The sequence below is a fragment of the Marinobacter sp. F4218 genome, assembly GCF_019443085.1.
Classification (GTDB): domain Bacteria; phylum Pseudomonadota; class Gammaproteobacteria; order Pseudomonadales; family Oleiphilaceae; genus Marinobacter; species Marinobacter albus.
In genome coordinates this window covers 1,816,830-1,932,172 of the sequence record NZ_JAHZIL010000003.1, presented here as the reverse complement: position 1 = coordinate 1,932,172, position 115,343 = coordinate 1,816,830, and the positions used below count along the sequence as shown (strand labels likewise).

Sequence of the window (115,343 nt, the reverse complement as noted above, 5' to 3'; positions counted from 1 at the left end):
CCAATCCTCACTCGTTCGTCTGGCGCCGGAAAATCGATGATCTCCTCACAAAGTAGCAGAGAGCTGGCTCCGAGGTCGCATTGAGCCCTCGCCCAGAAGCTCTAGCATGAAGTGTCAAACAACAAGAAATCCCAGGAGTTTCCCATGGCAGGGCGCATCGTGCTCTTACTGGCGTGCCTGTTCTTGCTGTCCAGCGCCCGTGCGGAGCTGTCGGAAAGTAAGCGGGCGATGATCCAGGAGCTGTTCCCGAAAGCGACAGTGATCGACGACAAACTGTCGGATTTCCCCGTGTACCCGGTGTATCAGCTCCAGGAACTGCTGGGCTATGCCTACGAATCGGCGGATCTTAGCCGGCTACAGGGGTTTGCCGGCAAACCGATCCAGCTGCTGGTCGGGTTGGATGCCCGTGGCCGTTTTACCGGGGTCCGGGTGCTGGATCACCACGAACCGGTATTCCTGCATGGCCTCGGCGAGCAGCCTCTGTTCGACTTCGTCGACCAGTATACCGGCCGCTCGCTGCGCGAACAGATCCTCGTCGACACTTCAAACTCCAGCCGCAGCAGCAAGGACCCGGACGGTAATGTGGTCCATTTTGACGGAGTCAGCAGGGCCACGGTGTCGGTGTTGATCGTCAATGATACCGTGCTGTCGTCGGCCCTGAAGGTTGCCCGCGCTAAACTCGAGGGCTTCAGCCAGGCCACTCCCACCCGCGCCCGACCGGATTTCTTCGAGCCGTTGTCCTGGCAGGAGCTGATCGATCGCGGTTACCTCAGTCATTGGCAGGTGGCCAAGGATACGGTGGAACAGGCCCTGGGCCGGCCTCTGTCAGATTACCCGGGCACCCCGGAACCCCGGCCCGGCGAGCCGTTTACCGAGCTGTTCTACGGCTACGTGAATTCGCCCATGGTGGGGCGCAACCTGCTGGGACAGGAGGGCTATGCCCAACTGCGGGAGAAGGCCGGGGACGACGCCAAGATTCTGGTGGTGATGTCCCGCGGGCGGTTTACCCATCTGTCCGAGGACTTTGTCCCCGCCAGCGCCCCGGACCGGCTGGGCATGGTCCAGAACAACCTGTCACTGGAGCTTCGGGACCTGAACATGTTCGGTGGCAGTATCCAACTGCAGGCCGATTCGATGCCGGAATTTGCCCAACAGACCCTGTTCCGGGTCGGAGGCAACGCCGGCTTCAATCCCGGCGCCGCGGCGACGCTCCGCCTGAACGTGGAGCTTGCGCGCAATCACCTGATGGTCGACCGGACCACGCTGGACGTACCGGTCGCCTTCCCCGAAAAACTGTTCGAGACCGTCGAGGTGGCGCCGTTGCCGGAGCAGACGCGGGCGCCGGTCTGGGTGGGCCTGTGGAAGGAACGCTGGTGGCAAATCTCGTTGCTGGTTAGCGGGCTGGCCGTACTGACGGTGTTCTTCGCGAAACAGCGAACCCTGAGCCGGTATCCGGCCCTGGTGCACCGGTTCCGTTGGGGCTTCCTGTTCTTCACGCTGTTCTTTATCGGTTTCTATGCCCAGGGTCAGCTCTCGGTGGTCAACATCTACACTCTGTTCCTGGCGATCTGGGATGGCTTTTCGCTGGATGTGTTCCTGCTTGATCCCATTCTGTTCATTCTCTGGACCTACACCTTCATTACGCTGTTCATCTGGGGACGTGGGCTGTTTTGTGGCTGGCTGTGCCCGTTCGGGGCTCTGCAGGAGATGGCCGCCTGGCTCGGCGAGAAACTGCGGTTCCCCCAGGCCAAGGTGCCGGAACGGTGGCACCGCAGGTTGATCCTGCTCAAATACCCGATCCTGCTCGGGCTGGTTGGCACGGCCTTCTACTCGCTGACGCTGGCTGAACAGCTGGCCGAGGTGGAACCCTTCAAAACCGGTATTACCCTGTTTTTCGTCCGGTACTGGCCGTTTGTGGCCTATGCCGTAGGCCTCCTGCTGGTGGGCATGTTTATCCACAAGTTCTATTGTCGCTATCTGTGCCCACTGGGCGCCGGGCTCGCCGTTCTCGGCCGGCTGCGCCTGTTCAGCTGGCTGGATCGCGTGGAACTGTGCGGCAGCCCCTGTCAGCACTGCAAAAACGAGTGCGGTATCAATGCCATCCGCAAGGACGGGCGAATCGATTACGACGAATGCATCCAGTGCCTGGAGTGCGTGGTCATCCTGAACGCGGAGGACCAGTGTGTCGACAAACGCCTCCAGAACCGGAAGCGGGAAAGGCAGGCCAGCATTCTGGCGACGGACGCGGGCTGAGCTCGCGTCCGCAACGCGCGTTCGCCTTGCTTATTTGGCTTTTTGCCAGGCGAACTTCTGGAACGCCTCGTCGACCGGCGTCTCGGCAATGTGGTTTATGTAATTGCTCATCACCTTTTGCGAAAGCACCAGAATCACCTCAAGAACGTGGCGGTGCTCGTATCCGGCTTGATAGAAGGCATCGAGATCCTCCCGATTAACCTCGCCGCGCTTGCGCGTCACTGCCAGGGTGAAAGTCCTCAGTGCTTCCAGCTTCTCGCTGGGTAGCGGCGTCTCGTCGCGCAGCGCGTTAATAATGTCGTCGGATACTTTCATGCTCTTGGCAATACCAGTGTGCGCGGGCACACAGTAGTGACAAGCATGCTCGACGTTGATGGTTTGCCAGACCACCGTGGTTTCGTCGTTGTCGAAACTGCTGTCGAGGACCAGTTGATGCAGTTTCTGGTAGCCCTCCAGCACCGTGGGTGCCTCTGCCATTACCGCGTGCAATCCCGGTATCATGCCGAACCCCTTCAGCGAGTTTTCCAACAGAGGCTTGGCCCTTTCCGGGGCAGTAGTTTCATCGTGCAATGTGAAATCGGTCATAACAGACTCCTTTTTTGAGTGATCGTTCAATAATGACTTCAGGCTACCTGTTCTTGAGCAGTCATTCAAGTTATAATTGAGCGGTCACTCAAAATATCTTTTCACGACACACTGACACTATGGCCAGAAACGCCCGATACGACCGAACAACGGCTTTGCAGAAAGCGGTCACCCTGTTCTGGGAGCGGGGTTATCACGGCAGCTCCATGAAACAGATCGAACAAGCACTGGACATGCGACCGGGCAGCATCTATGCCTCGTTTGGCAACAAGGACAATCTGTTCTCCGAAGCACTGGCCATGTACGCCGACCAGGGTGCGCAGGAGCTGTCGGGCTACCTTCAAGAGGCCCCGTCCATCGTGGATGGTCTGCAGGCCTATCTGCGGGGGATTGCCAATGGCGGCAGGAAAGCCGTAGCCCAGCCCTCACGCGCGTGCATGATCGTCAAAACCCTGCTGGAATCCAGCAACACGCACCCTGCGCTGGCCCGGCAGGCCCAGCGCATCCTGGCGTCCATTCAGGATGTGATTCATGATGCGCTTGAACAGGCCAAGGCGCAGGGCGAGCTGATCGAAACCACCGATTGCCAGCGACTGGCGCGTCTGCTGCAGGCCCAGATCGTTGCCCTCCGCTCCATGGCCGAACGCAAGCTGGCGCCCGAGGAGCTCTCCGAACTCGGTGATGACGTCGCCTCGATACTCGACAGCTACCGCACCCAACACTGAGGTCCGGGGGTGCCCATTGCACTTCCGTAGAATTGTGCCTGCGCCATTGCTCGCGTTACTATTATTCGGGTCAGTGTTAGCACCCTACCTTTTCACCAGGCCCAGTGACGACAGCCAAGCGCTTTGCCCCGAAGAGTGCTTGGCTCTCTTCACTTAAAGGGCTGATTGTTATGGATAACCTTCATCATATAGTGGTGGTTGGCGGTGGTGCCGGCGGACTTGAGCTGGTGACCAGTCTGGGCGACAAGCTTGGCAGGAAGGGCAAGGCCCGGATCACGCTTCTGGATGCCGGCCTGACCCATGTCTGGAAACCGCTTCTGCACGAGGTCGCGTCCGGCTCGCTTGACGCCAATGCCAACGAAATCAACTATCGCGCCCACGCCCGCAAACACCATTATGAGTTCCAGCTGGGCCGGATGAGTGGCCTGGATCGCTCGTCAAAGCAGCTTGTGGTGGCGCCTTTCCACGATGAGGACGGCGAGGAAGTGGTGCCCGAGCGCCGAATCAGTTATGACACCCTGGTGATTGCCGTCGGCAGCACAGCAAACGACTTCGGTACGCCCGGCGCCCAGGAGCACTGCCTGTTCCTGGACAGCCTGAAACAGGCCCGCCGGTTCCATAACCTGATGCTCAATGCGTTTTTGCGGAAGAACCACGAGGCGCTTGAGGGTGAGGACCATACCCTGAACCTCACTATTATCGGGGCCGGCGCCACCGGCGTGGAACTGGCGGCGGAGTTGCGCCTGGCGTCAAGGGAACTGCCGGTTTACGGTATGAATCACCTGAAATCCTCGGATGTTTCAATCACGGTCATTGAAGCTGCCGACCGCATTCTGCCGGCATTGCCTGCGCGACTGTCAGCTGCCGCCAACCGGGAGCTGGAACGCCAGCACATTCAGGTACTCACCGGCCAACCGGTCAGTGAAGTCCGGGCAAGCAGCATTGTCATGAAAGACGGCAGCGAATTGCCCTCGGAAATGACCATCTGGGCCGCAGGCATCAAGGCACCGGCGTTCCTGGCCGAGCTCGGACTGGAAGCCAACAAGGGCAACCAGCTGGTCGTCAAGCAGACGCTTCAGACCACCAGGGACGAGGACATCTATGCCTTCGGTGACTGCGCCGCTTGCCCCCAGCCGGATTCAGACCGGTCGGTACCCCCTCGGGCCCAGGCCGCTCATCAACAGGCAGACGCTCTGTTCAAAACTCTGTGCAACCGCATCAAGGGTGGCGAGGCCGTCCCCTTCGTCTACAACGACCATGGCTCACTGATCAATTTCAGTCGCTACACCACCGTCGGCAACCTGATGGGCAACCTGTCCGGTCGGAGCATGTATATCGAAGGCAAGGTGGCGAGGTTGTTCTACGTGTCCCTGTACCGCATGCACCAGGTGGCGCTGCACGGATTTGTGCGAACCGGCATTATCTGGTTGATGGATAAAATCAGCCGTGCGATGCACCCACGTCTCAAACTACACTAGAAAGGAACCGGGCACTGTCCCCGGAAGCAATGGAGCGGGTGAAGGGAATCGAACCCTCGTATGCAGCTTGGGAAGCTGCCGTTCTACCATTGAACTACACCCGCATTAGTTGATGGCCGCGAGAGCAATATAAGCGGTCATGGCGCCTATGGGCAAGCCTTCTGTCTGGAGCAATAATGGATCCAACCCTCACCCTGCTTGGCGCTCTGATGCTGGTGATCAGTATCCTGCTCAGCCCGTTGTCCAGCCGGGTCGGCATGCCGGTGCTGCTGATTTTTCTGGTGGTTGGCATGATGATGGGGGAAGACGGCCCGGGCGGTATCCAGTTCGACAATTTCGAACTGGCGTTTCTGATCGCCAATCTGGCACTGGGCGTCATCCTGCTCGACGGCGGCATGCGCACCCGGGCCGAAACCTTCCGGGTCGGCCTGCGCCCGGCTCTGGTACTGGCCACCCTGGGGGTGTTCATGACCGCCGCAGGGGCCGCCGTGGTCGCCCGCTGGGTGTTCGATCTTGAGTGGCTCACCGCACTGCTGGTGGGGGCCATCATCTCCTCGACCGATGCCGCTGCCGTGTTTTCGCTGCTGCAGGGCCGGGGCCTGCACTTGAACGAGCGGGTCAGCGCCACGCTGGAGATCGAATCCGGCAGCAACGACCCCATGGCGATTTTCCTGACCCTGGTGCTGGTAACCCTGATCGGCAACACCGGCGAGGGCGCAACCTGGTCGGTCCTGATCATGTTGGTCAAGCAATTCGGGATTGGGGGTCTTGCCGGAGTCCTTGGCGGTTTTGCGGTGGTGGAGTTGGCCAATCGTGTCCGGCTGACACCGTCACTCTACCCCCTGCTGGTCGCTGCTGCCGGAATTTCCGTGTTTTCGGCCACCAACGCGCTCGGTGGCAGCGGGTTTCTTGCGATCTACCTGACCGGGGTGGTCATTGGTAACCGCCACGTCCGGATGATGCCAATGATCCTCCAGGTACACGACGGCCTGGCCTGGCTGGCGCAACTGTGCCTGTTCCTGATGCTGGGTCTTCTGGTGACCCCCACGGACCTCCTGCCCCTGCTGGGTAGCGGTCTGGTATTGGCACTGGCATTGATCTTCATTATCCGGCCGCTGACCGTGGTACTCACGCTCTGGCCTTTTGGCTTCAACCGACGGGAACTCGGATTCATCAGCTGGGTAGGCTTGCGCGGAGCCGTGCCAATCGTGCTTGCGCTGTTCCCGATCATGGCCAACCTGCCGCAAGCCCAACTGGTCTTTCACGCGGCTTTCTTTATTGTGCTCGTGTCGTTGCTGGTGCAGGGCACCACCATGGCGCCCCTGGCCCGAAAACTCCGGCTGGAAGTACCGGCCGGCGAGGATCCCTATCGTCGGCTGCCCCTGGACACTCCCGGCGCCGGTGACCATGAACTGATGCTGTTCCCATTGCGAGGAGAAATCTGGGAAACTCCGCGCCGGCTGAGCCAGCTGCGGTTTCCGGAAAACACTGCGGTCGCCGGCGTGTTTCGCAACCGGGTGTGCCTGCAACCGAAAGGTGATCTGGAAGTGGCCAGTGGCGATACGGTCGCCATGTTCGCAACGCCCAACGTACTGCCGGAGCTGGGCAAGGCACTGAGTGGTCGTCATGCGCCCAAGTACCTTGCAGAACGGGCCTTTTTCGGCGACTTTGTACTTAATGGCGATGCCCTGCTGGGCGACGTCGAACAGGTCTACGGGATCGAATTTGATGATCTGCCGCCGGAGCTGTCACTGGCCGAGTGCTTTGCCAGGCGCACCAAAGGCCATCCGGTCGTTGGCGACACGGTGACGCTCGGCCCGGTCACCCTGGTCGCCCGGGCGACCAACTCCGATCAGGTCACCAAGGTCGGTCTGAAGATGGATAGTTCACAAAATGTCTGATCCGGAAATGAGATAACCAAAAAAGTTAACAAAAGCTCTCAACAACATACTGATAGCCTGTGCTATAAACGTGCATGAAAGAAGATTAACCATTGGTAAGCTAAGATCATGTTCACGCGCTATTTCATTGCCATTTGCCTGCTGACAGGTTTTGCTCTGTCTCCGGTTTCCGGAGCCGCCAGTGAGATGCTGGCCAAAGCCGACACGCGCATGCCGGAGGCAGCTCCGTTCCAGACCAACGCCCTCAGTATTGATAAGGTTCTGGTGCGCAAGAGTGAACGCCGTCTCTACCTGATGGACGATGGCGAGGTGGTGAAAAGCTACCGGATTTCCCTTGGCGACAACCCCACAGGGCACAAGCTGTACGAAGGTGACGAACGCACGCCCGAAGGGGATTACACGCTGGACTGGCGCAACGCCGGCAGCGACTTCTACAAGTCCATTCACATATCCTACCCGAGCGAACGGGATCGTGAACTGGCCCATGCCTGGGGGCTCAACCCCGGCGGCAGTATCATGATCCACGGACTGCCCAACGAGGCCGCCGATATGGCCTTTGCCTACCGGGGGCTGGACTGGACCGACGGATGCATTGCCGTGACCAACGAGGAAATGGACGAGATCTGGCAACTGGTCGCCAACGGCACCCCGATTCGAATCGTTCCCTGAACATCTCCTGACAGCAGCATTAAGTTGTTGTCATAAGCCGATTAAATATACGTATCCGTAGTTAACATTTTGTCTCAGAGTGTTTTACACTGTTTGACGACTCCGGTAGTCAACGCCTATCCGGCCGGTTTGACAGGAAGTCGTCCATGTACTGAACTGACTTCCGGATCACAGGAAAAAACTCGACCAATAAGGGGATTTACAATGCGTAAACTGACGATCGCTGGGTTTGCACTTGCTACTGCTCTGACCGCAGGCTGTGCCTCTAACCAGGCTGCCGTAGACGAGGCGAATGCAACTGCCAACTCTGCAGAGCAGACTGCTGAAAATGCACTGAACACCGCTAACAGCGCTGCAAGCTCTGCCCGCACTGCCCAGCAGACCGCCGAGGAAGCTCTGGCCGCTGCCAAGGCTGCTCAGCAATCAGCTGACGAAGCCAACGAGCGTGCCAAGCGTATGCTTGAGCGTTCAAGCATGAAATAAGGCTCGGCTTACGCTGACGCTGAAAAGGCCGGGAATCCCGGCCTTTTTTGTGCCCGCCCCCTATTCGGGGGAATCGTTGGATCCGCCCTGCGTGTTGCGGAACGACTTTTCCATGAAAGGCCGCACCAGGTCCATGGGCATCGGGAACACGATAGTCGAAGAATTCGAGCCACTCATATCTGCCATCGTTTGCAGGTAACGCAACTGCATGGCCCCGGATTCGGCGGACATCACCCGGGCCGCTTCTACCAGTTTCTTCGACGCCTGCAATTCGCCCTCGGCGTGGATCACCTTGGCCCGCCGCTCGCGCTCTGCCTCCGCTTGACGGGCAATGGCCCGGATCATGGATTCGTTCAGATCCACGTGCTTGATCTCGACATTGGCCACCTTGATCCCCCACTCCTCGGTCTGGGCATCAATGATCTCCTGAATGTCCGAGTTCAGTTTGTCCCGCTCTGACAACATCTCGTCCAGATCGTGTTTGCCGAGCACGGACCGCAACGTGGTCTGTGCCAACTGACTGGTGGCCGAGTTGAAATCCTCGACCCGGATGATCGCCCGCTCTGGGTCCACCACCCGGAAATACAGCACCGCATTGACCCGCACGGTGACATTGTCCTTGGAAATCACGTCCTGGCTGGGGACGTCCAGAACAACGACCCGGAGGTCCACCCGGACGATCTGCTGGATACCGGGAATCACAATGATCAGGCCGGGGCCTTTCACACCCTGGAACCGGCCCAGGAAAAATACCACGCCGCGCTGGTACTCCGGCAGGATCTTGATCGCCGAGCCGAGAATCAGCAGCAACACCACCATTGGTGCTAGATAGGGAATCAGTTCGCCAATCATACGGCCTCCTTGGTTTGCCGTTGCCTTGTGTCTGCGCCGGGTCAACGGTTCTCGTCAATGACCTCAACGGTTACCGTTAACCCTTCCATCGCCTTGACCCGCACCCGATCGCCTTCACTGACGGGTTGCGGGCAGACGGCTTTCCAGCGTTCGCCATTGAGGCGCACGTGGCCCCGGTAATGGTCACGCTCCTCGATAAAATCATCCAGGGCAGGCCCTTCTTCGTGGGCCATCTGTTCGCTACCGCTAACCGGGCCCTTCCGGCGCAATCCGATGAACCGGGTGACGGTCCAGAGAATGAACCCTGCAGCAACCACGGCGGTTCCGCCGACGGTGGGTAGGGAGATATCGCGATGACTGCCGTCCATCAGAATCACCGAGCCGGTCACAAACGCCACAATCCCGCCCACACCGAGGATGCCGAAACTGGGCACGAACGCCTCCCCGACAATAAACGCCAGCCCGAGCAGGATGAGTGCCAAGCCCGCGTAATTAACGGACAGTACCTGGAAGGCGAAGAGGGCAAGGATCAGACTGATTGCGCCAATCACCCCGGGAACCACCGCACCGGGGTTGGCGAGCTCGAAGATGATGCCGTAGAACCCGATGATCATCAGGAAATAGGCCACGTTGGGGTCGGTAATTACGGAGAGCAGCCGCGTGCGCCAGTCTGGCCGGGAACGGACCAGCTCCAATGACGCCGTTTTCAGGGTTCGATCCGTTGACGCCATGCGCACGGTTCGACCGTCAATCTGACGGAGCAGGTCGCCAAGGCTGGACGCCACCACATCGATCACATTTTTCTCAAGGGCGTCATTGGCACCGAGGTTGACCGCTTCGCGCACCGCTTCTTCGGCCCAGTCGGCGTTGCGGCCGTGGCGTTCCGCCAGGCCCCGGATGTAGCTGACCGCGTCCTCGAGGACTTTCCGCTCCATGGCGGTATTGCCGCGACGCTTACCGTCGCCCTCCGGGTCTCCGATCCCGGGCGCATCGCTCGATCCGTCACCGTCCGGGGGTGCCTGTTCGGGTTCGGAGCCCGGCAGTCCCCCCATCTGGACCGGTGTTGCCGAACCGAGATTCGTGGCCGGCGCCATGGCGGCGATGTGGCTGGCGTAGAGGATGTAGGTGCCGGCACTTGCAGCCCGGGCGCCCTGGGGGGACACATAGGTGGCGACGGGAACATCGGAGGCGAGGATCACCTTGATGATGTCGCGCATGGAGTCCATCAGCCCCCCCGGCGTATCCATCTCCAGCACCACCAGGCCGGCGCCCTCCGACTCCGCCCGCCGGATCCCCCGGGTTACGTAATCCATGGTGGCGGGGCCTATAGCGCCCTCGATGGTCAGCACGAGCGCGGTATCCGCCGCTTCTTGCTGGGCAAATACTTTATGAGCCAGGGAGCCGAGGGCCAGCAGGCCCCCAACCAGAAACACCGTGCTCCAGACCCTGATGCGCGTTGCGCGGGCGGGGTTCGCGGGTTGGTCTGCCGGCATAATGCCTCCCCGGATTTAGTGAAGGATCAGAACATTTTGGCCAGTACCGGCACCGGTAGGCGCCTCAGCAGGAATCCTATCGGAGTCCACGGCCAGCGCGGCACAAAGCACTCGTTTTTTCCGGACTCAATGGCTTTTACCATCGCCTTGCAGCCGGTCTCTGCATCCACACGGAACGGTGCGTTTTTAACGCTCTCGTTGATGGCCGTTCGGATGTACCCTGGATACAGTGTAGTCACGCGAATCGGAGATTTCGCCTTTGCCAGTTCGACACGAAGGCCCTCCGAAAGTGCCGCGAGGCCGACTTTGGTCGCCGCGTAGGTGGTAATACTGGATGGCATGCCCCGTACCGCGGACACCGAGGATACGGTTACGAGGTGCCCGTGGTTCTGCTTTCGAAAGATTTCCATGGCCGCTTCCATCTGGGCCAGGGCGGAAACAAAGTTGGTTTCAGCGGTCTGACGGTTGGCATCGAAGTTGCCGGTACCCAGTGCCTGGCCCTTGCCGATTCCGGCGTTGACGATGATCCGTTCCAGTGTCCCGAATTCTTCCTGGAACGCCCGGAACACTTCGAAGACCTGGTCGTGGTTGTCGACATCGAGTGCCCGGATGCTGATTCGGGCGGCGGGGTATTTTTGCTGGAGCTCATCCCGCAGGGTTTCCAGACGATCGGTGCGGCGCGCGCACAGCGCGAGCTGGTCGCCCCGGGCGGCAAACTCACGGGCCATGCCTTCGCCCAGGCCGGAGCTGGCACCGGTAATCAGAATGGTGCGACTCATGGACTCTCCTTGGTTGTGGTTATTATCAGGTGAGCCGGGCGCTGAACGGATCAGAAGTAGAGTGTCTGCTCCGGTTCACCGGCCGATTCCGGTGTTTTATCTTCGACGGTCTCATCTGCCGCCATCCGGGCGACCCGTTCGCCGATCATGATCGGGATGCCATCGGCCTGGTCCACCGCGATTTCGATGGCCCGACGTTGCATTTCGACACCGGGATGCTGTTTCTCGAAGGCCTCGACTTCCGTGAACACCTGCCGCCAGAGCTTGTCCCGGTCTTCCTGAGGGTATTCCTCGTTCGGTCGGTGCACCTCGAGCCACACTTCTCCTCCCGACATGCCGATCTTCACCGGATCCCGGACTACCTGAACCGAAGTGCCTTTCTCGACCTGGTAGATAAAGCGGGAGATATCCTCGTTGTACATGCGGAAACAGCCGTGACTGACGGCCATGCCGACTCCGAATTTCTTGTTCGTGCCGTGGATCAGGTAACCCTTTTCACTCAACATCAGGGCGTGGCTACCCAAAGGATTGGAGGGGCCGGGCGGAATCATCCGTGGCAGGAACTCACCGCTTCGCTCGTACTCGGCGCGAATGCTCGCCGGCGGGTACCAGGCCGGTGACTCCAGCGGCATGGTGACCTTGGCATCGGTCAGGGGCGACGGATTTTCCTCCGACCCCACTCCAACGGGGTACACCTGCACGCCGTTGTCGGTGAAGTAGTAGAGACGGTACTCGGCCAGATTGATCACAATACCTTCGCGGCGGGCGTCCGGCATCACGTACTGGCGGGGCAGGGTAATTGTGGTGCCTTCACCGGGCAACCAGGGATCGACGCCGGGGTTGGCCTTGACCAGCTCCAGGTAGCCCATGGCAATGCGGTTGCCAATGGCGGCAAAGGTGTCCTCGTAGCGGGTGGTAAAGACGTCCAGCTCGCCGGCCAGGTCCCCTTTCAATGGGAACGTGGGCACCCGAGGCGTGCGGTCCGGAGTTCCCTCAACTTCCTCACCACCGGCCTGGACCTTGGCGTCCTGGTCGGGCTTGGCGTCCTCCGCAGCCTGCAGAGGTGCCGTGACCATCGCAGCGGCCAATAGAATAAAATATATAAGTCTCAATGACATAGAGATTCTTTCCAAAAAGTCTTTTCCATTCGCGTACAGTGACAGCCACCGGCGTCAGGAGTTCATAAAAGTGGCCGTCACAGTCACAATGGCCAGCACCAGAAACAGGATGCTCGCGCTGATTCTTGCCGTGGCAAGGGGCAGCCTCTCCATCAGCCAGCGCCCTGCCATGATAACCGGTATGTTGGCAATCAACATCCCCACCGTGGTACCCAGGATTACCCAGAGGGTTTCGGTAAAACGAGCCGCGAGCACCACGGTAGCAATCTGGGTCTTGTCCCCGATCTCCGCCAGGAAAAACATGATGGTGGTCGCCAGGAAAGCCCCCATGCCCAGATATCGCGAGTCCTCACTGTCGTCCTTGTCAGGTATCAGTAGCCAGGCGGCAATGGCGACAAAGCTTGCAGCCAGAATCCAGGGCAGCCAGGCCTCCGGAATGAACCTCGCGATCCAGGCACCAAGCCAGGCCGAGAGAGCATGATTGAGGACCGTCGCAACAAATATGCCCAGGATGATCGGCAGGCGCTTACTGTAGCGGACAACGAGGAACAGGGACAGTAACTGGGTTTTGTCACCGATTTCAGCGATGGCGACAGCCGCAGTCGAGGCGAGGAACGCTTCCATATAATACAACTCCAGGGCGGATTGTCAGACATGAGACAGGCCATCTTCCGCCCTACGGAGATGGTCTGCCTCAGGTCTTGCCAATTCCACCAATACTCTGGTGAAACACGGTAGCCATGGAGATTGAGCTCCAAGTATGTTGACTACCGTCCGAGCGGCATCGTGTGCCGGGCCCGGAGGCTACTCCCCTGAAGGGATCAGTATCTTAGTCAATCATCGCCGTGCTGGCAACTAGGCCCGCATCTTCCACACCGGAATGGCTGCGACCGCAACGAAAACGGCCACCAACCACCAGGCCGAGTGAAAGGCCGTAATGGTCGGCATACCACCACTGTGCTCACCGAATTCAATGGTCAGGGCGACCATGTTGACGCCAAAAGCACCACCAAGCTGGCGAGTAAAATTGATGGTGCTGGATCCCGCTCCGAGCTCTTCCGGCGCAAGAGGGTTCAGGGCTCCGGTCGACAGCGCCGGCAGCATGAACCCGATACCGATGCGACCGACTATCGTCCACAGCGCCAGCCAGCCAAACGCCAGCGACAGGTCCGAGAGGGCGAACAGCGCGGCGGAACAGGCAAACAGGGTGATACCAAAGATCACAAGCTTGCGGGCACTCTGTTTGTCCGCCAGCCGCCCGGCCAGTGGGAAAGTGAGTCCGAGGACAACGCCAGCCGGCAACATCAGCAGGCCCGCTTCGGTGGCGGTAAATCCAAGAGCGGTCTGGACGAACAGGGGGATCAGGTAGGTCGAACCGAACAACGCCAGACCAAGCGCCATGGCGCCGAGGTTGGCATACAGGAACACCGGCTTGCGCAGCAACGCGACGTTCACCAGCGGGTGCGGGGTGCGGCGCTCGCGCAGCACAAACAGACCCAAGGCCAGCAACGCCAACAGTCCACCGATGACCACCCGGGATTCCTGACCCGACAGCTCCTGCAGCCGGTTCAGCGTGTCCAGCGACAGCGCCAGGGTTGCACCCAGCAACACCAGGCCAGGCAGATCGAAACGGTAGGGTGCGGGCCGGGATGGCGGCAGGGGCAGAAAACGCCAGGCCATGAAGACGCCAATCAGGGTGACCGGTGCCGGCGCGAACATGACATAGCGCCAGCTCAGCTGATCGACGAGAAAACCGCCCAGCACCGGCCCCAAGGCCGGGGCGAGAATGACCCCCATGCCATAGATACCCATGGCCTGACCGCGTTTCTCACGGGGAAAGATCCGGAACACCAAATACATTCCCATCGGCTGCATCAGGCCCGCCATGGCACCCTGGGCGACCCGTGCGGCAATGAGCTGATCGGGGGAAACTGCGAAGCCACCGGCGACGGAAATCACGGTGAACATGAACATGGCACCGGCCAGGGTCTTGCGCACCCCGAAGTGATCCAGCAACCAGGACGACGCCAGCATGGTGGTGGTCATGGCGGCGATAAAACCCGTTGCCAGCCAGTGCACCTGACCCTGCCGGATACCGAATTCCAGCATGATGTCGTGCAGGGCGACGTTCACCACCGTGGCACTGAGCACCGTGGCCATGGTGCCCAGCATCACCGTTGCCACCGCCAGCCAGCGCCAGCGTTCCCCATAGCGGGCCCTCAGGCCCTCGACAGTATTGTCGCTCAAGGCTTACTTCTGCTTTTCGGCGTTTTCCAGGATCTTGTGGAATACCCGGACGGTGCATTCGATGTCCTCATCGCTGATTCCCTCCAGCATCTGTTCCCTCAGTTTCTCGGCCCGTTCCGACAAATCGTCCATAAACGCCCGGCCAGCACTGGTCAGATGCAGTCGGCGGGCACGGCGATCGTTGGGACAGGGCCGACGTTCAATCAGCCCCTGTTGCTCCAGACTGTCCAGAAGCCGCACCAGCGTCGGATTCTCAATCGCCATCAGGCTGGCCAGCTCCCGCTGGGTCAACCCTTCGCCTCCCTTGTCCAGATACACCATGGTGCTCCACCGGGCCTGGGTAACGCCCAGGTCCTTCAGACGCTCGTCGAGCATTTTTCTCCAGCGCCGGGTAACCCGGGCCACTGCAAAGGGGAACTGGTCTCTCATACCTCAAACTCCGTTCAAAAAGGCCGGTTGGCGCTGCACCCGATGCAGGAACTGGCCGGCCAACCTCATGCTTACATATCGAATAGGTACCAATAGTATGCTAACCATTACAATAAATACAGATATGAGAGTGAAAACACCCTTGGGGAAAACCGAGAGCAGCGTCAGCCAGCCTGACGCTGCTCCTCGAGAACCATCTCCTCGACCGCCGGGGACTCGTGGAACTCGACGTTGCGAGGATCCAGCTCAGCCATGACCGGCGAGGTTTCGGGCATGGCAGGGACATAGTGCTCCTGCTCCTGGACTGGAACATCGGCAGTATGACTGATGCGATAACTGGTGATTACGGCAAGGACCAGCAAGAAGCCGGCGTTGCCAAAAAACAGCCCGGACGGGCCCAGCAGATTGATCAGCTCGGCCATGGCAATCGGGCCGACCACGCTGCCAACCCCATAGCTGAGCAGAAGGGTGGCGCTGGCCGCAACAATCCGACTGCCTTCCATGCGGTCATTGGTGATTGCCACCGCCACCGGATACAGGGTCGCAGACAGACCCGTAAACAGCCCCACAAACAGGGTCAGCAGCCAGAGATTCTCGGCCCCGAGCACCGCCACCGCGCCGGCCGAGCTCGCGGCCATCACCGCAATCCAGAACATCACCCGGCGCCGGTCGAAGTGATCACACAGGCGACCAAGCGGCCACGCCATAATCATCGCGGCGACGATGGCACTGGCCATGAAGGTCGAGGTCCTGGCCACATCCAGCCCCACCAGAGTGGCGTAAACCGGCCCCAGGGCGTAGAAACCGCCAATCATCACGCCACAAATCAGGGCACCGGCGACGCCGGTGAAGGATTCCCGGCCCAGGGTGAAAATCGAGATTCGCTGTACCTGTTCTATGACCGGCGCTTCCATCCGGGTCAGCGCGAGGGGCACGAGCGCCAGGGTCAGCAGAATAGCGGCCAGAGAGAACGGCATGAAGTTGGCGGGGTCGCCGACATTGACGATCAGCTGGCCGCCCGCAGCGGACAGGTAAAACACTATCTGATAGACCGCAAACAGCGCGCCGCGATTGGCGTTGGTGGCCCGGCTGGAGAACCAGCTTTCGATCACGACCAGGACACCCGCGATGCTGAAACCCGACAGCACCCGGAGCACGGCCCAGAACAGTTCTGAAACGGCCATGGGGTACAGCAGCGCCGCCACGGCGGACACGGCGGCAAACACCGCAAAGGCACGAATGTGACCCACCCGGCCAATAACCTTATGGACGTACAGGGTGCCCAGGACAAAACCGATGGAATAGCACACCAGAATCCAGCCGATGATATCCGGTGATATCGCCTCGATACTCAGGCGAATGCCCAGCAACGTCATCAGGAAGGCGTTACCACTGACCAGCAGCACAATGCTCAGGATCAGGGCAGACAGGGAAGCAACCATGCGGGTCATTACAGCGGACTCCGGGGTAACGGGATACGTTCGTAACAGAGGGGAAGATAGCATCAAGGTCCGGAATTCGCCGGAGGCGTATTAAAACAGCAGGCAAACCTGGTAGCTACTAAGCACTTCCCGAAACCCGCGTGACCTCCCTGATGACCTCTGTAAGGCCGTCACCGCGCGGTTTGACAGGGTTTTACATTAATGGGTCGTAACAGACCGGGGTTGCCAGAGCAGGTAACATGAATCGCAGTTATTCATTGGACCCGTGAGCGACTGGTTATGAAAAAAACGGACTGGCCCATCCGCTGGGATCTGCTGCTTCGGTACCGACTGATCGAAACCATTGCGCTGTGGGAAGGTCGACTGACCACCAACCACATCTGTTACAGCTTCGGCATCGGCCGCCAGCAGGCATCCAAGGACATCAACACTTACTTGCGGGAACTGGCCCCGGGCAACCTGGTTTATGACCGGCACCTGAAGGGTTATGTTCCGGCAAAAAGCTTCCGTCCGGTAGTCACCCGTGGGCAGGTCAGCGAATACCTCGATCTGCTGGCGCGTCAGCAGAATCTGAGCAGCACCTTCGAATCGCTCAACATCAACCTGCCCGAGAGCACCGTGGTGCAGGGACCGAACCGGGTTATCTCCCCGGAAACCATGCGCGCAGTGGTTCTGGCCACCCGTCACGGACGTCAGCTTCGAGCCAGCTACGTCTCCCTGAGCCGACCGGAAGCGGTGGAAAGCATTCTCGAGCCCCATACCCTGGTCTGCACTGGCAACAGCTGGCACCTCAGGGCCTGGTGCGAGTCCAACCGGGAGTTCCGGGATTTCGCCCTGAGCCGGTTCCACCGACCACCCGAGGCACTGCGTCAGCGGGCCAAACACGCCCGTCAACAGGACAGCGACTGGAATCGGGAAGTAACCATGGTGTTGACCCCGGATCCGCGCCTCACCGAAGCACAGCAACGGATCATTGCCCAGGATTACGGCATGGAGCATGGCCGCCTCGAGATTGATACCCGGGCGGCACTGGCGCCATACATGCTGTCGCGGCTGGGAATCACCCTGGACAATCAGCACCCGGACCCGCTCGTGCAGCAGCTCGAGCTGGCCAATCCGGACCAACTCGGCTTTGGCAGCAAGCGGGAACGGGCACTGAAAGCTGTTGCCGGACTCTGCTAGACTGCCGGAGTGACAGTCCGCCCCCGACGCCTTTTTCGATATTTGATACTGACCCTGCTGCTCCTGCCGAAGGCCGGAGTGGCGGCCTCCTCCTGTGGCCAGCCCGCCAGCACCATCGCCAGAATACAGGGCACTGGCCCGCAGTCACCGGTGGTCGGAGAGACCGTAACCGTCGAGGGGATCATGACCCGGGACGCCCGCATACCGGGCGGGTTCAAGGGCTTCTACCTGCAGCAGGCAGACCACCAGACCGATAATGACCCGCGGACTTCCGAAGCGCTGTTCGTCTACACCCGTCGGTCCGAGGGCGAGCCTGGTGATCGCCTGCGAATCACCGGCCGGGTGAAGGAATACCACGGGCTGACCCAGCTTGTCGGCATCGGCGCAATGACCGTTTGCGGGCGGGAAGCTCTGCCAGGCCCCACGATCGTACGGCTGCCCTGGTCCGCACCAGCGGAAACCCTGGAAAACATGCGGGTACGCTTCGAGCAGCCCCTGACGGTGATCGACAGTTACAATCTCGGCCGTTATGGCGAATTAACCCTGGCTCCGACCGACCAGGTGGGGGCCACCGAATACTTGCCGCCCGGACCGTCTGCCGTGCGCACTGCGGAGCGAAACCGGGACCAGCGTGTGCTGCTGGACGACGGTCGCCTGCAGACGAATCCCCGCCCCGTTCCCTGGCCGCCCGGTGGCCTTTCGCCAGAACGGACGGTACGTGCCGGGGATCGGGTGACCGGACTCATTGGCATCCTGGATTTTCGCTTCGGCACGTGGCGGCTCCAACCCGAACCTCCCCCGGTGTTTGAGCAGGTCAACCCGAGACAGCCTCCGCCTTCCCGGCCGACCGAACCGCACATCCGCATCATGACCATGAACCTGGCCAATTACTTCAACGGTGATGGCCGGGGCCAGGGGTATCCAACGCCACGCGGGGCAAAAACCCGGACCAACTATCAGGACCAGCACCGGCGTCTGCTGGCTGCCCTGCAGGCTCCGAATCCGGATATCCTGGCCCTGACCGAAATTGAGAATGACGGCTACGGGCCGGACAGTGCCGTGGCCAACCTCGCCCGTGCCCTGGGACCGAACTGGCGCGTTGTCGAGACCCCGGGTGCCGACGGGTCGGATGAGATCCGGACGGTCCTGCTCTACCGCACAGACAGGGTGGACGTCACCGGCACCCCCGCTAGGCTGACAAGCGGCCCTTTCCAGCGTCGTGGCAGACCACCCCTGAGCCAGGCCTTTCAGGCCCGGGAAGGCGGGGACGCCGTGCGAGTTGTGGTCGTTCACCTGAAATCCAAGTCCTGCCGCAACGCCACCGGCGCCGACCGCGACCAGAACAATGGCGAAGGTTGCTACGCCAGCCGTCGGACCGGCTCGGCCAGGGCCATTCTTGACTGGCTGGCCTCGCTGCCCGCGCCGCCGGATCTGGCGGGCACCCTGATTACCGGCGACCTTAATGCCTATGCCCGGGAAACACCCCTGGACGCGTTCCGTGCGGGCGGATTCACAAGCATGGTGCATGACCACCACCCCTGCACGCCCGAGGCCTGCCCCCACTACACATACCGCTACAAGGGGGAGAAAGGCTCGCTCGACTATGCCCTGGCATCCAGCTCACTCCGACCCCACATCCTGACGGCTGCCACCTGGCTGCTCAATGCCGACGAGCCCCGGGCATTGGGATACCAGGGCCCCTTGGACATCGTGCAGCCTCTGCCCTGGCGCACTTCGGACCATAACCCGGTGGTTACCGACGTCCGCTACTGACCGGACACCCGGCGCCATGGGCCCGTCCTGTTTTTGCCTCGCCGCCGCCAACCTCCGGCTTACTGGCCAACGCGCTCCTGGCCACGGGCGGTAAACTGATCGGACATCTTGTCGCCAGAGTGACGCGTACGCACATGAGAATCCCTGCCCCCAACCTATGGCCCGTGGCCAGGACCGGACAGCGCCTGTTGCTGCAGGCCCGGCGCCGTGAAGCCCGGCTGGACAACCACCGGATGGTGTACCTGGAGCGAGGCAAGCCCGGTCCCGATCGGCCAACTGTGGTGCTGATCCACGGTTTCGCGGCCATGAAGGAGAACTGGGGCTTCTGGCTGCAGCGTCTGCCCCGTCACTGGCACTTGCTGGTTCCAGACCTGCCGGGCCTCGGCGAAAGTGAGTACAAGGCAGACGCCAGTTACAGCTACGAAGCCCAGGCACTTCGGCTGCGTGACTGGCTGGCCAGCTTCCCGACCCGCAACATTCACCTGGCCGGCAGCTCCATGGGGGGCGCCATTGCCGCTGTCCTCGCCCACAAACTGGATCCGGCACCCCGCTCTGTGACCCTGCTCAACAGCGCCGGGATCCCGGAGCACCCCGACGCAGATCCGGATGTGCCCTTCGAGTCAGACCGGGACAGCCTGCTGATCCCCCAGGACTGGAAAGGCGTTTATCGCATGTTCAACAGCGTTGGCAGTGGCCGGCCCACCGTATCGGGCATGGCCATGACAGGTCTGCTGGGACCCGACCTGCTGCAACGTACCGACGCCCTGCGGCATATATTCGGTGACATGCTGACCGACGCCCTGGCGCCAGCGCGCTATCTGGGCACCACGACTCCCCCCCTGCAGGTACAGTGGGGCGACCGGGACGTCATTACCCCCACCCGCTGCGTAAACTGGTTTGCAACCGCAACACCGCATGCCGAAGTTCACGTTTTTCGCGGCGTAGGGCATCTTCCCATGCTGGAAAATCCGGCACGCTCTGCGGCGGTTTTGCAGGACTTCGTCCAGCGTCACAGCCAGTAGTCCCGGGGCTCGCGCCCCCGGTAAGGCTGGTCATCGGATCCTGGCCGGATGGGCCAATTGGCCCATCCGGCCCACTCACCCGTCATTGGAGTCATGGGGGCAGACTCCCCAACAGGTCATAATCGATAGCACTAGAAAATCCCTTACATAACAAGAACAGAAACAAACGAGGAAACCCCATGCGCGCCTCAGCCTCAAATGCACAAGACCTGGGCATGCCGGCCATCTACCTGCACCTCCTGGCCGAACTGCTGCATACCATCGGTGTCGATGAACGGGACCTTCTGCTCCGGGTTGGCCTTGACCCGCTCCGGCTCAATTCCACCGATCTTCGTGTCAGCCAGTCCCAGGCGAGCGAGTTCGTTACCCGGGCCATCATCGAAAGCGGCGAACCGGGCCTCGGCATCATGCTGGCGCGGGAACTGAAAATGCCGCTGCATGGGGCGCTGGGCACCGCAGTCATGAGCAGCCGTACCCTGGAAGAAGCTCTGGAGCTGATGACCCGCTACCTGACCCTGCGGGCACCACACCTCCATGTCACCAAACGCCGGGGTGGCAGCAACGCCTGGTACACCGTCGCCTGCGACATGGACCTGGGTCCGCTTCAGGGCTTCATCATGGATGCCATGCTGTTTGGCTGTATTTTCATGGGGGCGCAACTGACGGGCGCCATTGTGGAGGGATCACGGGTTCTGCGACGGGGGCCCGAACCCGCCTACTTTCACCGGTTCCGACAACTAATGCCGGTACCGGTGGAATACGGCGCGACCGAGGATGCACTGGTGATCCCGGTGTCCCAGTTGGACCTGCCGATCCGCTTCAGCGACGAGCAGCTCGCCGCGACCTCGCGGAGCCAGTGCGAGGAAGCGCTGCGGCAATTAACCGAAGATGCGGGCTTTGCCTGTCGGGTCCGGCGGGTGATCGAAACCAGCCATCCCTTCCCGCCCAAACTGGCGCGCGTAGCAGCCACCCTGTTTGTCTCCGAACGCACACTGAAACGCCGGCTGCAGGAGGAGGAGGCCAGTTTCCAGGCCCTGGTGGACCGGGTTCGCCTGGAGCGGGCAGGCGAGTTGCTCACCAATACCGGCATGAACCTGAGCCAGATTGCCGACGCCCTTGGCTACGCCGATGCAGCGAATTTTACCCGCGCCTTCAAACGCTGGACCGGAACCAGCCCGAGCCAGTATCGAAACCACACGCGGCGGCCACAGGGAATAGCGGCCAAATCCATGCTCACTGCAACGGTCTGATCAGTCGATGCCGATGATCTTGTGCATCTGCAGGGTGAGACGCCACTCGGGGTGGGCCAGACAATAGTCCGTGGCCTTGCGGGTATTGCTCTGCTTGACAGGATCCGGGCCGTCCTCGGGGACCGCCGGTGACGCCATCGGCGAGAGAAAATAATGGCCGGCGCGAATGTGCCGGAAACGCTCCGGCATCGCCAGGGGCTGCGGGTACACCAGTTTGAGTTCGTCGCATGCGACCACCACAACGGTGGCATCGGCCTTGGGACTGACACACAACCAGTCAATGCCCTTGGGCACCGGCAGAGTGCCGTTGGTTTCCACCCCCACCTCGAAACCCGCCCGGTGCAGGGCATCAATCAGGGGTTCGTCCAGCTGCAGCAGCGGTTCACCGCCGGTGCAGACCACGTAGGGGTTCCCGGGTGCATCCGGCCAAAGACCGCGGAGGTGCGCGGCCAGCGCTTCAGGCGACTCGAACTGACCGCCATTCTGGCCATCGGTACCCACGAAATCGGTGTCACAGAAATTACAGACCGCCGCCGCCCGGTCCTTTTCCCGGCCGGTCCACAGATTGCATTTGCTGAACCGGCAGAACACCGCGGCGCGGCCGGCCTGGGCGCCTTCGCCCTGGAGCGTGTAAAAGGCTTCTTTTACCCGGTACATCAGGCACGCACCTCGTATTCAAGCGGATCCTGAACGCCATTGGCGGCAAAGGCTTCCAGACGCTCAACGCACGACCCGCAGCGACCGCAGGCCCGCTCCCGGCCGTTGTAGCAGGTCCAGGTCTGACCGTAATCCAGCCCCAGCCTGAGGCCCTCGGCCAGAATCCGGCCTTTGTCCATGTTCATGAACGGTGCCTCGATGCCCACCGGTTCGTAATTGGCAACCCGGCAGACCGCGTCCATCTTCTGCACGAATTCCGGTCGGCAATCCGGGTAGATGGCGTGGTCGCCTCCATGCGCGCCATACCAGACGGCCCCGGCGCCAACCGTTACGGCATAGCCGGTGGCCAGGGAGAGCAGGATCATGTTGCGGTTCGGCACCACCGTGGCCTTCATGCTGTCTTCTTCGTAGTGACCCTCGGGCACTTCAATTCCGGAGGTCAGTGCCGAGCCCGACATCACCTCACTCATGGCCCGGATATCAATGATCTTGTGGGGAATACCCAGAGACTGGCAAACGGAGGCGGCACACTCGAGCTCCCGGACGTGGCGCTGGCCATAATTGAAGGACAGCGCATGGACCCGATAGCCGCGGTCGCGTGCCAGGTGCAACAGGGTGTAGGAGTCCATGCCTCCGGAATAGATCACAACCACGGTTTCAGTCATTCGGAATCCCCATATGGTGTCGTGCGGGCCGGACTGGTTTACTTCCGCCCCCCGAGACAGACAGCTGTCATCGGGCTTTTACAATGAATGGACATATTGTAACAGTGCACGCACAGGTTGGGTTCGCGTCTCGGCATCGGGGCGAGTAAACTCAGCGAAAAACAACGTAACGACTACACTGAGCCAATGACCACTGACATCCGCCCGGCGTTCATTGATTTTGAGGCCTCAAGCCTCGACCTGATTGCGAGCTACCCGATCGAGGTGGGCATCTGCATGCCGGATGGTACGCTGCACAGCTGGCTCATTGCACCCCACGTCCTCTGGCAGGATTGGTCAGAGAGCGCCGAACGCATCCACGGGATTTCCCGGGCGACGCTGGAAGCGGAAGGCTCATCCGTGCGGGAAGTGGCGCTCCATCTGAACGAAATACTGCCGGGACAGGTCTTTTGCGACGCCTGGACCTTTGACAGTTTCTGGCTCCACCGCCTGTACCGGGCAGCCCGGGTTCGGCCAAATTTCCAGCTTGAGTCCATTTCCATGCTGCTGGACACACCGCAGGTCCGGGAATGGTCCGGCGTTCGCCAGCAGGTGATCTCGGAACTCGGATTACCGGTGCACCGGGCGGCCAATGACGCCCTGATTCTTCACAAGACCTGGGAAAAAATCAGGCCCTGGAACGGCGAGACCGCATAGCGATCACTTCCAGACCATCCCTCAGCGTGTTCAACGTCCAATAGGTGACCAGCGCCATCAGTCCTGCGCCGGCAACGGTGAAGACAAGATCCTCGCCCACAGCCTGGTGTCGTGCAATCAGCATGTAGAGCGCCAGGGCGACGACCAGAACGGTTTCAATTACGATGTGGGAATGGAATTTCTTGCGGACAGATCCGGCTTTATCGGCCATTTACTTAGGTTTCAACCTCTGTGTCTGGTGACTTCAACGATAAGTTAGTGTGCGAATTATCGCCAAAATGACGCAGAAGATCTGTACGAAGTAGTGGCTACGAGCTTTCCACTACCCAAAAAAAACGCAGCCCAGCGGGCTGCGTAGAAAGGAGAGATCCATTCGACTTCTGGCGCGGCAGAAGTCATGGATTGCACAACGTAAAAACACGTGACATGGCGAAGTATGCGTGCTCCGGGCAAGGCCGTCTGTACGGGTTTGCCGAAGCCTTCGGACGCTTGCAAACCGCCAGACAACCGATACACTGATCCTGAACCGAACCCTGAAAGAGCCGTTATGACCGGAATAATCTCACAGTCCCGATTCAACACCGTCCCGGATTGCCGTTCCGCGCAATCTGCGCGCGCCATGGTGAAAGATATCTAACGGCTTTCGGTCAGTCCCGGGAGCCATAGCAGCGACCGGGTCAGCTTCTCCGCCAAACCCCGGTTGCCCAGGCTCCGGGGTTTTTGTTTTTGCAGCCGCAAAACGATAAGGAGAACATCATGAAGAGACATCCGACAACACGAGCAGCAAACCAGCCCATCCCCGGTCGCCAGGGCCCGCTCAAGCGTCCCGAAAAGCTGCCGCTGCTGGATGCGATTTGCAGGAAACTGAACCAGCGCGTCAACCTGGATGACGAGCAGCGGGTGCTCGGGCTCTATGAACGGGGCTGGATCTTCAAAGGTGTGCTGGGCAACCTGGATGGCGCGGAGGCCCGATATGTCCGGGCCCTCGCGAACCGTTACAACTCCTGGATCGCGCGTCAGGTTGCCTGACGCCCGTCCATGTTTCCGGCCATGCCGGACAGGCCCGAACCGGTCAGTGGCGCCGGTTCAGGCCCTGCATCATGGCCATATCACCGCCATGGACCATGGCGTAGTTGTTGACCACGTCGTGGATCTTTTCCTGGGAATAGGGTTTGACAACATAGCCGTTGGCGCCGGCACTGATCGCGCGCTGAATGCTGTCGATGGAGTCGTCCGCCGTGACCAGAACAATGTGCTGTTCTGCCCGGATCTTTTTGAATTCCTGCATCAGTTCGTGGCCATCGCCATCCGGCAAGCCCAGGTCCAGCAGAATAATCTGGAACTCCTGGTCGGCAAATGCGGCCCTGGCCGCCGCCGCATCCACACATTCGGACACCTGAGTTGCACCGGCCCGGTACAGCATCTCGATCAGTCTTTCCCTCATGACCGGCTCGTCTTCCACTACCAGAACCCTGAGGTCACTCATTGATTGTCTCCTGTCTTACTCTTGCATCCGGACATTGTCTCAGTACTCTCACAGGGAATCATTACCCGTTCGCCTCGGCAGATCCAGCGGCGCGGGACGCGGGGCCGACGCTCGCCCGGAGGCCGACGCCGGGTCACTCACGCCAGCTTCGGACACCAGCTCTTCGGCACCGGAGCGGATAAGAATGTTACTGATGCTCACTGCCGTCGAATACAGGGAGATGGCAATGATCAGCAGAATGGGCTGGACGAAGGCGACAAAGCCCGGAACCTCGGCACTGCCGATGATGCTCAGTATGAGGATAATCGACGGCCCCAGCACCAGAAACAGGGTGAGGGCAATGAAGAAGACGATCCGTTCCTTGTAACGACCCAGGTCCCGGTTGGTCACCAGCCCGAGCACGAACTTGCCAATCGCCAGGCCAGCCAGGATGGCCGCGGCAATGCTCAGGTCCGGACGCATCAGGGTTTCGTATAGTCGGCCCTCCCAGAGCCGCTGCATACCGATTACGAGGAACGGGAACAACACGAACAGGATATCGGCGTAGGTCCCGTACATCATGCTGAGGCTGTACTGCTCACTGCGGGGTTGGCTGTCGGTCATTGGCCTGTTCCTGTCGTTACTCTTCTGGTTACGGTCACGTCGGGATCTCCGCAGCGGTGCGCGCGCGGTCTATCATGTCATTGAGCGTGTCGAGCTCGCCGCGAACCCGGTCCCAGTCCGGGCTTTCGGTTTTCAGCAAAGTCTCGACCACGCCGGCCTGCCGGGTCATGGCCGGATACCCCATGGCACCCGCGGTGCCCTTGATCTGATGCGCTTCCGATTTGAGAGGTTCGGTGTCCCGGTCCTGCCACGCCGTCTCCATCCGGACCCGACGGCCCGCCAGTCCGTTCAGGAACTGCGGCACCAGACCCTCGATTTCGTCGTCCTGGCTATCCTCCCGACTGCCGGACGGCCGTTGCAGAAAACGCTCCAGCAACGCCTGCAGGTGCGTCTGGTCGATGGGCTTGTCCAGCACCCCGTCACACCCTGCCTCCAACAAGGCATCGGTCTCTTTCTGGTCGCCGGCGGTGAACGCGATGATGGGCCGCCGAAAACCAGTCTGACGCAGCAACCGGGTCGCGTCGACACCGTCCATGCCGGGCATGTGGCTGTCCATCAGCACCAACTGGATGGATTCTGACAGGGCGCGGCGTACGGCATCCTCGCCGCTGGCAACCGACAGCACCTCCAGCCCATGTCGGCCGAGCATCCGTTCCACCAGACGGCGGTTGTCATCGTTGTCTTCCGCCACCAGAACCCGGCCAATGAACTCCCGGTCCGGCCTGCGGCCCTGGTCCGGATCAACCGTGAGGTAGCGGGCGAGGGTCTCGTAAAACCGCTGCTTGTCGATGGGCTTGGCCAGATGCTCATTGCAGCCCGCCAGCCGGTAGTCGGCAATGTCCTCGGACATGACGTTAGCCGTCAATGCAATCACTGGAATGTTGACGCCAGCCTCCCGAAGCGCTGCGGTTGCGTCCCGGCCGTTCATGACCGGCATCTGAATATCCATCAGGATCAGGTCAAACTCTTCACGCAGGGCCAGGTCCAGGGCTTCGGCCCCATTACCGACATGGACCAGTTCCGCTCCGGTCCGGGATACCAGCAGCGACACCAGTCGCCGGTTGGTCTCGTTGTCTTCCGCGCACAGGATACGTCCGCTCAACCGCGGCGCCACCACCATCGGGATGGCACGCCGCCGCTGGCTCAGCTCGGAGGCGTCCCGCAGGAAATGGACATTCGCCAGCGAGCCGGTGCGGATCGACAGTTCAAATTCGCTGCCCTCGCCGTACGTGCTGTTGACCTGAATGCTGCCCCCCAGCATCTCGGCAAGCCGGCGGGAGATACTCAGCCCCAGGCCGGTGCCCCCGTACTGGCGGGAAATGGCGGCACTGCCCTGGGCAAACGGATCAAACAGCCGACCCAGTTGCTCCGGCTTCATGCCGATGCCGGTATCAACGACCCGGGCAATTAGCTCTTCATGGTCGCGATCGCAACGAACCACCAGGGAAATCGAGCCCTTTTCGGTGAATTTCAGCGCATTGCCACAGAGATTGATGATGATTTGCCGGAACCGGGTCGGGTCCGTGAGTACCTGTTCAGGCAATGGATACTCGCAGATGATGCTGAAATCCAGTCCTTTTTCCCGGGCGCGGGGGGCGAAGAAGGCCCGGATTTCGTCCAGCAGTTCCGGCAGATTGACCGACACCACATCCACGTCGAGCTTGTTGGCGTCGATCTTGGAGTGATCGAGAATGTCGTTGACCAGGTCCAGCAGGTGACGCCCGCTCCGGACCACCGTTTCGGCGCTGCTGTGTTTTTCCTGATCACTCAGATCCGGGTCCAGCAGGGTTTCGCCATAACCGATGATGGCGGCCAGCGGTGTCCGGATTTCGTGGCTCATGTTGGCCAGGAACTGGCTCTTGGCTTCGGCCGAGTTGCGGGCCAGCTCCTTCTCCAGCCGCTCCTGTTCGCGCTCACGCTCGATGCGCTGGCGCTGGTGGCTCTCGGTCGCATCGATGCAGGTGCCTTCCAGATGAGCCGGCTCGCCATCGGCGTCATACACCGTGTGCAGCGAAATGTTGGCCCAGCGTTCCTCGCCGTCCCGGGTCAGGTACCGGGCCTCAATCCCTTTAACCGTGCCGCGGGCCTCCAGTTGCTGGACCACCAGGCGCCGCAGCCGGTCATCGGCAATGCAGGTTTCCAGTACATCGGGGTTACGCTTGAGCAACTCCCGGCTGCTGTTGTAGCCCATCAACTCGGCCATGGCCGGATTGGCGGTGATGAAGCGGCGGTCCGGTGACATCTGGAACACCCCCTCAATGGCGTTATCGAACAGCGACTGGTAGCGCTGCAGGTTTGACAGGGCCCGCTGGCTCCAGCTCAGCGCCTCGCCCTGAACCTGCTTGATCCGATCCGCCAGTGCGAACGAGAACAGGATGATCTGGGCAGTGAGGCCGATCTGTGGCGAATAATTGGTCAGCGTGTTCAGCGGAAGAATGCCCATGACCGTCAGGGCGTATACCAGGAACCCGATCAGCGCCAGGGTCCACGCAAAGAAGTACGCTCGGGCTGCAGGGTTGTAATAGCGCCAGGAGAGGTAACTGACCACGATCAGGACCAGACTGAGAACCACCGACCCGAGCACGATCCACTCCATGGCCACGTGATAGGGCAGGAACAGGGACAACACGAAGGTCGTCGCCACCGAGTACAGGCAGAGCCGGAGCACCTGGTCGAGATCGGCGGAACGCTCCCGGGTCTCAAGCAGGTGACGGGCCATCAGCAGGCCCCAGAACCAGGTCATGATGATCTGGAAATGCAGGTACTCCTTGTTGAACAGCGCCGGCCGGCTGTCCAGCAACTGGATGCCATGCACCTGTTCGGTGACGATGAAGATGGCGGCGGACACCAGGTACAGAACGTAGTAAATGTTGCTGCGCTCACGAACCGATACGGCAACGAACAGGTTGTAGGCCAATATCGCCAAAACCGCGCCGAGCAGAAGACCGCGAACGACTTCGTCAACCGATACTTTTTCAATGTAACTGTCCGGGTGCCACAGACTGATCGGCAGGCGGAAGGTGTTGGTGTTGGTGATTCGCAGGTACACCGTGTTCACGGCATCCGGTGCCAGCGACAGACGGAAGGTCGGATTGGGGACGGCCAGGTCGCGCTGGGTCCAGTTGTCGAGGTAACCGGCGCGACTCTGCTGGACCAGCTTACCCCCGCGAACCAGATACAGCCGCACCTCATCGACCAGCGGCAACGCCAGCTCCAGGATCCATTCGGTATCGCTTGCGGTTCCGCGGGTGCGGATATCAAACCGGGTCCAGTAGGCCGACTCGGTATAGCCAAAATTGAGGACACCGCCCTCGTGGCGGGTGAAAGCATTGAGCCCCCGATCCTTGACCTCATTGAACGTCAGCTGCTGATCCGGATCTTCGAGGTACCAGATGCAGTTGCCCAGGTCCCTGACACTTGCGGTACCACTTCTCAGGACCAGATCACCCTCTCGACAGGCTTCCTGGGCTCCGGCAACCGCCGGCACCAAGGCCGTCAGAACAAGCAGCAGGGCCAGCAGGGAGCGAGCCACTGCGGTGAATGCCGGATGATTCCGTTGCCGCAAAATGTGATCTCCGCGAGGGTAGATGCCTATATTATCGTTTATTGTCAGCATTCGAGGCGGGGCTAACAGCCCTGCGGGTAATCACTTTAGCCGTTTACCAACTGCCGCGCACCCCAGAGCCGTTCTAAATGAGACATTTCTGCAAGTTCAGTGCAATTGCCTTCGCCACGCTGTTACTGGCTGGCTGCGGTCCTGAGGATTCCGGACCCACCGCCTTCAATCCCGCCACCAACGTGGATCTCACCTTCTCGACGTTCACCCTGACCGAACAGACCGAAAACAGCCTGTTCGGTGACCTGGTACCGGCCGTGGAGCCGGCCGATGCCAATAACAGTGAGGCCCAAGCCATTGCCGACGGCATTCGCACCCAGCTGGCGCTGTTTCTCGGACTGACCTATGCGCAGGATGCGGGGCCGTCAATCGAATCGGTACGCAACCCGATGGACCTGATGCGCAGGGTCATTGGTGAAAACGAGGTCGCCAATTTCATTGATGCCCGCCAGTACATCAGCTCACGCATTGATGCTGGCCAGGCAGGGGAATACAGCAACACCACCAACGACGTCTCCATCCGCTTCACGGACCAGAAAGCGTTCACCGAAGGGCTGCCCGTGACCGAATACAACTGGCGTTACCCGATTGCAAAGTGGGTATACACACCGGATACCTCCGGCCTGGTGACGCGGGTAATCAGCTGGGTGGCGTCGGGCGACTTCCCGGCTGACTCCACGCGCCCCAGCGCCACCCTGGGCACCGAGTTCCGAGCCCGCGATTTCCAGACCTCCGGCTACAATGACGGCGCACGCCTGCACGCCGAGGGCAGCCTGGTCATCAAGGGGGAAAGGGAGTTGGCTTTTATCCGGGAATATCAGGATCTGAACACCGATACCGTGTTAATCGATGGCACTGCGGTTGGAACCAGTGAGGGCACACAGGGTGGTCCGGAATTCGAATTCGCCGGGGACACGGTCGATTGCCTGAAGATCGAGATGGACTATGCCGGCCCGTCGGTGGAGGTTTTCACGTCGCTGGATCAGCCTCCCCAGATGGAGGATCCGGACAATCCGGGCCAGACCATGGCCAATCCGGATTATTGCCTCAATCAGGATACCGCAACGGCGGGCTATCCAACCCGGCAAACCGGCTTGCGGATGTGAACGGTCACGGGAGCTCGACCGGCTAGCAGGTGCCCCTGCCAGTCAGCTTCCAGTTCTGGAGAAAACCTTTCTTGCGATCAATCATTCGCTCGTAGGTGGAGATCATGATCGCAGCGTGGGGCGCTTTAGTCAGTCGCAGGGTCTCGATGCGCCGTTCAAGGCGCTCGACTTCCGAGCTGACCTGCTGGTGAACATGGTCACGAACGCTGTCATGGTGATCAAGCTTGACCGTTCGTTCGGATCGGTCGGCGAAGGTCTGAGGGGGCTTATCCATTCGTCTTCTCGTCCAGTGAGTCGTGATAGATCCTGTTCCCATTTCGGAAGTCTGCCCATCTGTCCGGCAAAGTGCAATAAAAATGAATTTAGTTTCATTTTTATTGCCGGACCCGATTCGAGGACCTGCTCTTCACACGCAAAAAGCCCTGCTATAGTTCCCTGTAACATGCAGATTTTTCAGTATGATTCTGACCAACGCCCGGGAACTGCCATGACCCAGACCTCCGTCGCCGATACCCTCCGTGAATACCTGTCCCTGCTCGAGCTGCTGGACGATGCCTACTGGGAAGCCAGCAGCATTCATCACAAGGATATGCTGTACGACATCATCAGCATTTTCAGCCAGGAAGTGTCCGAGATAAACAAACTCAGCATCCAGGACCACCACTACCCCTATGAAGTGATCACCGAGGGCATTCGCAGGGTCGTACCGAAACTCGAGCGGCTGGATGAAAACCGGGAGGAGGTGATTCAGCGCACCCAGACACTGACAGATTTCCGGGACATCCTGTCGTCAGTGCTGGGCATTCTTGAGGAACAGTTGCGGACCCTGTGAATTCAGGCCGCAACCAGTGGCCGCTGGCTCTCGGGAATCAGGGGAAAGCGATTGCAGACGGTGTAGACGAATTTCGCCAGCGCCGGCAGGTGATGCCCAACAATGGGAATGCCGGTATTGAGCAGGCTGACTGAAATATCCCGCGCCGGATCCGCCCAGCACAGTTTGTTAATCAGGCCAATGTGACCGAAGGCGTAACGGCTCTGCGGTCCCCACAAGCCCACCGGGTTTCCACCGAGCATCATGCCGGCGCTGAAGCGCATGGGAATCATCATCGTCCGGTCAATCTGCAGCGAACCGAACTGCTGTATGGCCCGCCGAACCGTCATTTCACTGCAGATGCGCTTGCCGTTCCAGACCCCGCCATTGAGCATCATCTGGAAGAAGCGGCCCATTTCCTCGGCGGTACCACACAAATTACCGGCGGGAATGACCGCTTCCTGGAACCGGGGATCGTTGGAGACCTGCTCCACAGTCCGGATATCACTGCCCAGAGCGCGGCTGACAATCCACGAGACCGGAAACCGGGGGGTCGGACCAGTGGCGTAGTTGGTCGCCAGCTCGTGCAGGTGCTCCGGGGCAATCCCGTAAGTGAACCACTTCATACCCATGGGCTGGCGCAAGTGCGTGTCCAGGTAGTGCTCAATACTGTTGCCGGTGACCTTTTCCAGTACCCGCTGCAGCACGAATCCACCGGTCACGGCGTGGTAGGCCACTTTAGCGCCATCCACCTCCACTGGCTTGGCCTGACACAGCAGACGCCAGATTTCATCCTTGTCCCACAATACGTCGATAGGCGTTTCCCGCGGGATCGCCGGAATCCCGCCACGGTGGGAGAGCACCTGGTGCAGGGTGATCGTTCGCTTGCCGCCCCGGGAGAACTCCGGGCAATAATAGGCCACCGGGTCGGTCAGGCTCACCAGCCCATGCTCTGCAAGCATGTGGATCAGCAACGCCGTGACCGCTTTGGAGGCGGAGAAGTAACAGACGGGGGTTTCGGTCGTCATCGGTGTCTTCAGGACACTGGCGTTGTCCCGGGGACCATTGCCCGTGGCGTGCCCGATGGCCCGATGCAACACCTGTTCACCACGATGGCGCACCGACAGCTGCAACCCGGGATGAACGCCAGTCCGATACAACGCCTCGACACTGCTCCAGATGGCGTCAATCGCCTCCGAACTGACACCGGCCGCGTCAGGGTGCTCACCGGCGGCATCACGGTAGGTGACGGCAGACAGGTCTTTGGGAACATCACAGGTGTGCAGGGCACGGCGGGCGATTCGATTCATTCGGGTACAACCTTATTCAATGTTCTTTTGTTATCGGCGATTCAGGCACCATTATGAACATGCTCGGAGAGCTCTGCCATCGAAACGCAGTTGCGGCCCTGTTCCTTGGCACGGTACATGGCCTTGTCGGCGGCCGCACACAGGTCCGCAGCGGTCAGGCCATGACTGGGATAGACCGCCACTCCGATACTGATGGTCAGTGGCACGGTGTTACCGTCCCCCAGAGGGTGCGGCATGGAAGCGACCTGACGCCGCAGCCGCTCCGCGGTTTCCCGGGCCTCGACCACTTCCATCTCCGGCAACACGATCACAAATTCCTCGCCGCCAAACCGACCCACCGAATCGACCGTGCGCACGCTGTCCAGCAACAGCGCGCTGACCGCCTTCAGGACCGAATCACCGGCGGCATGGCCGCAGGTGTCGTTCACCTCCTTGAAATGGTCGAAGTCGATCCAGAGTACGGCCATCGTGCGGTGATAACGCCTGGCACGCTCCAGTTCTTCCTCCAGGAGCCTCGACACCTCCCGCCGGTTGAGCAGACCCGTCAGCGAATCGCGGGTCGCCAGTTCCGCCAGTTCGTTCTCCAGCGCCTTGCGGTCAGAGATATCCAGAACAATGCCCTCCAGCACCGTTTCACCATCATCGTCAACGACGCCACGGCCCCGCTCCCACACCCAGATCTCGTCGCCGCCTTTGCGGATCAGCGAGTACTCCACCGAAAACGGCTCACCCCGGTCCAGCGCCGCCTTCACCTCCCGCTGCAACCGTTCGTTGGCGGCATGGTCCATCAGGTCGGCAAAACTGAGCTGGCGGTTGTTGACCAGGGCCGCCGGCTCGTAACCGGTGAGATCAATACAGCCATCGGAAACAAACAGCATGGTCCACTGGCTGTCGTAGCGACAGCGATACGCCATGCCGGGAAGGTTATCCATGAGTACGGTCAGCTGGCGCTCCCGCGCGCGGAGCGCCTGGCGCTGAGCGAACTGGAGCCTGAGCAGGGCGCGGTCCCGGTAGAGCTGGCGCAGGATCACGACGAACAGAACGAGTCCGGTGACCAGAATGAAGAAGGCCCCCTTCCAGGTCTGGAATCGGGCCAGGGTTTCCGGGTCCTGAAACCAGGACTCAAACAGACTGTCGGAAAACCCGATCCAGGCAAACCCGACCAGCAGATAGGTCAGCGCCACCCAGAGAGCCCGGCGGACCGGAAGCAACTGATCGGGGAGCTTGCGCTCGTTGGACTGTTTCATTCCAGTACCGCGTGTTTGCGTGGCGGCCTTGGCGATGAGCAGCCTGTTTTGGATAGTGTCATGCCGAGAAAATAGTCATTCTTCTGACATAAGTCGAGTCATGCCGGGAATGGGGGCGCTATTCTCCACCCTGACTGTGTTACCTTTTCAGAACGGACAATCAGGCAGGAGACGCCATGACCCCGGGGATCACCGCCACCAGGAAAGCCAGGATCAACCACACCATCCACGAGTACGATCACGACCCCGCCAGCGAGAGTTACGGCTCCGAAGCGGCCGACAAGATGGGGACCGACCCCCGTCGGGTATTCAAGACCCTGGTGGTTGCCATTGACGGCAAGGAACTGGCCGTTGGCGTGATTCCGGTCAGTGCCATGTTGAGCATGAAGCGGATGGCCCGGGCAGCCAATGGCAAGAAAGCAGCCATGGCCGATCCCCAGGAGGTCATGCGCAGCACCGGTTACGTGCTCGGCGGGGTCAGTCCACTGGGCCAGAAACGACGGCTGAAGACCTTCATCGACGCCTCGGCCCGGGAATTTAAGACCATCTTTGTCAGTGCCGGCCGACGGGGGCTGGAAATTGAATTGGCCCCCGACGACCTCGCCACACTGGTGAACGGTCGCTTTTTGCCACTTCAACAGGAGTGAAGGGTGTCCCACGCACTGGATCTGCTGTTGATCGGAGGCATCATGCTGGTGGCCCTCGCGGCCCACTCCCTGGGCCAGCGGGTCCACGTTCCCCGGGTGACGCTGCTGTTGCTGGTGGGCGCCCTGGCCGGACCGGAAATGCTGGACCTGATACCCCTATCAGTGAGTCACAATTTCTCCCTGGTCACCGAACTGACGCTTGCCATGGTGGGCTTTCTGCTCGGGGAACGGATGTCCTTCCGCGATCTCCGACAGGGCCGCGAAGCCATTGTCATCAGCCTCGCGGTGACGCTCATCACCGCGCTGCTGATTTTTGTGGGCATCTGGCTGGTCACTCAAAACCTGGTCGCCGCGCTCCTGCTGGCCGCAATTGCCACCGCTACCGACCCGGCTGCCACTCTGGATGTGATCCGGGAAGCCGGCGCCCGGGGGCCACTGACTCGCCTGGTGACGCAGGTGGTGGCCATCGACGACGCCTGGGGTGCGATACTGTTCAGTGTCCTGCTGGTGTTTGCTGAACTGGTGTCCGGCAACGGCGCTGAGCTTATAGAAACCATTGGCCATGGATTCTACGAGGTAGTCGGGGCCATCGCCCTGGGAGCCCTGCTTGGGCTACCCATGGCCTGGCTCACCGGGCGCCTCAAGCCCGGTGAGCCAATGCTGCTGGAATCAGCTGGATTCGTTTTTCTGGCGGCGGGAATTGCCGGAGCCATCGACGTTTCGTATCTGCTGACCTGCATGGCGCTGGGTGTGACCGTCGCCAACAGGGCGCATCACCACATCCGTCCGTTTCGTTCGATCGAAGGCATCGTCGAGCCTTTCCTGGCGATGTTCTTCTTTTTGGCCGGTTTCAGCCTGGACTGGGAAGTGCTGCCAACTCTCGGGTTAATCGGTGCGGTCTACATCCTCGTTCGGATGATAGGCAGGGTCGCCGGGGGGTATGTTGGCGGGGTGCTGGCCGGCTCCGGGCACAAGATCCGTGTGCACACCGGCGCCTGCCTGCTTCCCCAGGCTGGTGTGGCGATGGGGCTGGCGCTGGTCGCAACCGACCGGATGCCGGAAATGATCTTTATCCTGCCACTGGTGATCGGCTCAACCGTTCTGTTTGAACTGCTCGGGCCGCCGATTACCATGAAGCAATTGCGCCAGGCGGGGGAAACCCGCAAGGACCCTCGCTAAAGACCAGACGACGATCACCAAGACACAAAAAACCCGGAGAACCTGGGTAGGTTGTCCGGGTTTTTCGGGAGGGACCGGCCCTTCAGGCCCGCCCCTCAGCCTTACTTAACCGAGGCGCGAGCCTCCTCGAGGATCCTGTTCAAGGTCGCACTTGGCTGCATGATCTCGCAGACCTTCTCCATCGGCGGGTGATAATAGCCGCCGATATCGGCCGGTTGGCCCTGAACCACGGTCATTTCCTCCAGGATCTTGTCCTTGTTCTCCTCCAGCTGCTTGGACAGCTTGGCGAAGAATTCCTTCAGCTCCTTGTCGCTGTCCTGCTTGGCCAGTTCCTCGGCCCAGTAGCGGGCGAGGTGGAAGTGGGAGCCACGGTTATCGAGTTCACCGGTGACCCGGGACGGCGACTGGTTGTTCTCCAGCAGGCGCTCCGTGGCCTTGTCCAGGGTCTGACCCAGCAGGCGAGCACGCTCGTTGCGCTGCTTTTCACCGAGCTCATCCAGGGACACTGCCGTGGCCAGGAATTCACCGAGTGAATCCCAGCGCAGATGGTTCTCCTGGATCAGCTGCTGCACGTGCTTCGGCGCGGAACCGCCGGCACCGGTTTCATACAGGCCACCGCCGTTCAGCAGCGGCACGATGGACAGCATCTTGGCACTGGTGCCCAGCTCCAGGATCGGGAACAGGTCCGTCAGGTAGTCGCGCAGGACGTTGCCGGTGACGGAGATGGTGTCCAGGCCGCGAATCAGGCGCTCCATGGTCCAGCGGATGGCACGGACCGGCGACATGATGCGGATATCCAGACCCTCGGTATCGTGATCCTTCAGGTAAGTCTCGACCTTCTTGATCAGCTGGGCATCGTGGGCACGCTCATCGTCGAGCCAGAACACCGCCGGCATACCGGTGGCGCGGGCACGGCTGACCGCCAGCTTGACCCAGTCGCGGATCGGCAGGTCCTTGGTCTGGCACGCGCGCCAGATATCGCCTTTCTCGACGTTGTGCTCGGTCAGCACGGTACCGTCCTCGGCAATGACCCGGACCACACCGTCTTCCTTGATCTCAAAAGTCTTGTCGTGGGAGCCATACTCCTCGGCCTTCTGCGCCATCAGGCCCACGTTCGGCACCGTACCCATGGTGGTCGGATCGAAGGCGCCGTGGGTCTTGCAGAAGTTGATGACTTCCTGGTAGATGGTGGCGTAGGTGGACTCCGGCATGACCGCCTTGGTGTCCTTGAGCTTGTTGTCACGGGCCCACATCTTGCCGGAGTTGCGGATCATCGCCGGCATGGAGGCGTCAACAATCACGTCGCTCGGTACGTGCAGGTTGGTGATGCCCTTGACGGAATCGACCATCGCGATTTCCGGACGGTGCTCGTAACAGGCGTGCAGGTCTTCCTGGATCTGCTCCTGCTTGGACTCCGGCAACTGCTTGATTTTCTCGACCACACTGGACAGGCCGTTGTTCGGGTTAACCCCGATTTCATCAAACAGATCACCGTACTTGTCGAACAGGTCCCGATAGAAAACCTTCACCGCGTGACCGAACACGATCGGGTGGGAGATCTTCATCATGGTCGCTTTCACGTGCAGGGAGAACATCACACCGGTTTTCTCACAGTCTTCGATGGCGTCCTCGAAGAACTTGACCAGCGCTTTCTTGCTCATGTACATGCCGTCGAGCACTTCACCTTCCTGCAGTGGAAGCTCGGATTTCAGAACGGTCTGCTTGCCCTGCTTGTTCTCGAACACGATACGGGCGGTGGTGGCCTTGTCGAGGGTGACCGACTGCTCGCTGGAGTAGAAGTCACCGCCGCGCATGTGGGCAACGTGGGTCCGGGACGCCGGGCTCCATTCGCCCATGGTGTGGGGGTATTTGCGGGCAAAGGCTTTGACCGCTGCCGGGGCGCGACGATCGCTGTTGCCCTCGCGCAGAACCGGGTTAACGGCGCTGCCCAGTACCTTGGCGTAGCGGGACTGGATTTCCTTCTCTTCGTCGGTCTCCGGATCTTCCTTGTATTCGGGAACCTTGTAGCCCTGCTCGTTCAGCTCTTTGATGGCTGCGCGCAGCTGGGGGATGGAAGCAGAGATGTTCGGCAACTTGATGATGTTGGCATCCGGGTCCTTGGTGTACTCGCCCAGCTCAGCCAACGCATCCGGAACCCGCTGGTCTTCTTCAAGGTAGTCCGGGAAGTTCGCCAGAATACGCGCCGCGAGAGAAATGTCGCTGGTTTCGAATTCAATGCCAGCCGGCTTGGCGTAGGTTTCCAGGATGGGAAGAAGCGACCGTGTCGCGAGGGCAGGTGCCTCGTCGGTCAGGGTATAGACAATCTTTGCTTTGGATGATGTCATTTTCGTCCTCAGGCTAATGGGTGGGTTCAGGACGGTCACGGCGGGGTCAGGCGTCTTGTGGACGTCCGACCCGAGCGATGACTGATTAGGAACTTTTGATAGACCTACTAAGATACCATTTTTTCATGAATTCTGGTTACGATCTTAGTATAAGAACGGACGAAAAGTTCGCTAATTCCCGTTACAGGACGATGAAAAACCTCGAATTTACGAAACTTTAGTACATTCCGGGGTTTCAAGCCGGCAGGCCGCGAGGGTTACCGCCCGCCAAAACCTGCGCACAGTTTTGGCGATCAGTAACCCCTCGCTGGTCAGGCCCTGTCGGTTTTACCCGTTCGGCAGCAGGCTGGCATCGGCCAGCTGGTTCCGGATGTGATCCAGCGCTTCCGGGTTCGACAGGGCATCCCGGTTGTCCGCCTTGGACGAGCCATTGATCAGGCGGGCCACCGCCAGTTCGACTTTTTTGCCACTGCGGGTGTACGGGATGTCAGCCACTTCGACAATGTGCTTGGGCACATGCCGGGGGCTGGCACCTTGGCGGATGCGGGTTCTGAGCTGCTTCAGCAGATCGTCGGTGATGGTCTGGCCGTCGGCCGGCACCACCAGCAGCACCACTTCAACATCGCCGTCGATCTGGCGGCCGACCACCAGACTGTCCTTCACCTCGGCCACGGTTTCCACCTGGCGGTAGATTTCCGCGGTGCCGATGCGCACACCCCCCGGGTTCAGGGTAGCGTCGGAACGGCCATAGATAATGGCGCCGCCGTGCTCGGTGAATTCGATGAAGTCACCGTGCGCCCAGACCCCGGGGAAAGTATCGAAGTATGCCGCGTGGTAGCGGGCACCGTCAGGATCGTCCCAGAAACTGACGGGCATGGAGGGTAGTGGCTGGCGACAGACCAGCTCGCCCCGGCCGCCACTTACCGGCCTGGCGTCCTCGTCGTAGGCCACGGCGTCGACGCCCAGGAACCGGCACTGGATTTCACCGCGACGGACGGGCAGCAAGGGGGTGGAACCCACAAAGCAGCCGCAGATATCGGTGCCCCCGGCAATGGAACCCAGCAGCACACCGGGCGCGCCATCGCTGTAGACCCAATCGTAATCCTCCGGCAACAGCGGCGAGCCGGTGGAGAACAGCACCCGCAGGGCGCTCAGATCCAGCTCCCGCGCCGGCTTCAGCTCGGCCTTGCGGCAGCCGGCCAGGAACCGGGCACTGGTTCCGAAATGGGTGACTTTCTCACCTGCAACGGTGTCCCAGAGGAAACTCAGACTCGGGTACCCCGGCGAGCCGTCGACGGTGATCACCGCAGCCCCGGTCATCAGCGCAGAGGCCTGCCAGTTCCACATCATCCAGCCGCAGGTGGTGAAATACAGGAACCGGTCTTCCGGGCCGACGTCACCGTGCAGCATCAGTTCCTTGGCATGGTTCACCAGCAAACCGGCGTTGCCGTGCACGATGCACTTGGGTTTGCCGGTGGTGCCCGACGAATACAGGATGTAAACCGGGTGGTCCGGATCCAGGGGCGTAAAGGAGGGCGCCTGGCCGGTACCCGAAGCGATGGCGTCCTCCCAGGGTGTTATCAGGTCGCCCGGAATCGGCGCCTGATCTGGCAGCTGCTGGACGCTCACCACGCATTTCAGGGTCGGCAATCCTGCAACGAGTTCGGCAAAGTCATCCTGGCGGGCGAAGACCTTGCCGCCGTAGCCGTAGCCATTGACCGCAATAAGCGCGGACGGCTCGATCTGACCGAACCGGTCCAGGATGGCACCCACGCCGAAATCGGGCGATGCGGAGCTCCAGATCGCCCCGAGGCTGGTGGCGGCAAGCATGCCAACCATGGCTTCGTAGCCGTTGGTGACCACGCCGGCAACCCGGTCACCACTCTTGATGCCCTGACCACGCAGGAAGGCCTCCAGGGCTCCCACATCGGCTTTCAGTTCGGCGTAGGTACGGCGCAGGACCGGCCGGGTCTCACAGTAGGCCACGACCGCCTCGTGATTGGCATGGTCGCCGTCGGCCAGGCGCAACAGGTTGGCCGCAAAATTCAGTTTCATGCCCGGGAACCACTCCGCCCCCGGCATGTCACGCTTGCCCAGCACCTTGTCGGCGGGGGTGTCGCAGACCAGCCCGCAGTAGTCCCAGACTTTGTCCCAGAAGGTTTCCAGCTCGTCGATGGACCATTGGTGCAGTGCGTGGTAGTCGGAAAACGGGCCGTAGCCCTGCTCTTCCAGCCAGGCCTTGAAACGGCCCATGCGGGAGTTCTTGAGCGTGTCTTCCGAGGGAGACCAGACTACCGGCGATTGTTCTGTCTTACTCATCCGTCTCTCCTGTGTCTTACTGCATGTGCCAGCCGTGACTGACCACAATCGATTGGCCGGTCAGTGCTGCCGAGGGGAAAGCCGCCAGGTGGACCGCCAGTTCGGCAACATCCTCCAGGGTGGTGAATTCTCCGTCCACGGTGTTTTTCAACATGACCTTGCTGATCACCTCGTCCTCGGAGATTCCCAGCTCCTTGGCCTGCTCGGGTATCTGTTTGTCCACCAGCGGCGTCCGGACGAAGCCCGGGCAGATGATGTTGCTGCGCACGCCGTACTCGGCGCCCTCTTTCGCTACTGCCCGGCACAGGCCCAGCATGCCGTGCTTGGCCGCCACGTAAGGCGCCTTCAGCGGCGAGGCTTCGAGCGAGTGTACCGACCCCATGTACAGCATGGTGCCTCCGCCGCTGGCGTACATCTGGTTCAACGCCGCCCGGGTCACCAGGAAAGCGCCGTCCAGGTGCACACTCATCACCTTGCTCCAGTCGGCGAACGACAGCTTGTGGATGGCATCAATGTGCTGGATGCCGGCGTTGGCCAGGGCAATGTCGAGTCCGCCCCATTTGTCCACGATGGCAGCCACGCCCTCATCCACGGCCTTTTCGTCGGTGACATCCATGGCCAGCGCCATGGCGGTGCCGCCGGCCTGCTCAATGGCTGCCACGGTGTCCTGTGCCGCCTCGAGTGTCAGGTCAGCCACGGCGACCTTGGCGCCTTCGCGGCCATAGGCCTCGGCAATGGCCCGGCCGATGCCACGGCCGGCACCAGTAATCAGTGCAATCCGGTTTTCCAGACGCATGGTTATTGTCTCCTTAATCGTAAGCCACGCTGGGCAGCCAGGTCGCGATTTCCGGTACCACGAACACAATGGCCAGTGCTGCCAGCTGGATAATGATGAACGGAATAACGCCACGATAAATATCGGTGACCTTGATCTCCGGCGGGGCCACGCCCTTGATGTAAAACAGTGCAAATCCAACCGGCGGCGTCAGGAAAGAGGTCTGCAGGCACATGGCGAACAGGATGGTGAACCAGACCAGGTCGAAACCGAGGCTTTGCACAACCGGCGCGACCAGGGGCAGGATGATCAGGGTAATTTCCACCCAGTCCAGGAAGAAGCCGAGCAGGAATACGCCGAACAGAATGGTCAGAACGACGCCATAAGGACCAAACGGCAGACCCAAAAGCGCGTCTTCGATCACCTGGTCGCCGCCAAGCCCCCGCAGGACCACGGAGAACGCGGTCGCGCCCAGGAAGATGGCAAAGATGAACGCAGCCGTTCGGGTGGTCTGCTGCATGGAGGAATTGAGCACTTTCAGGTTCAATCGGCCAGCCATCAGTGCCAACAGCAGAGCACCCAAAGCGCCAACACCGGAAGCCTCCGTTGGGGTCGCAATGCCGGCAAAGATGGAACCGAGCACACCCAGGATGAGCGCGGCCGTCGGAACAACGGCTTTCGCCACTTCCCAGACGATGGCCCAGCTCACTTTTTCGGTGCCCGCCGGTACCGGCGCAATGTGGGGTTGCAGCATGGGTCGGATAATGGCGTAGGCCACGTACATGGCACCCAGCATGAGGCCGGGGAAGAAGGCGCCCATGAACAGATCGCCGACCGACGCTTCCGGAACGGCCAGCCGGTCCGCCATCAGCACGAGCATGATGGACGGGGGAATCAGGATACCCAGGGTCCCGGTGGCACAGGCCGTGCCCACCGCAAAGCCCTTGTCGTACTTGTTCTCCATCATCACCGGCAGGGACAACATGCCGAGCAGCACGACAGAAGCACCGATGATACCCGTGGTCGCGGCCAGCAGTACGCCGATGACAATAACGGTAACCGCATAGCCGCCACGGACGGCGCCAAAGAGTTTGACCATACTGTTCATCAGGCGTTCGGCAACACCGGACTGATCAAGCATAATGCCCATGAAGATAAACATGGGCAGGGCAACAAGGGTCTCGCTACTGACCACCTTCCAGATTCGTTCGGGGACCAGCCCCATGGAGGAGGAGTAGTCGAACCACAGATTGGCACCAAAATTCTCGACGGCGATGACACCAACAACGGTCCAGATGACCGCGGTGCCACCCAACACCCACGCAACCGGATAACCGGTCATCAGCAGCGCCCCGAACGTGAGGAACATGCCGATTACGAAAAGGGTTTCAAGCTCCATCAGGACGCATCCTCTTTCTTGTTGTCACAGGACTCGACCCGGATTGGCTTCGGGAAGCCGAAAAGCAGGGCAGCAACTTTCATCAGACGGGACAGGGCAGCGATTATCAGGAGCACAAAAGACAGTGCCAGAACGCCCTTGAGGATCCAGCGGTAAGGCAGGCCCGCCGGCGCCTGGCTGGTCTCACCCTGTTCCCAGGAGCTCACGGCATAGGGAATCATTTCGTAGACCGCCAGCACCAGAAACGGCAACAGCAGAAACACCAAACCCAACAGTTCAATCCACGCCTGGCCTTTGAGCGAAAGGCGTTCATGGATGACGTCCACCCTGACATGGTCATCGGTCACCAGGGTATAGCCCAACCCCAACAACCAGCCGGCACCGGCCAGATGCCACTGGACTTCTTCAAGAGTTACCGAACCCTGGCCAAAGGCATAGCGCCCCACTACCGCGTAGATGATCACGCCGGTAACCACAATCCAGAGCCAGGAGGCACTCTTGCCTATCGCAGAAATCACACCGTCCAGGACCTCGCTCAGCCGGGTGGTCGGAAACTCGGTGTGATGATGAATAAATTGACCGGCATCCGACGCCGATGCATGGACATCGGACGAAGAGCCCTTATCAGACACTGTCATACAACAGTTCCTCGTTCAGAAAGCCTGCCGTGAAACAAGGATGGCCCCGCAGGGCCATCCAGACTAAATCAGAGGGCACCGGCATAAGCTCCGGTGCCCCTTTTGGTCAGCCCCGAACCTTAGAGGTCCGCTGGAACATAGGCGCGGGTGTCCCACACCTTGTAGGATTCCATGAACTCCTGCTGACTCTCGTAAACACGCTTGAAGTCGGCATCCTTGGACGCTTCTTCCTCAAGCACTTCCTGAGTGACTTCCCTCAGCTTGAGCAGAACGTCGCGGGGGATCTGATCAGCCTGAACGCCCTTTTCCTGGAACTCGGCCAGAACCTTGCCGTTCTTGTACTCGCCCTCAGCCAGACCACGGGTGGTAGCCGCAGTACAGGAAGCCTCAACCAGCGCCTTCTGAGCCTCAGTGGCGCGTGCCCACTCATCCTTGTTGATCAGCATGTACTGGGCTGTGAATTGCTGGTGCCAGCCCGGGAACAGGTTGTACTTGACCACCTGGTTAAATCCGAGGATCTGGTCGATGGCGGGCATGGAAAACTCGGTGGCATCGATGGTGCCCTTTTCCAGTGCCTGGTAAAGCTCGCCGCCGGGCATCATGGTTACAGAGGCGCCCAGTTTTTCGAGAACCTTACCACCGAGACCAGCGAAGCGGATCTTCAGGCCCTTGTAGTCTTCCAGTGTTTCGATGGGCTCGGAATACCAACCCGCTGTTTCTGGCCCAATGATGCCGCACAGCTGGGCGTGAACATTGAAGCCCTTGTTGGCATAGGTTTCCTGCAGCATTTCATGACCGCCACCGAAGTAATACCAACCGATGTAGGCCGGTGGCTTCATTCCAAAGGGGACAGCGGCAAACAGGGGAATTGCAGGCACTTTGCCCTGGTCATACCCGATCCAGGTGTAGCCCGCCGATACCTTGCCGTCAGAAACGGACTGAAGAATGTCGAATGGCGGCACCAGCTTGCCCGGCTCATAAACCCGGACCTGGATGCTGCCATCAGAAGCGGTGGTGAGGTTGTCTGCAACCCAGGCTGCGGGAGAACCGAGGCCAGGCAGATTGGTGGCGAAAGCAACAGGCATTTTCCAGCGCAGATCGTCTGCGAAAGCGGAACCCGTCGTCAGGGCAATCGCACCGGCGATACCGGTGATGGCCTTCAAGAGTTTCATTGGCAAGTCTCCTAGCATTGTTGTTGTATACGGCCTGGCGGTCGCAAATCTGACAGGCCTGGTCTGAGTATAGCCAGACATCGCAGAAAACAGACCGACCTGGGTAATTTGGGGGTCCAACAATAAGCGTCAGTCTTGTTTTCTGCGTTGTTCTGACGTTCTGCATCCCGGTACGTGCAGACAACGTGCCAACCAAACTTTCACCTGTTTTTTCATAAAGATAGAGTGATCTGCTGGAAACAAGGCAGGCGAAAATCGTCCGGATAACCGGACACATTTAGACATCAGTCGTAAGGGTTTGTACGGATTACAGGACATCTGTCCTGATTTCAGGACAGTTTTGCCAGCTTCTCGTAAAGTACGGACCGGGAAATGCCAAGCAACTTGGCGGCGCGGGTCCGGTTACCGCGGCTGGCCACCAGCGCCTCTTCAATCGCCTGGGCTTCGGCCTCCGCCAGGGTCCGGGCCAGGGGGCGCACGGGCTGTGGCGTCAGCGACGACACCAGGCGCTTGCCAGTTCGAGGCAGCACCTTGAAGACCGCATCGGCATCGAGCAGGCCACCTTCCTCCCCCATCGTCAGGGCCCGCTCCAGAACATTACGCAGCTCCCGGATATTGCCTGGCCAGTCATAGCTGCCCAGCGCAGACACCCCGGCATCGGTAATTTCGCCACGCAGCTCGAGCCCTTCACAGATCTCGCCCAGCAGAGCCTCGCACAGCACGCCCAGATCCGCGAGCCGGTCCCGCAACGGCGGAATGGGAATTTCGAGCACGTTGAGCCGGTAATAAAGATCCGAGCGGAAACTGCCTTCGGCGATCATGGCCTCGAGGTTACGGCTGGTTGCCGCGATCACCCGGACGTCCACCTGCTCGACCTTATTCGAACCCAAGGGCTCGATTTCGCCCTCCTGCAGGGCCCGCAACAGCTTGGCCTGCAAGGGTAACGGCATGTCACCAACCTCATCCAGGAACAGCGTGCCGCCGTTGGCAAGCTGGAACTTTCCCTCCCGGGTGCGCCGGTCGGCACCGGTGTAAGCGCCCGGTGCCACACCAAAGAACTCCGCTTCCAACAGGTTGTCTGGGATGGCCGCCACGTTGACCCCAACGAACGGCTTCTCGGCCCGGGTAGAGACCGAGTGGATGGCCTGGGCCAGAACTTCCTTGCCCGTACCGGTTTCACCCAACAGCAGCACCGGCATCTCACGACCGGCCGCCAGGCGGGCACGGCGTTTTACTTCCAGCGCCGCGGGACTGGCCCCGACAAAGTCCCCGAGACTGTAACGCGTCCCACGAACCTTCTTCGCCAACGCCTTTCGAGCGGCGGCCAGATCCTGATGCAGACGTCGGTATTTGGCCACCAGAGGGGTCAGAGGCTGCAGATCGTCATACAGCACGAACGCCACAGCGCCCACGATCCGGCCTTCCTCGTCATAAAACGGCAGGCGGGTGACCACCAGCTGCTGCTCGTTGTGCTCCATGATGTCCAGCAGCAGCGGCTTGCCACTCTCTACCACTTCCGGCATTCGGGTCTGGGGTATCACCTGGCGCACCGGTTTGCCCACCACCCGCGACGGGTCGCCCAGTCCCAGCAGATGGGAATAACTGCTGTTAATCCAGGTGATCCGGCTGTCCTTGTCCACCGCGATGGCACCGGCGCTTGCGGCCTCGAACATCGGGAACAGGGCTTCGATCAGATCACGGGTCAGCCCGCTCTTGTTGTTCTCGGTAAACAGCTGTGTCATGTACCCTGCACCACCACCGGCCTGGATATCGTTCATGGTAAAACCCCACGCACCCGGCAGTCCCGGATGCAGTCACGGAAGTATATGGGCCCCCTGAGGCGGGGGCAAACGGAGCCGCCCCGAAACTGAACAGGGCGGCGGTGGGCCGGAGCCTTACTCCGGAATGCGCAGCTGGTTATCCACGAAGCGGATACGGTCGGTCGCTGCGGGGTCGGCACTGATCGCAGGGAGGTTGGCCTCGGTCAGTGGCGTGGTGATGGCACCACGGGGTACCGTCCGGACCACCTGGCTCGGCGGCAAGTGCTGCCGGTCCGTCAGCTTCGCCCACACCAGGTCCAGCGCCTGGAAGTAGTAGTGGTGCAGGGGCACATAGCGGTCTGCGAACCCGGGAAACCCGTTCAACACATCCAGGTGGTGGGCGTTGAGGATTTCGTAGTAGCGCAGGTTGCTTTTCTGGCCCTCAACCCGCTGGTTCAATCCGAAGTACGGACGCGAGGTGTGGTTGATGGGCAGGATCGCATCCGCCCGCCCGGTCACAAACACCGCCGGTTTGCCGTGCAGGTCACCGGACGCCCGCACCTCCGAGATGCCCATGGCGATGGCATCCGCCAGGGCTGCGGCATCGCCACTGAGTGCGCCACCGGTGACCGCATCACTGCCCTGGGCCAGGCTTCTCAGGCAAAGCAACGCGTCCAGGCCGTAATCCAGCTGACTGGAACTGGGTGAGGCACTGGCGGCAAGATGGGTGGGCTGCCCGAGGGCACCGTCGTAGACCAGGTTAACGCCCGCTGTCGGCGGAATACCGTTGCTGGCGGAGAACAGTGCCGCCTCGGCCGCCGGGGCCAGAGGCGTCACGGCGCCGGAAGCATCGGTTGCCGCCATACTGAGGCCGCACACCCGATCCTCCACACCGGCCCGGCCGTAGGCGTTGGCGTAAGTCATGGAAATGCTCTGAGCCACCGCCAGGCCGAAGTGCACCGGCGCCAGCAGGTTCTGCTCCGGCTGGATACCGAAGTTCTCATTGAGAATCCGCAGCGCGTCGGTGGCCCGCTCATCCAGGGTGGCCCCGGTAACCAGCCCCTTGTTCGCCAGGGAATTGCAGATGTTCTCATCCACAACCGGTGAGTTGAACACGGCATTCAAGGGTGCGGTATCGCGTATCGCCGGCGCCAGGTTGGCGCAGCCCTGATACACCGCCAGCGCTGTGGTGTAATCCAGCAGACTCCGGCTGTGCTCGGTGATCACCGGCCCGTCGCCCTGGCGAATGGTAAAGCTGGTATCCACCCGGGGGTTCACGTTCGGCTCCGATACCGCGACCCCGTCAATCAGGCCTCGGTGATCCTGCTCCGCCGCCCGGACCGAGGAACCACCCCCGTTGGAAACGCTGGACGCGATGACCACCGTGTTTTCCGGCTTGATGGTAATCAGGGTTTCACCATTGGGCAGTGGCCGCCCGAATCGCTCATTGAGCACGTAAAAGCCAAATTCGATGGACTGCAGCACGTGCTGGCCCCAATCCGCCTCCGGGTTGACCTTGGAATGGGCGTGCTTGAAGGCAAACCGGTCCGGCCAGAGCGCGCTGAAATCTCCGCGGGCGGTATCCGACAAATCCGCACGGAACTGCACGGGCTCATCCGCATCGGTCAGCGTGCCATTGCGGCGTTGGGCCGAATCGGTTTCCAGGTTATGGGAGCCGGTTCCGGTGCCCTTGTCCGTGTAAACCACCGCACAGCCCTTTTTCAGGCCCCACTCGCCGGACGTGCCGATGGCCCCGTAGATGCCCCGCGAGCCGGAAGAGGGCGCGGTCACCATACAGGCGTTAGCGGGATCGAAGCTGTCCGGCACCTGGGCCATCACAATCACCGGCACGTCGCTGCCCGGCACGGTCATGTAGGCAAGGTATTCCTCGCCTGAAATCAAGCCTTCACCCGCCGCGCCGACACCGGGCCCGAAAAAGGTGCCGTAGCCACCACCCGGCACGGTATCGACCAGCGCCCGGTAATTGTTGTAGATCGCCAAACGCCGGAGTTCAGCAGGGGTTGGCGCGAGCACATCGTTGAACACCGGAGCGGGACCGGCGAGGCCGGAAGCACCGAGCCCTGCCGTCAGCAGGTCGTCGGTGATACCATCATATGCGGTCTGTGCGATTTCGCCCTGGATAAACCCGGGCAATGTGTTGAGGGCGGGATTGTTGGTCGCCCAGGCACTTGAGGCAAACACGGAGACACCGATGACGGTGCCCAGCATTATTCGTTTCATGGTCGTTCCTTGTTTGTTGTTTTTGACGAACAGGCACCGACCCCCGGGCCGAGCCCTGCGGAACTCCCCATGCGTATCCTGTGCCAATTGCCCAAGACACTGTTTTCTATAGGAAACCAGAAACCCTGCTCGAAAACCGTACAAATTAATCCGGGTTTCCGGACACCCCCCCGGCAGGTGAGGCCCGGAAACCGGCACCACCCGGTTTTCAACCAGGCCGTCCTGCCTTCCGGACACTGTACTGAAACCCGGACAAGTCCGCCCCCGATGTGCCCCATACCCTCTCCGCATCCGCTAGGCGCCAATGATCGTACAATCGACCAACGGCCTCGAACGACAGACAGGAGAGGGCAAGCGGTGACGAACCGGTTCGGATGGTTACAGCAGGTGACGGAAGGGTTGCTGGTCGGTGCCGTACTGGCGTTGACTGGCTGTGCCAGTCATCAGAACGCCCCCAGTGGGGACGCGAGCGTTGAGCGAGCCCAGTTTTCCGTAGAGCGGAACCTGCAGTTTTCCCCGCCCGACTGGCCGCAGGCACTGTTTGCCGACCTCTACCTGCCGGATCGGACGGTGCCGCCGGTGGTGCTTCTGGTGCATGGCGGTGGCTGGGAGCGGCGGTCCCGGGACGACATGGACTGGATCGCCGAGGAACTGGCCATTCACGGTTTCGCGGTTATGAACATCGACTACCGGTTTGCGCCGGACCATACCTTCCCGGCGCAACTCCACGACCTGCAAATCGCGCGGTCGTGGCTGAACCGCAACGCGGACCGGTACCAACTGGATGCCTCAGCGGTCAGTGGCTTCGGGTTCTCTTCGGGAGCTCATCTGGTGACCTTGCTGGCTGTGGTGGCCAGCTCTGACAGTGAACTGAACCAGCCCTTCGGCGGGCCGGACACCCGGCTCCGGGCCGTCGTTGCCGGCGGGCTGCCCGCCGACCTGACGGCGTTTGACTCAGGCCCGCTGCTGCGCCAGTTCCTCGGGGGCGAGCAGCAGGAGATTCCCGGGGTTTACCGGGACGCCTCCCCGATAACCCACGTCACCCGTCAGACCCCGCCGGTCTTTCTGTTTCACGGCGCCATGGACGCACTGGTGCCCTTCAGCCAGGCGGAGCGGTTCCAGCAGGCCCTGGCAGCCCATGACATCGACAACGAACTGTTCAAGATGCACCTAAGGGGCCACATCACCAGTTTTCTGACCGCCGGTGACGCCGTGGATGAGGCCATTCAGTTTCTGGTGAGACAGGGCACAAGGGAGGGAACCGGCGCTAGCCGATCCGAAGGAAGGGCAGGAGGCTGATGCCGGCGATCACAACCACCGCCACCACCGCGGCCAGTGTGCGCACGGGACGCCGCCGGATCATTGACCAGATACCACTGCCTTCGCCGGCTGCCAGGCGTTCCCGGAACGCCTGACGCTGGGTCTCAAGACGCTGTTGCTGATACTCATTGAGCAATGCCCGGGCCCGGGCCGCCTCGTCATCGTCGTGAACCCAGAACCCTCCCATGCTGACCCCCCACCGGCTCGGCGGGGTCTCGTAGTAACGCACGTCGTGGGCCTCGAACAGTGCGCGGATCTCCTCCGCTTCATCATCGGGGACATGGCGCAGGTTCATCAGGTGGTGGGGCATGGGAGCTCGTTATCTGGTATCGGTAGCCGGAATCCCTATATCCTAGCATCAAAGGACGAGACACCGAATTCACCACCGGGATACTGCATGACCGAAAGCCCCCTCCACCTGTTGCTGGAGTTCGACGCCCGCAGCCAGCGGGACCAGGATCAGCCACCGGCCTTCCTCCATCGCCGGGACCGCAAGTTTGCCCTGAGTTGCGAGCAGCGGGGCGAAATCCCGGATGCCCGGCTCTGGCTCGAGCACATGGCGCGGCTGAGCGGTCCTGGCAATCACCCGTCCATCGCGGACACCACTGGCCGGCTCTGGAGCCGGATCAATGCCGGCTTTGCCACCGCTGGCGTTCTGCTGGGCATGCTGACGATGCTCGGCCTGCTGTTCTACGACGGCGGACAGCGCATCAACATCACGGTCTTTCTGGCCTTTGTGGTCCTTCAGCTGTTTCTGGCGCTGTTTACCACGGCCCAGGCACTGGTGGGCTGGCAACCCTGGCGGTGGCTGGCGCACCGGATTATCCCACGGGGCAGAACCGGGATGGTCAGCCGCCTGAACCCGGTTCTTATGGCCCGGGCGGCGCACTTCGGTGGGCTCGGTTTCGCGCTGACCGGACTGCTGACCCTGCTGGTCATGGTGGTGGTTCAGGATCTGGCGTTCGGGTGGAGCACCACCCTGGAAACCAGCGCACCCGGCTATCACCGGCTTGTGGTGGCGATAGCGACCCCCTGGGGCTGGCTGTGGCCGGCGGCGGTACCCGAGCTGGCCCTGGTTGAAGCGACGCGGTTCTTCCGGGCGGACATCGGGGCCGGCGCGATCGAACCCCAGCGTTGGGGCCAGTGGTGGCCCTTCGTCACCATGCTCTGGACAACCTGGGTCCTTCTGCCGAGAGGCCTGCTGACCCTGGTCTCGGTGGCACTCGTACGTCGCCGCGCGAGGCAGCTGCTGGCAGACCATCCCGGCATGCATGCGCTGATGTACCGGATGGAAACCCCGAGCCTGGACACCGGCAGTCAGCATAATGATGCCGCAGATATGCCGGACACCGGAACCCGGACGAACGTGCAGCCACTTCCGGACAGCGACATCCTGCTGAGCTGGGCCGGCGCCGGTGAACCCGAACTGCCACGGACCCTCACCGGCGCGACCACGCGGATGCTTCAGGCCGGCGGGGCGGCGAGTCTGGAGGACGATCAGAAAGCGCTGAGCCAGATCGAAGAATGGCTCCGGCAAGGTCCGGACCAGGCGGTCCTTGTCGTCACCCGCAGTTGGGAGCCTCCGACCGGAGAGCTGCAGGACTTCCTCACCGCCGCCCGAGAGCTCTGGCCCCGGGGCACCCGGGTAGCCCTCGTACCCCTGGGTCTGGACGCCCGGAAAGAACCGGAAGCCCACCAGCTTCGGCAGTGGCTGCGCTTCGCAGACCGCGTCGGTGAGGACTTTGTCGGTGTCAGCGTACCCAGCCTCGAGTGGCGCCCCCCCTATGCCGACCAGGGAGACCTGGTATGAACTCCGCCCCCGTGTTTGCCGTGGTCGGCCACCCCAACAAGGGCAAATCCAGCGTTGTGGCAACCCTGTCCCAGAACGATGCCATAGCCATTGCCCTCGAGCCGGGCACCACCCGCCAGCGACAGGCGTATCCACTGAGCGTCGACGGTCGGGCCCTGTACACCCTGGTGGACACCCCGGGCTTCCAGCGCCCGCGCCGGGTACTGGAGTGGCTTCAGGCCCACAGCGTGTCCGCCTCCGATCATGCCGAAACCGTCCGGGCCTTTGTCACCCAACACCAGGGCGACGGACGGTTCACCGATGAGTGCGAACTCCTGGCGCCACTGGTCGACGGTGCCGGCATCATCTATGTGGTGGACGGCTCGGTGCCCTACAGCGCCGAACACGAAGCAGAGATGACCATCCTGCGATGGACCGGACGCCCCAGTCTCGCCCTGATCAACAGCATTGGCACCGATGACCACAGTGACACCTGGCAGGCGGCACTCGGCCAGTTCTTTCAGGTTGTAAGGAAGTTCAACGCTGTTCGTGCCCCGTTCGAGCAACATCTCAGCCTGTTGCGGGCGTTTGGCCAGCTTGAACCCACCTGGGAACACCCCCTGGCGCAGGCGACGGAGTTTCTTTCCGACCAGCGCCGGAAACGCCGGCAACAGTCAGCGGCACTGATTGCCAGGGCCCTGGAAGACATGATGGCGTACCGGGAGAAACGCACCCTGACCCTCGACCAGGTCGCCGGAACCAACGACGCGGACCTCGCCGGGCAGCTGCGCCAACGCTGGTACCGGCACCAGCGACAACGGGAACAGACCCTGCGCATCAACATCGAACACCTGTACCAGCATCAGCGCATTCAGCGCCAGGAGGCCGAGCTGCAGTGGCACAGTGACCATGACCTGTTTTCCGAGGACAGCCGCAAGCACTGGGCCGTGGGCAAGCGCTACCTGGCCACCGCCGGATTCGGTGCCGGCGCGGTCAGCGGTGCCGGTATCGATGCGCTGACCCTGGGCCATTCCCTGGGTGCCGGTGCCCTGGTCGGCGGTTTGATCGGTGCCGCCGGCAGCTATCTCTACGGTGACCGGCTGGCACTGCCGGCGTTGAACATCGGAGTCCTGCAGGATGGATTGAAAACTGCCACCTTCGGCCCTGTACAGGACAGCCAGTTCGGCTATGTTGTACTAGGGAGGGCCGTGGATCACTGGTGGCATATCAGCCAACGCAACCACGCCGGACGGGACCTTCTGGACCTGGAACCGGCAGATCACCACTGGCTCGAAAGCCTCGACAGAAAGTGCCGGCAGGATATCCAGCAGGCCTTCGACAAACGCCGAAAGGGCCGGCCGCTTGATGACCGGCAGCGTCAGAAATTCATCGCTGCCATCGAGCAGGGCATGGTCGCTTACGAGGATTGGCGGTTGAACCGGACCTGAAAGGGATGTTTATACTGTATGGCTATTCCATCACACAATGAGGAATGCTAATGAAGATTGTACGAGTGCAAGACATCATCGGTACCGAGCGGGAAGTGACGGGTCCGGGCTGGACCAGTCGCCGGATGCTGCTGAAGAAGGACGGCATGGGATTCTCGTTTCACGAGACCATCATCCCGGCAGGCGCCGAACTGAACCTCTGGTACAAGCATCACCTGGAAGCCGTTTATTGCGTTGCCGGCAACGGCAAAATTCTGGACAAGGCGACCGGTGAAACCCACGAGATCACAGACGGTACCCTGTACGCACTCGACAAGCACGATCAGCACACCTTGTACGGTGGCACCGAAGACATGCGACTGATCTGTGCATTCAATCCGCCGGTCACCGGCCGCGAAGTCCACGACGAAGACGGCGCTTACCTTCCGGATACCGGCGAAGACTGATCCTCGCCCGTGGCTGAAACCGGAGCCGCACCCGCACCGCCACCGCCAGCCCGACTGCTGCCGGTGGCGGTCTTGCTTTGGCTGGCCGGTGTGTATCTCCGGATTCCGATCCTGGTGGCGCCACCCCTGGCGCCCTTCATCAGCGATGAACTGGCCCTGTCCCAGGCCCTGACCGGGGCCCTGACGACCTTACCGATCCTGATGCTCGCCGTGGGCTCCATGCCCGGCTCCCTGTCGATAGCCCGCCTCGGGCCACGCAATACCCTGGCCCTGGCCCTGGTCATCATGGTGATCGGCTCCGCCGGCCGCGGCCTGGTCCCCGATACCCTGACCCTGATGGTGGCCAGTGCCGTGATGGGGCTTGGCGTGTCCATGATGCAACCGGCCCTGCCGGCCTTGCTGCCCCGGTGGCTGGAGCCACATCACCTGGCGCTGGGTACGGCGATCTACATGAACGGCATGCTCATGGGCGAGTTCATTGGCGCCGGCATCACCCTGCCGGTGCTCATGCCGTTGCTGGACAACAGCTGGCGCGCAACGCTGCTGGCCTGGTCCCTGCCGGCATTGCTGGTGGCCGGGGCGCTGTTCCTGCCCAAGCGGGACCGGGCTCGGCCCGTGCGCGACGTGGCCTGGCTGCCGGACTGGAACAATCCCCTGACCCTCCGAGTCGGCCTGTTGCTCGGACTGTCCGGCTCCCTGTTCTTCGGCCTTAACGCCTACATGGGCAACCTGCTGCAGTACCAGGGCCAGTTCGAACGACTCCCGGATGCCCTGTTCTGGTACAACCTGGCCCAGGTTTTCGCCTCCCTGACCATGCTGAAAATGGCCCGCTACTGGGTCGGCCGCCCCGGAGTCATCGCCACCCTGGCCAGCGTCGCCATTCTCGGCGCGATCGTTGCCGTCCTATCCAGCGGCTGGTGGTCGATCGTAAGCGCCACCCTCATGAGCCTGGTCGCCGGCATGCTGCTGATCCTGCTCGTGGCCATACCGCCCCTGGTCGTCTCCCCCGCTGAAACCGGCCGACTGTCCGCCGGCACCTTCCTGGTGGGCTACACCGTTGCCTTCACCGTGCCCATGCTCGGCGGCGTCCTGGCCGACTGGACCGGCGACGCCCGGCACGCCCTGATGGTGATGATCGCCTACGCCCTGCTGGTGCTACCCCTGGCCTTCACCCTCGACCTGGAACGAAAAAAGGGCCAACCCGAAAGCTGACCCTTTCAAAGGGACGCCCCACCCAAGCCAGCAAGCCGTGGGGGGCTCATTTCCCGCCAGAAATGGATGTCTGAGCGCAGCGAGTTCCATTTCCAATGGAAATGAGTCCCCGCCACGCGGCCGCCTCTGGTTTCAGATGTAATAGTCCCTCAACGGAGGAAACCCGTTGAACTCCACCGCACTGTAGGTGGTGGTATAAGCGCCGGTGGACAGCCAGTACATCCGGTCCCCGATCGCCAGATTCAGCGGCAGCGGGTACTTGTGATGCTCGTACATGATGTCCGCACTGTCGCAGGTCGGCCCCGCAATAACACAGTCCTCGCCTTCGCCCACCTTATCGGTCCAGATCGGAAACTTGATGGCTTCGTCCAGGGTCTCGATCAGCCCGGAAAACTTGCCAACATCCGTGAACACCCAACGGTGCAGCGCTGTCCGCGACTTGCGGGAAATCAGTACCACCTCGCTCACCAGCACACCAGCATTGGAGATCAGCGAGCGGCCCGGTTCAATGATGATCTCCGGCAGATCGGCGCCAAAATCCTCGTGCAGGAAGCGCGAAATTTCCTCGGCGTACACCTTCAGCTCGTTGGTACGGGTGATGTAGTTGGCCGGGAAACCGCCGCCCATATTGATCATCTTCAGCTCAATGCCGTCTTCTTGCTTCAGGCGTTCGAAAATGACCTTCACCTTGCTCAGCGCAGCATCCCAGGCGCCGATCTCACGCTGCTGGGAACCGACGTGGAACGACACACCGTAGGGCACCAGGCCCAGGTCGCGGGCCAGGATCAGCAGATCCATGGCCATATCAGTCTGGCAGCCAAACTTGCGCGACAGCGGCCAGTCAGCCGTCAGCGTGCCTTCGGTGAGGATCCGGACGTACACCTTTGAGCCTGGCGCGGCCTTGGCAATGTTGCGCAGGTCCGCTTCGGAGTCGGTGGCGAACAGGCGCACGCCCTTCTCGTAGAAGGTGCGGATATCCTTCGCCTTCTTGATGGTGTTGCCGTAGCTGACCCGGTCGCCGGTCACGCCCAGAGCCAGCACCTTGTCGAGCTCGTACACCGAGGCGATATCGAAATTCGCGCCCTTGTCCCGCAACATGGTCAGAATCTGCGGGGCCGGATTGGCCTTCACCGCGTAATACACCTGGGCGTACGGGAATCCTTCCACCAGTTCGTTGTACTGACGATCGATGGTGGCGGTATCAATCACCACAAACGGGGTTTCCCGGGTATCGGCAAAGGCTTTGATCCGGCTAAAGGTCTCGGCGTCGTAGTAATCCGCGAGATTGGCGTTGGCTGACTCGGTCATGGATGATGTTTCCCTCCACAGGGCAAACAGGCATAAAAAAAGGGCGCTACAGCCTGGCTGCAGCCCCCCGGGAATTGACGCGATCATCGGGCTTTTTTTCAGGCTCCGATATGAGCATATCTACCCATACGCACGGGGTTCCGGCACACCGGGCCGTGGCCGGTTTTCACGATGGGAAACAGGGTCTTAAGGCGATCAGGCTCAGACCGCCGTCGACCAGACCTGTTCCGGGGCCGTCGGATCGTTTGGCCCGGGAGGTTCGTCCTGACGCTGCAGGTACTCGAGAATGGCGTCCTGCAGTTCGCTGCCCTGGCCAAGGCCCTGGTTGCCGAACAGGCGGTTGAACTCCAGCACGTAGGGATAACCTTCCACCAACGCGATGTCGAACCCGGCATGGTCCACCCCCAGCTCCCGCGCCAGCCTCAGAGCCAGATCCGTGACCACCGACGGCACCGGGCTGCTGTCGACGCGCCCGCCCCGCGCCAGGTTGTTGTAGAAACCCTGATCGGCCTGCGTCCGCCAGTAGGCTGTCAGTACCCTGTCACCAATCACCACGACTCGGGCATCCCGGTCGATCGGCAGGTATTCCTGAACATAAAGCACGTCCGTTGCTTCACAGTAACGCCGCCAATCCGCCCGGGTTTCAATCAGCCAGACACCCTCGCCCATGCTGGCCTTGGGCAGCTTGGCGACAAACGGGTGGGTCATGGTGTTCCAGACCTGGTCACGCTCATGGGGTCCGTTGGCCTCGATGAGGGTCCAGGGCGTATGGGCCGGCGCCACGGTCTGGAAAGCGCGGGTCATTTCCACCTTGTCGTGGCCGATGCGGTAGCTGGAAACGCTCGGGAAAACCCGGCACTTGAGGCCGTGAACCAGCGCATTCAGCTGCCAGTATTCCGGAAACAGCACCCAGTCAGCCTCGGTCAGAAGTTCCCGATGGCGCAGGAAATGGTCCGGTTTGAGAACCGTTGTGTTGGGTAAGCCGAGGGTGCGAAAAACATTGAAGGAGACCAGGTTCATGACTACGACCGGATAGGTTAAGAATTGCGCGATTGTATTCGGACTTCGCTTGCTGGCAAGTTATTTTTCGAAATGTTCACACCCCCCCGTCGAAGCGGCCATCTGCTAGTCTGTTCTGTAACAGCACGAACCTACACAGCGCGAACTGGGGGAATGCCCATGGCCGACCAACCAACCAACCCGGTGCTGTCCAGACTCAAAAGCGATTGCCAGTCCGGCGCTACCCGATTGGCACTGCAAACCCTGGAGGATCTGGCGGACTACCTGCGCACCGCCCGACCGGGCGCCGAGGAGCGGGCCGGATTGCTGGCGGAGCTCCGGCAGGCGAGACCGAGCATGGTAGTGATTGGAAACGCCATTGACCGAGTGGAGCGAGCCCTGAACCGCAACGGCGACGAGCCCTGGAATCTGGTCGAGTCGGTACGGCGGGAGTTCGAGGCAACAACGGATCGGATTGTCGAAAACGCGCTGGGCCAGATTCACGACGGTGCGGTGATCATGACCCACAGCGCCAGCTCCGTTCTGATCCGGCTGTTTCGGAGAATGGTGGACGCTCAGATCGCGTTTTCGGTGATCTGTACCCAGAGCAGCCCCGGACAGGAGGGCCATGGGCTGGCCTCGACGCTGAATGAACTGGAAGTTCCCGTCACCTTGATCACCGATGCCCAGATGGCGCTGTTCATGAGTGACGCCGATGTGGTGATGACCGGTTGCGACAGCTGGCTGACCGACGGCCATTTTGTCAACAAGAGTGGCACCCATCTTCTGGCACTGGCGGCATACGCCCACAACGTCCCGTTCTGGGTGCTGGCCGACACCTTCCGCGACAGCCAGGACACCCGGGAGTCGGTGCACCTGGAGGAACTGCCGGCCACGGAGCTGAATGCCCCGGAGGGCAAGTGGATAACGCCTCGCAACGTCTATTTCGAGCCGGTTCCGGAGCAGCTGATCACGGGCCGGATCAGCGAGCTGGGCGTTTCTTTGTGCCCTGTTGAGCTTCAGCGGTAAGGGGATCCTCCGGCCAGGGATGCTTCGGGTACCGTCCGCGCATATCCTTGCGCACTTCCGGGTAGGCATTGCGCCAGAAGCTGGCCAGATCGGCCGTGACGGCAAGCGGCCGCTGGGCCGGGGAAAGCAGGTGAATCACCACCGGTATGCGGGCACCGGCCAGTCTCGGGGTTTCATTCCAGCCAAACATCGCCTGAAGTTTCGCCGCCAGAACAGGGCCATTGTCGGCAGTGTAGTCCAGCGACACCGTCTGACCGGTGGGTATGGTCAGCGATGTCGGTGCCAGCTCGTCCAGCCGTTGTTGTTCCCGGTAGTCGAGGAGGCTCTGGAGCGCCGGAATCAGGTCCAGGCGCTGCAGATCTGCCCACCTCTGCATGCCCGCGAGGAAGGGTGCCAGCCAGGTATCGAGGCAGGCCAGCAAGGTATCGTCGCTGACGTCCGGCCACTCCCCCGGAAAAGTCTGGGCAAGCAGCCGAACGCGTGCCTGCCACTGCCGGGCCGCCCCGCTCCAGGGCAGACTGTCCAGCCCCTTGTGCCGGACGGCATTCAGCAAGCCCTGCTGAATCAACTCCGGAGCCGGTTGGGGCAGGGCCGTTTCCTCCAGCACCAGCTCCCCGAGCCTGCGGACCCGGCGAGCGATCACCGTGCCCCGCCGGTCATCCCACATCGCCTCTGCGCGCTCGTCTATGTGGCTTGCCAGATCCTGCTCCAGATCCCGAACCTCGACCGGCGCCGCCAGATAAATCATCGACTCCCGGGTTTTCCCGTCCAGGTCCGCGGCCACCAGCCAGTCGTGGCGGGCAAGGGCATCGTCCTCGCGCAAGGTCGCGCCCTTGCCGTTGCTGAGCTGATACCGGGGGGCGTGACCCGACCGGCGCCGGCCGACCCGGTCCGGGTAGGCCTGGGCCAACAGCCGGCCGACCTCGAACTCGGTCGGCACCGGACCCGGTTCATACGATCCGCTCACGAGTCTTTTTGCGGCCTGCCGGATGGACTTCAGGCGCGACGGGTCCAGGTTTCGGTGGCCTCCTTCGCCCTGCAACACCCGGACGCGTTCGTGCATATCGGCACCTGCCCCCGGTCCCAGCAGGTCTCGCTCACTGAGCAGCGCCGCCAGATCCGCCGCAAGCACGGGCAGTCCCAGCTCACGGCCCCGCAGGACCATGTGCGCCAGACGCGGATGCACGCCCAGCTCCCGGGCCGCCTTGCCATGCCCAGTGATGGCACCGTCGGCATCCAGCATATCCAGCCATTGCAGCAGCGTGACGGCCTGATGCCAGTGGGCCTGCGGTGGCGGATCGATCCAGGCCACCTGGTCCGGCGTTCGGGCACCCCATTGCGCCAGTTCGAGCACCAGGGGTGCCAGGTCCGCTTCCCGAATCTCCGGCGGGGTAAAGTCTGCCAGCCCGAATTGCTCGGACTCACTCCAAAGCCGGTAACACACCCCGGGCTCGATCCGCCCGGCCCGGCCCTTGCGCTGCTCCGCCGAGGCCTTGGAAACCCGCCCCGTCATCAGTCTTGTCATCCCGCTATTGGGATCAAACACCGCCCGCCGCTGCTGGCCGCTGTCGATCACCACCCGGACGCCCTCGATTGTCAGACTGGTTTCGGCAATCGCCGTGGCCAGTACCACCTTACGCTCGCCCTCCGGCGCGGGCGAGATCGCCCGGTCCTGCTCCTCGGACTTGAGGTTGCCATACAACGGCGCCAACACCACATCGTCGGCAACCCGCCCCCGCAATTGCTGTTCGACCCGTCGGATTTCACCAGCGCCCGGCAGGAACACCAGGACCGAACCGGATTGCTCCGCCAACGCCTCCTGAACGACCGCAACGACCCGATCCACGGTGCGGGTGGGTCGGACCTGGGACGGTGCCGGCCGATACAGAACCTCCACGGGGAAGGCCCGGCCCTCGCTGCTGATCACGGGCACATCCCCCAACACCCGCGCAATGGGGGCGGTATCCAGCGTCGCCGACATCACCAGCAGCCGCAGATCCTCGCGCAACACCTGCTGGGACTCCCGCACCAGTGCCAGGCCGAGATCCGCCTGCAGGGAGCGTTCGTGGAACTCATCAAACAGCACGGCAGCGTAATCCTGCAGCATCGGATCAGCCTGAATCAGCCGAGTGAGAATGCCCTCGGTCACCACCTCAACCCGGGTGGCCCCGGATACCCTGGTGTCCAGCCGTGTCCGATAGCCCACCGTCTGCCCCGGCTTCTCGCTCAGCTGGCTGGCCATAAACCGGGCCGCCGACCGGGCCGCCAGCCGCCTCGGTTCAAGCATCAGGATCTTCCGATCGTCCCGCCAGGGCGCATCGAGCAGCGCCAACGGCACCCGCGTGGTCTTACCGGCGCCCGGCGGCGCCTGCAGCAGCGCAGTGGCGGTTTGTTCCAGGGTTTGTTTCAGCTCGGGGAGGATCTGGTCTATTGGAAGCACGTCAGTCTGGCTTTGATTGTCGAATTCCGGTTGTCGTGACAGGTTACCACGGGCGCACCGCGATCAATCCCCCAAAACCAGCACTCCTAGAAAGAGCGGGCATGCCACTCCTCAGCCCGAGGCACAAAAAAGACAAACACCAGTCCGAATGCCAGAGCCGCCACCCCGATACCAAACGCCGATCCCAGGGTGCCCCCCATGTCCAGCCACTGCTTGGTCAACCAGGGCCCGACCATTTGGGTGAAGCCATAGAGCGCCACCATGGCAGCGGACAATCTGGGGCCCTGATGGGGATGAAGCGCCCGGCCAATGCGCTGGGTCAGCAGCACCGTGCCCAGAAAGGTACTGCCCACCAGGGCAGCGCACAGCACAAGGCCGACCGCCCCGGGCCAGAGCACCGCGGCCAGGACACCCAGTAGCTGAATCATGAAATTCAGCTTTAATGCAGGAAGATCGCCGATTTTCGCGCCCAGTTTGTTCCAGATCCAGGGAGCGGGGATGGTACACAAGGCCACAATCAGCCAGGTGCCATCGAGCATCCAGTGGTCGCCGGGGAGTTCCAGTGTCGCCAGCAGGGGCAGGAAGGTCATCGGCAGAATATAACCCAACCCCGCGCCGGCGTAGGACATGAACAGGGGAATACTGGCACGGTCCAGCAACGCCGTGGTGTCGGGCGTGTGACCGGACAGGTTTTGCGGTCGCACCGGAACCTCCAGTCTCATCAGCCTTGCGCCACCCCACCAGGCCAGCGGGATCGAGAGCAATGCCGCCGGCCACCAGCGCTGGGCACCCGCCAGCAGATCGGCCGTGCCGGAAACCAGACCACTGGATACCAGCAGGCCAAGACCGACGCCGATGTACACCAATCCGCTCATGGCGGCTCGATTGCGAAGCACCAGCCATTCCAGAATCAATGCCGGGGCGTGAACAAACACCATGCCGTTAGCGACACCATTGAGCCAGCGGCCGGCGGAGATCACGGTCAGGTTATCGATCTGGGTGACCAGCAGGGTGGTAAGTACATGGACCGCCAGCGCCACCGGTAACAGGATTCGGATCTGGTCGATGCGGTACCACCGGATGGCCATCAGCGCCCCCACCAGGTAGCCGAGGTAATTCCACGTGGCGACGGCAGCGCCTTCCCCGGCGCCAAACAGGCCATCCTCAACCAGATGAGGCAGCAACGGTGTGAAGATGAATCGCCCCAGGCCGTGGACGACCATCAGCACGATGGCGCCGGCCGCGAGCACGGAGAACAGTTGGCGAGGAGTGGTACAGCTTTGGAGATTGGAAGGCATGGGCTCGGCTCGTGGATTAACAGCCGGAAAGTCTAGGTCAGAACCGCAGGCCTGTCAGTTTGACCTTGGCCGAAGAGCCCGCTCAGGCGCTTCAGGAGCTGGCTTTTAGCCGGTTGTCCCGGGCCCACTCATAGATCCGTTCGAACGCTTCCGCGAGTGCTTCGGGATCATGGGGCGGCTGGATGACCGCGGCCAGCCTGCCATCCGGGTTCAGCAGCGCGAAATGGCCACTGTGGTCCACCAGCAGTTCACCGTCCACCTGACGATGGACAAACACCGCATTCAGGCTCTTGGCGAGCGCCCGCAGGGTCTCCAGGTCACCGGTCAGCCCGTGGAAGTCGTCGCCGAAGAAGTCGGTGTAGGCCTTGAGCTTTTCCGGGGTGTCGTGCTCCGGATCGGCGCTGACCAGCAGGTAATCCGGTTGTGGTAATTCGCTCGAAAGCAGTTGCTCGGTGCGCCGGAGGTTTGCCATGGCCGCAGGACAGATATCCGGGCAGTTGGTGTAACCAACGAACGCAAACGTCCAACGGCCCTTCAGGCTTTCCCGGGTCACGGTTTCACCCTTCTCGTTGGTCAGGGTGAACTCCACCAGTTCCCGGGGCTGGTCATAGACATAGGTATTCAGCTCGACCAGTTCAGGTGCCGGTTCCGGCTGCTGGTCTCCGACCAGGTAAACCTGGCGCCCGATCACCAGTCCGAAGATCAGAATCACCAGCAGCAGTAACAAAAACAGGGTCAGGCGAATCGAGCTGTTCATCTAGGTTCCAGTAAAACACCGTTCTGAGTCAGAAGAATACAAAATGATCCACCAGCAAGACCACGAACAGCGCCATCAGGTAGGTAATGGAGTACTTGAAGGTGGTCAGCGCAACCCGGCGGTCATCGCCTTTCAGCAATCGAACCGCATAGTGCAGGAAACGCAGGCCAAGGGCCAGGGCACCCACCAGGTAGATACCGCCGGACATGCCGGTCACAAAGGGCAGCAGGCTGACCGCCAGTAACATGAAGGTGTACAGCAGGATATGCAGCTCGGTGTACTTGTTGCCATGGGTGACCGGCAACATGGGAATACCGGCCTTGGCATACTCTTCCTTGCGATGGATGGCCAGGGCCCAGAAATGGGGAGGCGTCCAGGCGAAGATGATCAGCACCAGCAACAGCGCGTGGCCCTCCACCTGGCCCGTTACCGCGGTCCAGCCCAGCAGTGGCGGCATGGCACCGGCGAGACCGCCGATGGTGATGTTCTGCGGCGTCGCGCGCTTCAGGAACAGGGTGTAGACGCCCGCATAGCCCACCAGGGACGCCAGGGTCAGCCAGGCGGTCAGTTCGTTCACCTGCCACATCAGTACCGCCATACCGATCGTCGCCAGAAGCGTGGCGAACAGAATGGCGTCGACCGGGGAAATCTTGCCGGTGGCGACCGGGCGTTTGCGGGTCCGCGCCATGACGGTGTCGATCTTCTGGTCAACGACGTGGTTGACCACCGCGGCAGCACCTGCCAGCAGGGCGATACCGAGGTTGCCATACAGCAGAACCTCCCAGCCCGGCACCCCCGGCGCCGCCAGCAACATGCCGATCACGGAGGTCAGGATCATCAGTGCGACCACCCGGGGCTTGGTCAGCTCCAGGTAATCCCGCCAGGAAATGGGTGTGCTGGATTCGTGGGCCGTTGTCTGGGCCGGCAGTGCTTCCACTCGCTCACTCATGCCGTAACCTCCCGGTTAATTGTTGTTGGGTGTGTCGCGTCCGCGGTGTGCGCCTGAACAAGTTTGTGGTTCCGCCAGATCAGGTGGACCACGGTCAGCAGCAGGCCCGCACCCATGGCGTTATGGGCCACCGCGATACTCAGAGGAATATTGAAGAAGACATTGGCCAGGCCCAGTCCGATCTGGGCCGCGAGGGCCACGGCCACTAGACCGATGGCACCAGAGAGGCCCGACGTTTGGCGCCTGCGCCACATCAGTGCCAGCAGAACGGCGAAGTAGCCGAGTACCACCATCGCGCCAAGCCGGTGGGTGACATGAATCGCCACCCGGCCATCGTTGGTGAGCTGGCCTCCAAGGTAGTTCGGGCCCACGTGCTGGGTAACATCGAAACCGTGTTGGAAGTCCATATCAGCCGGCCACCACTGGCCCTGGCAGGTGGGCAGGTCGGTACAGGCTACCGCCGCGTAGTTGGCCGCGGTCCAGGCACCCAGGGCAATCTGCACCACAATCAGGAACAGGCCGGCGTACAGCCACGGACTGAAGGCCGGGGAGGTTTGCCCGGACACCGGAGGGTTGCGGTACGGGCTCCGCGCTCTTAGCCGGAGTGCCAGCAAGGTCAGCAGGGTCAAAGTGGTGAAGCCACCGAGCAGGTGCAGGGCAACGACCTGGGGCCAGAGCTTCAGGGTGACCGTCCACATGCCGAAGGCTCCCTGCAGGATAATGAACCCGGCAATGAACAGCGGCAATTTGACCGGGACACCGGTTTTTCGATGGCGGACGGCGTAGGCCGCCAGCCCGAAGACGACAAGGCCCAGGGTGCCCGCGGCGTATCGATGGATCATCTCGGGCCAGCCTTTCTCCACATCCACCGGGGTCTCCGGAAAACGGGCATTGGCAATCGCAATACTGGATTCACTCTGGGGCACCGTCAGGAAGCCGTAGCAGCCAGGCCAGTCCGGGCAGCCAAGACCGGCATGGACGAGCCGCGTCCAGGCGCCCAACATGATCACCACCACCGCCAGAAGAGCGGCGATCAGCGCCCAGGTCCCCATGCGGCGGGCGTGGGTGGACGGGATTGAAAACTGCTGGTTCAAGGCCGGATCCTCCAAGCCATTGCTCATCCGATCTGGGAAATCTTGAGCAGGTGCTTGAGGTCCTCAAGCAGCTCTTTGCCAGTGTTGCCGGCCCCGTAATGCATCATCAGGTTGCCGAACGGATCCACCAGCAGAATTCGCGGTTCAGCCTCGGGGTCGATACCCGCAGGCCAGGCCGGAGTGGTTCCCGGCGCGGGGATCAGCCGCTCCATCAGGCTGTATTCCGTCTGCCAGCGGGATGCCAGCTCCGCCGGCACGCTGCCCAGAGCGGCGGCACGGGACACCCGATTGGCGTTCTTGCCCAGGGCAATGTTGACCTGCCGGGCCAGGTACAGCAGCTCTTCACACTCGCTACCGCACTCGCCAGACACCACCATCAGCATCCATTGGGGCTCGACCTGGTCCGGCCCGAACCGTTCCGTCAGGGGCTTGCCTGCCGCGGTTTCCAGATTGAGTGTCTCGACCGGCACCACCGGCTGGATGAGAGTGCCATTGTTGGTATGGCCAGCCGGATTCAGCCAGCCGGTGTAGAACATGATGGTGGCAAAGACCATCGGTCCAAAACCGATGGCGAACAGCAACAGAGCGGTGCGGCGTCCGCGCCGGACCTGCTCTGGTGAGGGTCCGTCGTTCTGGTCGGGTATCCGGTTAGCCATTGTCGTTGTCATTATTGGCTCCTGTCTTTCGGTAACTCGCTACTACCGTCAATATACTCAGTACAACCGCCAGCGCAAACCATTGAGTGGCGTATCCGTAATGGGTCTGTGGTCCCATCAGATCCGGTGCCCAGTCCGCGCGAAAGGCGCCCGGCTGGTCATTGCCGTCCAACCTCACGATGGCCCGCGGCAACGCCGGCACGTCCCGGGCGGCAACCGCCCTCGGCAGGCTCTGCACGCGCCGGGGCCATCCCTGCTCAGGGCCGGTCTGGTCCGTGAGGACCGGCGGTTCCGGGTAATCGCTGAGACGTCCCGCCAGCTCAACCTTCCCCTCCGGCGTACCAACCTCCGGCAATTCCTCCCGGGTTCGTGGAGCCTGGAGCCAGCCCCGGTTCACCAGGACCGGCGGGCCTTCGAGCGGGTAAAACACTGTTAGCACTTCGTAGCCCGGGGCGCCGTCCCGGGTTCGATTGTCCAGTAACCAGCTGCGCTCATCGTAGGTCCCGGAAAGGGCAACCGGCCGCCCTGCATCCAGGCCCTGGCGAACCAGTTCCGGCCATTCCAGATCCAGCGCGTCCTGCTGCCATTGGTCGAGCATCTGCTGCTTCTGACCTGCCCGGTCCAGTTGCCAGAACCCCAGTCCAATGAGCAGTGGCAAAAAAACACCGGCGAACAGCAACAGCCGCCAATCGAACTGCCAGTGACGGCGATTGCCCTGTGCATCAGACATGCTCTGCTATAGTGACCTCTGGGTTGTGTGGAACTCGCCAGCCCGCCGACCAACAATGCCTATGAATCCGGGAAATTCCATGCTTAAAGCCGTAATCGTTGTGTTGATGCTGGCCGTGATTGTCAGTCTGTTCAGCGGCCTGTTCTTTCTCATCAAGGATGGCGGAAAAACCAATCGGGTGGTGAACTCCCTGGCGGTCCGGGTCACGCTCAGTGTACTGCTCCTGGCGGTAATTCTGGTTGCGCTGTGGCAGGGCGCCCTGACACTGAATCCGACGCCCTGACCGGCATACTCAGAGGATGTAAACGAACACGAACAGGCCCAACCAGACCACATCCACAAAGTGCCAGTACCAGGCGGCTGCTTCAAAACCGAAGTGGTTGTCTGCCGTGAAGTGTCCCTTGCTGATGCGAGCCAGCATGATGATCAGCATCAGTGACCCCAGCATCACGTGGGCTCCGTGAAAGCCCGTCAGCATGAAAAAGGTACTGCCGTAGATGCCGGACTTCAGTGTCAGGTCCAGATCCTGGTAGGCATGCATGTACTCGTAGCCCTGAACGAACAGGAACACCAGGGCAAGGGCGATGGTCAGGCCGAGCCAGAGTTTGGTTTTGGCCCGATGGCCCGCTTTCAGGGCGTGGTGAGCAACCGTCACGGTGAACGAGGACGTCACCAACAGAATCGTATTCATCAGGGGCAGACCCCAGGCGCTGATCACCTCCTTGGGTCCGGGATAGGCTTCCGGATCCGGGTTGTTGATCAAAGGCCAGGTGGCCTGAAACCCTTCCCAGAGCATGTTGGAACTGCCGCGATCACCCTCGCCACCGAGCCAGGGCACAGCAAAAACGCGCGCGTAGAACAGAGCGCCGAAGAAGGCAGCAAAGAACATCACCTCAGAAAAGATAAACCAGCTCATGCCCCACCGGAAGGAGCGATCCATCTGGGGGCTGTAGAGCCCCGCCCGGCTTTCCCGGATCACATTGCCAAACCAGCCGAACAGCATGTACGCCATGATCAGCGCACCGATCATGAACATCACCCAGGAGCCTGTCGTGCTTTCGCCCTGGTTGCCGTTGACCATGATGGAGGCTACCCCGTACAGGGTTAACCCAAGCCCGACGGTGGCAATAATGGGCCATTTGCTCTGTTCAGGAACGTAATAGGTCTGGTTATCCGCCATGACACTCTCCGATGGCTTAGCCGTTTTCGTTTGTTGTTGTGATTGCTCGAACAGTCCCCGACACCTTTGCCTGTTTACTCTGGTCATACAGGGTATAGGACAGGGTCAGCTTGGTTATGTGCGCAGGCAGATCCCGGTCCACGATAAATACCAGAGGCATTTCCGTGCTTTCCCCGGCCGCCAGGGGCTGCTGGTTGAAACAGAAGCACTCGGTCTTGTGAAAGTACAGCGTGCCTTCCGAGGGTGAGAGACTGGGAACCGCCTGACCGACCATTGCCACTGCTGTGGGGTTTTGGGCGAAGAAATTCACCGTCACCGGCTCTCCTGGATGAACCTCGATGCTGCGGGTCACCGGCCGGAACGTCCAGGGCATGCCCGGCCCGTTCTGGGCCAGAAACTGGACCTGCACGGTGCGGGTCACATCGGCGTCGGCGCCCACGGTTGCCTCGTACCGGCCGCCGGTCTTGCCATTGATACCCGTCAGCTCGCAGAACACGTCGTACAGGGGCACCAGGGCAAAGCCGAACGCGAACATACCTATCACGCCCGCCATGCACCAGGTGATGACCCGCGCATTGCTGCGCGCGGGTCGTGCCAATGCCGATGTCCGATCGTCCACCCGCGGCCCCGCTTATTTCACTTCCGGTGGCGTGACAAAGGTGTGGTAGGGCGCCGGCGATGCCACCGTCCATTCCAGACCCTCCGCACCATCCCAGGGCTTGGCCGCTGCTTCCTTTCCGCCACGGATACACTTCACCACGATGAACAGGAACAACAGCTGGGTCGCCCCGAACATGAATGCCCCGACGCTGGAGACCATATTGAAGTCGGCGAACTGCAGCGCGTAGTCCGGAATCCGGCGCGGCATACCCGCCAGGCCCAGGAAGTGCATCGGGAAGAACGCCAGGTTCATGCCGATGAACGACAGCCAGAAATGGGTCTTGGCCAGGGTTTCGTCGTACATGTGGCCGGTCCACTTGGGCAGCCAGAAGTAGGCGGAGGCGAAGATGCCGAAGATGGCTCCCGGTACCAGAACGTAATGGAAGTGGGCCACCACGAAGTAGGTGTCGTGGTACTGGAAGTCCGCCGGCGCAATAGCGAGCATCAGCCCGGAGAAGCCACCGATGGTGAACAGGATGACAAAGGCCACCGCAAACAGCATGGGCGCTTCAAAGCTGAGCGCGCCGCGGAACATGGTGGCGACCCAGTTAAACACTTTTACCCCGGTTGGCACCGCAATCAGCATGGTGGCGTACATGAAGAACAGCTGACCGGCGATGGGAATACCCACGGTGAACATGTGGTGCGCCCAGACCACGAAAGACAGCAACGCAATCGCACCCACGGCATAAACCATGGAGGCATAACCGAACAGGGGCTTGCGGGAGAACGCCGGAATGATGTGGGAGACCGCCCCGAAGGCCGGCAGGATCATGATGTAGACCTCGGGATGCCCGAAGAACCAGAACACATGCTGGAACAGCACCGGGTCACCACCGCCGGAGGCATCAAAGAAGCTGGTGCCGAAGTTGATGTCCATCAGCATCATGGTCACCACCCCGGCCAGAACCGGCATGACCGCGATCAGCAGGAACGCGGTGATCAGCCAGGTCCAGACGAACAGCGGCATTTTCATCAGGGTCATGCCCGGTGCCCGCAGGTTGAGGATGGTGGCAATCACGTTGATCGCGCCCATGATCGAGGAAATCCCCATGATGTGGACGGCAAAGATAAAGAAGGTGGTACTGGGCGGCCCGTAGGTCGTCGAGAGGGGCGCGTAGAAGGTCCAGCCGAAGTTGGGTGCACCACCTTCCATGAAGAGGGTGGACACCAGAATCAGGAAGGCACAGGGCAGCAGCCAGAAGCTCCAGTTATTCATCCGTGGAAGTGCCATGTCCGGCGCGCCGATCATCAGCGGAATCATCCAGTTTGCCAGACCGACAAAGGCCGGCATCACCGCACCGAAGACCATGATCAGGCCGTGCATCGTGGTCATCTGGTTGAAGAATTCCGGCTGCACGATTTGCAGCCCGGGCTGGAAAAGTTCTGCCCGGATGACCATGGCCATGGTTCCGCCCAGCAGGAACATGGCGAAACTGAATATCAGGTACATGGTCCCGATATCCTTGTGGTTCGTGGTCAACAGCCAGCGGCTGAAACCTTTTGCCGGGCCGTGATGATGATCCTGGGCGTGGGTATCTGCAACCGCACTCATGAAAACCCCCGTTACCGCCATTTATTGTGGCTGGTGATATCTGTTATCTGGCGTTGATTACTGCTGGTTCTTGTAATCAAAAATTTCTTTCGGAGTGACCATTTCGCCGGTGTTGTTACCCCAGGCATTACGCTCGTAGGTAATCACCGCGGCCAGGTCCACTTCACTGAGCTGGCCACCGAAGGCCTGCATGGCCGTCCCGGACTTGCCGTTCACCACAATATCGATGTGGGCAGCCATGTCCTCGGTGGCAATCGGACTCCCCTTGAGCGCCGGGAACGCCGGGGGCGCGCCGCTTCCGTCGGCCTGGTGACATGCCGCACAGGCCGTTTGATAGGCCTTCTCGCCGCGCTCCATGAGTTCGGCCATGGTCCAGTCTTTCTGGGTCAGCTCGCGCTCTTTCTGGGCCGCAACTTTCTGCTCGGCCACCCAGGTGTTGTATTCCTCTTCCGGCACCGCCTTCACCACCACCGGCATGAAGCCGTGGTCCTTGCCGCACAGTTCAGTACACTGGCCGCGGTAGGTGCCGGGTTTGTCGACCCGGGTCCAGGTCTCGTTGATAAAGCCGGGAATGGCATCCTTTTTCACGCCGAAGTCCGGGACCCACCAGGAATGAATCACGTCGTTGGCGGTCAGCAGAAACCGCACCTTTTTACCCACGGGAATGATCAGCGGGTTATCCACCTCCAGCAGGTAGTTCTCACCCTTGGCCTGGCGGTTGTTGATCTGTTCCCGGGGCGTCGACAGGTTGGAGAAGTAGCCGAAATCCTCGTTGATGTACTCGTACTGCCATTTCCACTGGTAGCCCGTCACCTTGATGTCCACGTCAGACTCGGTGGTGTCGTACATGTCGACCAGGGTCGCGGTGGCCGGAATGGCCATTACCACAAGGATGACAAACGGAATGATGGTCCAGAGAATCTCTACCAGGGTGTTCTCATGAAAATTCGCAGGCTTGTGACCCTGGGATTTTCGATGGGCAAAGATGGACCAGAACATAACTCCAAAAACCACGACGCCAATGGCGACGCAGATCCAGAGAATGATCATATGAAGGCTGAATATCTCGTTACTGGTGCCGGTAACCCCCGGGGTCATGTTCAGAGTCCAGTCCGCCATGGACCAGGCGGGGAACATCAGACCGCCTAAAAGGGCACCTGCCCGCTGAGCGTGCACGCGCATACTGTGTCTCCACAGAGTGTTATTCTTGTCGGATTTGCGTTATCCCACTGATCTTTCCGGCGCTCGCATACACCTGAAAAATCAGAGTGGAAGCCTGCTTATGGATACCTCACAGTCGAGTATAGACACAGATCGGGAAAAGGCTAAAAAATCGGTTAAATCCAAAACTGCTAACCACAGGATCTTAAGAATCAAAGCGAATATGAAACCTTCCCTGCCGGCCACAGACCGGCGACTCTGGGCGCTGGCGTGGCCATTGATGCTGACCAACCTGACGGTGCCGTTGCTTGGTCTAGTGGACACCGCAGTCCTTGGCCATCTGGAGAGCCCGGAATACCTGGGTGCGGTGGCCGTCGGCGCCAATCTGTTCAGCATCCTCTACTGGACGTTCGGGTTCATGCGCATGGGCACCACCGGCCTCGCCGCCCAGGCCTGGGGCAAACGCGACAGCTTTGGCCAGATTGCCCTGCTGCTGCGCTCCGTCCTGCTGGCCGTCGGTATTGGCCTGCTGCTGATCCTGCTGCACCAGCCTCTGATCTCGCTGGGGCTGACCCTCATGAACCCCAGCCCGGACGTGACTGGCCTGGCCGCGGAATACGCCGCCATCCGGATCTGGAGCGCCCCGGCCGTTCTCTGCCAGTACACACTGGTGGGCTGGCTGATCGGCACCCAGTTTCCGCGCGGCCCGATGATCATGCTGATCGTGGCCAACGGCCTGAACATCGCCCTCGACGTTCTGTTTGTCACCGGACTGGGCTGGAACAGCCGGGGCGTAGCCATCGCCACGGTCATTGCCGAGTACGGTGCCGCCGCCATTGGTTTTGCGATCGTGCTGTCCCGGATGCCCGAGGGTCAGACACTCACCCGCGCCCTGTTCGGGGAGCTGGCGGACTACCTGAAAATCCTGCGGGTTAACCGCTACATCATGGTCCGCACGGTGGCGCTGCTGCTGGTGCTCGCCTTTTTCACCGCTCAGGGCGCCCGACAGGGCGATACCATTCTCGCCGCCAACGCGGTGCTGATTACCTTTCTGCTGATCATCTCCAATGCGCTCGACGGATTTGCCAACGCCGCTGAAGCCTTGGTCGGCGAAGCCATCGGCAAGGGCAGCCGGCGACGGTTCCGGGTGGTTTTCCAAAGTGCGCTGCGCTGGTCGCTCTGGGGAGCCCTTTTGCTGACCATCGTCTTCGTCGTCGGGGGGCGTGGCCTGATTGCACTGCTGACCGGCATCGAAGCGGTACGCATCACCGCTTGGCAATACCTGCCCTGGCTGTGGTTACTGCCATTTGCCGCGGTCTGGGGGTTCCTGCTGGACGGTATCTTTATCGGCGCCACCCGCACCCGAGACATGCAGAACACCATGCTGTTTTCGGCGCTGGGGGTCTTTCTTCCGGTGTGGTGGCTGACGACTGCCTGGGGCAATCACGGCCTCTGGTTCTCCCTGATCTGCCTTATGCTGGCACGGGCTCTCAGCATGGGCTGGCTGTGCTGGTCACACACCCGAAATGGGCTCTGGTTCAACGGACATTGAGACCCTGTTCAAGCTGTAACATTTCGCCTTCTGAATTTCGGGTCGGGGAACCGGCAAGGCGCAAAATGTCGACTACACTTGTCAGAAATGGCAGGCCTGTTGCGGTCCTTCAACCCCTGCTTTCCTGCCCTGTTACTCGTTTCGGACAACGGGAGGCGCCTTGCGACCTCAATTCGTTCAGACATCGGCTTCTCCTGAAATGACACCACAGGTAGTTCTCGAAATCATCGATCAGGCACGGCGCAAGGAAGCCCGTTCAGGTACCTTTCTCCAGCAGCTCCGTGAGAAAGCCGCCGGTCTGCCCGCGTCTGTAATGATTGAAGGCTACCAGCCTGCGACCTGCCTGTTCCAGTTTGCCGTTGAGTACATTGAAATGGCGCCACGCCTGATCGAATGCGTGGAAGCCTGCGCCCGGGAAGCGGGTAAAGCCGAGCTGTTCGAACCCTTCGTAGAGTCTGCCACCCGATACTTCACCCAGCCCTCAGCACTGCTCGTGAAATACGATGGCCTCGACGGCTTGCTGATCCGCGCCTACCTCTGCCATCGCCTGATGGAAGAAATGTATGAGAACAACCGTTCAATCCGGGCCAGTGAATTGGTGGATCTGGAAGCTACCCGTGCTAACCTGTTGGCTCACCAGCTTATTGGCGAGCCGTTTGCCAATGAGCTGGACGATTCCATTACCGTGACCGTGCTGCAGATTGCGGGTACGCCTGACTACTATGAACTGAACCTGGATCCGTTTGTTGATCAGGTCAACAATGCCGCCTGGGACTGGATGCGGCACTACTGGGAAAACCTGCTGGTAAGGAACCACATTCGATTTTCTCTGGGGTCCGGTTTGGCCTGAAAGGTTCAGAAGTTTGATAAAGAAACTGCTTGTCGTTGTGCTGGTACTCCTGACTTGGTCCACACCAGTTCTGGCATCAGAGCTCACTGTCACAGTGACAGACAGTGGCAGTAACGAGCCTGTTCCCGATGCTGTCGTCTATCTGGACCGCATTGATACGCTCACGCCGGTGACAGCAGAGATTTACCAGAAGGACCGCGCATTCCACCCGACCGTGTTGATCGTTCCGGTCGGATCCCTGGTCGAGTTTCCAAACCGCGACAACACCCAGCATCACGTCTATTCATTTTCACCCGCGAAGACCTTCAACATTGAGCTCTACGCCGGCAAGCCGGAAGCGCCGATCCTGTTCGACAAGCCGGGCGTTGTGGAGCTGGGCTGCAACATCCATGATCGGATGCGGGCCTTCATCATCGTCACCGACACCAACGCCATCGGGAGAACCGACGCCGAGGGCAGGATCACACTGGCAACGAGTGCCGAAACCGGCCCGCTCACGGTGAATATCTGGCATCAGCGCCTGCCCGACAATACCCGGCCGGTGGAGCGGAAACTGGACAACCTTGTCGCACAAACCCTGACCATTAATCTGGCTCCGAAGCCAGAAACGGATGACGCCATTAACCTCCTGCAGCAACGGTTTCGGGAACTCTGATGAGACTTGCTGAGCGCATGGGGTTCCGGGGTCGGCTGATTGCCGCGATGATTGCCCTGGTAGTGCTCGTCAGTCTCGTGATTGGTGCACTGTTGATGGTGTATCTGTTTGAGGACGAAAAAAGTCGCGCCGGGGAACAGCTCACGATCGGTGAACGGATGGCCCGGGAGATTCTGGAACGGCGAACAGATCTGAACCTGTCCCGGCTGTCGGTGGTCGTGCAGGATTTTGGCTTCCGCTCGGCAGTGGCCAGCGGCGATCCGGCGACCATCGACAGCGCTCTGGAGAACCACAGCCGGCGGGCCCGGGCGGATTTCGCACTGCTGGTCAGCAGCGCAGGCGACCTTCTGGCTTCCACCCTGAACCACCAGGTTCCGGACGTCTGGAGCCCTCTGAACCAGCCGGGGTCGCCCCCCGGCAGTGCCCGAACCTTCATTCACATCGGCGGCCAGGGCTATGAAGTTCTCAACGTTCCGGTCGAAGGCCCGGGACTCCGGGCCACGCTCGTTGCCGGTTTTGCTCTTGACCAGCCGCTGGCTGACCTGATTGCCCGTCTGAGCGGAACCGAGGTCATTTTCAGGGCTCGGACAAATGCCGACGAGGCCTTCCAGGTGCTGGCGGCGACGGGTAGCCGCGAGATGCCCATGGAACAGGAACTGACCCCGGCACCCCAGGCCAGAAGCCTTCTGGATCCCGCCCGATATTTCAGTCGTACGATCAACCTCGGTGGCACTTCCGCGTCGGAGATCGAGATCGTCCTGATGATCAGTCGCGAAGCCAGCCTGCAAAACTACTACGCCCGGGCGAAGGAAATCGCCCTGCTGGTCAGCGCTATCCTTGTCTTCGCCATCCTGCTGGCCCTGATCATTGCCCGCTACCTGGGCAAACCCTTGCTGCAGCTTGCCGACTACGCCCGGGCCGTGGGTGATGGCGAGAACCCGACTCCTCCCGAATTCCGGACCGGGGGCGAGCTGAAACGGCTCAGGAACGCCCTTGGCGATATGCTCGTGGGTCTGCGCGAGCGAGAAGCCCAGATCCGCTACGCGGCAACCCATGATGATGTCACCGGCCTGGGGAACCGGAACGCGCTGATGCAGTCGGTCCGGGAACTGTTCGACGAGCAGGGCGCCTGTACCCTGATCGGGGTTCGGCTGGATGACCTGTCCGACGTCAATGACACCCTGGGCCTGGAGTTCGGAGACAAGGTACTGACCGGCATTGCCGAGCGCTTGCAGACGGAACTGCCCGATGCACGCATTATTGCCCGAACCGGCGGCGGCGAGTTCCTTGCCCTGGTGCCACCCCGGAGCCCCGAGCACGTTGACTCGCTGACCCGCCGACTCCATGGCGTTATCGAGTCGCCGCTCCAGATCAACACTACGCCATTCTCCATCCACGCCGTCATGGTCACCATGGAGCTGCCTGCGGACGCGGGCAACACCAACGAACTGCGCCGCCGGCTGAACCTGATCTTCGAGCAGGCCCAGGAACACCCGGAACCGGTCACCCGCTACCAGCCAGGCCAGGATGAAAGTCACCTGCGCGAACTTCAGATCATTTCAGATCTGCATACGGCAATCACGACCAACGGCCTGCACATGAACTATCAACCGAAGCTGGATACCCGATCCGGGCGGTTGGTGCAGGTGGAGGCCCTCGTTCGCTGGATTCACCCGGAACTCGGCTTCGTTTCCCCCGAGGAGTTCATTTTCCTGGCCGAGCAGTCGGGACAGATCCATGATCTCACAGCCCATATCCTGGAACGCGTTGCCGCCGATACCAGGGCCTGGATGGAGCAGGGCATCGAAGCCGGTGTCGCCATCAACCTTTCAGCGAAGGACCTGACCTGGCCCGCCCTGACCGACCACGTGGCCGAAAATTTCGCCGACTGGCACCCCGACCTCAAACGCATCACCCTGGAAGTCACCGAAAGTGCCCTGATGGAGGATCCCGCCGAAGCACTGGCGACTCTGGACCGGCTCAAGGCGCTGGGAGTGACGCTGTCGGTGGATGATTTTGGAACCGGGTATTCCTCCCTGTCCCAGCTCCGCAAGCTACCGGTTCAGGAATTGAAGATCGACAAGTCGTTCGTCCTGAAACTGGACACCGAGCCCCAGGACCAACTGATCGTGAAGTCCACGATCGACATGGCCCACGGTCTGGGCCTGAAAGTGGTGGCGGAAGGCATCGAATCCCTGCAAGCCTGGCAGTTACTGCAGCAATGGGGCTGCGACCTGGCCCAGGGGTTCTACCTGAGCCGTCCCGTGGCCGGCGCCGAACTGGCAGAAACCGCGAAGGCTCTGGCTGCGCGGCATCAGGAACTGACCCAACGCACCACGGAGTATTCTCAATGAAAGACGTCCCGGTGCTGCTGGCGGCACTGCTGTTGCTGACCGCCCAGAGTGCGTTCGCTGACATCGGCAGCCGGATCTGGGCAACGGGTGGCGTAACCACCATTGAAGGCAGCGCCGGCGGCGGGCTTGTGCCTTGGGCTCTGCTCGGCAGCTACGCCAGCGACGAAGAGTGGGGCGGAACACTGGCCCTGAGCCGCGCGGAAACGGACGACTATACGCTTGCCGTCATCGGCGCCGGCATTAACTGGAATAATCGGGTGGAACTGACCGTGGCCCGGCAAAGTCTGGATCTGGACGCGCTGGTGTTCACCCTCAGCAACGGTTTTGGCCTGGAACAGGACGAACTGAACCAGGACATTTTCGGCGCCAAGATCCGGCTTGCCGGGGATGTTCTCTACAGTCCCTGGGGACAGTGGTCAGCCGGAATCCAGTACAAGCGGCAACGGGACTTCACGGTGCCCGCAGCCATCGGTGCCAGGGATGACAGCGGCACCGATGTCTATTTCAGTGGCAGCAAGGTGTTCTTTGCCGCGCTGTTTGACCGCAACCTCCTGGTGAATGCCACCGCGCGGGCGACCCGGGCCAATCAGGGCGGACTGCTGGGCTTTGGTGGCGACCGCAACAACAGCTACGAAGTGATGGCGGAAGCCAGCGCTGGCCTGTTCCTCAACCGGCGCTGGCTGGTTGGGGCCGAATACCGGCAGAAGCCGGACAACCTTGGGTTTGCCGGGGAAGATGACTGGTGGGACCTGTTTGTCGCCTGGGTTCCGGACCGTCGCCTGGCGGTGACCGCAGCCGTGGTCAGCCTCGGCGACGTGGCAACACTGGAAGATCAACAGGGCCTGTACCTGTCACTGCAGGGGAGTTTCTGACATGACCCGCCTGATTTCCAAAGCGGCCATCCTTGGTCTCGTCGTTACCGCCGGCCTGACCCTGGCGGGCTGCCAGTCGGCTCCAGAAACGCCCGAGGCATCGCTGTACCAGAAGTTGGGTAAACGCGCCGGGATCGCTCAGATTGTCGAGGATCTGCTGTTTCTGATCGTCGACGACGAGCGCATCAATCAGCAGTTCAAGGGGTTGGACGTGGCCAGCTTCCATCGCAACCTGACGGACCAGCTGTGCCAGCTCAGTGGAGGTCCCTGCACCTACAGCGGTCGCGGGATGCGCGAGGTGCACGCCGACATGGCGATTACCGATACCCAGTTTAACGCCCTGACGGAAAACCTGATCCTGGCCATGGAGGAAAACGGCGTCGGCACCGGCGCCCAGAACCGGCTGCTGAAACGGCTCATTCCCCTGTACCCGGATGTCCGCAACCTTTGAGGGTCGGCCCCAACCGGGTATGCTTGCCAGCTGATCATTCACTGATATTGGGAGAACCCTGCCTTGCTAGAAAATGCCGATCTGGGGAAACTGATTATTCGCCTGACGCTGGGCGGCCTGATGCTGTTTCACGGCATTGCCAAACTGCTCAACGGCGTCGGTTTCATCGAGAGTGAACTGGCCAGCCATGGCCTGCCCGCCTTCTTCGCCTACGGCGTTTTCATTGGTGAACTGATCGCCCCGCTGATGGTGCTGTTGGGCTACCACACCCGAATCGGGGCCCTGTTGATCGTCTTCAACATGCTGGTCGCCATTGCCCTGGTACACAGCCACCAACTGCTGTCACTGGGTGGAAACGGTGGCTGGGCGCTTGAGCTCCAGGGTTTCTTCCTGTTTACCGCCGTGGGCCTGATATTCCTCGGGCCGGGCCGCTACAAACTGAAGAACTGACGCACACTAGGGCGCATCCGCGGACGCCGTGTGCGCTCCGCGGAAGGCCATCACCCGGTTGCGGCCTGCCCCCTTGGCCTCGTACAGGGCTTCGTCCGCTCGCCGGATCAGTTCGTCGTATGTTTCCTCCGGCGGGGGAATCACGGTGGCCACCCCCACGCTGACGCTGAGGTTCACCGCAGCTTCCTGGGCGCCCGGATACACCGTCGCATTCTCAATGGCCTGCCTCAGCCGCTCGGCCACCTGCAGCGCCCCGTCTTCCGGAGTAGTCGGCAGCAACACCGCGAATTCCTCGCCACCGAAACGGGCCAACAAGTCCCCGGAACGCTGGATCTCATGGGCGCAGATAGCGGCCACTGTGATCAGACAGTCGTCACCCACCAGGTGGCCATAACGATCATTGACCGACTTGAAATAGTCGATGTCCAGCAACAGCAGGCTGAGGGGCTGCCCGTGGCGGCCCGCCCGGGACCATTCGTCGCGAATCCGTTCATCGAACTGTCTCCGGTTCGGGATCTGGGTCAGGCCATCAGTGAAACTGATGGACCTGAGCCTTTGGTTGGCCCGCTCCAGTTCCTCCGTACGTTCGCAAACCCGCTCTTCCAGCGTCTGGTTGGCCTGGCGCTGAATCGCCAGGGCCTGCTCCTGGGCTTTCAGCCGGCGCCGGCGTTCCAGGTTGATGCGATGGGCGAGGGCAAACGACAGCAGAATCACCTCCAGGGCGACACCGATCTGGGGCCCGAACTCGGTCAGGAAGGTCCGCGGCAGATAGCCAAGTTTGCTGACCGCGAGAATCAGGTGCCCCAGCAGCAAGGGCGTCCAGGCCAGCACGTAGAAGCCCGCCAGTTTCTGACCCCGACACCAGATGTAGATACCAATCACCCAGGCCGCCGGCGTGGCGATCGCCGCCAGCACGGCCACCAGGGCAATGCCGGACTGGTAGGGGCCGAACAAGCCATAGACCACGCTGAGCCCCGATCCGATCATCAGCGCCATCAGGAAGTGGTAGCAAAATCGACTGTACCGGGCTACCGCCAGGAACTGGATGCTGAACATGATTGCGGCCATCATGGCCAGTCCAATGATGGGAACCGTGAAGTACCGGTTCAGAATGGGCAGGTCCGGCCACCACCACTGGAACAACAAACCGTGAAAGTTCAGGTGGACCAGCCCGGACGACACCACGGTCAGGACATACCAGAGATAGGTGGTCTGACGAACGATGAGGAACAGAAAGAGGTTATACAGCGCCAGGGCCACAATGATGCCAAGGAACATCGCCTGCCAGCCGTAGGTCAGCTGCTCGCCGGCCAGGAAGTCGGCCGAGGGCACCACCTCAATCGGGATCTGGACCGCCCCCTGGGTTTTCACCCGGACAAAGGCGGTGACCGTGTCGGTATTCGACGGCACCAGGAACACGAAATTGCGATGGTACAGGGGGCGGCTTGAAAACGGCCGTGAATCCCCGCTCTCATAGCGCCGGATGATGTCGCCGTCCCGAACCCAGAAGATGTCGACCACGTCCAGCAACGGATAGCGGATTTCCAGCACCCGGTTCTTCGGTTGGGGCGGTACAGTCACCTTGAGCCAGAAGGCACCGTCGCTGAAGCCGAGATTGAGCACCTGGTTGGGGTCGAAAGCCCGCCACTGATCGGGTTCCAGGGCCATGACCTCCCTGGCGCTCAGCTGGTCATCCCGGTCCTCCAGCCAGAGATAGTCTGAAGTGGCAGCGGATACCTGCCCCGCACCTGACAACAGGACCAGCAACAGGTACGACAAGACCGCTTTGATCGCAGGGTGGCTCATAGCGGGTTCCGGTTTCCGGGCCAGGCAACTTGAACTACACTTCGGGGTCCCTGAATAGAGATTCCGGGCACCTGGCAATACAATGCCCAAGTGTAAACTGTTCAAGCCGGGACGTCCCCTATACATGGGTAGACACTGACTTGCTCGCAAAGAGACCGTACATGACCGAAAACAAACACCCGATTCGACCGGGCCGTTACCGCCACTACAAGGGCAAGGATTACCAGGTCATCGATCTGGCCCGCCACAGTGAGACTGAGGAGTGGATGGTGGTGTACCGATGCCTGTATGGCGACCACAGCCTCTGGGTCCGGCCTCTGTCCATGTTTCGGGAAACCGTGGAACTGGCCGGAGAACAGGTGCCCCGCTTTTCCCGCGTCGGCGACGACTGATCACCAGCCCCTGCGCAACCATCCCGCTTTGACTGTCGCGGTCAATTCCTGCACATTAGCGCGCTTTTCGTGAACCCGGCCCTCACGAGGGGCCGGATAATCCAGCTATTCCTACCCGGAGTCTGCCATGAATGCCGTTGTTGCCGCGGTTGCCATCATGCTCGTCCTGAGTTTGTGCCGCATTCACGTTGTCGTCGCCCTGATCATCGGAGCCATTTCCGGTGGCCTGATCGCGGGCCTGTCTCTGGAAGCCACCATCGAGGCCTTCAATAACGGTCTGGGTGGCGGCGCCACCGTGGCCCTGTCGTACGCCACCCTCGGTGCCTTCGCCGTCGCCATCGGCAAATCCGGCCTGGCCCATGCCCTGGCGGACAGGGCGCTGGCATTGGTGGGCCGCCAGGAGGACGGCGCTGCGGTTACCGGCGTCCGGTTCCTGATCATCGGCCTGCTGCTGGCCATTGCCATCTCCTCCCAGAACATCCTGCCGATCCACATCGCGTTCATCCCGCTGGTCGTCCCGCCGTTGCTGTACGTGATGGCAAAGCTGAATATGGACCGGCGTCTGGTGGCCTGTGTACTGACCTTTGGCCTGATCACGCCATACATGTTCCTGCCAATCGGCTTCGGCGGTATCTACCTGAACGAAATCCTGCTGGCGAACGTGGCCGAGAACGGCGTCGATGCCGCCGGCCTCAATGTCATGTCGGCCATGGCCCTGCCTGCCCTGGGCATGCTCTGCGGCCTTCTGGTTGCGGTGTTCTTCAGTTACCGTGGCGAACGCCGTTACAACATGGACGCCATCGCCCGCACCGAGCGGGTAGACGTGCAGTACAGCCCCCGGACCCTGATCATGGCGTTGATTGCGATCGTTACCGCATTCGTGGTGCAGCTCTGGCTGGGGTCAATGATCCTCGGCGCCCTGGCCGGCTTCGTACTGTTCAACCTGTCCGGCGTGGTGAAGTGGAAAGAAGCGGATGACCTGTTCACCGAAGGCATGAAAATGCTGGCCATGATCGGTTTCATCATGATTGCCGCCTCCGGCTTTGCCGAGGTAATGCGGGAAACCGGCGAGATTGCCACCCTGGTTCAGAGTTCGGTCGCCACCATCGGCGAGAACAAGCCGCTGGCGGCCCTGCTGATGCTGGTCGTCGGCCTGCTGATCACCATGGGCATTGGTTCGTCCTTCTCCACCATCCCGATCATCGCCGCGCTATACGTGCCGCTGGCCCTGCAGATGGGCTTCAGCCCGCTGGCCATCGTAGCCCTGGTGGGCACTGCCGGCGCTCTGGGTGATGCCGGTTCCCCGGCCTCGGATTCCACCCTCGGCCCCACGGCCGGCCTGAACGTCGACGGCCAGCACAACCACATCTGGGATACGGTGGTACCGACCTTCCTGCACTATAACCTGCCGTTGCTTGGCTTTGGGTGGTTGGCGGCTATGGTCCTCTAGCTATCGGAGCTGGCCTTCGGGACCTAGCCTGCTGATTTGGCGGGCTGCGGGGTCGCGGGGGTACTTTTCTGCCAGGATCCAAAAGGCCATAGAGCTGCAACGCTCTGAAGAGTTCTGACGTGAGGGGGTAGGGGGATTTTTTACCGCCAGAAAAGGATGTCTGAGCGCAGCGAGTTCCATTTCCAAGGGAAAACATTCCCCTGCTCCCTCGCAGCCCCCAGAACCATCAGGCCAGGCGAACAAAACTCAGTCGTCCTGACCAGCCTTGAAGAACACCACCTGCTTAACGGTGTGATCGTCCTCGTTACTGCGCTTGTTCACCCGCGTCTCCAGCTCGGGATTGGCCGACTGCTCGGTGTCGGACACCGCGTCGGTAAACCCGCAGGCCACGCATTCGCGCACCTGGTCCTCGTCATCGGTGGTAAACATCATGATCTTGTCCATCTCCGCACAGCGGGGACAGACAGCGCCGGCGATAAAGCGTTTCGGACTCGCCATAACTCAACTCCGCAATTGGGTACTCCGGCTGTCAATACGACCGCCGGAACACATTGGCTCAGGCGGCTTCGTCAGTGATGCCGGATTGTTTCAACAGGGCGTCCACTTGCGGCTCGCGGCCACGGAAGGCCTTGAACAGCTCCATTGGCTCCTGGGAGCCGCCCTTTTCCAGGATGTTCTGCAGGAATGCCTTACCGGTTTCCGGATCAAAGATGCCTTTCTCCTCGAACAGTGAGAAGGCATCGGCGGCCAGTACTTCCGCCCACTTGTAGCTGTAATAGCCGGCCGCGTAACCACCCGAAAAAATGTGCGAGAAGGAGTTCGGGAACCGGTTGAACGCCGGCGCCTCCACCACAGCGATTTCGTCCCGGACCTTGCGGTGCATGTCCAGCGGATTGGTGGGCGCCTCGTCGCTGAATTCCGCGTGCAGGCGAAAATCGAACAGCGAGAACTCGAGCTGGCGCACCATACCCATGCCGGACTGGAAATTCTTCGCCGCCAGCAACTTCTGCAGCAGATCCTCGGGCAGCGGCTCGCCGGTCTCGTGATGAGAGGCAATCAGCGCCAGGGACTCCGGGTTCCAGCACCAGTTCTCAAGGAACTGACTGGGCAGCTCGACCGCGTCCCAGGCCACCCCGTTGATGCCGGACACGTCCAGAACGTCCACCTGGGTCAGCATGTGGTGCAGGCCGTGACCGAATTCGTGGAACAGGGTCGTGACTTCGTCGTGGGTCAGCAGCGACGGCTTGCCGTTCACCGGGGGCGTGAAGTTACAGGTCAGGAAAGCCACCGGCAGCTGGAGCGTGCCGCGCAGGTTACGCCAGCGGACCCGGCAGTCGGCCATCCAGGCGCCACCGCGCTTGCCCTGACGGGCGAACAGGTCGAGGTAGAACCAGGCCAGGGGCTCGCCGTTTCGGCTGATGCAGTAGGCGGTGGCATCCTCGTGCCAGGTCTCTACTTCCGGCTTGGCCTCGATCTGGACGTCGAACAGTTTCTCAGCAACCCGGAACAGGCCGGGCACGACTTTGTCCACTGGGAACCAGGGCCGCAGGGTCTCGGGCGAGATGTCGTAACGCTGCTGACGGAGCTTTTCGCTGTAGTAGCCGACATCCCAGGCCTGCAGATCCTCAATGCCGTATTCGTCCCTGGCAAACGCCTTGAGTTCGGCAAATTCCTTCTCCGCCACCGGCTTGGACTTGTCCGCCAGCTGGTTCAGGAACTCGAGTACTTCGTCAGTGCTGCGTGCCATCTTGGTGGCCAGGGAACGCTCGGCGTAGTTGTTGAAGCCCAACAGCTGGGCGAGGGCATGGCGACGCTTGAGAATCTCAGCCATCAGCGGCGTGTTATCCCAGGTACCGGCATCCGGGCCCTGATCGGAGGCTCGGGTGACAAAGGCCTCGTACACTTCCCGGCGCAGGTCGCGGTTGTCGCAATAGGTCATGACCGGGTAGAAGCTCGGGAAATCGAGGGTGATCACATAGCCATCCAGCTCTTTCTGTCGGGCCGCCTGCCTGGCACCCTCGATGGCGGTCTCCGGCACACCCGCCAGCTCGTCGACGTCGGTGATGTGCTTGTACCAATGCTGGGTGGCGTCCAGCACGTTATCGCTGAAGCGATTGGACATTTCCGCCAGCTCCCGGGACAGGGCGGCGTAGCGCTGCTTCTGTTCCTCGGGCAGGTCCACACCACCAAGGTGGAAATCCCGCAGGGTGTTATCCACGGACTTACGCTGGGCCTCGCTCAAGTCCTTGAAATCATCCCGCGCGGCCAGTTTCTTGTAGGCCTCGCACAGAGCGGCGTTCTGACTGACTTCGGTGCTGTACTCGGTCAGCTTCTCCAGGCAGTTCTTGTAGACCTTGCGCAGGTCGTCGTTGTTCATCACCCCGTTGAGGTGGGAGATCACCGACCAGGCATTGCTGAGATAGTCTTCCATCGCCTGCATGGGCTGGGCGAGGGTCTCCCAGGTGGGATCGTCCTGCTGCGCCAATGTCGCGATCTTCACGCGATTTTCGCTGAGAATCTGGTCAATGGCGGTTTCCATGTGTTCGGTGCGGACATGGTCGAACTTCGGGAGCAGATCGTTCGTCAGTAGCGGGTTATTCATAGGTCCCCTTCTCAGCTCTTAATTTGTCAGGTAGCGTCTTTATATTCCGGTTCGGGGCAGGGCCATTCCCACAGACACTCCGATCCTCCGGGTAATTCGCGTAAAGGTATATGTAATGACGAATGTACGCTCACACAAGGGCAAAGCACCACAATTTGGTGAACGCAGCTGGGTTGACCCCAGTGCCGTGGTCATCGGTGACGTGCAGACCGGCGACGACTGTTCGATCTGGCCGATGACGGTGGTGCGCGGCGACATGCACCGAATTCGCATCGGCGACCGCTGCAGCATACAGGACGGCTCCGTGCTGCACATCACCCACGCCAGTGACTACAACCCCGGCGGATACCCGCTCACCATCGGGGACGACGTCACCATTGGCCACAAGGCGCTGCTGCATGGCTGCACAGTGGGCAGCCGGGTGCTCGTGGGTATGGGCTGCATCATCATGGACGGCGCCGTCGTTGAAGACGAGGTCATCGTCGCCGCCGGTTGTCTGGTGCCTCCCGGCAAAACCCTGGAATCCGGCCACCTGTACGTTGGCTCGCCGTGCAAGAAAGCGCGGGCGCTGACCGAAAAGGAACAGGGGTTCTTCAAGTACACGGCGGCGAACTACGTGAAGCTCAAGGATGAATACCTCAACGACGTCTGAATCATTGGTCTGAAGGCCCTCCGGCGACGTATCGACGCTACGCGATTCTCTGGAGAACGCCATGACCACTGGCTCCGGTGTTACCCGGGCACGGCTGCGGACACTGTTCTGGTTCCTGATCCTGAACACGCTCCTGCTGGTTCCGGCATTGGCCCTGCCCGGATCAATGCCCTGGCTGTCGGTTGAGGCCCTGGCGCTGTGGGGCTTGCTGTGCCTGGGACCGCGCCGGTGGCCGGGCCTTGGCAACGTCCTGACGCTCGTCTATAGCCTCCTGGCCCTGCTGGTTCTGGTTGATGTCCTGGTTCGCCAGAGTCTGGGTCGGGGACTGAATCTGTACCTGGAAGTTGGCCTGCTGGACGCCGCCTGGAACCTGCTGGATACCAACCTGGGGCCGGTAACCGCCGGACTGGCGCTTGCACTCCTGATAGGGCTGCTTGCTGCCGTGGGCCGGTTGTTCTCTATGAGTCTGGAACGCCTCCGTCAACAGGTCCCGGAAAGCCCGCTCAAGCCACTGCTGTTGGCCGCTACTCTGGCTCTGACCGGGGTCGCCACGCCCCTGATCGGGAGCCCGACGCTGGCGTTGATCGCCCATCAGGCCGAGCTTGTTACCGAGACCCATCAGGCCTTCGCAGCTTTCTCGGAACAGCTTCGCGACCAGCCCACCACCGAAGAAGCCCCGACGCCACTGCCCATGCTGGCCAACCGGGACGTGATTCTCGGCTTTCTGGAATCCTACGGCGTCAGCACCCTGACCGACAGCCGGTACCGGTCGGTGGTCGGACAACGGCTGGAAGCCATGTCCCGGGAACTGGCCGCCGCCGGGCTTACCGTTGCCACAGGCCGGCTGCAGTCGCCAATCCAGGGCGGGCAATCCTGGCTTGGTCACCTCTCCGTGCTCAGTGGCCATTGGATTCACAACCAGCTCACTTACGAGACCTTCCTGAGCAGCGGGCTCCCGACCCTGATCGACGACTTCCACGGCACCGGTCACCAGACCCTCGCGGTAATGCCCGCAATCACCCAGGCCTGGCCCGAGGGCCGACTGCTCCGGTACGGTCAAATCTACGCCCATGACGATCTGGATTACCAGGGCCCGCCATTTAACTGGGTAACCATGCCGGACCAGTACACCTGGCACCGGTTCCAGCAGCTGCGCGAGCAGGCCCCCGGGCCGCTGTTTGCCGAACTGGCGCTGATCAGCAGCCACGCGCCCTGGGTCCCGGTGCTTCCGGTGCTTGAGGACTGGGACGCCATCGGCAACGGGCGGGCGTTCGAACGCTGGCGGGACACCGGCGAGCCTCCCGTATCGCTGTGGCGGGATCCGGACCGGGTGCGCACCCAGTATGCCCGGGCAATTGACTACACGCTCGCCGTGGCGAGCGGCTTCGCGGCGAGGAATGTGGGGCAGAAAACGCTGATGATCCTGCTCGGCGATCACCAGCCAGCGCCATTGATTACCGGCGATAACGCCAGTCGGGATGTGGTTGTCCACGTCATCAGCGGCGATCCTGCCCTGGTGCAGCCCTTTCTATCCGGTGAACTGCCGGGATTCCGGCTCGGGACCCGGCCGGACCTGAAAACGGCGGGCGCGCCCATGAGCCGTTTCCGGCCGTTCCTGCACCGGTCTTTTGGCAGACATTGAAGGCGGCTTGATGCCGGTCAAAATTCGATCAACTCCTCCCTTGAAAACCCTTAGATCGCGCCTACATTCGGTAGTAGCAGATGTTCACGGATTACCACCTGGCTAACGCCACCGGTGTTAGACAGTTCCGCGAGCGAAGCTGAGAGGTAATTTGCAGATTCGTTTTCGTGAATGAGGAGGGTGTTCCCATGAGCAACGTAACTCGCTGGAATCCGGTCAGTGAATTTGAAGACCTGATGAACCGGTACAATCGAATGTTCGGCCTGGCCCGCACCAACGAGCGTGAAAGCAAAGATATGTTCAGCCGGAGCGACTGGTCGCCCGCCGTCGACATCAAGGAGACCCCGGAGGCGTTCACCATTGACGCCGAGTTACCGGGCATGTCCAAGGATGACGTCAAGGTGACGGTACAGGATGGCGTGCTGACCATTGAAGGCGAACGGAAACACGAGGAGGAATCCGGGGACAAGAAGCACCACCGTGTCGAGCGGTTCTACGGTAGCTTCCTGCGCCGGTTTACCTTGCCCGACAATGTCGATGAGAACAGTGTCAAAGCCAGTTTCAAGGATGGATTACTGAGCCTGACCCTGCAGAAGGCCGAACCGAAGGAACCCAAAGCCATCGAAGTGGACGTGCAGTAAGCTACGCGGTCGGACCAGCCGCGCCGGGACTCAGTTCCCGGCCGCGGCGGTTCGTTTTGCTCCAGCCTGTTCCAGGGCCCGCGCGTAATCCACGCTCCGACGATGCTCGGAGATGATGTCCAGAATGGTTTCGCCGTTTTCATTCACTGCGTTCAAATCCCGTCCGGCTTCCACAAAGAAGCCGATAAAGCGTTCGAAGTCCCCGGCACGCATGGCCTGATAGGCTTTCAGCAGAGCATTGAAGTCAGGGTTTTTCGCCGTATCGTAGGGTTCAATGGCGAGAAAGCTCTTTACGCGCTCGTCGCTCCACTCCTCACCAATCACTTTGGGCTTGTCAGGTCCGCTCATATTCGCTCTCTCAATTTCGGATGCTTGGGGTGACTGAGTTCGGGGTTACCGTGAGCCAGCCCCGGGCGCCCCAGTATAAGGATCTGAAACTGGGACAGTTATATGAATTGCGCATGAGATTCTTCGTCCCGGCTATAAGGCGTTGACGCTTTTGGTCGCTTCCATGTCGTAATGGTTCCACCTGCCGACGCCAAACCCCGTCACATTGAGGCTATCAGCAACACCCGCCAAAGGGGGACACAGACATGGCCGTCAAAATCGAACACGCACGCCAGGATAATCCACAACTGCGAGCCGGGGCCGCACGCCAGCCGGACTCGGTCGACCAGAGCAACCGCAAGGTACCGATCAATCTGCGCCAGTCCGGCCCGACGCCGGTGGAAATGCTGATTTCCACCCGGGTCCGCAAATCCCCGTACTGGCATCTCGCCTATGAGGCGGGCTGCTGGCGCGCCACCGTTTACAACCGGATGTACCATCCCCGGGGCTATGTTCGGCCCGAGCAGGGCGGCGCCATGCTCGAGTACGAATCCCTGGTCAATGACGTCACCCTCTGGAATGTGGCGGTCGAACGCCAGATCCAGGTCAAGGGTCCGGACGCCGAACGCTTTGTCAATTATGTGATTACCCGCGACGCCACCAAAATCAAACCAATGCGGGGCAAGTACGTCATCCTCTGCAACGAGGAGGGAGGCATTCTCAACGACCCGGTCCTGTTGCGGGTGGCAGAGGACGAGTTCTGGTTCTCCCTGTCCGACAGCGACCTGGAACTCTGGTTGCGCGGCGTTAACGTCGGCATGGGTTTCAACGTCAGCATTGCCGAGATTGATGTCTCCCCGCTGCAGATTCAGGGCCCGAAATCCGAAGCATTGATGGCCGACCTGTTTGGCGAGGCGGTCCGCGACATTCCCTATTATGGCCTGATGGCAGGCCGCCTGGCCGGGCACGATGTGATCGTTTCCCAGACCGGTTTCACCGGCGAGAAGGGTTACGAAATCTATCTCCCGGAGTCCACCACCTACGCCGAGGACATCTGGTACGCCGTGCTTGCCGCGGGCGAAGCCCACAATTTGCGGGTAATCGCCCCCGCCCACCATCGACGGATTGCCGCCGGCATTCTTTCCTGGGGTCAGGATCTCGATGCCGAGACCTTGCCCTTCCAGTGCAATCTGGCCTATCAGGTGCCCCGCAATAAAGACGCGGATTACATCGGCAAGCAACGGTTGGAGGAAGTGCGCGCCCAGCTGGAGGCCGGACATTCGCCCTTCACGCACACGCTGGTGGGTCTCCGGTTCGGAGGCGGCGCGGTCACCGATTATGCCAACGACTTCTGGCTGATCAGCGGGCCTGACGGAGGCAAACCCCAGGGGTACGTCACCTCACCCTGGTACTCGCCGGAGCTGGAAACCAACATCGCCCTGGCCTACGTACCCCTCGCCCTGCAGGCCGTCGGTACGCGACTCACCGTGCACCTGCCGGTGGAGTACGCCGCCATGGACGGGTCGACAGACGTCGAGGCCGAAGTGGTGGACGTGCCCTTCCGTCCCTCGGTCAATCCGAATGCCAGAGAACGCGCACGCGCCAAAGGCATTGACTTTGCCGACTGACAGCCGGGCTTTCCGGATGAACGGCAGCTGCCGGTTACCACAGGATGATGCGTTATGACTCTGGCAAACCAATCCGAGGCCGGAAGGGCCTCGAGAGACCGCGGCGCTGATGCCGACGAGTGCCTTCAGGGCCTGGTGCGCTCCGCGTCGATTGAAGCAACGCCACGGCAGATTTTTGCGGCCGAGGACCTGCCCCAGCTGTTGCCGGCCGGGACCCCGGTGTACGTGCCCTTTCTCCCGGGCGGGCAGTTTGATGACACCCTCGCGGCCTGTCGACGTCTGCTCGAGCAAGGTATGCAGGCCGTGCCCCACCTGCCGGCCCGGATGATGGAAAGCCAGGGGCAACTCGACGACTGGTTGGCGCAGTTGCAGGAAAGCGGCGTCGACCGCTTGCTGCTCATTGCCGGCGATCGGGATTCCGTTGCCGGCCCATTTCCGGACACCCTGGCGGTGCTCGAATCCCACGTACTGTCCCGGTTCCGTTTCCATGGCCTTGGGGTGGCTGCCCACCCTGAGGGCCATCCGCGGGCAGACCGGGCGGCACTGACCCGGGCCCTGCACATCAAGCAGGAATACGCCCGAACCACCGGCACCCGCCTGTGGGTGGTCACCCAGTTTACCTTCGATGCCCAGATCGTCATCGACTGGCTGCAGGGCCTGGGCGCATTGCTGGAACAGGTCCCGGTCTACATTGGGCTGGCGGGCCCGACACGCATGAAGACCCTGCTGAGCTATGCCGCCCAATGCGGCGTTGGCGCCTCGAGTCGCATGCTGCTGCGGCGTCCGGGCAGCGCCAGGCTGCTCCGGGCCTGGAGCCCGGACGAGATGGTGCAATCCCTGGTTCGGTATTGTCTGGACAACCCCGAGACCCTGCTCAAAGGGATACACCTGTTTCCCTTCGGGGGGCTGCGCCAGTCGGCGCAGTGGATTCAAGAACACAGACGGCCCCTTGAGGACCCGAGGAGACAGGCCAATGGCTTCCCGGTACAGTGAGCAAACCTCCGAAACCCCGGTGCTGGACACCCGCCCGCTGACACCGCCCCCGGACATCGAAATTGCCCGGTCGGTTCAGCCCCTGTCGATCCTGCTGTTGGCACAACAGCGTTTTGGGCTGCCGGCGGAGAGTCTGGTGCCTTTTGGCCACTACAAGGCCAAGCTGGACATGGCCTATGTCGACACCTCCGACAAGGCGCCCCGCGGCAAGCTGGTCCTGGTCACCGCGATGACCCCGACCCCGGCAGGCGAGGGCAAGACGACCACCAGCGTCGGCCTCAACGACGGTTTGAACCGTCTCGGCCTGAGCTCGTCGGTGTGCCTGCGCGAACCCTCTCTGGGGCCCTGCTTTGGCATGAAGGGCGGTGCAGCCGGCGGTGGCTGGGCCCAGGTCATTCCCATGGAGGATATCAACCTGCATTTCAATGGCGACTTCCACGCCATCACTACCGCCCATAACCTGCTGGCCTCGCTGATCGACAACCATATCCACTGGGGCAACGAAGCAAGGCTGGACCCACGACTGGTCAGCTGGCGCCGGGTCCTGGACCTGACCGACCGCTCGCTCCGGAACCTGGTCTGTGGACTCGGCGGTAAAGCCCACGGCGTGCCCCGGGAAACCGGGTTCGACATCACCGTATCCTCCGAGATCATGGCCATTCTCTGTCTGGCCGAAGGGCGCGCGGATTTGCGCCGGCGACTGAGCAATATGATTATCGGTCGGCGCGCCGATGACAGCCCGGTCACGGTCGGTGATCTCGGCATGGAGGGGGCGCTTTCGGTACTCTTGAAGGATGCCCTGCAACCGAACCTGGTCCAGAGCCTGGAGCACAACCCGGTGTTTATCCACGGCGGGCCCTTTGCCAACATTGCCCATGGCTGCAACTCGGTCACTGCCACCCGGGCAGCGCTGGCGCTAAACGACGTCGTGGTGACCGAGGCGGGGTTCGGGGCGGACCTGGGCGCCGAAAAATTCATCGACATCAAATGCCGGCATTCGGGCCTGCGGCCCGACGCCGCGGTCCTGGTGTGCACCATCCGGGCCCTGAAGATGCAAGGTGGTGCCAGCCGCAGCCGACTGTCAGCGCCGGGTCTGGCTGCGCTGCGCGCCGGCTCCGTCAATCTGGAGCGGCACATCCGGAACCTGCAGCTGTTCGGTCTGACCCCGGTCGTCTGCATCAACCGGTTCCCCGGGGATACCGAGGAGGAAACCGCACTCATCAAGACCATCTGCCAGCACCTGGGCGTGCGCGCCGTGTCCGGGGACCACTGGGCCTCCGGCGGCGATGGTGCCACGGAGCTGGCGCAGGCGGTGCTCGACCAGCTCAGTGCCGACGAACCGGGGGTCCGGCTTCTGTATGAGGACAGCCTGCCTCTGGCTGACAAGATCGAGACCATTGCCGAGAGCATCTATCATGCCGGCCGGGTCGAATACACCGCAGCGGCCAAGCGCCAGCTGCGGGAGTATGAAGCCATGGGCTACGGCCACCTGCCGGTCTGTATTGCCAAGACCCAGTACAGTTTTTCCGCCGATCCCACCTTGCTGGGGGCACCGTCCGGTCACACCCTGCCGGTCCGGGAGGTGCGACTGGCAGCCGGGGCCGGGTTCGTGGTGGCGGTGTGCGGTGACATCATGACCATGCCGGGACTGCCTCGCCGGCCCGCTGCCCTGGATATCGGGCTGGATGAGAATGGCCTGGTGGTCGGGCTAACGTGAGAGGACGTTCTTTGTAAGCATACCGTAGTTGGGTTCGGTACTGGCGCGCCGTAGCGCCTCCCGCGAGGAGGACGCCGGGGCCGGACTGGCGTCGGTCAGACCATCGGTGGCTGTGCCCGGTGGCCAGACGACCGTCCGCTCCTGCCGGGGTGCCCGTCCCATGGTTTTGCGATAGCAGCGGCTGAAATGGGTGGCCGAGACAAACCCACACATGGAGGCGATTTCGACGATTGAAAAGGACGTCTGTTTCAGGAGTCGACGGGCCCGCTCGAGTCGCACCCGCAGATAATACCGCGAGGGCGTGCAACCCAGGTGTTTCAGAAAGAGCCGCTCAAGCTGACGCCGGGAGGTACCGGCCAGGGCCGCCAGTTCCCCGAGGTCCAGCGGCTCCTCGATGTTAGCCTCCATCAGTTGTGCGACTTCCGCAAGCCGGGGTTGCGAGCTGGCGAGCCTCGGCAGCAACGGTAACGGCTGCCGCTCGGATTCCTCGCGCAACCGGTCACAAACGAACATATGCGATACCGCGTTGCTGAGTTCGCGGCCGTGGCGGCGTGCGAGAAAACTGAGCATCATGTGCATGGGGACGGTGCCGCCGGTGCAGGTCATTCGCTCCTCTTGAACGGTAAACAGCCGGTTGTTGGTTTGGACCCGGGGAAAGCGTTCCTGTATCGCCTCCAGGCATTCCCAGTGCGCGCTGCAGGCGTAGCCATCGAGCAGCCCGGCACTGGCCAGGACATAGGCCCCGGTGCAAACCGCCGCCAGCAGGACATGACGGCGCGCCTGCTGTCGCAGCCAGCGTACCTGGACCGGAGAAAAACTGTGGATGACGTCCACGCCGGCCACGACGATAACCAGATCAAACTGGTCATCGTCCCGAATCCCGGCATCGGGCATCACGACCATGCCGTCGCTGGCACGCACCATACCGCCATCGGCGGTCAGCAGCGTCCAGGAATAGAGTTCGGTGCCGGAGAGGGTGTTTGCCACGCGCAGGGGTTCGACGGCCGTGGCCAGCGCGATCAACGTGAAGTTGTCGATCAGCAGAAAGCCCACCCGATAGGGCGTCTGGGAGACACGAGAACCTTCGTTCGTGGGCACGGTACCTCCTCCATAGGTTGGAGGGCCTGGTTGCGGCCTGGGCCGGTCATGCGAACGGGACCGCTTGCCCCCTAACAATAGTTTCCATTTTTTGATCAGGCAACGTTGATAAGGTTCCGTTACCACGACGTTCCCGGATCAGGCTTGCACCCGCTCATTGTCCGGATCAAGCAGGGCACGATACCCCACCGCCTCCACCCGAATTGGATACTGTTCCTGGAAGTATTCCAGCGTCAATTCCCGACCTTCCTGGGCGTATTCGTCGGGCAAATAACCCAGCAGGATGTTCTTGCCCAGCGACGGTCCCCAGACAATGCTGGTGCTGTAGGAGCGCCGGCCACACTGGTCCACCAGCACCTCACCGGTCTGCGGATCCAGAATGGGCCACTGGCCCACCGGATAACGCAATACCCCCGCCGAGTCGCGATGTTCGGTCATGGTCATGGTGCAGAGGTAGGCCACTTGCCGGGACAGTTTACGCTGCTGTACGTAGGCCTCCTTGCCGAGGAAATCCGCATCCTTGACCTTGGGCCGGGCCAGCCCGGCCTCATAGAGGTTGTACTCCACTTCCAGGTCGACGTTCTGCAGGCGCAGACTCTTCTCCAGCCGACGGGAGTTGGCGTAGGTTTCGATCCCCACCGGGGTCACGCCCGCGTCGTACAGCAGGTCCCAGATCCTCAGGCCATAACTGAACGGGAAATAAAGTTCCCAGCCCAGCTCCCCGACGTAGGATATCCGGAACGCCCAGACCGGCACCCCCTGGACTTCCAGCTCCCGGGCGGTGGCAAAGGGGAAGCGCTCATGGGACAGCTCGTCCGGGTTACTGACCAATGCGGCGAGCGTCGCCCGGGCTTTGGGCCCCCAGAGGCCAAGGGTGGCCAGGTCATCGGTACGGTCGTCGATGCGGACATTGTCAAAGCCGTGTTTCCTGGCCATCCGCGTCATCCAGCAGTAGTCCCGATACCCGGTATCGCCGCCGCAGACCACCCGGTAGTCGTCGTCGCTCCGCCGGATGATGGTCAGGTCGGACCGAACGCCGCCCCGGGCATCCAGGAAGTGCGTGTACACACCCTTGCCATGGGGGGTATTGCCGCCCACCTTGGCCACGGACAGGAATTCCAGCAACGCTTCGGCATCTGCACCGGACACGTCGAAGATGGCAAAATGGGACAGGTTGACCATGCCCACCGATTCGCTCATCTCCAGCTGTTCGGCGTTCGACACATCCCAGAAATGCCGCGCATCCCACTCGTTCTCCCGCACTGGAACCTGGTCGCGGAACTTGTTCAGAAGCGTTGCCTCGTTGGCAGCGTAGCCGTGTGCGCGCTCCCAACCCGCCGCCTCCATGAAGTAGCCTCCGAGTTCCACCTCCCTGGGATAGAACGGACCGGTGCGCATCTTCCGGCCGGTCAGATAGGGTTCGCGCGGATGAACCGCCGGCGTGTATATCTTCTTGGCGGTTTCGTAGCAGCGGCTGTAAACGTAAGCAGGGGTTTTCTGTAACGGGTAATGCCGGGCAATGTCGACACTGTGCGGGTCCATCTCCGGCATACCGGTGGTCATCCAGTCCGCCAGCAGTTTGCCGGCCCCCGGACCGTCCTTGACCCAGACCGCTTCGCAGAACCACAGGTTTCGCACCTCCGGCGACTCCCCCATCAGCGAGCCGCCATCGGGCGTCACCGACAGCAGGCCATTGAACGAGTGTTTCTCTTCCCAGCCCAGTTCTCCAAGAATCGGCGTCATTTCGATGGCTTTCTCGTAGGCATCCATGACCTGATCCAGTGACAGGTCCCGCATGGAAGGGGACATCCGGGCTTCACCAGGTTCGGCAATGGCGCCGGGGTAGACCAGCCTGGGGTTCTCGGCCTCGTAGTATCCCCATTCGATGCGGCCACCCTCGGTGGTGGTCGGGTCACCGGTGTCGCGGACGTAAGCGGAATTGCCCTGGTCACGGAACAGGGGATAGACAATCTGCTTGCCGGTGCCGGTCAACGCCTCGTAGGGGCCGAAGAACAACAGCGGGTGCTCCAGCGGCATCAGCGGCAGTGCCGCCTTCGCGGTGTAGGCCATCAGCGGTCCCCAGATCCCCATGGCAAGTACTACATACTCGGTTTCGATGTAGCCCTTGTCGGTCTCGACACCGCGCACCCGGCCATCCTGCACGTCGATGCGTGTGGCCGGTGTGTAGGGAAAGGCCTGCAGCTTGCCGGTTGCCACCGCCTCTTCCACCAGGTCGCCGGCCACTTTCTGGGAGCGCGGCACCACCAGGCCGGCATCCGGATCCCACATGGCGCCCTGGATCTGGCTTTCCTCCAGCAGCGGAAACAGTTCCTTGGCCTGGCTCGGGGAGATCAGACTGACGTTGGTGCCAAAGGCCTTACCCGAGCCGACCTTGCGGCGCAACTCGTCCATCCGTTCGTCGTCATCCACCCGCGCCACCTCCATGCCACCGCATTTCACATAGTTGCCGCGTTGCTCGTAGAAGGCCTGGCTGTATTTCGTGGTGTAGATGTTCAGCTTGTCGTGGGAGGTGGTGAAGCAGAAATCCGAAGCGTGTGACGTCGAGCCGATGTCGGTGGGAATGGCCGACTTCTCCAGCCCAACGATGTCCTCCCAACCCTGTTCAATGAGGTGGTGGGCTACCGAGGAGCCGACAATACCGCCCTGGCCAATGATCACCACTTTCGCGCGTTTGGGTAATTGTGCCATCAGTCTCTCCCCTTTCCTCAAGCCCGTCCTCAATCCCAACCCGCGCACCCTGACCGAGCGCGCCGAACTTCATTTCAATGTGGCTCTGATTCGGCACCCGAAGTGATTCCAATACGACATCGAGCCGTCCAAAAACGGCACCAGTACCTGGGTCAGGGGGAAAGGCGGGGGCACAGGTTTCGGGCAAACCGTTGAGGGTATCGCGAAACCGGACTTTACTTGCTGTATGAACAGGGTCGGCGTTCAACAGATGGCGTACCAGATCGGTGTGGTGACAGTGATGGCCATTGCCGTGGGTACGGCTGGCTCGCTTGCGGCCATCGGCTTTGTCGAGGCGGTCCACTATCTCAATGATCGTCTGCTGATTTCACCCTACGCCCGGGTGCAGGCCGACAACCAACCCGGACTGGTGGCGGCCGCAACGCTGCTGGTGCCGGCCCTGGGCGGGCTTCTGGTCGGTCTGGTGGTGCAGTTTCTGATTCGGGAAAGGCGCGGCCTTGCGCCGCCCGACGCCATCCTCGCGGCCCAGACCCCCGGGCCCACGCCGGGCCTGGGCAGCGGCCTCGCCTCCACACTGGCGGCACTGATCTCCCTGGGCAGCGGGGCGTCGGTCGGCCAGTACGGGCCGCTGGTCTACCTGGGCGCCCTGTTCGGCAATCTCGCCGGCCGCTTGCGCCTCAATCTCAGGCACCAACGGTCGATTGCCATCGCCTGTGGCGTGGCGGCGGCGATCTCCACCGCGTTCAACGCCCCGATCGCCGGACTGGTCTTTGCCCACGAGGTCATCCTGCGGCACTACTCGTTGCGGGCCTTTGCCCCGGTTACGGTGGCAGCGGCCACCGGCTACATCATCGCCAACGTGATTTTCGACCGCCCGGTCCTGTTCCTGGTGGATTTCACCCGTGTTGAACACAGTTACGAATTCCTGCTGTTTGCGCTGGAAGGCGTACTGTGCGCCGGTCTTGCGTGGTTATTCGTGGTGCTGCTGAAATACAGTACCCACGCCGGCCGGCGCTGCATAGCACTGCCCTGGGCGCGACCGGCGGTCGCCGGACTGGTGGTGGGTATCGTGGCGTTGTGGTTACCGGAGATCCTCGGGATCGGACAGGAAACCCTGCGCTTTGCCACCATCCGGGACGCCTTCGGAATCGGTGAGCTGGCTCTTATCGTGACCGCCAAGCTTGCCCTGACAGCGCTCTGCGTCGGGTTCGGCTTTGTCGGGGGTGTTTTCAGTCCCGCCCTGTTGATCGGCATCCTTTTCGGCGCCCTGTACGGTATGGTCCTGCCGCACCTGGTACCTGTGCCTTACTCCGGCCTGGTGGTCTACGCTATCTGCGGAATGATGGCGCTGGCCAGCTCAGTCATTGGCGCCCCACTGACCACCATCCTGATTGTTTTTGAGCTGACCCGTAACTACGATCTGACCATTGCCGCCATGGTGTCGGTGGTCTTCGCCAATGTCATTTCCTACCGGGCAATCGGCCGGTCCCTGTTTGACCTTGACCTCCGCGACCGGGGGTTCGATCTATCCCTGGGACGGGACAAGGCCATTCTGGGATCCCGCCTGATCCGGGATTACCTGTCCACCATCTATACCACCGCCCGCGGCAGCCACACCGTCGAGGCCGTGCGTAAGCGGCTGGTTGACGAGCACCGCGCCGAGGCAATGATCGTCGACGAAAAAGGCGTTCTTCGGGGCATCGTGCGGTTACAGGGCATTCTCGACAGCCCCGAGGGAACCCCCATTGATCAGCTGGCAATCAGGGCGTATACCCTGTTCGACGAGCACACCTCGGTCTGGCAGTCCATGGAACTGTTACGGGGCTTTCTGGGCGAGGCGGTGCCGCTGGTCTCCGAGGATGGAAAACTGCTGGGGGTGGTGCCCGAGGAAGCGGTGATCCGTGCCTACCTGGAGATCGTCCACGAGCTGCGGGAGGAGGAAAATGAAGCGGCCTGAGGGGCGAGTGTATCTGGTACTGGCAGCGTGGCTGCTGAGTCCGGGGTTTGCCGGATCCAACCCGACCGGGGAGCAGGAAGCCGAGGTACTCACCGTGGCGACCTGGGGCGGGGCCTATGAGGAGAGTCAGAGGCGGGCCTATTTCGAGCCCTTCACCGCGGCGACCGGTATTGCGATCAGGACAGTGCCTTACGACGGCGGCGTCAAGGATCTGGAAAACCATCTGGCGGCTGGAGACGTGCAGTGGGATGTGATCGACATGATCCAGTCCGACGCCAGCGTGGCCTGTGACCGTGGCCTGCTGGAGCCGATCGACCCCGGAATCATAGCGCCTGCGCCCGATGGCACGCCGCCGCAGGAGGATTTTATGGAGGGGGCGATCCAGCCCTGCTTCATCACCCAGATCGTATTTTCAACGGTCATTGCCTACAACGACCGGGCCTTTCCCGGGGAAAAACCGGACAGCGTCGAGGACTTCTTCGACCTGAAGGCCTTTCCGGGAAAACGGGCCCTGCGCCGATCACCGGTGGGGCTCTTTGAGTGGGCGCTGCTATCGCTGTCCGTGCCCCGGGAGCAACTCTACGACCTGCTGAGCACTCACCGGGGGCTGGAACTCGCATCCCGACGTCTGGACAGTATCCGGGACTCCATCCTCTGGTGGCGAAGTGGCGAGGAGCCGGCGGAGCTGCTGGCCAGTGGCCAAGCAACCATGGCAACGGGCTACAACGGCCGGTTTTTCCACGCCAGGGTGATGGAGGGCCTGCCCATTTCCGTGATCTGGGATGGACAGTTGATCGGCTTCAACAGTTGGGCCATTCCCCGGGGGACCGGTCAGGCCGAGCAGGCCCGGGCTTTTATCGGCTTTGCCACCCAAACCGAGCGAATGGCCGCACAGGCAAACCTGATCAGCTATGGGCCGACCCGGAAATCCGCCCAGAAACGAATCGGGCTGCACACCGATATGGGCGTGTCCATGCAGCCCCACATGCCGACCGCCCCGGCGCACATGGACAATGCGATCTTCCGGGACCACCACTGGTATTCGAAAACCCTCGAGCTGCGTGAACAGTGGTTCCAGAACTGGCTGGATCAGTGACGGCCGGCACCCACAATCACTAGGGCCAATCACTAGGGCAGAATTTCCACCGGTAGCTCGCCTGTCGCTGCCGATTCCTGGCACTCGGGGTCGCGGATGGCAATCTCCACCCTGCGGTTCAGGGCCCGGTTTTCCGGGGAATTGTTGGGCACCAGTGCGTTGGTTTCGGCCCGGCCGGCTGCCACCACCCGTTTCGCCGGCACCTGACGGTTCAGCACCAGCTCATGCACCACCGAGACGGCCCGGGCCGCCGACAGATCCCAATTGGACCGGAACCGACTGCTGGAAATGGGCCGGTCGTCGGTATAGCCGGACACAAAGACATTGCCCGTGCATTCGGCCAGCACATTCACCACCCGTTCGATGATCGGAATCATCTCCGGCTTGATATCGGCCTCGCCCGAACGGAAGGTCGCCTCCTCGGAAAACCGGATAACCACCTGCTGGTCGTCGTAGTTCACGCTCAACGCTTCCGAGGCCACCTCCGATTCCAGCTCGCGGATCAGACGACTGGCCAGGTCGATAACACCACCGGGTATCCTGGTCTCTTCCACCGAGTCGTCGCGTTCGTCGATGAACTCCGGTTGCCGGGCCTGCCTCTCGGCAGGTTCGGGCAGCGACACAGTGTCCGATTGGATCAGGGTGATCGGAGAGCCCCCGACATCCTGACCCACGACGTTGCTGGATCCCAGGGCCACGGCCATGGAGTTTGCCATGGCGCGGTACTTGTCCACGTCCATTTCAGCAAACGACAGCAACAGGATGAAGAAGGTCAGCAGCAGCGTCGCCAGATCGGCAAAGGTGACGATCCAGGCCGGCGTCGAGGTCTTCGGGCGGGTGCGGTTTTTGTGCTGAACAACTCCCAAGGCCTCAGGCCTCCCGCTCCGGCACCAGGCCAGTACGCTGATCCGGGTGGACGAAGGACGATAACAACTCGGTCATGACCCGGGGATTCTCGCCGCGCATGATGTTCTTGATCGAGGTGATGATCAGCATCTGATTGCGGCTTTCATCTTCCGCCTTGAGCTGCAGCTTGTCCGCCAGGGGCAGGGCGATCAACTGGGCGAGGAACGCGCCGTAGAGAGTGGTCAACAGAGCAATGGCCATGGCCGGACCGATGGAGGAAGGGTCGTCCAGGGTGTTCAGCATCTGCACCAGCCCCACCAGGGTGCCCAGCATGCCGATGGCCGGAGCCGATTCGCCAATACCCCGGAAGACCCGCTCGGCCACTTCGTAACGCTCAACGGACTGCCGGGCTTCCTGGGCCAGGGCTTCTTCCACCAGTTCCGGGGGATGGCCATCGACACACAGGTTGATGGCCTTGCGGAGGAAGCCGTTGTCGGTCTCGTGGTTTTCCAGGCCCAGGATACCCTCCTTACGCACCACCATGGCGAGCGCGCCAACCTCCCGGATCAACTCCGTCGGACGGTCAACCCGATCGATGAATGCGGCGCTGAAGGCCAGCCGGAAGGCGCTCATGACCGAGGGCATGCGGAACTTGATCAGGGTCACGGCAAAGGTGCCGCCCAGAACGATGGCAAGGCCGGGCAGGTTCAGGAAAGTCAGCAGCGAGGCATTGGCCAGCATGGCCATGCCCACAATCAGAACACCTGCGACAAGCCCGACGAGGGTAAGAATATCCATGGAAAACCCTTAGTAAATTTGACCCTGAGCATAGCCCAAACCCCGGCCACCGGCTCAGTCGTTACGCAATTCTTCAATGACCGGTGCGGTATCTGGACGGACTCCCCGCCATACCCGGAAGGACTCCGCTGCCTGCTCCACAAGCATGCCCAGGCCGTCGAACACGTGGCGGGCGCCCTGGTCCAGCGCCCACTGGTTGAAGGTCGTTGTCTGCAGAGAGTACATCATGTCGTAGATCACGGTGTCGGCGCCGATCACATTTGCCGAAAGCGGCGGCAGATCGCCCTGCAGGCTGGCACTGGTGCCGTTGATTACGAGGTCGTAGGGCTCGTAGGGCTGATCGAAACCACAGGCGCTCAACTCGGTTCCGTGGGCGTCTGGCGTAAACAGTTGCACCAGCCCTTCCGCACGGGCAACCGTACGGTTGGCGATGGTCAGCGACGCCGGATGCTGGGCCAGCAGCGGGCCGATCACACCTCGCACTGCACCGCCAGCGCCCAACAGGAGGATGCGTGCCTTCGCCAGAGTGACACCATGGTTCCGGGTCAAATCCTGCACCAGACCCTGGCCATCGGTATTGTCAGCTGTCAGCTTGCCTCTCTCGTCCCGATACAGGGTATTGGCCGCCCCGGCCTTCTCCGCCCGTTCCGTTCGGCAATCCGCCAGCCGCCAGGCCTCTTCCTTGAACGGGATGGTGACGTTCAGGCCTTTGCCCCCTCGGGCGAAGAAGTCGTGGACGGAGCCGGCAAAATCCGCCAGCGGCGCCTGGAGCGCCGTGTATTCCACCGCCTCACCGGTTTGGCTGGCAAACAGGCTGTGGATTCTCGGCGATTTGCTGTGACTGATCGGGTTGCCAACCACGGCGTACAGGTCATTGTGCATTCTGCGTCTCCAGCCAGTCTCGTCCAGTCAGGAAGAACTCGGTCAGTCGGGCTTCCTCGGTGCCAGGTTCCGGCACGCGGCTGTAATCCCAGCGCACCAGGGGCGGCAGCGACATCAGGATGGACTCGGTCCGTCCGCCGGATTGCAGCCCGAACAGCGTGCCACGGTCGTACACCAGGTTGAACTCGACATAGCGACCGCGCCGATAAAGCTGGAAATCCCGCTCACGGTCGCCAAAGGGGTGCGACCGACGCCGCCGGACGATCGGCTCATAGGCATCAATATAGCTGTTGCCCACCGATTGCATCAGACCGAAATCCTGATCGAAATCACCGGTGTTGTGATCATCGAAAAACAGCCCGCCAACGCCGCGCGGCTCGTCCCGGTGTTTCAGATAGAAGTAATCGTCACACCAGTGCTTGAAGTGGTCGTAGAGACCGTCGCCAAACGGATCGCAGGCGGCTTTGGCAGTTCGGTGCCAGTGCACACAGTCTTCCTCGAAGCCATAGTAGGGGGTCAGGTCGTAACCTCCGCCAAACCAGTACACCGGCTCGGCGTCTTTGGGGGTGGCGATGAAGAAACGGACGTTGGCGTGGGAGGTGGGCACGTACGGATTGTTGGGATGCATCACCAACGACACGCCCATAGCCTGCCAGGGTGCACCCGCCAGGTGGGGCCGATGGGCGGTAGCCGATGCGGGCATGGTCTCGCCCATGACGTGGGAAAAATTCACGCCGCCCTTTTCAAATACGGCGCCATCGGCGATGACCCGGCTGACACCGCCGCCGCCCTCGGGCCGGTCCCAGGCGTCGCGCGCGAAAACGGCACCATCTTCCAGGGCTTCGAGATGGGCGCAAATGCGCTCCTGAAGGCCCAGAAGGTAGTCTTTCACGGCCTTGATGTCGGGTTGCTGAGACATGAACTCTCCTAACGAAGCTGCTGACCACTGACAATATCAATAATGCGGCTCGGGTTGCGACGCCCGCCCAACGCCCCCGGCACAAGCCAGTCGAGCTGCTGGCCGAAGTACCGGCGCACCTGCCAGGAATAACGCGCTGGTTGACGCCCTGCCGGGTTGCACGATGTCGAAACCAGGGGCATACCGGCAGCGTCGCACAGGGCACGAACCACCGGATGGCTGCTGACCCGGACTGCGATGGCACTGTGACGTCCCCGCACCCACTCCGGAATCTGCTGTTCCACGTCGGGCAACAGGCAGGTCACAGGCCCCGGCCAATGCCGCTCGGCCTCGCGTTGCAAGCCGATGGGCAGGGGGTCGAGCAGGAAACGGATCTGGTCCAGGGAGCTGGCCACGAGGATCATACCCTTCTCCATGGGCCGGTTCTTCAGCTCAAGAATACGCTCAACCGCCTGGATGTCCCAGGGGTCGCAGCCCAGGCCCCAGACCGCTTCCGTTGGGTAGGCGATGACGCCGCCGCCGAGAAGGGTTCTGCGGGCGCAGTGAAGCTGCCAGTCGCTGAGGGGGGAGGGAGCTGTCATGTTGGTGTCTTGGGCTACTGTCGGGTGGACTCTCACACCGGGTTCAGGCGAGTCGCTGGAAGCCCCCCGGGGCCGAACCCGCCAGGCCCTGCAGCTCCAGAAGCAGCAGGGCCTGCATGAGCTGGTCCGCGGGCAGGCCGGTCACTGAACTCAGTGCATCTGTTGACTGCGGATCATACCCTAAAGCCTCGTATACCGCGATTTCCCGATGCTCCAGACCAGCGAGTTCCGGGCGCCGGACGTCCGGCTCTGAACCTGACGATGCACCTGGACAGACAGGCTCCGAGAAGGACCACCAGGTGCCGAGTTCCTCAAGAACGTCGTCCACCGTCTCCACCAGGCGCGCACCCTGCTTGATCAGGTGATGACAGCCACGGGAGACCGGGCTGTGCACCGAGCCCGGAATGGCAAAAACCTCCCGGCCCTGTTCCAGCGCCAGCCGGGCGGTGATCAGCGAACCGCTTTTCAGCCCGGCTTCCACCACCAGAACACCCCGGCTGAGGCCACTGATGATGCGGTTGCGCTGGGGGAAGTGGGCGGCCCTGGCCGGCGTTCCCGGCGGATACTCCGACACCATCAGGCCCCGCTCGATGACCCGTTGCCCGAGCCGTCGATGCTGGCTCGGATAGATCCGGTCGAGTCCACTGCCAATGACAGCCAGAGTCGGAAAGTCGCTGTCCAGGGCGCCGGCGTGAGCGGCGCCGTCAACGCCGAGGGCCAGGCCACTGGTCACCAGCAGGTGTCGGGCACTGAGTTCCGCGGCGAACTTGCGGGCATGATCCAGGCCCGCGCGACTGGCGTGTCGACTGCCGATGATACCGATCTGGTCCCGGTCCAGCAGGGTGGTGTCGCCCCGGGCATAGAGGACCAGCGGCGCATCGTGAATGTGGCGCAGGGCCTCGGGAAAGCCGGGGTTCTCGCAGGTGATGATCGTGATCGCCAGGCGCTCGCAGTCCCGCTGAATCTGCCGGACGCCCGCCACCACCGGATGATCGGAATCACCCTGTTGCCAGGCGCGGATAGCTTCCCGGGTCTCGGCCGGGAGGCCGCAGGCCCTGAGCGTGGCCGGATTCAGCCAGAGCAGATCGGTCAACCGGGGATAGGCAGAGGCCAGCTTGCGCCGGCGTCGCAGCCCCAGGCCGGGCAGGTTCGCCAGTGCCAGCCAGCGGGCGGTGTCATCAGGAACGGGGCCCGGATTCCGGGCATCGGGAACGGGTAGGTCGGTCACAATATCATCCTTGAAAACGAAAAAAGCCGGACCTTCCTGGCCCGGCCATCATCAGAACCCGACGCTTAGTGCATCAGGGGTTGGTTACCTGGTCGCCCACCGACAGGGCGCGGGTGGCCTGCAAGACCAGGCCATAGCTCATCTTTTCATAGGACCTGAAAACCATCATCAGGCCGGCACGCTCAGACGGCAATTCGATGGTTTCCCCGGTGATCGGATCGCGAACCATGTTGCCGCTCTTGAGCACAGCCATGACGTTGCCCGGCTTCAGGCCATCACGCTCGCCCCGGTTGATGGTCACCACGTCAAACTGGCCAATCTGGCTGACACCGCCATCGACGGCGATCATCACGCCTTCAACCTGCTGGTCGGGCGCACTGGGCACGAAACTGGTGGAAATCGGGCGATTGACGTTGGTGAGCAGACGATCACCAATACGGATCTCCTGATTGGACTTCGTCAGCCGCAGAGTCAGCACATCGCCGTTTTCCGCCGTGACATTGCCGGCACCAATGCTGCGGGCCTCCAGACCGAGAAACTCGCCGGTTTCCGGGTCAATAAATTCCTTGGTGCGGCGGAAGATCCCCACTTTATCCGCGGGCTTGTCGCCACGCGCGTAGATGCGATCACCGGCGCCGGTGATGATTCGGCCGTCTTCACCTTCCAGCACGTAAGGTGCACCGTTCAGTTCTTCGGGTGTCACGATGCGTGTGTCGGTCAGGAAGCTGCTGATGGCGTCCAGCGGAATGGCAGGAATCGGCGTATCAATTGGCTCGGAGCGAACCTTTGGCGACAGCTTGACGACATCGCTGGAAGCCACCTTGGTCACGCGGGGCTGGCCGTCGATGTAGACCAGAGCAAGGCGATCGCCAGGGTAGATCAGATGAGGATTCGCAACCTGAGGGTTCACGTGCCAGATTTCAGGCCAGTACCACGGGTTATTCAGAAAACGCCCCGATATATCCCAGAGGGTGTCACCCTTTACGACAGTGTAACGCTCGGGATGATCCGACCGCAGCTCCGGTGCAGCCTGGGCCCAGGAGGTGAACAGCAGCGTAAATGCTGCCAGAGCGTACAGCAGTTTCCTCATTGTGTAAGTCCTTGATCGCGTGCCTTGAGTCTTTGCATTCTTTTTGGATGCAGCCAGTTATCCGCAGCTTATTACGTTGTTATTCCTGATACTATAGAAGAAGTCCCGGAATTTGTGATGTTATCTTTTGTTCTTCCAGTAAATTCTATCCTTCCGGCGAGAGATTTTAACTATTAACTGATCAGTTTGTACTCAATCGACGAATTGTTGGATAATAGAGAAATCGCGTTAACGCTGCTGGCAGCCGTTGAATCCTACGGTTCCGTCCCGATCATCTTAGGTAAAGGGTGATTTTTTGCGCAGTACGCTGTCGCATTTTGGCGATCAGTTTCACTCGCTTGCAGAAATTTACAAGGGATACAAACGTTAACACTGCACTCAGATATACAGGTCAATAAACGAGCGTCATGATACTAGATATTCTCGAATACCCGGATCCCCGTCTGCGCACCATCGCCAAGCCGGTGGACGAGGTTACGGACGATATCCGCAAGCTAATCGACGACATGTTCGAGACCATGTACGATGCGCCCGGCATTGGTCTGGCGGCCACTCAGGTGAATGTTCACAAGCAGATCATCGTGATGGACTTGTCGGAGGACAAGAGCGAGCCGCGGGTGTTCATCAATCCCGAGGTCGAGGTGCTTGATGGCGAGCTGGAGGACATGCAGGAAGGCTGCCTGTCGGTACCGGGCTTCTACGAAGACGTCAGCCGCATCGAACACTGCATGATCCGGGCCATTGACCGCGACGGCCAGCCCTACGAGCTCGAAGCCCGCGGATTGCTTGCAGTGTGTATCCAGCACGAGATGGATCACCTCAACGGCAAGCTGTTTGTCGATTATCTCAGCGCCCTGAAGCGTAACCGGATTCGCAAGAAGCTGGAAAAGCTGCACAAGAAGAGCGCCTGACCGGGCAAGCGTGGAACGCCGCCAGGACAGGTAAACAGACTTCGGACCGGGTCGCGACCCGGTCTTTTCGTATTCAACGGAACAGAGACTTCAGCCCCGTGCGACTTGTTTTTGCTGGCACCCCCGACTTTGCAGCCACCGCTCTGACAGCCCTGCTGAACACCCACCATACCGTGGTCGGCGTCTACTCCCAGCCGGACCGGCCCGCCGGCCGCGGGCGCAAGCTGAGCCCTAGCCCGGTCAAACAGGTGGCCCTCGACGCCGGTATTCCGGTGTTCCAGCCGGAAAGTCTGAAAACGGAAACTGCCCAGCAGGAACTGGCAGACCTGAAACCGGACGTGATGATCGTTGCGGCCTATGGCCTGATCCTGCCCAAAGCCGTGCTCGACATTCCCCGGCACGGCTGCCTGAACATTCACGCCTCGCTGCTGCCGCGCTGGCGCGGCGCCGCACCGATTCACCGGGCGATTGCCGCCGGTGACACCGAGACCGGCATCACCATCATGCAGATGGATGAGGGCCTCGACACCGGCGCCATGCTGCTGAAATCCATGACCGTGATCGAAGCCGATGACACCGGCGGCAGCCTCCATGACCGTCTGGCGGCGCTCGGCGGCAATGCCATTGTGGAAGCCCTGCGGCTGCTGGAAAAAGGCGAACTGAAAGCCGAAGCCCAGAATGATGATTTCGCCTGTTACGCCCGAAAGCTGACCAAAGACGAGGGCCACATCGACTGGTCGAGCGACGCGGCGAGCATCGAGCGCCTGATTCGAGCGTTCAGTCCCTGGCCTGGCACCTACACCGATCTGGACCAGCAACGACTCCGCATCCACTCGGCCACAGTCCTCCCCGATGATAGCCGGAAGCCCGCAGGCACCGTCCTTCGCCGGGAACGGGACGGCATTGACGTGGCCTGCGGCACCGGTACCCTGCGCATCACTCGCCTACAATTGCCGGGCTCCAGGGCCCAGAGTTCGAGCGACCTGATCAACGGTGGCAAACAGTTGCTGCTTCCCGGTCAGGAGCTGCACTGACATGGGGGGGCACAGCCAGCCCGTGAGAGCCGTTGCCGCCGATGTACTGCTCGCGGTGGAAAACGGTCAGTCCCTTTCCCAGTGTCTGCCGCCGGCACTGGCCCGGCTTCCCATCAACGAACGCCCGGTCCTCCAGGCGCTGTGCTATGGCACCTGCCGATGGTTTCACCGGCTCGACGGCGAACTCCGGGGCCGGCTGAAAAAACCGCTGCGTAGCCCCGATCGCATCGTTCACCACCTGATGCTGGTGGCGCTGTTTCAACTCCGGTTCAGCCAGCACGCCACCTACGCGATTCTCAATGAGACCGTGGAAGCCTCCCGGGCACTGGACAAGCCGCACCTCACCGGTCTGGTCAATGGGGTGCTGCGGGCCGCCGAAAGGGACGGGGCCCCGGCGCCGGCCAACGACGCGGACCGGTTCAGCCATCCGGCCTGGATGGTGGAGAAACTGCGCCACAACTGGCCGGATGACTGGCAACGGATTCTCGATGCCAACAACGCCCAGGCCCCCATGACGCTGCGGGTCAACGCCCTCCGCTTCACCCGCGAGCGCTACCTGGCCCTGCTGGCCGAGGCGGGTATTCAAGCTGCACCCACCCGGTATGCGCCCTGCGGTATCCAGCTGGATCAGCCGGTACCCGTGGAGCACCTGCCCTGGTTTGCCGATGGCGCCGTCAGCGTCCAGGACGAAGCCGCCCAGCTGTGTACGACGCTGCTGGATCTGGCCCCGGGCCAGCGGGTGCTGGATGCCTGCGCCGCGCCCGGCGGCAAGACCTGCGCCATTCTGGAAGCCTGCGGCGATCTGGCCGAAGTGGTGGCGATCGACGAATCGGCCGCACGCCTGCCACGGGTGCAGGAGAACCTCGACCGGCTGGATCTTGAGGCCACGCTGATCCAGGCCGACGCCGCGGACATTGACCAGTGGTGGGATGGCAACGCTTTCGACCGGATTCTGCTCGACGTGCCCTGCAGTGCCAGCGGCGTCATCCGGCGCCACCCAGACATTAAGCTGCTGCGTCGGGAAACAGATATCGTGCCCCTGGCCGGAATTCAACTTGGCCTGCTGGAGGCCATGTGGTCTATCCTCAAACCCGGCGGGCGGCTGGTGTATGCGACCTGTTCGGTGTTCCCCCAGGAAAACCACCGTATAATCCAGCGATTCCGTAAACAGCAGGACACCGCCGTGCTCGTGGAACCGGAGGTTTCATGGGGACGGGATATGGGCGCGGGGCGGCAGCTGCTCCCCGATCCGAACAGCCATGACGGCTTCTTCTACGCCGTACTGGAGAAACCCGAAGCATGAAGATCATGATCCTCGGTGCCGGCCAGGTGGGTGGCACACTGGCCGAAAACCTGGCGAACGAAGCCAACGACATCACCATTATCGACAGTGACGGTGCCCGGCTACGCGAGTTGCAGGACCGGCTCGACATCCGGACGGTCCAGGGCGAGGCGTCGTATCCGACGTCGCTCCGGCAGGCCGGGGCGGAAGACGCCGACATGCTGATTGCCGTCACCAGCAGCGACGAAACCAACATGGTGGCGTGCCAGGTCGCCAAGCTTCTGTACAAGACCCCGACCACCATCTGCCGGGTTCGGGCCAACGCCTACCTCGCAAAATCGGATCTGTTCTACCAGAGGGACCGGAAGAAAGACCTCGACAGTCTGCGCGGCTTCCCCATTGACGTCCTCATCAGCCCGGAACACCTGGTTACCAAGCACATCACCCGCCTGATCGAAAACCCAGGCGCTCTGCAGGTGCTCGAGTTCTCCAAGGGCCTGACCCGGCTCGTGGCGATCCGGGCCATGAAGGGTGGACCGCTGGTCGGCCATGAGTTGTCGTACCTGCGCACCCACATGCCCCGCATCGACACCCGGGTGGCAGCCATCTTCCGGAAGGACCGGGCGATCATGCCCCAGGGCGACACGGTGATCGAGGATGGCGACGAAGTGTTCTTCATCGCCGCGTCCGACCACATCCGGTCGGTCATGAGCGAATTGCAGCCCCTGGTCAAGAACTACAAGCGCATTTTCATCTGTGGCGGCGGCAACATCGGCCAGCGCCTGGCGCACACGCTGGAGAACCGGTACCAGGTCAAGCTCCTTGAGCGGAACCACGAGCGCTGCGTGATGCTGTCGGAAAACCTGCGCAAGACAGTGGTGCTGGAGGGCAACGCTGCCAACAAGGACATCCTGCTGGAAGAGAACATCGAGAACACCGACGTGTTCTGCGCCGTCACCAACGACGACGAGGCCAACATCATGGCCTCACTGCTGGCCAAGCGGCTTGGCGCGCGCAAGGTGCTCACGCTGATCAACAACCCGGACTACGTGGACCTGATCCAGGGTGGCGACATCGACGTGGCCATCTCGCCCCAGCAAACCACCATCGGCAGCCTGCTGACACACGTGCGCCGGGGCGACGTGGTGAACGTTCACTCCCTGCGCCGGGGCGCTGCGGAGGCCATTGAAGCCATCGCCCACGGCGACCACCGCTCCTCCAAGGTGGTCGGCAAGCGACTGGATGAAATCAACCTGCCGGAGGGGACCACCATTGGTGCCATCGTGCGGCACAACGAAGTCCTGATCGCCCACGATCACCTCCGGGTCCAGCCCGATGACCACGTGATCCTGTTCCTGGTGGACAAATCCCGGATCCGGGATGTGGAAAAACTGTTCCAGGTGGGGCTGACGTTCTTCTAGTTCAAAATCAACGCAGTGAACTCCTCTTAGAAATACCGCTTTGGCAAGCGTATAATGCGCCTTTTTTCAGAGTGCCCCGGCGGAATCGGGGCGCCACACTCAGACCGATCAGTAGGCAAACGTCGTGACAGACAAGGCAACGAAAAATACCGCTCCGGACATCAGGACCTTTCAGGGCCTGATCCTGGCTCTGCAGAATTTCTGGGCGCAGCACGGCTGCGTGGTACTCCAGCCACTGGACATGGAAGTGGGTGCCGGTACGTTTCACCCGGCGACCTTCCTGCGAGCCATCGGGCCGGAAACCTGGAATGCCGCGTACGTCCAGCCCAGTCGTCGCCCCACTGATGGCCGCTACGGCGAAAACCCGAACCGCCTCCAGCATTACTACCAGTTTCAGGTGGTGCTGAAGCCGTCCCCGGACAACATCCAGGAACTCTACCTCGAGTCGCTGAAGGCCCTGGGCCTGGACCCGCTGGTCCACGACATCCGGTTTGTGGAAGACAACTGGGAATCCCCGACTCTGGGCGCCTGGGGCCTGGGCTGGGAGATCTGGCTAAATGGCATGGAAGTGACCCAGTTCACCTACTTCCAGCAGGTCGGCGGTATCGAATGCTATCCGGTAACCGGCGAGCTCACCTACGGTCTTGAGCGGATCGCCATGTACCTGCAGGGCGTGGACAGTGTCTACGACCTGATCTGGACCGAAGGTCCGGACGGCGTGGTCACCTACGGCGACGTCTTCCATCAGCAGGAAGTAGAGATGTCCACCTACAACTTTGAGCACGCGGACACCGACTTCCTGTTCCACAGCTTCGATGTTCATGAGCGCGAGAGCTCCCGGCTAATCGACGCTGGCCTCGCCCTGCCGGCCTACGAGCAAGTGCTCAAGGCCTCCCATACGTTTAACCTGCTGGACGCCCGCCACGCCATCTCGGTGACCGAGCGCCAGCGATTCATCCTGCGGGTACGTACCCTGGCAAGGGCCGTGGCCCAGGCCTACTTCGACAGCCGCCGCAAACTCCGCTTCCCGCTGGCGCCCGAGGCCCTGCGTGAGGAAGTACTGGCCGCGGCGGACGCCGCCGATGACAAGGCCAACGGCAAGAAAGGCAAAAAAGCGAAGAAGGCACAGCAGGAACAGGGGAACGCATAACCATGGCAACACAGGATTTTCTGGTCGAACTGGGCACCGAAGAACTGCCCCCGAAAGCGCTCAAGCCGCTGTCTGATGCGTTCACCCAGGGCATTGCCCGGGGCCTGGAAGACGCCGGCATCGAGTTCGGCAAGGTTGAAGCCTTTGCCGCGCCCCGTCGTCTGGCGGTCCGGGTTCGGGATCTGTCCGACGCCCAACCGGACAAGCCCGTCGAGAAACGCGGCCCGGCGGTGAAAGCCGCCTTCGATGATGCCGGCAACCCGACCCGCGCACTGACGGGCTTTGCCACTTCGCTGGGCGTCACCCCGGACCAGCTCGACACCCTGGAAACCGACAAGGGCGCGTGGGTGGTTTACCGGACCGTCGAAAAGGGCAAACCCACCGTCGAACTGATGCCGGAACTGGTCGAACAGTCACTGGCGGCGCTGCCCATCCCCAAGCGCATGCGCTGGGGCGCACACCGGACCGAGTTTGTCCGCCCGGTGCACTGGGTCGTCATGCTGTTCGGCAACAAAGTCATTGATGCGCCGATCATGGGCCTGGCGCCCGGCAACAAGACCCGCGGACATCGCTTCCACTGCCCGAAAGCCCTGATCGTGCCGACCCCCGGCGATTACGAGGTGGTGCTCAAGCAGGAAGGCTTTGTCATTGCCGATTTCGCCGAGCGCCGGGAGCTGATCCGGGCCGGCGTGGCCGAGCTGGCCGAGCGCGAGGCCGGCGGCAAGGCCGTGATTGACGACGACTTGCTCGACGAAGTCACCGCCCTGAACGAATGGCCAGTACCATTGATGGGGCGCTTCGAGGAACGCTTCCTGGAGGTTCCTGCGGAAGCACTGATTTCCTCCATGAAGGAACATCAGAAATACTTCCACGTGGTGGCCGCCGACGGCGAGATGCTGCCGCTGTTCATCACCGTGGCAAACATCGATAGCAAGGACCCGTCCCAGGTTATCTCCGGGAACGAGAAAGTGATTCGTCCACGCCTGTCGGATGCCGCGTTTTTCTACGAAACCGATCGCAAGACCCGGCTGGAAGACCGTATCGACCAGCTCAAGCCCATCGTGTTCCAGGAAAAGCTGGGCAGCATCTATGACAAGTCGGTCCGGGTGGCCGCCCTCGCAAAGAAAATTGCGGATGCCATCGGCAGCGATCCGGCCCTGGCCGAACGTGCCGCCATGCTGGCCAAGACCGATCTGGTCACCGAGATGGTGCTGGAGTTCACCGACCTGCAGGGCATCATGGGCCAGTACTACGCGGCGAACGACGGCGAAGCCGCGGACGTTGCCAAGGCGTTGAACGAACAGTACATGCCCCGCTTTGCCGGTGATGACCTGCCAACCACCCTGACCGGCTGTGCGGTCGCCATTGCTGACCGGATCGACTCCCTGGTCGGCCTGTTCGGCATCAACCAGCCGCCATCCGGTACCCGGGATCCGTTTGCGCTGCGCCGCGCGTCCCTGGGCGTGCTGCGCATCATCGTTGAACGGGAGCTGCCGCTGGACCTGCAGACCTGCTGCCAGTGGGCCGAGGAGAACTTCACGGTGCTGACCGAGCAGAACACCGCCAGCACTGTGGTGGATTACATGCTCGAGCGCTTCCGGGCCCACTACGATGAGCAGGGCATCGGTGCCGAAGTCTACCTGGCCGTGCATGCCCGCCGTCCGACCCGTCCGCTCGACTTCGACCAGCGCGTCAAGGCGGTCGAGGCCTTCCGCCAGCTGCCCGAGGCCCGGGCCCTGGCCGGCGCCAACAAGCGGGTGTCCAACATCCTGACCAAACAGGGCGGCGATCAGATCGGTGAAACCGTGGATACCGCTTTGCTGCAGGACCCCGCCGAACAGACGCTGGCAGACCGGGTCGATCAGCAGGCCCGGAAAGTGCTGCCGCTGTTCGAGCAGGGCGACTATGCCAGCGCTCTGAGTTCGCTGGCCAGCTTGCGGGAGCCGGTGGATAACTTCTTCGACGAGGTCATGGTGATGGCCGAGGACGAGGCCATCCGCAACAACCGTCTGGCTCTGCTGAACCGGCTGCGCAACCTGTTCCTCCGGGTCGCAGACATTTCGCTGCTGCCGACCGCCGGCTGACAGTGAGTTAAGAGAGGCAGGGGCGAACGGGAAACGATGCTGATCATCCTCGACCGGGACGGGGTCATCAATGAGTACGATGGCAACTACATCTGCTCTGCAGATGAATGGCACCCCATTCCCGGCAGCATTGACGCGGTGGCACGGCTTTGCAGCGCCGGCCACCGGGTCGCCATTGCCACCAACCAGTCCGGCATCGCCCGGGGCTACTACGACACCGACGAGCTGGATGCCATGCACGAGAAGCTCGAGCGGATGGTCGAGGCGGCCGGGGGCTGCATTGATTTCATCGCTTACTGCCCCCACCACCCGGACGATCACTGTGACTGTCGCAAGCCCCTGACTGGCCTACTGGAGCAGATCCGTTCCCATTTCCACCTGACGTCGCTCCAGGGTGCCATTATGGTGGGGGACAGCCGGAAGGACCTGGAGGCCGGTTTCGCCGGGGGCTGCCAACCTGTGCTGGTACGTAGCGGCAACGGAAAGGAGACGGAGCGGCACCTGGACGCCCGACCCATACCCGGCGCGCGGGTCACGATCTACGATAATCTCAGCGCTTTTACGGATGCGCTTTTGTCGGCCGAGGGCTGGTAAAACCAGAGTGAATCCGTATAATACCGGCCGTTGATCGGCGTGTGGCGCAGCTTGGTAGCGCACTTCGTTCGGGACGAAGGGGTCGCAGGTTCGAATCCTGCCACGCCGACCATTTTCCCGTTTTGCCTTTACTTCGTTACAGAAGCCCCTCGATAGGCAACAAAGAAAACACAAACACCATCCCCCGTTTGAACGCCCCGGCCTCCGGATCATGACTGTGGCGGACGACCTCATCGCCATTACGCTCGATCCACTGAAGATCGCCGTCATCATCCAGCACCACCTCGTAGGCAACTGACGCGACCTGTTCGTCAAACAGGGTATCCAGCATGCCCGCCAGCTCTCGGCTTTCGATGATGAATCCCAATTCGGTATTGAGGTGGGTGGAGCGCGGATCGAAATTGAAAGAGCCAACAAACAGGGTGTCGCCATCCACGGCAAAAGTCTTGGCATGAAGGCTGGAAGAGGAGCTTCCCGACAGGCCCGACTGCAGGCCCCGTTCCAGGGATTTGCCTTCATCCAGCTTACGCATCTCGAACAGTTCGACCCCCGCTTCCAACAGGGGTTTCCGGTACTTCGCATAGCCCGCATGAACCAGGGCCACGTCGTTGGCTTCGAGGGAATTGGTCAGTACCCGTACCTCGACCCCCTTGCTTTCGAGGTCACGAAACAACGCCAACCCCGCTTTCCCGGGTATGAAGTAGGGTGATACCAGGGTAAAGGAAGAAGTGGGCTCGCCCAGCGCCTGGACCAGCTGCCGGCTCATCAGCTTGTCATCATCGCTATCGCCCAGGGCCTTGGCGGGATCATCACTCACCATGGTCACCGGCGCCCAGGTAAAGCGCAGATTGCCTTCGAAGAGCCTGGACATGAAACCCGAGTCCGCCACCGAGCGCACGTATGCAGTCGCCTCCGGGCTCTGCTCCAGCGCCTGGGCCGACTCAATGAGCTTCGTGAGTTCCTCCATTTCCACGTCCGGCAACAGCAACTCGGCCGGGTACGCCGACGCACTGGACCAATACCTGTCAAAATCCGCAGAGAGATCATCAACCACGGGGCCAATGGCGAGAATGTCCAGGTCGGCAAACAGCGCCCCGTACCCGGCTCCGAAATACTCATCCGCGACGTTTCGACCGCCGATGATGGCGGCCTGGTTATCCGCCGTGAAGGATTTGTTGTGCATTCGGTGATTCAGGCGCGAGAAATCGCTCAGGTAACCCAGCCATTTGGCACTGCGCGTGGGGAAAGGATTGAACAAACGCACTTCAATGTTCGGGTGGCCATCCAATGCAGACAGGGGCTGATCCAGGTCGGCAATGCCGTTGTCGTCGAGCAACAGCCGGACCCGGACACCCCGCTGGGCGGCCCGGTACAAGGCATTGAGCAACAACCGGCCGCTGATGTCATAACGCCAGATGTAGTACTGCACGTCCAGCGAGGCATCGGCCCCTTCCGCCAGCAGGACGCGGGCGGCGAAGGCATCGTAGGGATCCGCCAGGGTCACGATCCCGCTTTTGTCGCCGTGCTCTGCCAGCGCCGGGGCAATGGCCCGCCCCAGCCGGGTATCTTCGGTCTGCTGGATCGGGAGTGCTGCGCTTTCCGTGCGTTCGGACATGGCGGGCAGGGCACAGCCAGTTACACCTGCAATGACCATGGTCAGGATGGCGATGCTCTTGAGACGTAGAACTGTGTTGTCGGTCACCGCAATTCCCTTCTGGTGAACCCAGGAGACCCGGACCAGTTGGTCCGGAACGTTGGACTCCAGTGCAATGTTTTCAAAATAGTCCCAACAGACCGGTTTGTCATGACCGAGGTTCCGGAACAGGCCGGTCCCCGGCAGAGGGATGGGCGGGGCCAAAGCTGATTCACGGGGGCCGCCGCATGTGCTTAACTAGCTAGGCAAGCACCCATGAGGTAGAGGAACCCATGCAGCTATCCGCGGAAACCCGATTGAAAGCCATCCTGGAAGGCACCGGAGCAGGTACCTGGGAGTTCAATCTGGACACTGGGGAGATCATCTTCAACGACCGCTGGGCTTCCATGCTGGGTTACACCCTCGACGAGCTGTCACCGGTCTCCTTCCAGACCTGGGAACGGCTGTGTCATGCCGACGATGTTCAGGCCGCCCACCAGGCCTTGGCCCGGTATCTTAATGGCGAGGATCCGCTGTACGAGTGTGTGGTCCGGATGATGCACCGGAGCGGCGAATGGCGGTACATCCATACCCGGGGCACCCTGCTTACCG

Annotated in this window: 102 protein-coding genes and 2 tRNA genes (1 of these 104 only partly in view); 49 read left to right on the top strand and 55 right to left on the bottom strand. The window is 61.5% G+C overall.

The features are described from left to right. The first annotated feature begins 144 nt into the window (after positions 1-144). Positions 145-2,253, top strand: coding sequence for a NosR/NirI family protein (locus K0B93_RS12820; protein WP_219867578.1), 2,109 nt, complete (start codon positions 145-147; stop codon positions 2,251-2,253). Positions 2,254-2,283: 30 nt separating this feature from the next. Here the strand turns inward: K0B93_RS12820 and K0B93_RS12815 are convergent, their stop codons facing one another. After that, complete coding sequence (locus K0B93_RS12815; protein ID WP_219867577.1) at positions 2,284-2,838, bottom strand: carboxymuconolactone decarboxylase family protein; 555 nt, start codon at positions 2,836-2,838, stop codon at positions 2,284-2,286. Between the two features lie 119 nt (positions 2,839-2,957). Here K0B93_RS12815 and K0B93_RS12810 point away from each other — a divergent pair, with 119 nt between their 5' ends. Together K0B93_RS12810 and K0B93_RS12805 are read left to right on the top strand one after the other, a co-directional pair. Further along, on the top strand, positions 2,958-3,563 hold the full coding sequence (locus tag K0B93_RS12810; protein ID WP_219867576.1) for a TetR/AcrR family transcriptional regulator: 606 nt from the start codon (positions 2,958-2,960) through the stop codon (positions 3,561-3,563). A gap of 170 nt (positions 3,564-3,733) precedes the next feature. Next, complete coding sequence (locus K0B93_RS12805) at positions 3,734-5,041, top strand: NAD(P)/FAD-dependent oxidoreductase (RefSeq protein ID WP_219867575.1); 1,308 nt, start codon at positions 3,734-3,736, stop codon at positions 5,039-5,041. A 30-nt stretch (positions 5,042-5,071) separates the two neighbouring features. Here K0B93_RS12805 and K0B93_RS12800 read toward each other — a convergent pair. After that, positions 5,072-5,145 (bottom strand) — tRNA-Gly (locus K0B93_RS12800). A gap of 72 nt (positions 5,146-5,217) precedes the next feature. Here K0B93_RS12800 and K0B93_RS12795 point away from each other — a divergent pair. From K0B93_RS12795 to K0B93_RS12785, 3 genes are all read left to right on the top strand, one after another. After that, positions 5,218-6,942 carry a potassium/proton antiporter gene (locus K0B93_RS12795; protein ID WP_219867574.1) on the top strand — a complete coding sequence of 575 codons (1,725 nt, stop codon included), beginning with the start codon at positions 5,218-5,220 and terminating at the stop codon, positions 6,940-6,942. 108 nt (positions 6,943-7,050) lie between these two features. Then, complete coding sequence (locus tag K0B93_RS12790; RefSeq protein WP_219867573.1) at positions 7,051-7,611, top strand: L,D-transpeptidase family protein; 561 nt, start codon at positions 7,051-7,053, stop codon at positions 7,609-7,611. Positions 7,612-7,815: 204 nt separating this feature from the next. Next, positions 7,816-8,094, top strand: coding sequence for an Lpp/OprI family alanine-zipper lipoprotein (locus K0B93_RS12785; protein WP_218636227.1), 279 nt, complete (start codon positions 7,816-7,818; stop codon positions 8,092-8,094). A gap of 60 nt (positions 8,095-8,154) precedes the next feature. On the opposite strand, the gene K0B93_RS12780 is transcribed toward K0B93_RS12785, so the two are convergent. The 8 genes from K0B93_RS12780 to K0B93_RS12745 all read right to left on the bottom strand — a co-directional run bounded on the left by K0B93_RS12780 (position 8,155) and on the right by K0B93_RS12745 (position 16,463). Next, on the bottom strand, positions 8,155-8,946 hold the full coding sequence (locus tag K0B93_RS12780; protein ID WP_219867572.1) for a slipin family protein: 792 nt from the start codon (positions 8,944-8,946) through the stop codon (positions 8,155-8,157). Between the two features lie 41 nt (positions 8,947-8,987). Next, positions 8,988-10,439, bottom strand: coding sequence for an NfeD family protein (locus K0B93_RS12775; protein WP_219867571.1), 1,452 nt, complete (start codon positions 10,437-10,439; stop codon positions 8,988-8,990). A 26-nt stretch (positions 10,440-10,465) separates the two neighbouring features. Further along, on the bottom strand, positions 10,466-11,218 hold the full coding sequence (locus K0B93_RS12770) for an SDR family oxidoreductase (protein ID WP_219867570.1): 753 nt from the start codon (positions 11,216-11,218) through the stop codon (positions 10,466-10,468). A gap of 50 nt (positions 11,219-11,268) precedes the next feature. Next, positions 11,269-12,342 (bottom strand): L,D-transpeptidase family protein, encoded by a 1,074-nt coding sequence (locus K0B93_RS12765; RefSeq protein WP_416383211.1) that lies wholly within the window; start codon positions 12,340-12,342, stop codon positions 11,269-11,271. A 48-nt stretch (positions 12,343-12,390) separates the two neighbouring features. Next, the gene (locus K0B93_RS12760; protein WP_219867569.1) at positions 12,391-12,960 is read right to left on the bottom strand and encodes a TMEM165/GDT1 family protein; all 570 of its coding nucleotides are present in this window, start codon (positions 12,958-12,960) and stop codon (positions 12,391-12,393) included. A gap of 231 nt (positions 12,961-13,191) precedes the next feature. Next, on the bottom strand, positions 13,192-14,583 hold the full coding sequence (locus K0B93_RS12755) for a DHA2 family efflux MFS transporter permease subunit (protein WP_219867568.1): 1,392 nt from the start codon (positions 14,581-14,583) through the stop codon (positions 13,192-13,194). Positions 14,584-14,586: 3 nt separating this feature from the next. Then, the gene (locus K0B93_RS12750; protein WP_219867567.1) at positions 14,587-15,012 is read right to left on the bottom strand and encodes a MarR family transcriptional regulator; all 426 of its coding nucleotides are present in this window, start codon (positions 15,010-15,012) and stop codon (positions 14,587-14,589) included. A gap of 164 nt (positions 15,013-15,176) precedes the next feature. Beyond that, a complete protein-coding gene (locus K0B93_RS12745) occupies positions 15,177-16,463 on the bottom strand; it encodes an MFS transporter (RefSeq protein WP_219867566.1) in 1,287 nt (428 codons plus the stop codon). 270 nt (positions 16,464-16,733) lie between these two features. Between K0B93_RS12745 and K0B93_RS12740 the strand changes: the two genes are divergently transcribed. The 4 genes from K0B93_RS12740 to K0B93_RS12725 all read left to right on the top strand — a co-directional run bounded on the left by K0B93_RS12740 (position 16,734) and on the right by K0B93_RS12725 (position 21,681). Next, positions 16,734-17,636 (top strand): helix-turn-helix transcriptional regulator, encoded by a 903-nt coding sequence (locus K0B93_RS12740; protein ID WP_219867565.1) that lies wholly within the window; start codon positions 16,734-16,736, stop codon positions 17,634-17,636. Between the two features lie 9 nt (positions 17,637-17,645). Beyond that, complete coding sequence (locus K0B93_RS12735) at positions 17,646-19,409, top strand: ExeM/NucH family extracellular endonuclease (protein WP_324125024.1); 1,764 nt, start codon at positions 17,646-17,648, stop codon at positions 19,407-19,409. A gap of 134 nt (positions 19,410-19,543) precedes the next feature. Beyond that, on the top strand, positions 19,544-20,431 hold the full coding sequence (locus K0B93_RS12730) for an alpha/beta fold hydrolase (protein WP_219867564.1): 888 nt from the start codon (positions 19,544-19,546) through the stop codon (positions 20,429-20,431). 179 nt (positions 20,432-20,610) lie between these two features. Continuing rightward, positions 20,611-21,681 carry an AraC family transcriptional regulator gene (locus K0B93_RS12725; protein ID WP_219867563.1) on the top strand — a complete coding sequence of 357 codons (1,071 nt, stop codon included), beginning with the start codon at positions 20,611-20,613 and terminating at the stop codon, positions 21,679-21,681. Here K0B93_RS12725 and queE read toward each other — a convergent pair whose 3' ends face one another. Together queE and queC are read right to left on the bottom strand one after the other, a co-directional pair. Beyond that, entirely contained in the window at positions 21,682-22,338 is a 657-nt protein-coding gene (gene queE / locus K0B93_RS12720) for a 7-carboxy-7-deazaguanine synthase (RefSeq protein ID WP_219867562.1), read from the bottom strand. Then, the gene (gene queC, locus K0B93_RS12715) at positions 22,338-23,003 is read right to left on the bottom strand and encodes a 7-cyano-7-deazaguanine synthase QueC (RefSeq protein WP_219867561.1); all 666 of its coding nucleotides are present in this window, start codon (positions 23,001-23,003) and stop codon (positions 22,338-22,340) included. Before queC ends, queE begins: the two co-directional genes overlap by 1 nt. A 186-nt stretch (positions 23,004-23,189) precedes the next feature. On the opposite strand from queC, the gene K0B93_RS12710 reads away from it, so the two are divergent. Beyond that, on the top strand, positions 23,190-23,699 hold the full coding sequence (locus tag K0B93_RS12710; protein WP_219867560.1) for a hypothetical protein: 510 nt from the start codon (positions 23,190-23,192) through the stop codon (positions 23,697-23,699). Here the strand turns inward: K0B93_RS12710 and K0B93_RS12705 are convergent. Then, positions 23,671-23,910: a hypothetical protein gene (locus K0B93_RS12705; protein ID WP_219867559.1), complete on the bottom strand. Its 240-nt coding sequence runs from the start codon at positions 23,908-23,910 to the stop codon at positions 23,671-23,673. The two genes, K0B93_RS12710 and K0B93_RS12705, sit on opposite strands and share 29 nt — an antisense overlap. A gap of 545 nt (positions 23,911-24,455) precedes the next feature. On the opposite strand from K0B93_RS12705, the gene K0B93_RS12700 reads away from it, so the two are divergent. Next, positions 24,456-24,728, top strand: coding sequence for a hypothetical protein (locus K0B93_RS12700; RefSeq protein ID WP_219867558.1), 273 nt, complete (start codon positions 24,456-24,458; stop codon positions 24,726-24,728). A gap of 43 nt (positions 24,729-24,771) precedes the next feature. Here the strand turns inward: K0B93_RS12700 and K0B93_RS12695 are convergent, their stop codons facing one another. Genes K0B93_RS12695 through K0B93_RS12685 form a run of 3 tightly spaced genes read right to left on the bottom strand, consistent with a single transcriptional unit; the run spans position 24,772 to position 29,353 of the window. Beyond that, complete coding sequence (locus K0B93_RS12695; protein WP_219867557.1) at positions 24,772-25,185, bottom strand: response regulator; 414 nt, start codon at positions 25,183-25,185, stop codon at positions 24,772-24,774. Positions 25,186-25,233: 48 nt separating this feature from the next. Beyond that, a complete protein-coding gene (locus K0B93_RS12690; protein WP_219867556.1) occupies positions 25,234-25,788 on the bottom strand; it encodes a hypothetical protein in 555 nt (184 codons plus the stop codon). A gap of 34 nt (positions 25,789-25,822) precedes the next feature. Next, positions 25,823-29,353, bottom strand: coding sequence for a response regulator (locus K0B93_RS12685; protein WP_416383202.1), 3,531 nt, complete (start codon positions 29,351-29,353; stop codon positions 25,823-25,825). 128 nt (positions 29,354-29,481) lie between these two features. Between K0B93_RS12685 and K0B93_RS12680 the strand changes: the two genes are divergently transcribed. Continuing rightward, positions 29,482-30,510, top strand: a complete 1,029-nt coding sequence (locus tag K0B93_RS12680; RefSeq protein WP_219867554.1) for a hypothetical protein — start codon at positions 29,482-29,484, stop codon at positions 30,508-30,510. A gap of 22 nt (positions 30,511-30,532) precedes the next feature. Here the strand turns inward: K0B93_RS12680 and K0B93_RS12675 are convergent, their stop codons facing one another. After that, entirely contained in the window at positions 30,533-30,784 is a 252-nt protein-coding gene (locus K0B93_RS12675; RefSeq protein ID WP_219867553.1) for a hypothetical protein, read from the bottom strand. A 213-nt stretch (positions 30,785-30,997) separates the two neighbouring features. Here K0B93_RS12675 and K0B93_RS12670 point away from each other — a divergent pair, with 213 nt between their 5' ends. Further along, positions 30,998-31,342, top strand: a complete 345-nt coding sequence (locus K0B93_RS12670; protein ID WP_219867552.1) for a hypothetical protein — start codon at positions 30,998-31,000, stop codon at positions 31,340-31,342. 2 nt (positions 31,343-31,344) lie between these two features. On the opposite strand, the gene K0B93_RS12665 is transcribed toward K0B93_RS12670, so the two are convergent. Both K0B93_RS12665 and K0B93_RS12660 read right to left on the bottom strand, forming a co-directional pair. After that, positions 31,345-32,631 carry a serine hydrolase domain-containing protein gene (locus K0B93_RS12665; RefSeq protein WP_219867551.1) on the bottom strand — a complete coding sequence of 429 codons (1,287 nt, stop codon included), beginning with the start codon at positions 32,629-32,631 and terminating at the stop codon, positions 31,345-31,347. 41 nt (positions 32,632-32,672) lie between these two features. After that, positions 32,673-33,878, bottom strand: a complete 1,206-nt coding sequence (locus K0B93_RS12660; RefSeq protein ID WP_219867550.1) for a GGDEF domain-containing protein — start codon at positions 33,876-33,878, stop codon at positions 32,673-32,675. A 176-nt stretch (positions 33,879-34,054) separates the two neighbouring features. Between K0B93_RS12660 and ybaK the strand changes: the two genes are divergently transcribed. Continuing rightward, a complete protein-coding gene (ybaK, locus tag K0B93_RS12655; protein WP_219867549.1) occupies positions 34,055-34,525 on the top strand; it encodes a Cys-tRNA(Pro) deacylase in 471 nt (156 codons plus the stop codon). A gap of 3 nt (positions 34,526-34,528) precedes the next feature. After that, the gene (locus tag K0B93_RS12650; protein WP_219867548.1) at positions 34,529-35,704 is read left to right on the top strand and encodes a cation:proton antiporter; all 1,176 of its coding nucleotides are present in this window, start codon (positions 34,529-34,531) and stop codon (positions 35,702-35,704) included. Between the two features lie 101 nt (positions 35,705-35,805). Here K0B93_RS12650 and K0B93_RS12645 read toward each other — a convergent pair whose 3' ends face one another. From K0B93_RS12645 to K0B93_RS12610, 8 genes are all read right to left on the bottom strand, one after another. Beyond that, the gene (locus K0B93_RS12645) at positions 35,806-38,049 is read right to left on the bottom strand and encodes an NADP-dependent isocitrate dehydrogenase (RefSeq protein ID WP_219867547.1); all 2,244 of its coding nucleotides are present in this window, start codon (positions 38,047-38,049) and stop codon (positions 35,806-35,808) included. Positions 38,050-38,376: 327 nt separating this feature from the next. Beyond that, positions 38,377-40,368 (bottom strand): acetoacetate--CoA ligase, encoded by a 1,992-nt coding sequence (locus K0B93_RS12640; protein ID WP_219867546.1) that lies wholly within the window; start codon positions 40,366-40,368, stop codon positions 38,377-38,379. A 16-nt stretch (positions 40,369-40,384) separates the two neighbouring features. Further along, a complete protein-coding gene (locus tag K0B93_RS12635) occupies positions 40,385-41,164 on the bottom strand; it encodes a 3-hydroxybutyrate dehydrogenase (RefSeq protein WP_219867545.1) in 780 nt (259 codons plus the stop codon). Positions 41,165-41,177: 13 nt separating this feature from the next. Then, complete coding sequence (locus K0B93_RS12630) at positions 41,178-42,542, bottom strand: TRAP transporter large permease (protein WP_219867544.1); 1,365 nt, start codon at positions 42,540-42,542, stop codon at positions 41,178-41,180. After that, positions 42,542-43,180, bottom strand: coding sequence for a TRAP transporter small permease subunit (locus K0B93_RS12625; RefSeq protein WP_219867543.1), 639 nt, complete (start codon positions 43,178-43,180; stop codon positions 42,542-42,544). Before K0B93_RS12625 ends, K0B93_RS12630 begins: the two co-directional genes overlap by 1 nt. A gap of 119 nt (positions 43,181-43,299) precedes the next feature. After that, positions 43,300-44,352: a TRAP transporter substrate-binding protein gene (locus tag K0B93_RS12620; protein ID WP_219867542.1), complete on the bottom strand. Its 1,053-nt coding sequence runs from the start codon at positions 44,350-44,352 to the stop codon at positions 43,300-43,302. A 329-nt stretch (positions 44,353-44,681) separates the two neighbouring features. Then, positions 44,682-46,130: a sigma-54 interaction domain-containing protein gene (locus K0B93_RS12615; protein WP_285368406.1), complete on the bottom strand. Its 1,449-nt coding sequence runs from the start codon at positions 46,128-46,130 to the stop codon at positions 44,682-44,684. Positions 46,131-46,247: 117 nt separating this feature from the next. Next, complete coding sequence (locus tag K0B93_RS12610) at positions 46,248-48,353, bottom strand: D-(-)-3-hydroxybutyrate oligomer hydrolase (protein ID WP_219867541.1); 2,106 nt, start codon at positions 48,351-48,353, stop codon at positions 46,248-46,250. 357 nt (positions 48,354-48,710) lie between these two features. Here K0B93_RS12610 and K0B93_RS12605 point away from each other — a divergent pair, with 357 nt between their 5' ends. Then, on the top strand, positions 48,711-49,652 hold the full coding sequence (locus K0B93_RS12605) for an alpha/beta hydrolase (protein ID WP_324125003.1): 942 nt from the start codon (positions 48,711-48,713) through the stop codon (positions 49,650-49,652). Here K0B93_RS12605 and K0B93_RS12600 read toward each other — a convergent pair. After that, entirely contained in the window at positions 49,621-49,983 is a 363-nt protein-coding gene (locus K0B93_RS12600; protein WP_219867539.1) for a DUF6164 family protein, read from the bottom strand. The two genes, K0B93_RS12605 and K0B93_RS12600, sit on opposite strands and share 32 nt — an antisense overlap. Before the next feature lie 87 nt (positions 49,984-50,070). Here K0B93_RS12600 and K0B93_RS12595 point away from each other — a divergent pair, with 87 nt between their 5' ends. The 4 genes from K0B93_RS12595 to K0B93_RS12580 are packed head-to-tail and all read left to right on the top strand — an operon-like array spanning position 50,071 to position 54,568. Next, positions 50,071-51,483 carry a DUF2868 domain-containing protein gene (locus tag K0B93_RS12595; RefSeq protein WP_219867538.1) on the top strand — a complete coding sequence of 471 codons (1,413 nt, stop codon included), beginning with the start codon at positions 50,071-50,073 and terminating at the stop codon, positions 51,481-51,483. Beyond that, positions 51,480-52,910 carry a GTPase/DUF3482 domain-containing protein gene (locus tag K0B93_RS12590; RefSeq protein WP_219867537.1) on the top strand — a complete coding sequence of 477 codons (1,431 nt, stop codon included), beginning with the start codon at positions 51,480-51,482 and terminating at the stop codon, positions 52,908-52,910. The genes K0B93_RS12595 and K0B93_RS12590 overlap by 4 nt, the downstream gene beginning before the upstream one ends. A gap of 50 nt (positions 52,911-52,960) precedes the next feature. Further along, positions 52,961-53,356, top strand: a complete 396-nt coding sequence (locus K0B93_RS12585; RefSeq protein ID WP_058092911.1) for an ectoine synthase — start codon at positions 52,961-52,963, stop codon at positions 53,354-53,356. Positions 53,357-53,365: 9 nt separating this feature from the next. Next, complete coding sequence (locus tag K0B93_RS12580; RefSeq protein WP_219867536.1) at positions 53,366-54,568, top strand: CynX/NimT family MFS transporter; 1,203 nt, start codon at positions 53,366-53,368, stop codon at positions 54,566-54,568. Between the two features lie 132 nt (positions 54,569-54,700). Here K0B93_RS12580 and K0B93_RS12575 read toward each other — a convergent pair whose 3' ends face one another. Next, positions 54,701-55,876, bottom strand: a complete 1,176-nt coding sequence (locus K0B93_RS12575) for a type III PLP-dependent enzyme (protein WP_219867535.1) — start codon at positions 55,874-55,876, stop codon at positions 54,701-54,703. A 201-nt stretch (positions 55,877-56,077) separates the two neighbouring features. Further along, positions 56,078-56,896 (bottom strand): ATP-grasp domain-containing protein, encoded by an 819-nt coding sequence (locus K0B93_RS12570; protein WP_219867534.1) that lies wholly within the window; start codon positions 56,894-56,896, stop codon positions 56,078-56,080. 159 nt (positions 56,897-57,055) lie between these two features. Between K0B93_RS12570 and K0B93_RS12565 the strand changes: the two genes are divergently transcribed. Beyond that, entirely contained in the window at positions 57,056-57,904 is an 849-nt protein-coding gene (locus K0B93_RS12565) for a translation initiation factor eIF-2B (protein ID WP_219867533.1), read from the top strand. Here K0B93_RS12565 and hrpB read toward each other — a convergent pair. The 7 genes from hrpB to K0B93_RS12530 all read right to left on the bottom strand — a co-directional run bounded on the left by hrpB (position 57,858) and on the right by K0B93_RS12530 (position 65,828). After that, positions 57,858-60,344: an ATP-dependent helicase HrpB gene (gene hrpB, locus K0B93_RS12560; protein WP_219867532.1), complete on the bottom strand. Its 2,487-nt coding sequence runs from the start codon at positions 60,342-60,344 to the stop codon at positions 57,858-57,860. The two genes, K0B93_RS12565 and hrpB, sit on opposite strands and share 47 nt — an antisense overlap. An 86-nt stretch (positions 60,345-60,430) precedes the next feature. Further along, on the bottom strand, positions 60,431-61,642 hold the full coding sequence (locus K0B93_RS12555; RefSeq protein WP_219867531.1) for a YbfB/YjiJ family MFS transporter: 1,212 nt from the start codon (positions 61,640-61,642) through the stop codon (positions 60,431-60,433). Between the two features lie 91 nt (positions 61,643-61,733). After that, positions 61,734-62,399: an SCO family protein gene (locus K0B93_RS12550; protein ID WP_219867530.1), complete on the bottom strand. Its 666-nt coding sequence runs from the start codon at positions 62,397-62,399 to the stop codon at positions 61,734-61,736. A gap of 28 nt (positions 62,400-62,427) precedes the next feature. Then, positions 62,428-63,348, bottom strand: a complete 921-nt coding sequence (gene cyoE, locus K0B93_RS12545) for a heme o synthase (protein WP_219867529.1) — start codon at positions 63,346-63,348, stop codon at positions 62,428-62,430. Next, the gene (locus K0B93_RS12540) at positions 63,345-64,400 is read right to left on the bottom strand and encodes a COX15/CtaA family protein (RefSeq protein ID WP_219868117.1); all 1,056 of its coding nucleotides are present in this window, start codon (positions 64,398-64,400) and stop codon (positions 63,345-63,347) included. The genes cyoE and K0B93_RS12540 overlap by 4 nt, the downstream gene beginning before the upstream one ends. A gap of 65 nt (positions 64,401-64,465) precedes the next feature. Continuing rightward, the gene (locus K0B93_RS12535) at positions 64,466-65,110 is read right to left on the bottom strand and encodes a hypothetical protein (protein ID WP_228743365.1); all 645 of its coding nucleotides are present in this window, start codon (positions 65,108-65,110) and stop codon (positions 64,466-64,468) included. Then, positions 65,091-65,828, bottom strand: coding sequence for an SURF1 family protein (locus tag K0B93_RS12530; RefSeq protein WP_219867528.1), 738 nt, complete (start codon positions 65,826-65,828; stop codon positions 65,091-65,093). The genes K0B93_RS12535 and K0B93_RS12530 overlap by 20 nt, the downstream gene beginning before the upstream one ends. A 79-nt stretch (positions 65,829-65,907) precedes the next feature. Here K0B93_RS12530 and K0B93_RS12525 point away from each other — a divergent pair, with 79 nt between their 5' ends. Beyond that, positions 65,908-66,111 (top strand): twin transmembrane helix small protein, encoded by a 204-nt coding sequence (locus K0B93_RS12525; protein ID WP_219867527.1) that lies wholly within the window; start codon positions 65,908-65,910, stop codon positions 66,109-66,111. 9 nt (positions 66,112-66,120) lie between these two features. Here K0B93_RS12525 and K0B93_RS12520 read toward each other — a convergent pair whose 3' ends face one another. The 4 genes from K0B93_RS12520 to coxB are packed head-to-tail and all read right to left on the bottom strand — an operon-like array spanning position 66,121 to position 70,405. Continuing rightward, positions 66,121-67,008, bottom strand: coding sequence for a cytochrome c oxidase subunit 3 (locus K0B93_RS12520; protein ID WP_219867526.1), 888 nt, complete (start codon positions 67,006-67,008; stop codon positions 66,121-66,123). A gap of 16 nt (positions 67,009-67,024) precedes the next feature. After that, complete coding sequence (locus K0B93_RS12515) at positions 67,025-67,606, bottom strand: cytochrome c oxidase assembly protein (RefSeq protein ID WP_219867525.1); 582 nt, start codon at positions 67,604-67,606, stop codon at positions 67,025-67,027. A gap of 33 nt (positions 67,607-67,639) precedes the next feature. Next, entirely contained in the window at positions 67,640-69,223 is a 1,584-nt protein-coding gene (gene ctaD, locus K0B93_RS12510) for a cytochrome c oxidase subunit I (RefSeq protein ID WP_219867524.1), read from the bottom strand. 57 nt (positions 69,224-69,280) lie between these two features. Beyond that, on the bottom strand, positions 69,281-70,405 hold the full coding sequence (coxB, locus tag K0B93_RS12505; protein WP_219867523.1) for a cytochrome c oxidase subunit II: 1,125 nt from the start codon (positions 70,403-70,405) through the stop codon (positions 69,281-69,283). 202 nt (positions 70,406-70,607) lie between these two features. On the opposite strand from coxB, the gene K0B93_RS12500 reads away from it, so the two are divergent. The 7 genes from K0B93_RS12500 (at position 70,608) to K0B93_RS12470 (ending at position 77,568) form a co-directional block, all read left to right on the top strand. Then, positions 70,608-71,936, top strand: coding sequence for an MATE family efflux transporter (locus K0B93_RS12500; RefSeq protein WP_219867522.1), 1,329 nt, complete (start codon positions 70,608-70,610; stop codon positions 71,934-71,936). A gap of 199 nt (positions 71,937-72,135) precedes the next feature. Beyond that, complete coding sequence (locus K0B93_RS12495) at positions 72,136-72,786, top strand: hypothetical protein (protein ID WP_219867521.1); 651 nt, start codon at positions 72,136-72,138, stop codon at positions 72,784-72,786. Positions 72,787-72,799: 13 nt separating this feature from the next. Beyond that, positions 72,800-73,441, top strand: coding sequence for a methylamine utilization protein (locus K0B93_RS12490; protein ID WP_228743364.1), 642 nt, complete (start codon positions 72,800-72,802; stop codon positions 73,439-73,441). Continuing rightward, complete coding sequence (locus tag K0B93_RS12485) at positions 73,441-75,795, top strand: putative bifunctional diguanylate cyclase/phosphodiesterase (RefSeq protein ID WP_219867520.1); 2,355 nt, start codon at positions 73,441-73,443, stop codon at positions 75,793-75,795. Before K0B93_RS12490 ends, K0B93_RS12485 begins: the two co-directional genes overlap by 1 nt. Then, positions 75,792-76,667 carry a DUF3034 family protein gene (locus K0B93_RS12480; RefSeq protein WP_219867519.1) on the top strand — a complete coding sequence of 292 codons (876 nt, stop codon included), beginning with the start codon at positions 75,792-75,794 and terminating at the stop codon, positions 76,665-76,667. Before K0B93_RS12485 ends, K0B93_RS12480 begins: the two co-directional genes overlap by 4 nt. A gap of 1 nt (position 76,668) precedes the next feature. Continuing rightward, entirely contained in the window at positions 76,669-77,118 is a 450-nt protein-coding gene (locus K0B93_RS12475) for a group I truncated hemoglobin (protein WP_219867518.1), read from the top strand. Positions 77,119-77,181: 63 nt separating this feature from the next. Further along, positions 77,182-77,568: a DoxX family protein gene (locus K0B93_RS12470; protein WP_219867517.1), complete on the top strand. Its 387-nt coding sequence runs from the start codon at positions 77,182-77,184 to the stop codon at positions 77,566-77,568. Positions 77,569-77,574: 6 nt separating this feature from the next. Here the strand turns inward: K0B93_RS12470 and K0B93_RS12465 are convergent, their stop codons facing one another. After that, complete coding sequence (locus K0B93_RS12465) at positions 77,575-79,374, bottom strand: sensor domain-containing diguanylate cyclase (RefSeq protein WP_219867516.1); 1,800 nt, start codon at positions 79,372-79,374, stop codon at positions 77,575-77,577. Positions 79,375-79,535: 161 nt separating this feature from the next. On the opposite strand from K0B93_RS12465, the gene K0B93_RS12460 reads away from it, so the two are divergent. Both K0B93_RS12460 and K0B93_RS12455 read left to right on the top strand, forming a co-directional pair. Beyond that, on the top strand, positions 79,536-79,766 hold the full coding sequence (locus tag K0B93_RS12460; protein ID WP_219867515.1) for a DUF1653 domain-containing protein: 231 nt from the start codon (positions 79,536-79,538) through the stop codon (positions 79,764-79,766). A gap of 127 nt (positions 79,767-79,893) precedes the next feature. Then, positions 79,894-81,216, top strand: coding sequence for a Na+/H+ antiporter family protein (locus tag K0B93_RS12455; protein ID WP_219867514.1), 1,323 nt, complete (start codon positions 79,894-79,896; stop codon positions 81,214-81,216). Between the two features lie 246 nt (positions 81,217-81,462). On the opposite strand, the gene K0B93_RS12450 is transcribed toward K0B93_RS12455, so the two are convergent. Both K0B93_RS12450 and prlC read right to left on the bottom strand, forming a co-directional pair. Further along, positions 81,463-81,714, bottom strand: coding sequence for a YheV family putative zinc ribbon protein (locus K0B93_RS12450; RefSeq protein ID WP_219867513.1), 252 nt, complete (start codon positions 81,712-81,714; stop codon positions 81,463-81,465). Between the two features lie 58 nt (positions 81,715-81,772). Further along, entirely contained in the window at positions 81,773-83,818 is a 2,046-nt protein-coding gene (gene prlC, locus K0B93_RS12445; RefSeq protein WP_219867512.1) for an oligopeptidase A, read from the bottom strand. A gap of 115 nt (positions 83,819-83,933) precedes the next feature. Here prlC and K0B93_RS12440 point away from each other — a divergent pair, with 115 nt between their 5' ends. The 3 genes from K0B93_RS12440 to K0B93_RS12430 all read left to right on the top strand — a co-directional run bounded on the left by K0B93_RS12440 (position 83,934) and on the right by K0B93_RS12430 (position 86,753). Further along, positions 83,934-84,470, top strand: coding sequence for a gamma carbonic anhydrase family protein (locus K0B93_RS12440; protein ID WP_219867511.1), 537 nt, complete (start codon positions 83,934-83,936; stop codon positions 84,468-84,470). Positions 84,471-84,531: 61 nt separating this feature from the next. Beyond that, the gene (locus tag K0B93_RS12435; RefSeq protein ID WP_219867510.1) at positions 84,532-86,112 is read left to right on the top strand and encodes a sulfatase; all 1,581 of its coding nucleotides are present in this window, start codon (positions 84,532-84,534) and stop codon (positions 86,110-86,112) included. Positions 86,113-86,300: 188 nt separating this feature from the next. Further along, on the top strand, positions 86,301-86,753 hold the full coding sequence (locus tag K0B93_RS12430; protein WP_219867509.1) for an Hsp20/alpha crystallin family protein: 453 nt from the start codon (positions 86,301-86,303) through the stop codon (positions 86,751-86,753). 30 nt (positions 86,754-86,783) lie between these two features. Here the strand turns inward: K0B93_RS12430 and K0B93_RS12425 are convergent, their stop codons facing one another. Continuing rightward, positions 86,784-87,101: a PA4642 family protein gene (locus K0B93_RS12425; RefSeq protein WP_219867508.1), complete on the bottom strand. Its 318-nt coding sequence runs from the start codon at positions 87,099-87,101 to the stop codon at positions 86,784-86,786. Between the two features lie 245 nt (positions 87,102-87,346). Here K0B93_RS12425 and K0B93_RS12420 point away from each other — a divergent pair, with 245 nt between their 5' ends. From K0B93_RS12420 to K0B93_RS12410, 3 genes are read left to right on the top strand one after another with little or no spacing between them, the layout of a single operon-like run. Then, on the top strand, positions 87,347-88,708 hold the full coding sequence (locus K0B93_RS12420; RefSeq protein ID WP_219867507.1) for a glycine cleavage T C-terminal barrel domain-containing protein: 1,362 nt from the start codon (positions 87,347-87,349) through the stop codon (positions 88,706-88,708). Between the two features lie 54 nt (positions 88,709-88,762). Further along, the gene (locus tag K0B93_RS12415) at positions 88,763-89,701 is read left to right on the top strand and encodes a methylenetetrahydrofolate reductase (protein ID WP_219867506.1); all 939 of its coding nucleotides are present in this window, start codon (positions 88,763-88,765) and stop codon (positions 89,699-89,701) included. Continuing rightward, on the top strand, positions 89,682-91,418 hold the full coding sequence (locus K0B93_RS12410) for a formate--tetrahydrofolate ligase (protein WP_219867505.1): 1,737 nt from the start codon (positions 89,682-89,684) through the stop codon (positions 91,416-91,418). Before K0B93_RS12415 ends, K0B93_RS12410 begins: the two co-directional genes overlap by 20 nt. Here K0B93_RS12410 and K0B93_RS12405 read toward each other — a convergent pair. Next, positions 91,410-92,516: a GlxA family transcriptional regulator gene (locus K0B93_RS12405; RefSeq protein ID WP_219867504.1), complete on the bottom strand. Its 1,107-nt coding sequence runs from the start codon at positions 92,514-92,516 to the stop codon at positions 91,410-91,412. The two genes, K0B93_RS12410 and K0B93_RS12405, sit on opposite strands and share 9 nt — an antisense overlap. A gap of 138 nt (positions 92,517-92,654) precedes the next feature. After that, positions 92,655-95,225, bottom strand: a complete 2,571-nt coding sequence (locus K0B93_RS12400) for a GcvT family protein (protein WP_219867503.1) — start codon at positions 95,223-95,225, stop codon at positions 92,655-92,657. 250 nt (positions 95,226-95,475) lie between these two features. Here K0B93_RS12400 and K0B93_RS12395 point away from each other — a divergent pair, with 250 nt between their 5' ends. Further along, positions 95,476-97,182, top strand: coding sequence for a chloride channel protein (locus K0B93_RS12395; protein WP_219867502.1), 1,707 nt, complete (start codon positions 95,476-95,478; stop codon positions 97,180-97,182). After that, entirely contained in the window at positions 97,169-98,278 is a 1,110-nt protein-coding gene (locus tag K0B93_RS12390) for an ABC transporter substrate-binding protein (RefSeq protein WP_219867501.1), read from the top strand. The genes K0B93_RS12395 and K0B93_RS12390 overlap by 14 nt, the downstream gene beginning before the upstream one ends. A gap of 32 nt (positions 98,279-98,310) precedes the next feature. Here the strand turns inward: K0B93_RS12390 and K0B93_RS12385 are convergent, their stop codons facing one another. The 7 genes from K0B93_RS12385 to K0B93_RS12355 all read right to left on the bottom strand — a co-directional run bounded on the left by K0B93_RS12385 (position 98,311) and on the right by K0B93_RS12355 (position 104,622). After that, positions 98,311-99,144, bottom strand: a complete 834-nt coding sequence (locus tag K0B93_RS12385) for a flagellar motor protein MotB (protein WP_219867500.1) — start codon at positions 99,142-99,144, stop codon at positions 98,311-98,313. A 4-nt stretch (positions 99,145-99,148) separates the two neighbouring features. Then, positions 99,149-99,922 (bottom strand): motility protein A, encoded by a 774-nt coding sequence (locus K0B93_RS12380; RefSeq protein ID WP_219867499.1) that lies wholly within the window; start codon positions 99,920-99,922, stop codon positions 99,149-99,151. A 54-nt stretch (positions 99,923-99,976) separates the two neighbouring features. Then, complete coding sequence (aroE, locus tag K0B93_RS12375) at positions 99,977-100,804, bottom strand: shikimate dehydrogenase (protein ID WP_219867498.1); 828 nt, start codon at positions 100,802-100,804, stop codon at positions 99,977-99,979. After that, on the bottom strand, positions 100,794-101,723 hold the full coding sequence (hemF, locus tag K0B93_RS12370; RefSeq protein WP_219867497.1) for an oxygen-dependent coproporphyrinogen oxidase: 930 nt from the start codon (positions 101,721-101,723) through the stop codon (positions 100,794-100,796). The genes aroE and hemF overlap by 11 nt, the downstream gene beginning before the upstream one ends. An 8-nt stretch (positions 101,724-101,731) precedes the next feature. Next, on the bottom strand, positions 101,732-102,304 hold the full coding sequence (locus K0B93_RS12365) for an L-threonylcarbamoyladenylate synthase (protein WP_219867496.1): 573 nt from the start codon (positions 102,302-102,304) through the stop codon (positions 101,732-101,734). Between the two features lie 43 nt (positions 102,305-102,347). Continuing rightward, entirely contained in the window at positions 102,348-103,532 is a 1,185-nt protein-coding gene (gene dprA / locus K0B93_RS12360; RefSeq protein ID WP_219867495.1) for a DNA-processing protein DprA, read from the bottom strand. A 73-nt stretch (positions 103,533-103,605) separates the two neighbouring features. Next, a complete protein-coding gene (locus K0B93_RS12355; RefSeq protein WP_219867494.1) occupies positions 103,606-104,622 on the bottom strand; it encodes a LysM peptidoglycan-binding domain-containing protein in 1,017 nt (338 codons plus the stop codon). A 407-nt stretch (positions 104,623-105,029) separates the two neighbouring features. Here K0B93_RS12355 and def point away from each other — a divergent pair, with 407 nt between their 5' ends. The 8 genes from def (at position 105,030) to K0B93_RS12315 (ending at position 113,210) form a co-directional block, all read left to right on the top strand. After that, positions 105,030-105,533 (top strand): peptide deformylase, encoded by a 504-nt coding sequence (gene def / locus K0B93_RS12350; protein WP_218636151.1) that lies wholly within the window; start codon positions 105,030-105,032, stop codon positions 105,531-105,533. Between the two features lie 98 nt (positions 105,534-105,631). Beyond that, on the top strand, positions 105,632-106,567 hold the full coding sequence (fmt, locus tag K0B93_RS12345; protein WP_219867493.1) for a methionyl-tRNA formyltransferase: 936 nt from the start codon (positions 105,632-105,634) through the stop codon (positions 106,565-106,567). Between the two features lies 1 nt (position 106,568). Next, positions 106,569-107,870: a 16S rRNA (cytosine(967)-C(5))-methyltransferase RsmB gene (rsmB, locus tag K0B93_RS12340; protein ID WP_219867492.1), complete on the top strand. Its 1,302-nt coding sequence runs from the start codon at positions 106,569-106,571 to the stop codon at positions 107,868-107,870. Continuing rightward, positions 107,867-109,270: a Trk system potassium transporter TrkA gene (gene trkA / locus K0B93_RS12335; RefSeq protein WP_219867491.1), complete on the top strand. Its 1,404-nt coding sequence runs from the start codon at positions 107,867-107,869 to the stop codon at positions 109,268-109,270. The genes rsmB and trkA overlap by 4 nt, the downstream gene beginning before the upstream one ends. Positions 109,271-109,394: 124 nt before the next feature. Then, positions 109,395-110,420, top strand: coding sequence for a glycine--tRNA ligase subunit alpha (glyQ, locus tag K0B93_RS12330; RefSeq protein ID WP_219867490.1), 1,026 nt, complete (start codon positions 109,395-109,397; stop codon positions 110,418-110,420). Between the two features lie 2 nt (positions 110,421-110,422). Further along, positions 110,423-112,504, top strand: a complete 2,082-nt coding sequence (gene glyS / locus K0B93_RS12325) for a glycine--tRNA ligase subunit beta (RefSeq protein WP_219867489.1) — start codon at positions 110,423-110,425, stop codon at positions 112,502-112,504. Between the two features lie 36 nt (positions 112,505-112,540). After that, positions 112,541-113,098: a D-glycero-beta-D-manno-heptose 1,7-bisphosphate 7-phosphatase gene (gene gmhB, locus K0B93_RS12320; RefSeq protein WP_219867488.1), complete on the top strand. Its 558-nt coding sequence runs from the start codon at positions 112,541-112,543 to the stop codon at positions 113,096-113,098. 35 nt (positions 113,099-113,133) lie between these two features. Further along, positions 113,134-113,210, top strand: a tRNA-Pro gene (locus tag K0B93_RS12315). Positions 113,211-113,234: 24 nt separating this feature from the next. On the opposite strand, the gene K0B93_RS12310 is transcribed toward K0B93_RS12315, so the two are convergent. After that, complete coding sequence (locus K0B93_RS12310) at positions 113,235-114,956, bottom strand: phospholipase D family protein (RefSeq protein ID WP_324124956.1); 1,722 nt, start codon at positions 114,954-114,956, stop codon at positions 113,235-113,237. A 68-nt stretch (positions 114,957-115,024) separates the two neighbouring features. Between K0B93_RS12310 and K0B93_RS12305 the strand changes: the two genes are divergently transcribed. After that, on the top strand, positions 115,025-115,343 hold the 5' portion of the coding sequence (locus tag K0B93_RS12305; protein ID WP_219867487.1) for a sensor domain-containing diguanylate cyclase. The gene runs 965 nt beyond the window's last position; 319 of the gene's 1,284 nt are visible here — the first part of the coding sequence; the start codon lies at positions 115,025-115,027; its stop codon lies off the right edge, out of view.

Excerpts from the sequence above, each read along its gene's own strand:
- K0B93_RS12355 (WP_219867494.1), bottom strand. The coding sequence starts at position 104,622 with ATGAGGAAACTGCTGTACGCTCTGGCAGCATTTACGCTGCTGTTCACC.
- K0B93_RS12665 (WP_219867551.1), bottom strand. The coding sequence starts at position 32,631 with ATGAATCGAATCGCCCGCCGTGCCCTGCACACCTGTGATGTTCCCAAA.
- ctaD (WP_219867524.1), bottom strand. The coding sequence starts at position 69,223 with ATGAGTGCGGTTGCAGATACCCACGCCCAGGATCATCATCACGGCCCG.
- K0B93_RS12610 (WP_219867541.1), bottom strand. The coding sequence starts at position 48,353 with ATGAAACGAATAATGCTGGGCACCGTCATCGGTGTCTCCGTGTTTGCC.
- K0B93_RS12740 (WP_219867565.1), top strand. The coding sequence starts at position 16,734 with ATGAAAAAAACGGACTGGCCCATCCGCTGGGATCTGCTGCTTCGGTAC.
- K0B93_RS12725 (WP_219867563.1), top strand. The coding sequence starts at position 20,611 with ATGCGCGCCTCAGCCTCAAATGCACAAGACCTGGGCATGCCGGCCATC.
- K0B93_RS12625 (WP_219867543.1), bottom strand. The coding sequence starts at position 43,180 with ATGACAGTGTCTGATAAGGGCTCTTCGTCCGATGTCCATGCATCGGCG.
- rsmB (WP_219867492.1), top strand. The coding sequence starts at position 106,569 with ATGGGGGGGCACAGCCAGCCCGTGAGAGCCGTTGCCGCCGATGTACTG.
- queE (WP_219867562.1), bottom strand. The coding sequence starts at position 22,338 with ATGTACCGGGTAAAAGAAGCCTTTTACACGCTCCAGGGCGAAGGCGCC.
- K0B93_RS12565 (WP_219867533.1), top strand. The coding sequence starts at position 57,056 with ATGGCCGACCAACCAACCAACCCGGTGCTGTCCAGACTCAAAAGCGAT.
- K0B93_RS12710 (WP_219867560.1), top strand. The coding sequence starts at position 23,190 with ATGACCACTGACATCCGCCCGGCGTTCATTGATTTTGAGGCCTCAAGC.
- K0B93_RS12640 (WP_219867546.1), bottom strand. The coding sequence starts at position 40,368 with ATGAGTAAGACAGAACAATCGCCGGTAGTCTGGTCTCCCTCGGAAGAC.
- K0B93_RS12540 (WP_219868117.1), bottom strand. The coding sequence starts at position 64,400 with ATGGGGACCTGGGCGCTGATCGCCGCTCTTCTGGCGGTGGTGGTGATC.
- K0B93_RS12400 (WP_219867503.1), bottom strand. The coding sequence starts at position 95,225 with ATGGCACAATTACCCAAACGCGCGAAAGTGGTGATCATTGGCCAGGGC.
- K0B93_RS12480 (WP_219867519.1), top strand. The coding sequence starts at position 75,792 with ATGAAAGACGTCCCGGTGCTGCTGGCGGCACTGCTGTTGCTGACCGCC.
- K0B93_RS12530 (WP_219867528.1), bottom strand. The coding sequence starts at position 65,828 with ATGTCTGATGCACAGGGCAATCGCCGTCACTGGCAGTTCGATTGGCGG.
- K0B93_RS12365 (WP_219867496.1), bottom strand. The coding sequence starts at position 102,304 with ATGACAGCTCCCTCCCCCCTCAGCGACTGGCAGCTTCACTGCGCCCGC.
- queC (WP_219867561.1), bottom strand. The coding sequence starts at position 23,003 with ATGACTGAAACCGTGGTTGTGATCTATTCCGGAGGCATGGACTCCTAC.
- K0B93_RS12635 (WP_219867545.1), bottom strand. The coding sequence starts at position 41,164 with ATGCGTCTGGAAAACCGGATTGCACTGATTACTGGTGCCGGCCGTGGC.
- K0B93_RS12700 (WP_219867558.1), top strand. The coding sequence starts at position 24,456 with ATGAAGAGACATCCGACAACACGAGCAGCAAACCAGCCCATCCCCGGT.
- K0B93_RS12425 (WP_219867508.1), bottom strand. The coding sequence starts at position 87,101 with ATGAGCGGACCTGACAAGCCCAAAGTGATTGGTGAGGAGTGGAGCGAC.
- K0B93_RS12660 (WP_219867550.1), bottom strand. The coding sequence starts at position 33,878 with ATGAAACAGTCCAACGAGCGCAAGCTCCCCGATCAGTTGCTTCCGGTC.
- K0B93_RS12680 (WP_219867554.1), top strand. The coding sequence starts at position 29,482 with ATGAGACATTTCTGCAAGTTCAGTGCAATTGCCTTCGCCACGCTGTTA.
- K0B93_RS12570 (WP_219867534.1), bottom strand. The coding sequence starts at position 56,896 with ATGAACCTGGTCTCCTTCAATGTTTTTCGCACCCTCGGCTTACCCAAC.
- glyS (WP_219867489.1), top strand. The coding sequence starts at position 110,423 with ATGGCAACACAGGATTTTCTGGTCGAACTGGGCACCGAAGAACTGCCC.
- K0B93_RS12465 (WP_219867516.1), bottom strand. The coding sequence starts at position 79,374 with ATGAGCCACCCTGCGATCAAAGCGGTCTTGTCGTACCTGTTGCTGGTC.
- K0B93_RS12440 (WP_219867511.1), top strand. The coding sequence starts at position 83,934 with ATGACGAATGTACGCTCACACAAGGGCAAAGCACCACAATTTGGTGAA.
- def (WP_218636151.1), top strand. The coding sequence starts at position 105,030 with ATGATACTAGATATTCTCGAATACCCGGATCCCCGTCTGCGCACCATC.
- K0B93_RS12495 (WP_219867521.1), top strand. The coding sequence starts at position 72,136 with ATGACACCACAGGTAGTTCTCGAAATCATCGATCAGGCACGGCGCAAG.
- K0B93_RS12750 (WP_219867567.1), bottom strand. The coding sequence starts at position 15,012 with ATGAGAGACCAGTTCCCCTTTGCAGTGGCCCGGGTTACCCGGCGCTGG.
- K0B93_RS12415 (WP_219867506.1), top strand. The coding sequence starts at position 88,763 with ATGACTCTGGCAAACCAATCCGAGGCCGGAAGGGCCTCGAGAGACCGC.
- prlC (WP_219867512.1), bottom strand. The coding sequence starts at position 83,818 with ATGAATAACCCGCTACTGACGAACGATCTGCTCCCGAAGTTCGACCAT.
- K0B93_RS12525 (WP_219867527.1), top strand. The coding sequence starts at position 65,908 with ATGCTTAAAGCCGTAATCGTTGTGTTGATGCTGGCCGTGATTGTCAGT.
- K0B93_RS12810 (WP_219867576.1), top strand. The coding sequence starts at position 2,958 with ATGGCCAGAAACGCCCGATACGACCGAACAACGGCTTTGCAGAAAGCG.
- K0B93_RS12760 (WP_219867569.1), bottom strand. The coding sequence starts at position 12,960 with ATGGAAGCGTTCCTCGCCTCGACTGCGGCTGTCGCCATCGCTGAAATC.
- K0B93_RS12705 (WP_219867559.1), bottom strand. The coding sequence starts at position 23,910 with ATGGCCGATAAAGCCGGATCTGTCCGCAAGAAATTCCATTCCCACATC.
- trkA (WP_219867491.1), top strand. The coding sequence starts at position 107,867 with ATGAAGATCATGATCCTCGGTGCCGGCCAGGTGGGTGGCACACTGGCC.
- K0B93_RS12390 (WP_219867501.1), top strand. The coding sequence starts at position 97,169 with ATGAAGCGGCCTGAGGGGCGAGTGTATCTGGTACTGGCAGCGTGGCTG.
- K0B93_RS12585 (WP_058092911.1), top strand. The coding sequence starts at position 52,961 with ATGAAGATTGTACGAGTGCAAGACATCATCGGTACCGAGCGGGAAGTG.
- K0B93_RS12410 (WP_219867505.1), top strand. The coding sequence starts at position 89,682 with ATGGCTTCCCGGTACAGTGAGCAAACCTCCGAAACCCCGGTGCTGGAC.
- K0B93_RS12785 (WP_218636227.1), top strand. The coding sequence starts at position 7,816 with ATGCGTAAACTGACGATCGCTGGGTTTGCACTTGCTACTGCTCTGACC.
- K0B93_RS12520 (WP_219867526.1), bottom strand. The coding sequence starts at position 67,008 with ATGGCGGATAACCAGACCTATTACGTTCCTGAACAGAGCAAATGGCCC.
- K0B93_RS12380 (WP_219867499.1), bottom strand. The coding sequence starts at position 99,922 with ATGGATATTCTTACCCTCGTCGGGCTTGTCGCAGGTGTTCTGATTGTG.
- K0B93_RS12770 (WP_219867570.1), bottom strand. The coding sequence starts at position 11,218 with ATGAGTCGCACCATTCTGATTACCGGTGCCAGCTCCGGCCTGGGCGAA.
- K0B93_RS12450 (WP_219867513.1), bottom strand. The coding sequence starts at position 81,714 with ATGGCGAGTCCGAAACGCTTTATCGCCGGCGCTGTCTGTCCCCGCTGT.
- K0B93_RS12815 (WP_219867577.1), bottom strand. The coding sequence starts at position 2,838 with ATGACCGATTTCACATTGCACGATGAAACTACTGCCCCGGAAAGGGCC.
- K0B93_RS12455 (WP_219867514.1), top strand. The coding sequence starts at position 79,894 with ATGAATGCCGTTGTTGCCGCGGTTGCCATCATGCTCGTCCTGAGTTTG.
- K0B93_RS12395 (WP_219867502.1), top strand. The coding sequence starts at position 95,476 with ATGGCGTACCAGATCGGTGTGGTGACAGTGATGGCCATTGCCGTGGGT.
- K0B93_RS12790 (WP_219867573.1), top strand. The coding sequence starts at position 7,051 with ATGTTCACGCGCTATTTCATTGCCATTTGCCTGCTGACAGGTTTTGCT.
- K0B93_RS12695 (WP_219867557.1), bottom strand. The coding sequence starts at position 25,185 with ATGAGTGACCTCAGGGTTCTGGTAGTGGAAGACGAGCCGGTCATGAGG.
- K0B93_RS12460 (WP_219867515.1), top strand. The coding sequence starts at position 79,536 with ATGACCGAAAACAAACACCCGATTCGACCGGGCCGTTACCGCCACTAC.
- K0B93_RS12420 (WP_219867507.1), top strand. The coding sequence starts at position 87,347 with ATGGCCGTCAAAATCGAACACGCACGCCAGGATAATCCACAACTGCGA.
- K0B93_RS12775 (WP_219867571.1), bottom strand. The coding sequence starts at position 10,439 with ATGCCGGCAGACCAACCCGCGAACCCCGCCCGCGCAACGCGCATCAGG.
- K0B93_RS12780 (WP_219867572.1), bottom strand. The coding sequence starts at position 8,946 with ATGATTGGCGAACTGATTCCCTATCTAGCACCAATGGTGGTGTTGCTG.
- aroE (WP_219867498.1), bottom strand. The coding sequence starts at position 100,804 with ATGCACAATGACCTGTACGCCGTGGTTGGCAACCCGATCAGTCACAGC.
- K0B93_RS12690 (WP_219867556.1), bottom strand. The coding sequence starts at position 25,788 with ATGACCGACAGCCAACCCCGCAGTGAGCAGTACAGCCTCAGCATGATG.
- K0B93_RS12675 (WP_219867553.1), bottom strand. The coding sequence starts at position 30,784 with ATGGATAAGCCCCCTCAGACCTTCGCCGACCGATCCGAACGAACGGTC.
- gmhB (WP_219867488.1), top strand. The coding sequence starts at position 112,541 with ATGCTGATCATCCTCGACCGGGACGGGGTCATCAATGAGTACGATGGC.
- K0B93_RS12430 (WP_219867509.1), top strand. The coding sequence starts at position 86,301 with ATGAGCAACGTAACTCGCTGGAATCCGGTCAGTGAATTTGAAGACCTG.
- cyoE (WP_219867529.1), bottom strand. The coding sequence starts at position 63,348 with ATGAGTGAGCGAGTGGAAGCACTGCCGGCCCAGACAACGGCCCACGAA.
- K0B93_RS12600 (WP_219867539.1), bottom strand. The coding sequence starts at position 49,983 with ATGCCCCACCACCTGATGAACCTGCGCCATGTCCCCGATGATGAAGCG.
- K0B93_RS12670 (WP_219867552.1), top strand. The coding sequence starts at position 30,998 with ATGACCCAGACCTCCGTCGCCGATACCCTCCGTGAATACCTGTCCCTG.
- hemF (WP_219867497.1), bottom strand. The coding sequence starts at position 101,723 with ATGTCTCAGCAACCCGACATCAAGGCCGTGAAAGACTACCTTCTGGGC.
- K0B93_RS12500 (WP_219867522.1), top strand. The coding sequence starts at position 70,608 with ATGAAACCTTCCCTGCCGGCCACAGACCGGCGACTCTGGGCGCTGGCG.
- K0B93_RS12630 (WP_219867544.1), bottom strand. The coding sequence starts at position 42,542 with ATGGAGCTTGAAACCCTTTTCGTAATCGGCATGTTCCTCACGTTCGGG.
- K0B93_RS12620 (WP_219867542.1), bottom strand. The coding sequence starts at position 44,352 with ATGAAACTCTTGAAGGCCATCACCGGTATCGCCGGTGCGATTGCCCTG.
- K0B93_RS12645 (WP_219867547.1), bottom strand. The coding sequence starts at position 38,049 with ATGACATCATCCAAAGCAAAGATTGTCTATACCCTGACCGACGAGGCA.
- K0B93_RS12795 (WP_219867574.1), top strand. The coding sequence starts at position 5,218 with ATGGATCCAACCCTCACCCTGCTTGGCGCTCTGATGCTGGTGATCAGT.
- coxB (WP_219867523.1), bottom strand. The coding sequence starts at position 70,405 with ATGCGCGTGCACGCTCAGCGGGCAGGTGCCCTTTTAGGCGGTCTGATG.
- K0B93_RS12535 (WP_228743365.1), bottom strand. The coding sequence starts at position 65,110 with ATGACAACGACAATGGCTAACCGGATACCCGACCAGAACGACGGACCC.
- K0B93_RS12745 (WP_219867566.1), bottom strand. The coding sequence starts at position 16,463 with ATGACCCGCATGGTTGCTTCCCTGTCTGCCCTGATCCTGAGCATTGTG.
- K0B93_RS12475 (WP_219867518.1), top strand. The coding sequence starts at position 76,669 with ATGACCCGCCTGATTTCCAAAGCGGCCATCCTTGGTCTCGTCGTTACC.
- K0B93_RS12615 (WP_285368406.1), bottom strand. The coding sequence starts at position 46,130 with ATGAACGATATCCAGGCCGGTGGTGGTGCAGGGTACATGACACAGCTG.
- K0B93_RS12805 (WP_219867575.1), top strand. The coding sequence starts at position 3,734 with ATGGATAACCTTCATCATATAGTGGTGGTTGGCGGTGGTGCCGGCGGA.
- K0B93_RS12595 (WP_219867538.1), top strand. The coding sequence starts at position 50,071 with ATGACCGAAAGCCCCCTCCACCTGTTGCTGGAGTTCGACGCCCGCAGC.
- K0B93_RS12485 (WP_219867520.1), top strand. The coding sequence starts at position 73,441 with ATGAGACTTGCTGAGCGCATGGGGTTCCGGGGTCGGCTGATTGCCGCG.
- K0B93_RS12590 (WP_219867537.1), top strand. The coding sequence starts at position 51,480 with ATGAACTCCGCCCCCGTGTTTGCCGTGGTCGGCCACCCCAACAAGGGC.
- ybaK (WP_219867549.1), top strand. The coding sequence starts at position 34,055 with ATGACCCCGGGGATCACCGCCACCAGGAAAGCCAGGATCAACCACACC.
- K0B93_RS12730 (WP_219867564.1), top strand. The coding sequence starts at position 19,544 with ATGAGAATCCCTGCCCCCAACCTATGGCCCGTGGCCAGGACCGGACAG.
- K0B93_RS12435 (WP_219867510.1), top strand. The coding sequence starts at position 84,532 with ATGACCACTGGCTCCGGTGTTACCCGGGCACGGCTGCGGACACTGTTC.
- K0B93_RS12555 (WP_219867531.1), bottom strand. The coding sequence starts at position 61,642 with ATGCCTTCCAATCTCCAAAGCTGTACCACTCCTCGCCAACTGTTCTCC.
- K0B93_RS12820 (WP_219867578.1), top strand. The coding sequence starts at position 145 with ATGGCAGGGCGCATCGTGCTCTTACTGGCGTGCCTGTTCTTGCTGTCC.
- K0B93_RS12550 (WP_219867530.1), bottom strand. The coding sequence starts at position 62,399 with ATGAACAGCTCGATTCGCCTGACCCTGTTTTTGTTACTGCTGCTGGTG.
- K0B93_RS12575 (WP_219867535.1), bottom strand. The coding sequence starts at position 55,876 with ATGACCGAGTCAGCCAACGCCAATCTCGCGGATTACTACGACGCCGAG.